General features: G+C 32.4%; 124 protein-coding genes (2 of these 124 running past the window's edge). 18 read left to right on the top strand and 106 right to left on the bottom strand.

The genetic code is table 11. From position 1 onward, the window contains the following. Window positions 1-382, bottom strand: partial view of an isopentenyl-diphosphate Delta-isomerase gene (gene idi / locus GON26_RS09230; protein WP_160374520.1) — the 5' portion only. It extends 146 nt beyond the left edge of the window; the window shows 382 of its 528 coding nt (coding positions 1-382); it begins with the start codon at window positions 380-382; its stop codon lies off the left edge, out of view. Window positions 383-670: 288 nt separating this feature from the next. Here idi and msrB point away from each other — a divergent pair, with 288 nt between their 5' ends. The 3 genes from msrB (at window position 671) to GON26_RS09215 (ending at window position 3,754) form a co-directional block, all read left to right on the top strand. Next, complete coding sequence (gene msrB / locus GON26_RS09225; RefSeq protein ID WP_230407913.1) at window positions 671-1,234, top strand: peptide-methionine (R)-S-oxide reductase MsrB; 564 nt, start codon at window positions 671-673, stop codon at window positions 1,232-1,234. A 7-nt stretch (window positions 1,235-1,241) separates the two neighbouring features. Further along, window positions 1,242-1,859 (top strand): peptide-methionine (S)-S-oxide reductase MsrA, encoded by a 618-nt coding sequence (msrA, locus tag GON26_RS09220; protein WP_160374519.1) that lies wholly within the window; start codon window positions 1,242-1,244, stop codon window positions 1,857-1,859. A 485-nt stretch (window positions 1,860-2,344) separates the two neighbouring features. Then, the gene (locus tag GON26_RS09215; protein WP_160374518.1) at window positions 2,345-3,754 is read left to right on the top strand and encodes an aminopeptidase P N-terminal domain-containing protein; all 1,410 of its coding nucleotides are present in this window, start codon (window positions 2,345-2,347) and stop codon (window positions 3,752-3,754) included. Window positions 3,755-4,439: 685 nt separating this feature from the next. On the opposite strand, the gene GON26_RS09210 is transcribed toward GON26_RS09215, so the two are convergent. Continuing rightward, complete coding sequence (locus tag GON26_RS09210) at window positions 4,440-5,999, bottom strand: NAD(P)/FAD-dependent oxidoreductase (RefSeq protein WP_160374517.1); 1,560 nt, start codon at window positions 5,997-5,999, stop codon at window positions 4,440-4,442. Between the two features lie 373 nt (window positions 6,000-6,372). Between GON26_RS09210 and GON26_RS09205 the strand changes: the two genes are divergently transcribed. Further along, a complete protein-coding gene (locus GON26_RS09205) occupies window positions 6,373-6,612 on the top strand; it encodes a hypothetical protein (RefSeq protein ID WP_160374516.1) in 240 nt (79 codons plus the stop codon). 166 nt (window positions 6,613-6,778) lie between these two features. On the opposite strand, the gene recQ is transcribed toward GON26_RS09205, so the two are convergent. Beyond that, window positions 6,779-8,971, bottom strand: coding sequence for a DNA helicase RecQ (gene recQ, locus GON26_RS09200; RefSeq protein WP_160374515.1), 2,193 nt, complete (start codon window positions 8,969-8,971; stop codon window positions 6,779-6,781). 86 nt (window positions 8,972-9,057) lie between these two features. Here recQ and GON26_RS09195 point away from each other — a divergent pair, with 86 nt between their 5' ends. From GON26_RS09195 to GON26_RS09175, 5 genes are all read left to right on the top strand, one after another. Further along, window positions 9,058-10,023 (top strand): KpsF/GutQ family sugar-phosphate isomerase, encoded by a 966-nt coding sequence (locus tag GON26_RS09195; protein WP_160374514.1) that lies wholly within the window; start codon window positions 9,058-9,060, stop codon window positions 10,021-10,023. Then, a complete protein-coding gene (tatC, locus tag GON26_RS09190; RefSeq protein ID WP_160374513.1) occupies window positions 10,023-10,838 on the top strand; it encodes a twin-arginine translocase subunit TatC in 816 nt (271 codons plus the stop codon). Before GON26_RS09195 ends, tatC begins: the two co-directional genes overlap by 1 nt. Beyond that, complete coding sequence (locus tag GON26_RS09185; protein ID WP_160374512.1) at window positions 10,831-11,181, top strand: carboxymuconolactone decarboxylase family protein; 351 nt, start codon at window positions 10,831-10,833, stop codon at window positions 11,179-11,181. The genes tatC and GON26_RS09185 overlap by 8 nt, the downstream gene beginning before the upstream one ends. Before the next feature lie 220 nt (window positions 11,182-11,401). After that, the gene (lptB, locus tag GON26_RS09180; RefSeq protein ID WP_053470913.1) at window positions 11,402-12,142 is read left to right on the top strand and encodes an LPS export ABC transporter ATP-binding protein; all 741 of its coding nucleotides are present in this window, start codon (window positions 11,402-11,404) and stop codon (window positions 12,140-12,142) included. 87 nt (window positions 12,143-12,229) lie between these two features. Further along, window positions 12,230-12,451: a DUF5808 domain-containing protein gene (locus GON26_RS09175; protein WP_160374511.1), complete on the top strand. Its 222-nt coding sequence runs from the start codon at window positions 12,230-12,232 to the stop codon at window positions 12,449-12,451. Window positions 12,452-12,453: 2 nt separating this feature from the next. Here the strand turns inward: GON26_RS09175 and GON26_RS09170 are convergent, their stop codons facing one another. Further along, entirely contained in the window at window positions 12,454-13,296 is an 843-nt protein-coding gene (locus GON26_RS09170; protein ID WP_160374510.1) for a glycoside hydrolase family 25 protein, read from the bottom strand. Window positions 13,297-13,319: 23 nt separating this feature from the next. Continuing rightward, window positions 13,320-14,042 (bottom strand): CDP-alcohol phosphatidyltransferase family protein, encoded by a 723-nt coding sequence (locus GON26_RS09165; RefSeq protein ID WP_160374509.1) that lies wholly within the window; start codon window positions 14,040-14,042, stop codon window positions 13,320-13,322. A gap of 190 nt (window positions 14,043-14,232) precedes the next feature. Here GON26_RS09165 and GON26_RS09160 point away from each other — a divergent pair, with 190 nt between their 5' ends. Together GON26_RS09160 and GON26_RS09155 are read left to right on the top strand one after the other, a co-directional pair. Continuing rightward, a complete protein-coding gene (locus GON26_RS09160) occupies window positions 14,233-15,300 on the top strand; it encodes a putative type IX sorting system protein PorV2 (protein WP_449404278.1) in 1,068 nt (355 codons plus the stop codon). A gap of 37 nt (window positions 15,301-15,337) precedes the next feature. Further along, window positions 15,338-16,477 carry a lipoprotein N-acyltransferase Lnb domain-containing protein gene (locus GON26_RS09155; RefSeq protein WP_160374508.1) on the top strand — a complete coding sequence of 380 codons (1,140 nt, stop codon included), beginning with the start codon at window positions 15,338-15,340 and terminating at the stop codon, window positions 16,475-16,477. Between the two features lie 2 nt (window positions 16,478-16,479). Here GON26_RS09155 and GON26_RS09150 read toward each other — a convergent pair whose 3' ends face one another. The 61 genes from GON26_RS09150 to GON26_RS08850 all read right to left on the bottom strand — a co-directional run bounded on the left by GON26_RS09150 (window position 16,480) and on the right by GON26_RS08850 (window position 80,354). Continuing rightward, window positions 16,480-17,874: a sugar transferase gene (locus GON26_RS09150; protein ID WP_160374507.1), complete on the bottom strand. Its 1,395-nt coding sequence runs from the start codon at window positions 17,872-17,874 to the stop codon at window positions 16,480-16,482. 63 nt (window positions 17,875-17,937) lie between these two features. Beyond that, window positions 17,938-19,296 (bottom strand): O-antigen ligase family protein, encoded by a 1,359-nt coding sequence (locus GON26_RS09145; RefSeq protein WP_160374506.1) that lies wholly within the window; start codon window positions 19,294-19,296, stop codon window positions 17,938-17,940. 22 nt (window positions 19,297-19,318) lie between these two features. Next, window positions 19,319-20,404: a glycosyltransferase gene (locus GON26_RS09140; protein WP_160374505.1), complete on the bottom strand. Its 1,086-nt coding sequence runs from the start codon at window positions 20,402-20,404 to the stop codon at window positions 19,319-19,321. Beyond that, window positions 20,401-21,519, bottom strand: coding sequence for a glycosyltransferase family 4 protein (locus GON26_RS09135; protein ID WP_160374504.1), 1,119 nt, complete (start codon window positions 21,517-21,519; stop codon window positions 20,401-20,403). Before GON26_RS09135 ends, GON26_RS09140 begins: the two co-directional genes overlap by 4 nt. Further along, the gene (locus GON26_RS09130) at window positions 21,519-22,073 is read right to left on the bottom strand and encodes a serine O-acetyltransferase (protein WP_160374503.1); all 555 of its coding nucleotides are present in this window, start codon (window positions 22,071-22,073) and stop codon (window positions 21,519-21,521) included. Before GON26_RS09130 ends, GON26_RS09135 begins: the two co-directional genes overlap by 1 nt. Window positions 22,074-22,099: 26 nt before the next feature. Beyond that, window positions 22,100-23,101 (bottom strand): glycosyltransferase family 2 protein, encoded by a 1,002-nt coding sequence (locus GON26_RS09125; protein WP_160374502.1) that lies wholly within the window; start codon window positions 23,099-23,101, stop codon window positions 22,100-22,102. Then, the gene (locus GON26_RS09120; protein WP_160374501.1) at window positions 23,098-24,036 is read right to left on the bottom strand and encodes an exostosin domain-containing protein; all 939 of its coding nucleotides are present in this window, start codon (window positions 24,034-24,036) and stop codon (window positions 23,098-23,100) included. Before GON26_RS09120 ends, GON26_RS09125 begins: the two co-directional genes overlap by 4 nt. Before the next feature lie 84 nt (window positions 24,037-24,120). Beyond that, complete coding sequence (locus tag GON26_RS09115; protein WP_160374500.1) at window positions 24,121-24,975, bottom strand: FkbM family methyltransferase; 855 nt, start codon at window positions 24,973-24,975, stop codon at window positions 24,121-24,123. Beyond that, window positions 24,972-26,336 (bottom strand): glycosyltransferase family 2 protein, encoded by a 1,365-nt coding sequence (locus GON26_RS09110; RefSeq protein ID WP_230407912.1) that lies wholly within the window; start codon window positions 26,334-26,336, stop codon window positions 24,972-24,974. Before GON26_RS09110 ends, GON26_RS09115 begins: the two co-directional genes overlap by 4 nt. Window positions 26,337-26,509: 173 nt before the next feature. Beyond that, a complete protein-coding gene (locus GON26_RS09105) occupies window positions 26,510-27,676 on the bottom strand; it encodes a glycosyltransferase family 4 protein (protein WP_317164696.1) in 1,167 nt (388 codons plus the stop codon). Continuing rightward, window positions 27,673-28,554, bottom strand: a complete 882-nt coding sequence (locus GON26_RS09100; RefSeq protein ID WP_160374498.1) for a hypothetical protein — start codon at window positions 28,552-28,554, stop codon at window positions 27,673-27,675. The genes GON26_RS09105 and GON26_RS09100 overlap by 4 nt, the downstream gene beginning before the upstream one ends. Beyond that, window positions 28,554-29,987, bottom strand: a complete 1,434-nt coding sequence (locus GON26_RS09095; protein WP_160374497.1) for an MBOAT family O-acyltransferase — start codon at window positions 29,985-29,987, stop codon at window positions 28,554-28,556. Before GON26_RS09095 ends, GON26_RS09100 begins: the two co-directional genes overlap by 1 nt. A gap of 6 nt (window positions 29,988-29,993) precedes the next feature. Continuing rightward, the gene (locus GON26_RS09090) at window positions 29,994-30,977 is read right to left on the bottom strand and encodes an SGNH/GDSL hydrolase family protein (protein ID WP_160374496.1); all 984 of its coding nucleotides are present in this window, start codon (window positions 30,975-30,977) and stop codon (window positions 29,994-29,996) included. A 6-nt stretch (window positions 30,978-30,983) separates the two neighbouring features. Continuing rightward, on the bottom strand, window positions 30,984-32,411 hold the full coding sequence (locus tag GON26_RS09085; protein WP_160374495.1) for an MBOAT family O-acyltransferase: 1,428 nt from the start codon (window positions 32,409-32,411) through the stop codon (window positions 30,984-30,986). Window position 32,412: 1 nt separating this feature from the next. Continuing rightward, entirely contained in the window at window positions 32,413-33,807 is a 1,395-nt protein-coding gene (locus GON26_RS09080) for a glycosyltransferase family protein (RefSeq protein ID WP_160374494.1), read from the bottom strand. A gap of 42 nt (window positions 33,808-33,849) precedes the next feature. Beyond that, on the bottom strand, window positions 33,850-34,668 hold the full coding sequence (locus GON26_RS09075; RefSeq protein WP_160374493.1) for a polysaccharide pyruvyl transferase family protein: 819 nt from the start codon (window positions 34,666-34,668) through the stop codon (window positions 33,850-33,852). Window positions 34,669-34,672: 4 nt separating this feature from the next. Then, window positions 34,673-35,548 carry an N-acetylneuraminate synthase family protein gene (locus GON26_RS09070; protein ID WP_160374492.1) on the bottom strand — a complete coding sequence of 292 codons (876 nt, stop codon included), beginning with the start codon at window positions 35,546-35,548 and terminating at the stop codon, window positions 34,673-34,675. Then, window positions 35,535-36,701: an acylneuraminate cytidylyltransferase gene (locus GON26_RS09065; RefSeq protein ID WP_160374491.1), complete on the bottom strand. Its 1,167-nt coding sequence runs from the start codon at window positions 36,699-36,701 to the stop codon at window positions 35,535-35,537. Before GON26_RS09065 ends, GON26_RS09070 begins: the two co-directional genes overlap by 14 nt. Beyond that, window positions 36,698-37,129 (bottom strand): hypothetical protein, encoded by a 432-nt coding sequence (locus GON26_RS09060; protein ID WP_160374490.1) that lies wholly within the window; start codon window positions 37,127-37,129, stop codon window positions 36,698-36,700. The genes GON26_RS09065 and GON26_RS09060 overlap by 4 nt, the downstream gene beginning before the upstream one ends. Next, window positions 37,129-37,545 carry a hypothetical protein gene (locus GON26_RS09055; protein WP_160374489.1) on the bottom strand — a complete coding sequence of 139 codons (417 nt, stop codon included), beginning with the start codon at window positions 37,543-37,545 and terminating at the stop codon, window positions 37,129-37,131. Before GON26_RS09055 ends, GON26_RS09060 begins: the two co-directional genes overlap by 1 nt. Further along, a complete protein-coding gene (locus tag GON26_RS09050) occupies window positions 37,546-38,505 on the bottom strand; it encodes a glycosyltransferase family 10 domain-containing protein (protein WP_160374488.1) in 960 nt (319 codons plus the stop codon). It abuts the gene before it with no gap. Beyond that, the gene (locus tag GON26_RS09045; RefSeq protein ID WP_160374487.1) at window positions 38,506-39,609 is read right to left on the bottom strand and encodes a glycosyltransferase family 2 protein; all 1,104 of its coding nucleotides are present in this window, start codon (window positions 39,607-39,609) and stop codon (window positions 38,506-38,508) included. Further along, entirely contained in the window at window positions 39,606-40,634 is a 1,029-nt protein-coding gene (locus GON26_RS09040) for a glycosyltransferase family A protein (RefSeq protein ID WP_160374486.1), read from the bottom strand. The genes GON26_RS09045 and GON26_RS09040 overlap by 4 nt, the downstream gene beginning before the upstream one ends. Continuing rightward, on the bottom strand, window positions 40,631-41,449 hold the full coding sequence (locus tag GON26_RS09035) for a polysaccharide pyruvyl transferase family protein (protein WP_160374485.1): 819 nt from the start codon (window positions 41,447-41,449) through the stop codon (window positions 40,631-40,633). The genes GON26_RS09040 and GON26_RS09035 overlap by 4 nt, the downstream gene beginning before the upstream one ends. Beyond that, window positions 41,449-42,234 (bottom strand): glycosyltransferase, encoded by a 786-nt coding sequence (locus GON26_RS09030; RefSeq protein WP_160374484.1) that lies wholly within the window; start codon window positions 42,232-42,234, stop codon window positions 41,449-41,451. The genes GON26_RS09035 and GON26_RS09030 overlap by 1 nt, the downstream gene beginning before the upstream one ends. Beyond that, window positions 42,231-43,049, bottom strand: coding sequence for a glycosyltransferase family 2 protein (locus GON26_RS09025; protein WP_160374483.1), 819 nt, complete (start codon window positions 43,047-43,049; stop codon window positions 42,231-42,233). The genes GON26_RS09030 and GON26_RS09025 overlap by 4 nt, the downstream gene beginning before the upstream one ends. 9 nt (window positions 43,050-43,058) lie before the next feature. Then, window positions 43,059-44,042: a glycosyltransferase family 2 protein gene (locus GON26_RS09020; protein ID WP_160374482.1), complete on the bottom strand. Its 984-nt coding sequence runs from the start codon at window positions 44,040-44,042 to the stop codon at window positions 43,059-43,061. Then, entirely contained in the window at window positions 44,039-44,944 is a 906-nt protein-coding gene (locus GON26_RS09015; protein ID WP_160374481.1) for a glycosyltransferase family A protein, read from the bottom strand. The genes GON26_RS09020 and GON26_RS09015 overlap by 4 nt, the downstream gene beginning before the upstream one ends. A 5-nt stretch (window positions 44,945-44,949) precedes the next feature. Next, complete coding sequence (locus tag GON26_RS09010; protein ID WP_160374480.1) at window positions 44,950-45,987, bottom strand: acyltransferase family protein; 1,038 nt, start codon at window positions 45,985-45,987, stop codon at window positions 44,950-44,952. Window position 45,988: 1 nt separating this feature from the next. Next, a complete protein-coding gene (locus tag GON26_RS09005; protein WP_160374479.1) occupies window positions 45,989-46,903 on the bottom strand; it encodes a glycosyltransferase family 2 protein in 915 nt (304 codons plus the stop codon). A gap of 2 nt (window positions 46,904-46,905) precedes the next feature. Next, window positions 46,906-47,295, bottom strand: a complete 390-nt coding sequence (locus GON26_RS09000; RefSeq protein WP_160374478.1) for an LbetaH domain-containing protein — start codon at window positions 47,293-47,295, stop codon at window positions 46,906-46,908. 1 nt (window position 47,296) lies between these two features. After that, window positions 47,297-48,562 (bottom strand): ABC transporter ATP-binding protein, encoded by a 1,266-nt coding sequence (locus tag GON26_RS08995; RefSeq protein ID WP_160374477.1) that lies wholly within the window; start codon window positions 48,560-48,562, stop codon window positions 47,297-47,299. Window positions 48,563-48,618: 56 nt separating this feature from the next. Further along, window positions 48,619-49,485 carry an ABC transporter permease gene (locus GON26_RS08990; protein ID WP_160374476.1) on the bottom strand — a complete coding sequence of 289 codons (867 nt, stop codon included), beginning with the start codon at window positions 49,483-49,485 and terminating at the stop codon, window positions 48,619-48,621. 115 nt (window positions 49,486-49,600) lie between these two features. Then, window positions 49,601-51,499, bottom strand: a complete 1,899-nt coding sequence (locus GON26_RS08985) for a polysaccharide biosynthesis protein (RefSeq protein WP_394350397.1) — start codon at window positions 51,497-51,499, stop codon at window positions 49,601-49,603. A 151-nt stretch (window positions 51,500-51,650) separates the two neighbouring features. Then, window positions 51,651-52,535: a glucose-1-phosphate thymidylyltransferase RfbA gene (rfbA, locus tag GON26_RS08980; RefSeq protein ID WP_160374474.1), complete on the bottom strand. Its 885-nt coding sequence runs from the start codon at window positions 52,533-52,535 to the stop codon at window positions 51,651-51,653. Between the two features lie 75 nt (window positions 52,536-52,610). Next, window positions 52,611-53,456 carry a dTDP-4-dehydrorhamnose reductase gene (rfbD, locus tag GON26_RS08975; RefSeq protein WP_160374473.1) on the bottom strand — a complete coding sequence of 282 codons (846 nt, stop codon included), beginning with the start codon at window positions 53,454-53,456 and terminating at the stop codon, window positions 52,611-52,613. Further along, window positions 53,456-54,004: a dTDP-4-dehydrorhamnose 3,5-epimerase gene (rfbC, locus tag GON26_RS08970; RefSeq protein ID WP_160374472.1), complete on the bottom strand. Its 549-nt coding sequence runs from the start codon at window positions 54,002-54,004 to the stop codon at window positions 53,456-53,458. Before rfbC ends, rfbD begins: the two co-directional genes overlap by 1 nt. A 15-nt stretch (window positions 54,005-54,019) precedes the next feature. Beyond that, window positions 54,020-55,153: a DegT/DnrJ/EryC1/StrS family aminotransferase gene (locus GON26_RS08965; protein WP_160374680.1), complete on the bottom strand. Its 1,134-nt coding sequence runs from the start codon at window positions 55,151-55,153 to the stop codon at window positions 54,020-54,022. Continuing rightward, window positions 55,143-55,571, bottom strand: coding sequence for a WxcM-like domain-containing protein (locus GON26_RS08960; RefSeq protein WP_160374471.1), 429 nt, complete (start codon window positions 55,569-55,571; stop codon window positions 55,143-55,145). Before GON26_RS08960 ends, GON26_RS08965 begins: the two co-directional genes overlap by 11 nt. Then, the gene (locus GON26_RS08955) at window positions 55,571-56,533 is read right to left on the bottom strand and encodes an MraY family glycosyltransferase (protein WP_160374470.1); all 963 of its coding nucleotides are present in this window, start codon (window positions 56,531-56,533) and stop codon (window positions 55,571-55,573) included. Before GON26_RS08955 ends, GON26_RS08960 begins: the two co-directional genes overlap by 1 nt. 3 nt (window positions 56,534-56,536) lie before the next feature. Beyond that, entirely contained in the window at window positions 56,537-57,436 is a 900-nt protein-coding gene (locus tag GON26_RS08950; RefSeq protein WP_160374469.1) for an NAD-dependent epimerase/dehydratase family protein, read from the bottom strand. Then, the gene (locus GON26_RS08945; RefSeq protein ID WP_202110856.1) at window positions 57,437-58,258 is read right to left on the bottom strand and encodes a glycosyltransferase; all 822 of its coding nucleotides are present in this window, start codon (window positions 58,256-58,258) and stop codon (window positions 57,437-57,439) included. A gap of 15 nt (window positions 58,259-58,273) precedes the next feature. Further along, window positions 58,274-58,873, bottom strand: coding sequence for an LbetaH domain-containing protein (locus GON26_RS08940; protein ID WP_160374468.1), 600 nt, complete (start codon window positions 58,871-58,873; stop codon window positions 58,274-58,276). Next, entirely contained in the window at window positions 58,863-59,966 is a 1,104-nt protein-coding gene (locus GON26_RS08935; RefSeq protein ID WP_160374467.1) for a glycosyltransferase, read from the bottom strand. The genes GON26_RS08940 and GON26_RS08935 overlap by 11 nt, the downstream gene beginning before the upstream one ends. Further along, entirely contained in the window at window positions 59,966-61,270 is a 1,305-nt protein-coding gene (locus GON26_RS08930) for a hypothetical protein (protein ID WP_160374466.1), read from the bottom strand. The genes GON26_RS08935 and GON26_RS08930 overlap by 1 nt, the downstream gene beginning before the upstream one ends. A gap of 39 nt (window positions 61,271-61,309) precedes the next feature. Next, complete coding sequence (locus GON26_RS08925; RefSeq protein WP_160374465.1) at window positions 61,310-62,479, bottom strand: glycosyltransferase; 1,170 nt, start codon at window positions 62,477-62,479, stop codon at window positions 61,310-61,312. A 29-nt stretch (window positions 62,480-62,508) separates the two neighbouring features. Continuing rightward, entirely contained in the window at window positions 62,509-63,357 is an 849-nt protein-coding gene (locus tag GON26_RS08920; RefSeq protein WP_160374464.1) for a polysaccharide pyruvyl transferase family protein, read from the bottom strand. Between the two features lie 6 nt (window positions 63,358-63,363). After that, the gene (locus GON26_RS08915; RefSeq protein WP_160374463.1) at window positions 63,364-64,623 is read right to left on the bottom strand and encodes an oligosaccharide flippase family protein; all 1,260 of its coding nucleotides are present in this window, start codon (window positions 64,621-64,623) and stop codon (window positions 63,364-63,366) included. Next, window positions 64,616-65,629: an NAD-dependent epimerase/dehydratase family protein gene (locus GON26_RS08910; RefSeq protein ID WP_160374462.1), complete on the bottom strand. Its 1,014-nt coding sequence runs from the start codon at window positions 65,627-65,629 to the stop codon at window positions 64,616-64,618. The genes GON26_RS08915 and GON26_RS08910 overlap by 8 nt, the downstream gene beginning before the upstream one ends. 59 nt (window positions 65,630-65,688) lie before the next feature. Further along, on the bottom strand, window positions 65,689-66,765 hold the full coding sequence (locus tag GON26_RS08905) for a Wzz/FepE/Etk N-terminal domain-containing protein (RefSeq protein WP_160374461.1): 1,077 nt from the start codon (window positions 66,763-66,765) through the stop codon (window positions 65,689-65,691). A 21-nt stretch (window positions 66,766-66,786) separates the two neighbouring features. Then, entirely contained in the window at window positions 66,787-69,183 is a 2,397-nt protein-coding gene (locus tag GON26_RS08900; RefSeq protein WP_160374460.1) for an SLBB domain-containing protein, read from the bottom strand. 56 nt (window positions 69,184-69,239) lie between these two features. Continuing rightward, on the bottom strand, window positions 69,240-70,286 hold the full coding sequence (gene rfbB, locus GON26_RS08895) for a dTDP-glucose 4,6-dehydratase (RefSeq protein ID WP_160374459.1): 1,047 nt from the start codon (window positions 70,284-70,286) through the stop codon (window positions 69,240-69,242). Window positions 70,287-70,299: 13 nt separating this feature from the next. Next, window positions 70,300-71,307: a mannose-1-phosphate guanylyltransferase gene (locus tag GON26_RS08890; RefSeq protein WP_160374678.1), complete on the bottom strand. Its 1,008-nt coding sequence runs from the start codon at window positions 71,305-71,307 to the stop codon at window positions 70,300-70,302. A gap of 12 nt (window positions 71,308-71,319) precedes the next feature. Next, window positions 71,320-72,603, bottom strand: a complete 1,284-nt coding sequence (locus tag GON26_RS08885; RefSeq protein ID WP_160374458.1) for a nucleotide sugar dehydrogenase — start codon at window positions 72,601-72,603, stop codon at window positions 71,320-71,322. A gap of 296 nt (window positions 72,604-72,899) precedes the next feature. Continuing rightward, on the bottom strand, window positions 72,900-73,364 hold the full coding sequence (locus GON26_RS08880; RefSeq protein WP_160374457.1) for a UpxY family transcription antiterminator: 465 nt from the start codon (window positions 73,362-73,364) through the stop codon (window positions 72,900-72,902). An 82-nt stretch (window positions 73,365-73,446) separates the two neighbouring features. Next, window positions 73,447-74,838: a UDP-glucose 6-dehydrogenase gene (locus GON26_RS08875; protein ID WP_160374456.1), complete on the bottom strand. Its 1,392-nt coding sequence runs from the start codon at window positions 74,836-74,838 to the stop codon at window positions 73,447-73,449. A 24-nt stretch (window positions 74,839-74,862) separates the two neighbouring features. Then, window positions 74,863-75,852 carry an SDR family oxidoreductase gene (locus GON26_RS08870; protein WP_160374455.1) on the bottom strand — a complete coding sequence of 330 codons (990 nt, stop codon included), beginning with the start codon at window positions 75,850-75,852 and terminating at the stop codon, window positions 74,863-74,865. Between the two features lie 15 nt (window positions 75,853-75,867). Then, window positions 75,868-78,306, bottom strand: coding sequence for an exopolysaccharide transport family protein (locus tag GON26_RS08865; protein ID WP_160374454.1), 2,439 nt, complete (start codon window positions 78,304-78,306; stop codon window positions 75,868-75,870). A gap of 15 nt (window positions 78,307-78,321) precedes the next feature. After that, window positions 78,322-79,113, bottom strand: coding sequence for a polysaccharide biosynthesis/export family protein (locus GON26_RS08860; RefSeq protein WP_160374453.1), 792 nt, complete (start codon window positions 79,111-79,113; stop codon window positions 78,322-78,324). A gap of 73 nt (window positions 79,114-79,186) precedes the next feature. After that, complete coding sequence (gene recR, locus GON26_RS08855; protein WP_160374452.1) at window positions 79,187-79,807, bottom strand: recombination mediator RecR; 621 nt, start codon at window positions 79,805-79,807, stop codon at window positions 79,187-79,189. Between the two features lie 181 nt (window positions 79,808-79,988). Then, the gene (locus GON26_RS08850) at window positions 79,989-80,354 is read right to left on the bottom strand and encodes a CoA-binding protein (protein WP_160374451.1); all 366 of its coding nucleotides are present in this window, start codon (window positions 80,352-80,354) and stop codon (window positions 79,989-79,991) included. Between the two features lie 153 nt (window positions 80,355-80,507). Here GON26_RS08850 and GON26_RS08845 point away from each other — a divergent pair, with 153 nt between their 5' ends. Both GON26_RS08845 and GON26_RS08840 read left to right on the top strand, forming a co-directional pair. Then, the gene (locus GON26_RS08845; protein WP_160374450.1) at window positions 80,508-81,137 is read left to right on the top strand and encodes a MarC family NAAT transporter; all 630 of its coding nucleotides are present in this window, start codon (window positions 80,508-80,510) and stop codon (window positions 81,135-81,137) included. Between the two features lie 35 nt (window positions 81,138-81,172). Further along, window positions 81,173-81,622, top strand: coding sequence for a GNAT family N-acetyltransferase (locus tag GON26_RS08840; protein ID WP_160374449.1), 450 nt, complete (start codon window positions 81,173-81,175; stop codon window positions 81,620-81,622). A gap of 92 nt (window positions 81,623-81,714) precedes the next feature. On the opposite strand, the gene ctlX is transcribed toward GON26_RS08840, so the two are convergent. The 38 genes from ctlX to rpsL form a co-directional block, all read right to left on the bottom strand. Beyond that, window positions 81,715-82,650, bottom strand: coding sequence for a citrulline utilization hydrolase CtlX (gene ctlX, locus GON26_RS08835; protein WP_160374448.1), 936 nt, complete (start codon window positions 82,648-82,650; stop codon window positions 81,715-81,717). 66 nt (window positions 82,651-82,716) lie between these two features. Then, complete coding sequence (locus GON26_RS08830; RefSeq protein ID WP_160374447.1) at window positions 82,717-83,085, bottom strand: four helix bundle protein; 369 nt, start codon at window positions 83,083-83,085, stop codon at window positions 82,717-82,719. Window positions 83,086-83,152: 67 nt separating this feature from the next. Then, window positions 83,153-84,067 (bottom strand): dimethylarginine dimethylaminohydrolase family protein, encoded by a 915-nt coding sequence (locus tag GON26_RS08825; RefSeq protein ID WP_160374446.1) that lies wholly within the window; start codon window positions 84,065-84,067, stop codon window positions 83,153-83,155. A 66-nt stretch (window positions 84,068-84,133) separates the two neighbouring features. Then, a complete protein-coding gene (locus GON26_RS08820; RefSeq protein WP_160374445.1) occupies window positions 84,134-85,411 on the bottom strand; it encodes a citrate synthase in 1,278 nt (425 codons plus the stop codon). A 155-nt stretch (window positions 85,412-85,566) separates the two neighbouring features. Continuing rightward, on the bottom strand, window positions 85,567-86,859 hold the full coding sequence (gene eno, locus GON26_RS08815) for a phosphopyruvate hydratase (protein WP_160374444.1): 1,293 nt from the start codon (window positions 86,857-86,859) through the stop codon (window positions 85,567-85,569). Window positions 86,860-86,962: 103 nt separating this feature from the next. Continuing rightward, complete coding sequence (gene carA, locus GON26_RS08810) at window positions 86,963-88,081, bottom strand: glutamine-hydrolyzing carbamoyl-phosphate synthase small subunit (protein WP_160374443.1); 1,119 nt, start codon at window positions 88,079-88,081, stop codon at window positions 86,963-86,965. A 254-nt stretch (window positions 88,082-88,335) separates the two neighbouring features. Next, window positions 88,336-88,827 (bottom strand): 50S ribosomal protein L17, encoded by a 492-nt coding sequence (rplQ, locus tag GON26_RS08805; protein ID WP_029272056.1) that lies wholly within the window; start codon window positions 88,825-88,827, stop codon window positions 88,336-88,338. A 62-nt stretch (window positions 88,828-88,889) separates the two neighbouring features. After that, window positions 88,890-89,882, bottom strand: a complete 993-nt coding sequence (locus tag GON26_RS08800) for a DNA-directed RNA polymerase subunit alpha (RefSeq protein WP_026109818.1) — start codon at window positions 89,880-89,882, stop codon at window positions 88,890-88,892. A 21-nt stretch (window positions 89,883-89,903) separates the two neighbouring features. Next, the gene (gene rpsD, locus GON26_RS08795) at window positions 89,904-90,509 is read right to left on the bottom strand and encodes a 30S ribosomal protein S4 (protein WP_160374442.1); all 606 of its coding nucleotides are present in this window, start codon (window positions 90,507-90,509) and stop codon (window positions 89,904-89,906) included. A 91-nt stretch (window positions 90,510-90,600) separates the two neighbouring features. Then, complete coding sequence (rpsK, locus tag GON26_RS08790) at window positions 90,601-90,984, bottom strand: 30S ribosomal protein S11 (RefSeq protein ID WP_007803677.1); 384 nt, start codon at window positions 90,982-90,984, stop codon at window positions 90,601-90,603. Between the two features lie 8 nt (window positions 90,985-90,992). After that, entirely contained in the window at window positions 90,993-91,367 is a 375-nt protein-coding gene (rpsM, locus tag GON26_RS08785) for a 30S ribosomal protein S13 (RefSeq protein ID WP_031456033.1), read from the bottom strand. Window positions 91,368-91,369: 2 nt separating this feature from the next. Then, window positions 91,370-91,486, bottom strand: a complete 117-nt coding sequence (gene ykgO / locus GON26_RS08780; protein ID WP_072945378.1) for a type B 50S ribosomal protein L36 — start codon at window positions 91,484-91,486, stop codon at window positions 91,370-91,372. A gap of 12 nt (window positions 91,487-91,498) precedes the next feature. Then, the gene (gene infA / locus GON26_RS08775) at window positions 91,499-91,714 is read right to left on the bottom strand and encodes a translation initiation factor IF-1 (RefSeq protein ID WP_007136545.1); all 216 of its coding nucleotides are present in this window, start codon (window positions 91,712-91,714) and stop codon (window positions 91,499-91,501) included. 7 nt (window positions 91,715-91,721) lie between these two features. Then, a complete protein-coding gene (gene secY, locus GON26_RS08770; protein WP_160374441.1) occupies window positions 91,722-93,068 on the bottom strand; it encodes a preprotein translocase subunit SecY in 1,347 nt (448 codons plus the stop codon). Between the two features lie 12 nt (window positions 93,069-93,080). Continuing rightward, window positions 93,081-93,533: a 50S ribosomal protein L15 gene (rplO, locus tag GON26_RS08765; protein WP_017495009.1), complete on the bottom strand. Its 453-nt coding sequence runs from the start codon at window positions 93,531-93,533 to the stop codon at window positions 93,081-93,083. Window positions 93,534-93,544: 11 nt separating this feature from the next. Then, window positions 93,545-93,727 carry a 50S ribosomal protein L30 gene (gene rpmD, locus GON26_RS08760; RefSeq protein ID WP_017495010.1) on the bottom strand — a complete coding sequence of 61 codons (183 nt, stop codon included), beginning with the start codon at window positions 93,725-93,727 and terminating at the stop codon, window positions 93,545-93,547. Window positions 93,728-93,739: 12 nt separating this feature from the next. After that, a complete protein-coding gene (rpsE, locus tag GON26_RS08755; protein WP_085950271.1) occupies window positions 93,740-94,264 on the bottom strand; it encodes a 30S ribosomal protein S5 in 525 nt (174 codons plus the stop codon). Between the two features lie 3 nt (window positions 94,265-94,267). Next, window positions 94,268-94,618, bottom strand: coding sequence for a 50S ribosomal protein L18 (gene rplR, locus GON26_RS08750; protein WP_072960630.1), 351 nt, complete (start codon window positions 94,616-94,618; stop codon window positions 94,268-94,270). 11 nt (window positions 94,619-94,629) lie between these two features. After that, window positions 94,630-95,172, bottom strand: coding sequence for a 50S ribosomal protein L6 (gene rplF, locus GON26_RS08745; protein ID WP_160374440.1), 543 nt, complete (start codon window positions 95,170-95,172; stop codon window positions 94,630-94,632). Between the two features lie 18 nt (window positions 95,173-95,190). Then, complete coding sequence (gene rpsH / locus GON26_RS08740) at window positions 95,191-95,589, bottom strand: 30S ribosomal protein S8 (RefSeq protein WP_160374439.1); 399 nt, start codon at window positions 95,587-95,589, stop codon at window positions 95,191-95,193. Between the two features lie 104 nt (window positions 95,590-95,693). Continuing rightward, on the bottom strand, window positions 95,694-95,963 hold the full coding sequence (gene rpsN / locus GON26_RS08735; protein WP_007803655.1) for a 30S ribosomal protein S14: 270 nt from the start codon (window positions 95,961-95,963) through the stop codon (window positions 95,694-95,696). A gap of 3 nt (window positions 95,964-95,966) precedes the next feature. Continuing rightward, the gene (rplE, locus tag GON26_RS08730) at window positions 95,967-96,518 is read right to left on the bottom strand and encodes a 50S ribosomal protein L5 (RefSeq protein WP_047774308.1); all 552 of its coding nucleotides are present in this window, start codon (window positions 96,516-96,518) and stop codon (window positions 95,967-95,969) included. Window positions 96,519-96,520: 2 nt separating this feature from the next. Next, window positions 96,521-96,835: a 50S ribosomal protein L24 gene (rplX, locus tag GON26_RS08725; RefSeq protein WP_007803650.1), complete on the bottom strand. Its 315-nt coding sequence runs from the start codon at window positions 96,833-96,835 to the stop codon at window positions 96,521-96,523. Between the two features lie 11 nt (window positions 96,836-96,846). Beyond that, the gene (rplN, locus tag GON26_RS08720) at window positions 96,847-97,215 is read right to left on the bottom strand and encodes a 50S ribosomal protein L14 (RefSeq protein ID WP_007803649.1); all 369 of its coding nucleotides are present in this window, start codon (window positions 97,213-97,215) and stop codon (window positions 96,847-96,849) included. 2 nt (window positions 97,216-97,217) lie between these two features. Then, complete coding sequence (rpsQ, locus tag GON26_RS08715) at window positions 97,218-97,478, bottom strand: 30S ribosomal protein S17 (protein ID WP_007803646.1); 261 nt, start codon at window positions 97,476-97,478, stop codon at window positions 97,218-97,220. Between the two features lie 17 nt (window positions 97,479-97,495). Continuing rightward, window positions 97,496-97,687 (bottom strand): 50S ribosomal protein L29, encoded by a 192-nt coding sequence (rpmC, locus tag GON26_RS08710; protein WP_007803639.1) that lies wholly within the window; start codon window positions 97,685-97,687, stop codon window positions 97,496-97,498. 13 nt (window positions 97,688-97,700) lie between these two features. After that, entirely contained in the window at window positions 97,701-98,126 is a 426-nt protein-coding gene (gene rplP / locus GON26_RS08705; RefSeq protein ID WP_007803637.1) for a 50S ribosomal protein L16, read from the bottom strand. Window positions 98,127-98,145: 19 nt separating this feature from the next. Beyond that, window positions 98,146-98,907, bottom strand: coding sequence for a 30S ribosomal protein S3 (gene rpsC / locus GON26_RS08700; RefSeq protein ID WP_007803635.1), 762 nt, complete (start codon window positions 98,905-98,907; stop codon window positions 98,146-98,148). 5 nt (window positions 98,908-98,912) lie between these two features. Further along, window positions 98,913-99,326 (bottom strand): 50S ribosomal protein L22, encoded by a 414-nt coding sequence (rplV, locus tag GON26_RS08695; RefSeq protein WP_007803631.1) that lies wholly within the window; start codon window positions 99,324-99,326, stop codon window positions 98,913-98,915. A 6-nt stretch (window positions 99,327-99,332) separates the two neighbouring features. Further along, window positions 99,333-99,611 (bottom strand): 30S ribosomal protein S19, encoded by a 279-nt coding sequence (rpsS, locus tag GON26_RS08690; RefSeq protein ID WP_012022488.1) that lies wholly within the window; start codon window positions 99,609-99,611, stop codon window positions 99,333-99,335. Window positions 99,612-99,617: 6 nt separating this feature from the next. Next, window positions 99,618-100,442 carry a 50S ribosomal protein L2 gene (gene rplB / locus GON26_RS08685; RefSeq protein WP_059114053.1) on the bottom strand — a complete coding sequence of 275 codons (825 nt, stop codon included), beginning with the start codon at window positions 100,440-100,442 and terminating at the stop codon, window positions 99,618-99,620. A 6-nt stretch (window positions 100,443-100,448) separates the two neighbouring features. Continuing rightward, window positions 100,449-100,739 (bottom strand): 50S ribosomal protein L23, encoded by a 291-nt coding sequence (gene rplW / locus GON26_RS08680; protein WP_007803621.1) that lies wholly within the window; start codon window positions 100,737-100,739, stop codon window positions 100,449-100,451. A 7-nt stretch (window positions 100,740-100,746) separates the two neighbouring features. Next, complete coding sequence (gene rplD / locus GON26_RS08675) at window positions 100,747-101,376, bottom strand: 50S ribosomal protein L4 (protein WP_160374438.1); 630 nt, start codon at window positions 101,374-101,376, stop codon at window positions 100,747-100,749. Beyond that, the gene (gene rplC / locus GON26_RS08670; protein WP_007803612.1) at window positions 101,376-101,993 is read right to left on the bottom strand and encodes a 50S ribosomal protein L3; all 618 of its coding nucleotides are present in this window, start codon (window positions 101,991-101,993) and stop codon (window positions 101,376-101,378) included. The genes rplD and rplC overlap by 1 nt, the downstream gene beginning before the upstream one ends. A gap of 400 nt (window positions 101,994-102,393) precedes the next feature. Continuing rightward, window positions 102,394-102,699 (bottom strand): 30S ribosomal protein S10, encoded by a 306-nt coding sequence (gene rpsJ / locus GON26_RS08665; protein ID WP_007803605.1) that lies wholly within the window; start codon window positions 102,697-102,699, stop codon window positions 102,394-102,396. An 11-nt stretch (window positions 102,700-102,710) separates the two neighbouring features. Next, the gene (gene fusA, locus GON26_RS08660) at window positions 102,711-104,867 is read right to left on the bottom strand and encodes an elongation factor G (RefSeq protein ID WP_160374437.1); all 2,157 of its coding nucleotides are present in this window, start codon (window positions 104,865-104,867) and stop codon (window positions 102,711-102,713) included. An 11-nt stretch (window positions 104,868-104,878) separates the two neighbouring features. Further along, the gene (gene rpsG / locus GON26_RS08655) at window positions 104,879-105,355 is read right to left on the bottom strand and encodes a 30S ribosomal protein S7 (RefSeq protein ID WP_007803600.1); all 477 of its coding nucleotides are present in this window, start codon (window positions 105,353-105,355) and stop codon (window positions 104,879-104,881) included. A 74-nt stretch (window positions 105,356-105,429) separates the two neighbouring features. Then, window positions 105,430-105,813 (bottom strand): 30S ribosomal protein S12, encoded by a 384-nt coding sequence (gene rpsL, locus GON26_RS08650; RefSeq protein WP_007136570.1) that lies wholly within the window; start codon window positions 105,811-105,813, stop codon window positions 105,430-105,432. A gap of 297 nt (window positions 105,814-106,110) precedes the next feature. Between rpsL and GON26_RS08645 the strand changes: the two genes are divergently transcribed. The 5 genes from GON26_RS08645 to GON26_RS08625 all read left to right on the top strand — a co-directional run bounded on the left by GON26_RS08645 (window position 106,111) and on the right by GON26_RS08625 (window position 114,709). After that, window positions 106,111-107,697, top strand: coding sequence for a BamA/TamA family outer membrane protein (locus tag GON26_RS08645; RefSeq protein WP_317164693.1), 1,587 nt, complete (start codon window positions 106,111-106,113; stop codon window positions 107,695-107,697). Between the two features lie 648 nt (window positions 107,698-108,345). Beyond that, window positions 108,346-111,468, top strand: coding sequence for a SusC/RagA family TonB-linked outer membrane protein (locus tag GON26_RS08640; protein ID WP_160374435.1), 3,123 nt, complete (start codon window positions 108,346-108,348; stop codon window positions 111,466-111,468). 13 nt (window positions 111,469-111,481) lie between these two features. Then, a complete protein-coding gene (locus GON26_RS08635) occupies window positions 111,482-113,059 on the top strand; it encodes a SusD/RagB family nutrient-binding outer membrane lipoprotein (protein WP_160374434.1) in 1,578 nt (525 codons plus the stop codon). 89 nt (window positions 113,060-113,148) lie between these two features. After that, window positions 113,149-113,883, top strand: a complete 735-nt coding sequence (gene rlmB, locus GON26_RS08630) for a 23S rRNA (guanosine(2251)-2'-O)-methyltransferase RlmB (RefSeq protein ID WP_160374433.1) — start codon at window positions 113,149-113,151, stop codon at window positions 113,881-113,883. Between the two features lie 28 nt (window positions 113,884-113,911). Then, entirely contained in the window at window positions 113,912-114,709 is a 798-nt protein-coding gene (locus GON26_RS08625; protein ID WP_160374432.1) for a DUF2490 domain-containing protein, read from the top strand. Window position 114,710: 1 nt separating this feature from the next. Here the strand turns inward: GON26_RS08625 and GON26_RS08620 are convergent, their stop codons facing one another. Together GON26_RS08620 and GON26_RS08615 are read right to left on the bottom strand one after the other, a co-directional pair. After that, entirely contained in the window at window positions 114,711-115,244 is a 534-nt protein-coding gene (locus GON26_RS08620; RefSeq protein ID WP_160374431.1) for a hypothetical protein, read from the bottom strand. Between the two features lie 71 nt (window positions 115,245-115,315). Then, a protein-coding gene (locus GON26_RS08615) for a rhomboid family intramembrane serine protease (RefSeq protein WP_160374430.1) crosses the window boundary here: on the bottom strand, window positions 115,316-115,343 show its 3' portion. The gene runs 734 nt beyond the window's last position; 28 of the gene's 762 nt are visible here — the last part of the coding sequence; its start codon lies off the right edge, out of view — the gene reads right to left on this strand; the stop codon is at window positions 115,316-115,318.

Below are 115,343 nucleotides of genomic sequence, written 5' to 3'. Positions count from 1 at the left end.
TAACAGGCTCTTCATTATAATACCCAATCATTACGTGATCCAGTTCATGTTCTGTCAGCCCATTATCAAATGGTGCTTTGTATATAAAATGAAATAATTCTTTCAGTTCGGTTTTAAAACCCATCTCTTCAAACAATCTTCGGCTTCCGGCTTCGATATTGGTTTCCCCTTCACGTTGATGACTACAACATGTATTGGTCCAGAGTAAAGGCGAATGGTATTTTTGATGGGCGCGTTGCTGCAGCATCATCTCATTTTTACTATTTAAAATAAAAACCGAAAAGGCGCGATGCAAAACCGCTTTTTCATGAGCTTCGAGTTTTGGCATTAAGCCAATCTGCTCATCATTTTGATTCACTAATATTACGTTTTCTTCTATCATAGGGCTTATTGTACTAACAAAAATACGAAAAAAGAAATGGCTGGAAAATCTTAGAAAAGATTGTGATAAGTTTAACTTAGACAGAATTTATATAATTATCTCCTATTTAGAACATTACAAAATTTAAATTTACTAAAACACCTTAAAAATAAGATTTAAAAACTACAGCCTCAGATTTATCGTAAATAATAAAAAGTTAAAACATACTTAAAAAAATCTGAATTGTAAACTGCACGACATTTTAGAGCTAACTCTCGTTGTACCTTTGAATTATAAAATTGAAACATTATGAAAATTATAAAAACAACAACACCTTTTTTCAGCCTCTGCTTTTTGATTCCGCTATTTATGTTTCAGGCGTGCGGACAAAACACCAAAAAAGAAAATTACACACCCGTTACTATGGAAAACAAAATAGCAAAACCCGGAAATCCTTATTATTCTAATACCGATACCACAAAATTGAATGTGAGTGACGCTGAATGGAAGAAAGTTCTACCCGAAGATGTTTACGCTGTAATGCGAAATGCCGATACCGAAAGACCTTTTACAGGGAAATACTGGAATACTGATGAAAAAGGAACGTACTATTGCGCTTCCTGCGGCAATCTGCTTTTTAGATCGGGAGCCAAATTTTCAAGCCAATGTGGCTGGCCGAGTTTCTTTGAACAGGAAAACAAAAAAAGTGTCGTTTATAAAAACGATAATTCACACGGAATGGAGAGAATTGAAGCCCTTTGCGGAAGATGCAACGGTCATTTAGGTCATTTATTTGATGACGGTCCTGAACCCACCGGAAAGCGTTATTGCATGAACTCGATTGCCTTAGATTTTATCCCTGACTCTAAATAATTTTATTATGAAAAATATAATTGCCATCTGCCTTTTTGCAGTATCTCTGAATAATTTCGCTCAAGGCGAAAAACCTAAAAAAGCATCAAATCTGGAAACCATTACCCTTGGCGGAGGCTGTTATTGGTGTGTAGAAGCGGTTTACGAAAATCTGAATGGTGTAAAATCTGTAGTTTCAGGATTTGCTGGTGGTCATGTAGCCAACCCTAGTTACGAAGAAGTTTGTACCGGAAAAACCGGTGCAGCCGAGGTGGTTCAGATTACGTTTGATAAAAACGTAACGGACCTTAATGAAATCTTCAAAGTGTTTTTTACAGTTCACGACCCCACTACACTTAACAGACAGGGCGCAGATGTAGGCACACAATACCGTTCTGTTATTTTTTATAAAAATGCCGAACAGAAAAAAGCTGCCGAAAGCATTATTGCTGCTTTGAATAAAGCAAAAGTGTACGACAGCCCGATTGTAACAAAACTAGAAGCTTATAAAGCATTTTACAAAGCCGATGATTACCACCAAAATTATTATGCAAACAACAAAAATCAACCGTATTGCAAAATGGTGATTCAGCCGAAAATAGAAAAATTCGAAAAAGTTTTTAAGGACAAACTGAAAAAGAAATAAAGAGTATTATAATGGGTTAATTGAGGAGACCGTTCATGAAAATGAGCGGTTTTTTTTATGCAAAGTCATTCTTACTTTTTGAGTTTACACAATACTAACGACTACTCCTAAATTTAGGTCTAAAACGTGAAGTTTCACGTCGTCGATGTGAAATTTCACGTCCTTGATGTGAAACTTTACGTCCGTGACATGAAATTTCACGTTCCTGATGTGAAACTTCACGTCCGTGATGTGAAATTTCACGTCGGCGATGTAAACGTTCACGTTCCTGATGTGAAATTTCACGTTCCCGACGCCAAATTTCACGTCCGCGATGTGAAATTTCACGTCCCTGACGTGAAACTTCACGTTTTAGCCAATATTTACAGCGTTATTCAATAGATTCAGACACACGACAAAAATTGGGGTAACCGAATTACATTCATATTTTTTTGTAATTTGGCTATCAGAAACAAATCAAAATCCATCATCAAAAAACTCAAAAAATGAAACACCTTTTTTTACTTTTTGCTTTCCTGATCTGTAGCAATCAAATACATTCTCAGGAAAACTTACCTACTGATTATCTTTCAAAAGAATTCCACAAAGGCAGACGCGAAGCTTTCAGAAACTTAATGCCTTCCAACTCAGTAGCCGTTATTTTCTCTTATCCTGAAAGAGTTTTTTCAAAAGACGTCAATTATAACTTTCACCAAAATCCAGATTTATACTACCTGTCAGGATACAAAGAGCCGGACGCCGTTTTGGTCATTTTTAAAGAATCTCAGGGAAGCGGAGCAGCAGCTTACAACGAAGTTTTTTATGTGAGAGAAAGAAATGCCGCTCATGAAGTCTGGACCGGAAGACGTTTAGGTGTAGAAGGCGCAAAATCGAAATTAGGATTCTCGACCGTTTACAACGGAAAAGACTTTAAAGATGCTGGTATCGATTTCAAAAAATTCAGCCAGGTAATTTACGATGAAATCCCAACAGACATTGGTAACGATAATAGTGGTTTCGATCTTTTTGGTTTGCTTCAGACATTCAAAACAAAAGCAGGCATTACCCAACCCAACGAAGCTTCTATAGGTACATTTACGGATATTACCAATGCGCTTCGCGAAATAAAAACGCCTGAAGAAATGGTTTTAATGCGCAAAACGGTAAAACTTTCCTGCATGGCACACAATGAAGTTATGAAAGCAGTTGGACCCGACATGAGCGAAAATGAAGCGGAAGCAATTCATACCTACATTCATAGAAAACACGGAGCAGAAGACGAAGGCTACCCACCCATTGTAGGTGTTGGTGCTAACGGCTGTATTTTGCATTACGGCGAAAACAACAGCTCTAAAATGGACAATCAATTATTGCTAATGGATGTTGGTTCGGAATACCACGGTTACTCCGCCGATGTTACCAGAACAGTTCCTGCAAACGGAAAATTTACCGAAGAACAAAAGGCAATTTATCAAATAGTATATGATGCTCAGGAAGCTGTTTTTAAATTACTAAAAGAAGGAACTTCACTTAGAACCACCGAAACTGCTGCACAGGAAGTGGTAGCGCAGGGATTACTGAAATTAGGAATCATTAAAGAACTAAAAGAAGCCAGAAAATATTATCCGCATGGCTGTTCGCATTTTCTTGGTTTAGATGTTCACGACAAAGGAAACTACAGAGCACCTCTTAAAGAAAATATGATCATCACGGTTGAGCCTGGTATTTACATTCCGGCAAACAGCAACTGTGATAAAAAATGGTGGAATATTGGCGTTCGTATCGAAGATGATATTTTAATCACTAAAGATTCATACGAAAACTTATCCATTGATTCCCCAAGAACATGGCAGGATGTAGAAAAACTGGCTGCCGAAAAAAGCACTTTCAACGAATTGAAATTCCCGAAAATATAATTTATTTTTAGCCACAGATTAAAAGATTTTTAACCCAAAGTTTGTCATTCCGGAGGAATCCTAGCTAACCTAATTTACTAAACTCAGAGATTCTTTCAGAATGACAAAATTGTGTTGAAATTGAACTTTTTTTAACCCAAAGTTTGTCATTCCGGAGGAATCCCAGCTAACCTAATTTACTAAACTCAGAGATTCTTTCAGAATGACAAAATTGTGCTGAGATTGAACTATTTTTAACCCAAAGTTTGTCATTCCGGAGGAATCCTAGTTAAAGTAATTCACTGAACTCAGAGATTCTTTCAGAATGACAAAATTGTTTGAGATTGATCTTTTTTAAACCCAAAGTTTGTCATTCCGGAGGAATCCTAGCTAACCTAATTTACTAAACTCAGAGATTCTTTCAGAATGACAAACTAAGCGCAAAAAAAATATTCATTTCGTAGTTAATACTCAGGGCGTGCCACCATCCCGACAAGAGGGCAAACTCACTTTGCGCTTATACGCCCTCTTGTCGGGATGCTGTCGGGCTATCCGGGCTACTTCGGTAGCTTCCTCCTATCCCTCACGCGCAAAAAAACATGTCATTATTTTTTCGCCACGAATTCACGAATTATTAAAATAAAATTCGTGAATTGCTTCGCCAGTTCCCTATCGCTCGGGTCGTGGCGATTATTTTATATTGAATTTACTTCAAAGTTTCGGCAATCATCAAAGCACATTTTTCACCATCAATTGCTGCAGAAATAATGCCGCCGGCATAACCCGCTCCTTCGCCGCAAGGATATAAACCTTTTATTTGCAAATGCTCATAAGTCAAAGGATCTCTTGGGATTCTAACTGGCGATGAAGTCCTGCTTTCCGGCGCATGCAAAATGGCTTCATTAGTCAGATAACCACGCATCGATTTACCGAATTCCTGAAAACCTTCTCTAAGAATCTGCGAAAGAAAACCCGGAAAAACCTGTCCCATTTCTACCGAAGTAGTTCCCGGAACATAAGACGTTTTCGGTATATCAGCAGATACTTTATTTTGTGTAAAATCGACCATTCTTTGCGCTGGTACTTTTTGAGTTTCCCCAGCCAAATGCCACGCTTTCTGCTCGATGCTTTTCTGAAATTCCATTCCGGCCAAAGCGCCAAATTTTGCAAAAGGCTTAAAATCTTCCAATTTCAATTCGATTACAATTCCGGAATTTGCCGTAACCTGATCCCGTTTAGATGGCGACCAACCGTTAGTAACCACTTCACCCGGGCTTGTCGCACAAGGCGCAATTACACCACCCGGACACATACAAAACGAGTACATTCCGCGGCCGTTAACCTGTTTTACAATAGAATAGGGTGCTGGCGGTAAATGTTCCCCACGATAATCGCAACTGTACTGAATACTGTCAATCAGAGATTGCGAATGCTCCGCACGAACTCCCAAAGCAAAAGGTTTTGCTTCGATAAATATTTTCTTTTTGTCTAATAATTCAAAAATATCACGAGCCGAATGTCCTGTTGCCAGAATTAATTTATTAGCATGAATCGTATCTCCGTTTTGGGTTACAATTCCGTCCACTTCATTATTTTTTACCAAAATATCGGTTACGCGGGTATCAAACAAAACCTGACCACCAAATTCGATGATTTTGTTTCGAATGTCTTCGATAATTTTCGGCAATTTATTCGTCCCGATGTGCGGATGCGCTTCAATCAAAATATCTTCTGAAGCTCCAAAAGCGACCAAAAGTTCTAAAATTCGGGTTACATCACCACGTTTTTTAGAACGGGTATATAATTTTCCATCCGAATAGGTTCCTGCTCCGCCCTCACCAAAACAATAATTAGAATCTTCGTTGACCAAATGATCTACGTTTATCGCTTTTAAGTCACGACGGCGACCACGAACATCTTTTCCGCGTTCGATTACAATTGGCTTTAAACCTAATTCTATCAATTGCAAAGCGGCGAAAAGCCCAGCCGGACCAGCTCCAACCACAATTACTTCTTTTGCAGAAGAAACATCTTTATATAGAGGTAATTCGATTTTATTTTCCTGAAAAGGCTCTCCCTGCAGAAAAATATTCACTTTCAAATTGATTTTTATCGCTTTCTGACGCGCATCAATGGATCGTTTTAGAATAGAAATGTGCTGAATTTCTTTTGGAGAAACTTTTATCTGTTTAGACAAATAGTCTTTAAGCAACAATTCGTTTGCCGCTATTTCGGGTGTCACTTGGAGTAAAAGTTCTCTAGGCATTGTATATTATTTATCAATTAGCTTTTCTATTTATGAAAAGAACATGCAAAAATAACATTTTGAAGTGACTTTATATAATTTACCGCAAAGTACGCTACGATTTAATTTTGCTTTACGCACAGAAAACACAAAGTTCGCAAAGCTGTGTACTGAACAATTAGACACAATAAAGTGCGTGCCTTCAGAAAAAACTTAAAACCTTCAAATCTTCACTATTAATTTTTAGCCATAGATTATTTGTATTAAGATTTCTTTTAACAACCGTTAGATACACTGCAGTGCATCTCTACAGAAAAACTCAGAAACTCAGCACCTTTTTTTCAAAATAGACTTTGTACCTTTGCTACTCTGAACCTTTGCACCTTTAAAAAAAATGTCTAGAAAAATAAAACTAATATGGGATTTCCGTGGCCCGGCTTCAGCAAAAACCGCTGAACATCACGAAATTCATTTAAAAGAATATATCGTTATAGAAAAGCTTCCGCTAAATATTACAGGTTTTTCTGTTTTAAACGAAATGCACGCCATTGCCTTTATGGTGGTTACCGATGAATACATGATTCCTGTTCGTGATGCTTTGAAACCGCATCGTGGGGAAGTTTATGAAGGATAAAATCCCAATCAATTGGGGAAAATTCCAAATAAAAAATTCCAAATTCCAACTATCGCTAGTAATTGGAATTTGGAATTTAAATATTGACTACTCCAAAATTGGAATTTGGAATTTTTTATTTGGAATTTCTAGCAGTTGGAATTTGGAATTTACAAAATTTGGAATTTTAATTCGCCACTTCACTAATAAACTTAATACGCATCAATCGTAATTCATCGATATCATAATCACCATCAAATTCCTTTAAAGCATCTTCGATTTTATCCGATTCTGATTCCATAAAATAATCGTGAATTTCTTCTTGCTGATCGTCGTCTAGCATATCATCAACCCAGTATTTGATGTTTAATTTAGTACCGGAATATACGATTTGCTCCATTTCTTTAATCAGAGCATCCATCGAAAGTCCTTTGGCAGAAGCAATATCGTTAAGCGATAATTTTCGATCAATGTTTTGGATGATATATAATTTATTGGCAGAATTGACTCCGGTAGATTTTACTACCAAATCGTCTGGACGAATAATATCATTATCCTCAACATAACGACTAATTAAGGTTACAAAATCACTACCATATTTTTTAGCTTTTCCTTCTCCAACACCGTGAATATTGTATAATTCGGTAAGAGTTATTGGATATTTAAGCGCCATATCTTCAAGCGAAGGATCCTGAAAAACTACAAATGGCGGAACACCTAGTTTTTTGGCTACTTTTTTACGAAGTTCTTTTAACATGCCCATCAAAACTTCATCTGCAGTTCCGGATGATTTTGCTGCTGTAACGATTGCATCGTCTTCGGATTCGTTGTACTCGTGATCTTCAGACATCATAAACGAAACCGGCTTTTTGATAAAATCCAATCCGGCTTTGGTGATTTTTACAATACCATACGTTTCAATATCTTTTGATAAATATCCCGAAACCAAAACCTGTCTCAGCAATGCCATCCAATATTTTTCGTCATGATCAGAACCCGACCCAAAAAAGGACTGTGTATCTGTTTTATGTGCTTTAATAACCGCATTTACGCGGCCAATTAAAGTAAACACAAGCTCTTTGGACTTATAAATATGTTTAGTATCACGAACAATTTCCAGCAATTTAACGACCTGGTCTTGTGCTTCAACTTTATTTTTGGGATTACGAACGTTATCGTCCATGTCTGCTCCTTCTCCGTCGTCTGGGAATTCTTCACCAAAATAATGCAGTAAAAACTTTCTGCGTGACATTGATGTTTCGGCGTAAGCCACCACTTCCTGTAATAAGGCAAAACCTATTTCCTGTTCGGCTACTGGTTTTCCAGACATGAATTTTTCAAGTTTTTCAACATCTTTATAGGAGTAATACGCCAGACAATGCCCTTCTCCTCCATCACGGCCTGCACGACCCGTTTCCTGATAATAACTTTCGAGTGATTTTGGAATATCGTGGTGAATTACAAATCGAACATCCGGTTTGTCAATTCCCATTCCGAAAGCGATAGTTGCTACCACCACATCTACATCTTCCATCAGAAACATATCCTGATGTTTGGCACGTGTTTTAGCATCTAAACCCGCGTGATACGGAACCGCGCTGATACCATTTACTTGTAAAACTTCGGCAATAGACTCGACTTTTTTACGGCTCAGGCAGTAAATAATTCCTGATTTGCCTTTATGTTGTTTGATAAATCGAATAATATCCGATTCGATGTTTTTAGTTTTAGTACGAACTTCGTAGTATAAGTTCGGTCTGTTGAATGATGCTTTAAAAGTATTGGCATCAGACATGTCCAGATTTTTTAGAATATCTTCCTGAACTTTTGGAGTTGCTGTAGCCGTAAGCCCTATAATAGGAACCTGACCCAGCTGTTTAATTATATTTTTCAGATTCCGGTACTCTGGTCTAAAATCGTGTCCCCATTCTGAAATACAATGCGCTTCATCTATCGCTACAAACGAAATGGGCACACTTTGCAAAAAGGCGACATATTCCTCTTTTGTCAATGACTCCGGCGCAACATACAAAAGCTTGGTTAAGCCAGACGTAATGTCTTTTTTTACCTGAGCGATTTCAGTTTTGGTAAGAGAGGAATTTAGGACGTGAGCAATCCCATTTTCAGAAGAAAGGCTTCGAATAGCATCAACCTGATTTTTCATCAAAGCAATCAAAGGCGAAACAACTATCGCTGTCCCATCCTGAATTAAAGCGGGTAATTGATAACAAAGAGACTTACCACCACCAGTAGGCATGATCACAAAAGTATTCTTTTTAGCTAAGATACTCGTGATGACCTGCTCCTGTAACCCTTTAAATTGGCTAAAGCCGAAATACTTCTTTAATTCCTTATGTATTTCAATTTCGTTTGAATTCATTCTTTATATAATGGTATTTTGTATAAATTTGCAACACATAAAGATACAACTTTCTTTTATACATACAAATTTTTAAATATTCTGTTTTGATTACAAAAGAAAATATATTGGCAATCGCCAAAAAAACAATACTCTCTGAGAGTGAAGCAATTACAAAACTAATTGACTTTCTTGACGAAAACTTCTACGAAGCAACCCAGCGCATTTTCGAAACCAAAGGCCGATTGATCGTCACGGGAATCGGTAAAAGTGCTATCATTGCTCAGAAAATGGTGGCCACATTCAATTCTACAGGAACTCCATCAATGTTTTTACACGCCTCAGAAGCCATTCATGGCGACTTAGGAATGATCCAAAAAGAGGACGTTATCATTTGCATTTCGAAAAGCGGCAATAGTCCTGAAATAAAAGTTTTAGTCCCGTTATTGAAACGTTTCGGCAACATTTTAATCGGAATGACCGGAAATATCACTTCCTTTTTAGCAAAAGGTTCAGATTATGTTTTGAATACCACTGTTGATACCGAAGCTTGTCCTATAAATTTAGCTCCAACCAACAGTACAACTGCGCAACTTGTTATGGGCGATGCTCTGGCGGTTTGTTTAATGGAAATGCGTGATTTTAAACCGGAAGATTTTGCCGTTTACCATCCTGGTGGTGCTTTGGGTAAAAAACTTTTGCTTCGCGTGAAAGACATGATCGAACATTCATTAAAACCAATGGTAACTCCTGAAACTTCTGTCAAAAAAGTAATTTTCGAAATTTCAGAAAAAAGACTCGGAGTGACAGCTGTTATCGAAAATGATAAAATCATAGGAATTATTACCGATGGAGACATCAGAAGAATGCTGAACGACAGAGATTCTATCGCTGATCTGAATGCAAAAGATATTATGACAAAAAACCCAAAAGTAGTTTCGTCCGAAACTATGGCCGTTGACGCACTTAACATAATGGAAGATTTCTCGATTACACAATTGATTGTTTCTGACGAAGGAAGTTACAAAGGAGTATTACATTTACACGATATTTTAAAAGAAGGAATTGTATAATGGCAAAGAAAAACCTGAACGAAATGTCGTTTTTAGACCATCTTGAAGAACTAAGATGGCTACTTGTTAGAAGTACAATTGCAATTTGCATCATGGCATTTGTTACTTATTTTATTAGTGACTATTTATTCGACACTATACTGTTAGGTCCAACAAGACCAACATTTTTTACCTACCAATGGTTTTGTGATTTATCACATCAGCTAGGAATTGCAGATAGTATTTGCATAACCGAATTGAATTTTATCATTCAAAACACTCAAATGGAAGGTCAGGTAAACATCTTTGTCTGGATGTGTATTCTGGCAGGATTTATTTTAAGTTTCCCTTATATTTTATGGGAAGTCTGGAAATTCATCAGTCCGGCTTTGTATGAAAAAGAAAGAAAAAATGCTAAAGTTTTCATTTTCACTTCGTCATTATTGTTTTTTCTGGGTGTTTTATTTGGGTATTATGTAGTAGTGCCGATGTCTGTAAATTTCGTAGCTACCTTTTCCGTTAGTGATGTGGTACTAAATCAGTTTACTTTAGAATCGTATATGGGAATGGTCAAGACCAGCGTTCTGGCCAGCGGATTGTTTTTCGAATTACCTATTATCATTTACTTCTTAACCAAATTAGGATTAGTAACGCCTGATTTTTTAAGGAAATACTGGAAATATGCTGTTATCATTATTTTAATCGTAGCCGCAATTGTTACGCCGCCTGACGTTGTAAGCCAGACCATTGTAGCGATACCTATGCTGCTGATTTACGAAGTGAGTATTCTAATTTCGAGAATTGTTTATAAAAATAAAAACAAAGAAAATGTCTGAATTAATTCAAGAATTTAACGACTATCGTTCTAAAATGAACGAAAAATTACTCGCTGACAACAACAAAATTGTAAAGCGAATTTTTAACCTTGACACCAATGCGTATGCTCCGGGTGCTCTTGATGTAAAAACAAAAGAACTTTTAGGACTCGTTGCATCGGCAGTTTTGCGTTGCGATGACTGCGTAAAATACCATTTGGAAACAAGTCATAAAGAAGGTGTTACCAAAGAAGAAATGATGGAAGCTATGGGAATTGCAACTCTTGTCGGAGGAACAATCGTAATTCCACATTTGCGTAGAGCTTATGAATTTTGGGAAGCTTTAGAAGAGAACGCTAATTAAAAAATGTGCCAATTAGATAATTAGATAATTTCTTTGAATATTCTAATTATCTGATTTGAATATCGTTTTAGATAATTTTGAATATGCAATTATTTGTTAATTCATTTATCTGATTGATTATTTTACATTTAATTTGTTCCCTCTAATAAAATTTAAAATTGAATTGAGCTAGTTTTTTAATTATCTCATTTTCAAATTATCTAATTATCTAATTGAAAAAATGAAGTTAAGAGCCGATAATTTAATCAAAACCTACAAAGGCCGCAGTGTTGTAAAAGGAATTTCTGTTGAAGTAAACCAAGGTGAAATCGTAGGTCTTTTGGGGCCAAATGGAGCCGGAAAAACAACTTCTTTTTATATGATTGTGGGATTGGTAAAACCAAATTCAGGCAATATTTATCTGGATGACCTGAACATTACCGATTACCCGATGTACAAACGCGCCCAACAGGGAATTGGCTATTTGGCACAGGAAGCTTCGGTTTTTAGAAAATTAAGTATTGAAGATAATATTCTGAGTGTATTACAATTAACCAAACTTTCTAAAGAAGAGCAAATCGCGAAAATGGAAAGTTTGATCGAAGAATTTAGCTTAGAACACATTCGTACCAATAGAGGTGATTTACTTTCGGGTGGAGAGCGTCGCCGTACCGAAATTGCCCGTGCATTGGCAACTGATCCAAAATTTATTTTATTGGATGAGCCTTTCGCAGGAGTTGACCCTGTTGCGGTTGAGGATATTCAGCGAATTGTAGCGCAATTAAAAAACAAAAATATCGGAATCCTGATTACCGACCACAACGTTCAGGAAACTTTAGCTATTACAGACAAAACGTATCTAATGTTTGAAGGTGGAATCCTAAAAGCTGGTGTTCCCGAAGAATTGGTAGAAGACGAAATGGTTCGTAGAGTTTATTTAGGGCAAAACTTTGAATTACGTAAAAAGAAATTAGAGTTTTAAAAAAGTTATATGTGAAAAGTAAGATGTGAAATGTGAATTACTTTTTAACATTTTTTTTTTAAAATTGCAATTTCATAAATATCACAAATGAATTTAGAAAAACCGACTCAAGAAGATTACGATAATTGGCACAAAGATTCTAATAATTGGTATTTAGGATGTTTTTACTACAACCCAAAAGATAAAAGGTTATTACCTCCAAAAAGAATCGCTTGGATGGGATGGACAGTTAATTTTGCCAATCCTTATTCTGTTTCAATTTTGATAGCGATACTATCTCTAATTCCAATTGCGCTTTTATCAAAATAAAATTAATCAACCGTTATAAACTGCAATTGCTCAAAATCGCCATTGTAAATATTTACATCGACACTGTGTTTTATTCCCGGTAAAGTAGCTTTTTCTGTAAATTGCCAAAAGAGCCAATCTTCTTCGATTTTTTCTCTGTAGAAATTGTAATTGGCAATCCAGAATAAGTATTCACTGAATTCCTCTTTCAAAAAATCATCATAATAACGCTCGCCCGTGTAGATAATTGGGCGGACTCCATAATGCGCTTCTACTTTATTCAGCCACCGTTTCAAACCTTTTTTCAGGCTATCCAAAGGCTGGTTTTTAGGCAATCTTTCGATATCCAGAACCGGAGGCAAATCGCCACTTTTTAGCTTTACTGTTTTGATAAAAAGGTTGGCCTGCTCGATAGAATTTTCGTTCGGACGATAATAATGATAGGCTCCACGCATAATTTTATGCTTTTTAGCACCTGACCAATTGTCCGCAAACTTTCTATCTACTCTGTCTTTTCCTGCTGTGGCACGTATGAAAACAAATTTTACAGGATATTTTTCTTCTAGAGTTTCAACCTCATCCCAATCAATTTTTCCCTGAAACTCCGAAACATCAATCCCGATTACTTTCCCTTTATGGTTTTCAATAACCTGAATATTTCGAACATCCGAAAGATGTTTTTCGACAGCATCTTCCGTTTTATCGGATTTGAAACCTAAATAATACGCTAATCCCTTTCGATAATGATAAACTGTACCCAAAAAAAGCATCACAAAACCCATTACCACAATGATGCGTAAAGTACGGCCAAACATCGATTTTTTGGGTTTTGCTTTTCTAGTGTAAGAGGTTTTTCTTTGAGCCATTTTCTTTTTATTCAGACAAAAAACTACTTTTTAGAAAACATATTGTTCGCAACAGATAATAAAACGTAGAAAATAATAATCAGAGGAATTGCCAAATATTGAAGTAGGAGTAAAAGAACTAAAGACGTCAATAAAAACCCTAGTTGCAGCGCATTTTCTTTTAAACTAAATTTTTTAATTTTTAAAGAAAATAACGGAATTTCGGCATTCAAAATATAAGCACTACAAAGTGTAATCACTAATAAAACCCATTTTTCTGTCAAAATTTCAAGTACTAACAATGACTCTCTGGAATAATTTTGTAAAACCAAAGGAAGGCTTAAAATAAAAAGTGCATTCGCCGGTGTTGGCAATCCGATGAACGAATCGGTTTGACGGGTATCAATATTGAATTTCGCCAATCGTAAACAAGATCCCAAAGTAATTATAAAACCTAAATAAGGAAAAAACTGAAAGTACCCTTCATACATAAAAATCGAGCTTTCCTGCATCATTTTGAACATTACAAAACCCGGAACTACACCACTTGTAACCATATCTGCCAAAGAATCCAATTGCAATCCCAATGGGCCAGCAACATTGAACAAACGGGCAAAAAAACCATCAAAAAAATCAAAAAATATACCTAAACAAACAAACAGAAATGCCATTTCAAATTGGTTCTTACTTACAAAAACAACGGCAATACAGCCGCAAAAAAGATTGATTAAGGTAATTACGTTTGGAATGTGTTTTTTAATATTCATGATTTATAGATTTGCTTAGTCTTAAGCAACAAATTTAGTATAATAAGTCAATCTTGTATGCGTTTTTAGAATAGAATTTTATTTGAATCTTTCGGTTTGGTAATATTTATCAAAAGGAAGAAATAAGCTGAGTAAAATATTATATTTTTGATAAAAATTAAACAGGCTCCGGTTTGCAAAAAAATATCCGTTGAAGAAACATTTTGTCTTTTTATTAATTTGTTGTTCCACTGCACTATACAGTCAGGCTGTTCGGAAATATTCGAATGAGTTTATGAATATTGGTGTAGATGCTGCAGCTTTAGGAATGTCGAGTACTGTTGTGGCTTCGACCAACGATGTTAATTCAGGATATTGGAATCCGGCTGGTTTAGTAAATCTCGAAGATCATCAGATTTCGTTGATGCATGCCAATTATTTTGCAAACATCGCGCAGTACGACTACATTGGATACGCTATTCCAATTGATGACCGAAGTGCCTGGGGGATTTCGATGATTCGTTTTGGAGTTGATGATATCATGGATACCACAGAATTGATCGACAATCAGGGTAATATTGATTATAACCGAATAAGTTTGTTCTCTACTGCTGATTATGGTTTTACATTTTCTTATGCCAGAAAACTGCCTGTAGAAGGTTTTCAATACGGTGTGAATGCCAAAATTATCAGACGAATTATTGGGAAATTTGCTAATTCCTGGGGTTTTGGTTTTGATTTTGGATTGCAATTCGAAAAAAACGACTGGAAATTCGGTTTGATGCTTCGCGACATTACCACGACTTATAACATCTGGAATATTGACGAAGAAGAATACAAGAAAATATCAGATGCCATTCCGGGAGAAAATCAGGAATTACCGGAAAGTACCGAAATTACTCTACCAAAAGCTCAATTAGGTGTTTCCAGAAAATTTGATTTTCATAATGATTACAGCCTGTTAGTCGCATCAAATTTGAATATGCGTTTTGAACAGACAAACGATATTATTTCATCAAAAATGGTAAGTATCGATCCGGCAGTTGGTTTCGAATTTGGTTATACTGATCTTGTGTTTGTAAGAGCCGGAGCAGGAAATTTTCAGAATGTAACACAATTAGACAATACCGAAAAACTAAATTTTCAACCCAATATTGGACTTGGATTCAAATATAAAGGCATTCAGGTTGATTATGCTTTAACCGATTTGGGTAACCAAAGTACGGCTTTGTACTCGAATATTTTTTCGCTGAAAGTAGATTTAGGTATCTTTAGATAAAAAAATAAAACCATTGAACTTCTTAAAATTTTAAATCATGAAAAAAGTCATATTACAAAAAACACTTTTTAGTTTTCTATTATTACTAAGTTTTAATATTGGTTTTAGCCAAAATTTAACCTTATCAAAAGACTCCAAAATTAGCGTAATTACCTGCGGATTGGGTAATGAATCTTATTCTTTTTTTGGTCATACTGCCATTCGTGTTTCAGATTCAATAAATAATATTGATGTAGTTTACAATTATGGGAATTTCGATTTTAGAACTCCGAATTTTGTGGCCAAGTTTGCCAAAGGAGATTTACAATATTTTGTAAGTGCACGCGCTTTCTCAGATTTTATTGAAGATTATAAATATGAGAAAAGAAGTGTTTTTGAGCAGGAATTACTTATCTCACAGGATTTAAAACAAAAATTATTCGACAATTTAAATGCAACCTTGTTTTCAGAAGATCGATTTTACACCTATAAATTTATTGATAAAAACTGTACTTCGATGGTGGTTGATGTCATCAATAAAACATTAAATGGAAATGTAATTGTAAAAAAAGGTGATACCGATATAACTTACAGAAGTATTTTATTCCCTTATTTTGATGGGCATTTTTATGAGAAATTAGGAACCAGCATCATTTTCGGAACTAAAGTAGATCAATTAGGAACCAAGATATTTTTGCCATTTGAGTTAAAAAACAGTTTAGAAAAAACCACTTTTCAAAAGCAGCCTCTGGTGGGCAAAACTAAAACTTATATAAGTTTCGAAAAAGAAAATCCTTCTTCCTGGTGGAATAACATTTACAGCTATATTGCTTTGTTGGTTTTTATTCTTTTAATGAAAAACAGAGCTGTTGACAAAATCTATCTTTTGATTTTATCTTTAATAGGAATCTTTTTTATTGTAATGGGATTTTATTCGCTTCACCACGAACTGGCGATGAATTATAATATGCTTTTGTTTAGTCCGCTTTTATTGGTTCTGATTGTTTTGTCTATTTTAAAAAATAAAAAATGGACGTATAGATTTGCAGTTTTACATTTGCTTTTCTTGGTTGTGTACTTCTTGTTTATGATTAATAAAGCACACTTTTTTATTGTCTTACCCTTGATTATCACCAGTGGAATCGTTTTGTTACGGGTAGCGCTTCGAAATAAAAAACCAATTCCGATTATTATTTAAGATTACTGTCCGCGATAAAACAAAACTGTCGTAATCGTTTTGAAAGTGATACTTAAATCGAGAAAAACACTGCGATGTTTGATATAATACAGATCATATTGCAGTTTTATCAAACTCTCATCAATTGATTCTCCATAGGAATAATTAACCTGAGCCCAGCCTGTAAGTCCTGGCTTAACGACATGCCTTGTTTCATAAAAAGGCATAATCTGAGCTATTTCATTAACAAAAAAAGGGCGTTCAGGTCTTGGACCAATTACCGCCATATCCCCTTTTAAAACATTAATAAACTGAGGCAATTCGTCGATTCTGGTTTTACGCATAAACTTTCCGAAAGGTGTAATTCTCTTATCGTTGGATGTTGCAAAAACAACCCCATCTGATTCTGAATTTTTAACCATGGTTCTGAATTTATAAATTTCAAAAACAGCTCCATTCTTACCTACGCGCTCCTGGCTGTAGAATAAACTTCCTTTATTGCCGATAAAATTTCCAATTACAATTAGTGGAATAAAAAATGCACAGAGAATTAATCCAAGTAACGAAAATACAAATTCAAAAAAGCGAACTACCAACAAATACAATTTATTGTTATTGCTTCGGCTGAATGGAAAAAACCGATAAAAATCTCTGGCAATATACTGAACCGGAATTCTTTGTGTTTTACTTTCATAAACTTGAGTGTACTCCCGAATAATATTCCCCGACTCTAATAAATGAAGCAATTGCTGGTATAAATCCGGTGTAATACCATCTGTTTTCTGAGAAGCAATTACAATTTCGGAGACGCTATGAGTTGCCACAAAAGCTTCCAAATTTTGTTTTTTAATTTCTTTAATATAATAGAAATCAGAATCTTTAGGAGATGAGGAATCAGAATTTACAAATCCAACAATTTTATAATGCGGATCTACATTTTCGAGTCCCAGAACTAATTCCTCAACCTGATCCTGGTCGCATATTAAAACTACATTTTGCAAAAATCTGGGTGATGCCAAAAAATATACATAAAAATAACGCCATGCCAAAAGCGCAAAAAATACCGTTAAATAAAATATTAAAATAGGCAATCTTTGTCTGGGAAGTTCCGGTGATAAAACCGGCGTAAGCAAATAAACGATTACTGTAGTTGTAGCCGTTAATAAAGTACTTTTTAGAATTTGAAACTGGTTACTTGCGACCTGCAAATTATACATTTCGAAAATGGCGCCAAAAACATTCAGATAAAAAACAAGTACAATTCCCCAGTAATAATTTGTAATCGAGAAATTAAAATAATGATAATCTAAAAGTTGCCCTATTAAATACAAGAAACTCAAAACAAAAAGTGCATCAAAAATTCTCAGCAAAACTTTTCGCTCAGATATTTCAAAATGCATTTTACTTACTGAAAACATCTTTTTATAATTTGGTTTTGAAGGATTTAATTTGAAACAAATGTATTGGAAAAAAAACTTTTTTTAGTCAAGTGCTACATTAACTTTCTTTTTAGTTTCTGAACTTTTGCTTTCAATAGATAACAATGCCAGTGCATATACAAAGGCGGGTGCAGCAATCCTCATGGCAGCATGATTGATTGTAAGCAGCCAAAAAACATAAAATGAAAATAAATACAAATGCTGACGGTTATTAAAAAACAACAGTAAAGGAGTAATTAATAAAATCAACAAATCAAAAATACCAAAAAGACCATGTTCTGATAACATACGTGTCATTTCGTTATGGGAAGCCACATTAACCCCAAAATTATCTTTTCTGACCTGTTTTCCCATTCCGGCTCCAATTCCTAAAACCGGGTTTTCAAAAAAAGTTTTAAGTTCAATATCCATAATAGCTTCTCTGCCCCCTAAACGATCTTTTTTCGTCCTTCCTGCCGCATCCTGATTGGCATATCTTTTTTCAATCAATCCAGAAGTCTGCATTGAAGTATAAGTCCAAATTGCCAGTCCCATTAAACCTGTAAGTAAAAAAACAACAAAAAATTTCCCCCTAATTTTAACACTCGAATAAAAATATAAAACAATCAGCAAAAGTATTATCATGCCTACACCTGTAATAACTCCTCCTCTGGAAAAAGTTACAATTGCCCTATAACTAACGAATAAAACAATTAAGCCGTTAATTATCATGAGTATTTTTGTTTTAGAATAAAGAATAAATTGTGTAAAAAAAACAAACATACCCAAACCTAAAATCGTTGAAACCTGATTAGGTCCAAATCCCCCGGAGGTTTCAAAATTTGATTGCGTTCCTGTTACTACATCCCGTACACTTGGATTATATAAAAATAAATAAATGGTCGTAGTAAGTATAGGAAATCCTATTGCCATCAATATATACTGTAATTCTAAAAATGTTATTTTCCGCTGAAAAGTATAGATTGCACATATTGCTAAACAAAGAGGACCTGAAAGATTAAAAACTAAAACTTTTTTAACATTTGTACTATAATCATCTGTTGCTGTAGTAATTAAAACACTTGGAATAAGTAAGAGTAAAAAAAGAAAAAAAACTATTGCTTTCGCAGAAAACCCGCTGTATGTCATTCCGATTAACATAAATACTATGACACAAAGTTTTATATATTCATTGTTTAAATTACCACCTGTCATCCGTAAAAAAACCTCAGCTCCAACTAAATACGCCGAAACTAAAATTACTTCATTATTTCTATTTTTGGTTCTGTAAACTAAAAAGCCACCCACAATTGGGATTAAAAAAGCATATAGTTTTGATAAAAATGGCAGTACAAAAACCGCTAATGCAATTCCTAAATGAATCGCAATAACGAAAATATATGAAACGGTTTTTTTATCCATTTTATTTAATATCAATTTTCAATTAAAGAGTTTTGTTAAACGAATTGAGCCAAAAAAAATACTCTTCAAGAATAGCGTGATCCGTAAATTGCAGTTCTACTTTTGTGTGTAATCGTACCGCAAGACTTTTTCTTAAAATTTCATCACCAATTAGTTTTTCAACTGCCAAAGTAAACCCATCTACATCATTTGATGCTACAATGATTCCTTCTTGTCCTGAAATGATTACATTTGAAATTTCGCCGACATTTGTTGCGACAACTGCCAGCCGATGTAAACCATATTCTAAAACGACTAAAGGTAAGCCTTCTGATTCAGATGTTAAAACAGCAATATCTGATTGATCCAATGCTGATGATACAGCTATAGATGTTCCATAAAAAAAAACATTTTTTTCTAATTTCAGCGTTTGAATATCCGATTTAATTTTGACAGAATATTCGTCATTGAAATCTTTTCCGAATAAATGAAAAGTCCAATCAGGGTAATTTGTTCGTAATTTATCTGCTACTTTTAAAAGCAGGTTGTGATTTTTTTGTTTACGTAAATTCGCAACACAAATAATTCTTTTCCCATCAATTCCGTTTAAAATTACTTTTGGCTTTGCCTGAATTGAATGTTCTATAAAATTAGGCAAGTAAATTGAATTTGGACATAAAAGATAATTTTGTGCCCAATTTTTGAGTGATTGATTTACTGCAATATTTCCATTAAAAAAAAGAGAGCTTAATTTTAGGCTTAAACTTTTTCTTGCTACTAAATTCTGAGAAATACCATAATGATCATGCCAAATAATTTTGACTTTTGGCAGCGTAAATTTAACTAAAACAGCAATAAAAAACGAAGAACTATGTGCTTGAATAACATCAACTTTATTTTCTTTTATGTATTTTCTTAATCGAATTATAGCTTTAAAATCGATTGTTTTTCTTTTTTTTAAAAACAAATACGAAACCTCACTTACTACCTGATCCAATAAAACCCCTTCATTTCGAGTTGCAATGAGTCCTGAAAAATTTATTTTTTTAGATAAAGCATTAGCATAATTAACAGCCATTCTTTCAGCTCCACCAGCTTCTAAACTATCAATGATTTGTAATATTCTCATTTTGTCAAAATCATTTTTATTTCAGATTCAAAAAAATCGGTCGTGTATTTTTGCGACCACTGCTGTGCCAATTTACTTTTTTCAAAAAAAACATTTTCATGTAGTATTAATTTCTCCACCTGAACTATATCTTTTTTCAAATCTATCGCTAATAAAACACCCCGCTTACCATAATCTAACATAAATGGAATACACGAAACACCTGTAACAATAGGAACACATCCCCAAAACATACCTTCGGCTATGGCTTTTGGCCAGCCTTCACTTTGTGAGGGTAAAATCACAAAATGACTTTCCTGATAATCTTTTTTTATTGTTTCCTTATCTTGATTTCCGAGTAAAAAAATGTGATTTCCTAACTGATTCTTATCAATATAATTTTCTAAAATATTTTTTTGATTTCCCTCTCCATAAATATTTAATATTACCTTTTTGTCATTTTTTATCAATTCTTCAATTAATTGAATAGCATACAAAGGATTTTTACCTGAAACCAAACTTCCAACAAATAGAAATCTTATTTTACTTTGAAAATTTTCTTTTTGAATTTCTTTTCTTTCAGAGTCAGAATAAGTTGCAGTAAAAAACGATTTTATATTTCTGGATTGATTTTCCCATTCTCCATAAACCAAAACTTGCATATTCCGGGTCAAAAAAGTGTTGCTCAAAATATACTTCTGCAACTTGTAAGTCCAGGGCTGCTTACTCTTTGGGTCCCAATTTCCAGCATATTTAGCACTCTTTATTTTTTTTGGAAAAAAAATTTGAACAAGGCAACCCATCAAACCAATATTTCCTGGACATCGCAAATGAATGTGATCAGCAGTTTCCATTGCTTTAAACAAAATAAAAAAATTGTAAATACTACAAAATATCGCTTTTACAAAATTTGGAAAAGAGGATATATTTGAATCTATTAACTTAAAATGTTTATCTATATCAAAAGGAATTTTAGAAATTAGAAGTTTTTTATCCTTATCCCATACCGGACAACAAAAAAAAATCTTCTTGCTAAATTTTTCTAAGAGAATTAATTCATTTACATAAGGACTGTAAGCGTAACAAGAATTATCCTTGTAAATTAATGGTGCAGTAGAAACAATTAATAATTTCATCAAATATATCCTTTAGATCCTTTTTCAGAAATCAATATCGCAGGCACTCCTAAAACGACAGAATTATCTAAAAAAGAGCTTTTTACCATCGAACATGCTCCTACCAGAACATTGTTCCCAATAGATATCTTGCCTGCAATAACAGCATTAGCACCAATATAAACATTATTTCCCAACACAGGTGTTCCTCTTTTGTCATCAATTCCAGAGATTCCAATCGTTACTCCTTGTGAAATATTACAATTATCTCCAATTTCTACATTTGAATTTATAATAATTCCTCCGAAGTGTCCAATATAAAATGAATGCCCAATTTTTACAGATGCTGCTATAGAAATACCTGTACAAATTTCAATAGTCTTTTTCCAAAGTAATAAAACAAACAAAATTATATGTCTTAAAATTGGCAATTTGATGTTTATATATACAAAATTAGCAATCCTGTATTGAAAAGTAGCCCAGAATCCCTGCGTAAAAAATAAAATTACAAAAAAATTACTACCGTATTTTTTATGCTTTTTATAATCCGACACTATAAGTTTGAATAATGACATATATCTTAATTATGATAAAATATTTTTTACTGAATTACCGTTGGCTTATTAAACAATAACCTCCACCAACCTGCTGTTCTTCCTAAAAACTCTTTAAAAACACCCGTTTTATTAGGCTCTGTAAGCACATTACTCAACCTTATCAATGCTAGCACAAAAGTAATCAGATGCCACTTTATGGCTGATTTTAAATTTGGCTTAGGGTTTTTAACACGCCAAACATACCAACCATTACGTACGACCATCTTTCCATATTTGTATTGATTTGGCCTGCCCCCTTGAGCATGGAAATGAGAAAGTTGAGCATTAGTATTGATGACATTTTTTCCGAAATTTAAAGCTCTTAAACTAAAATCGGCATCTTCATACAAGCCATAGCCTTCGAAAAATTTAGAAAATTGAATCTTTTCAAAAATATTTTTTCTAAATGCCATTGACATCCCAATTAGTAAATCTACCTCGTATGTTTTTCCGGTAATTGGAAATCCACAGGTTCTTCCATGAGAGAAATCAGGCATTCTTCCAGGCGCTACATCTGAAGCTAATCCCAAATAGTTTCTAACTACATTTCTCAAGCCTTCTTTATAAACATAGTTTTCAAACAAGTAATATTTTTTACTATTATATACTAATTTTGGATCTTGGGGCTTCCATTTATATTCATTAATAGCAACACCTCCCACACCAGAAACATCATAATTCGTTTTAAATGTTTTTATTATTTCAGAAAAATAATCTGGTTCTAAAATGGTGTCATCATCTAGAAAACTAACCACTTCACAATTTTTGTCTAGTTTAGAAATACCAAAATTACGCTGTTTGGTAAGCCCCCGATTTTCATCAGAAACTAAAAAATATTCTAAATTACTAAATTTACACTTCTTTAAAACATTTTCAGTCTCTCTATCCGAAGAACCGTCAATTATTAAAATTTGGTCAGGGTAAGCTGATTGTTTCTCAACAGATTTTAACAAATTTAATAGCGATTCAGGACGCATATAAGTGCAGACAATTAGGGAAAATTTCATTCGGTTTTTAATTTAAAAACGGAATGAATTTTCAAAAAATAAGCTTCTCTTTCCAAATATTCCTTCCATAATTTTTGGTTATTAATTTGCATTAATTCAAAATCTTCTGGGCTAATATTTTGGTGAAAATCAATAATTGTATCTACCATTTCTTGTTCTTTCGCAATAACGCAATGTTTTTTCCAGTTGATAGTATCGCTCAAGGGTAACCTGAAATCAGTATCGATTACAAATGGAATTCTTCCCATTGCTAAAGTTTCATAAAAACGAACCGAAAAATTTCCGGCTCCCCGCAAACAAAATGTATATGGATTTTTTTCTATATTTTCTAAAAACTCAATAGTCGTTTTATTCTTTTGTTGTAATGATTTGATTCCAGCCCGGTATTTATTCCTAAAAATAAAATTAGTTTTTAAATCTGGATTTTTTTTTAATATAGCTAAAAGCTGAAAACGTTTAATACTTGATGGATAAAAATTATAGTAGTCAGTCGCTGTCTTTTTAGTCCAACGCTTAAAATTGTAATTCAAATACATTGATATTTCTTTTATTTTTTTACTCAATGAATTACTTGCATGTCCTACAAAACCTATTTGAGGCTGCTCCAATTTTGCAATTGTGTGAAAGTTTTTTGATAGTTTCACATAAGGATCTCCAATAAAAGAAGGCATAATAAACGTTTGTTGATTCATTTTAGAATCAAAACCACTCATTCTAAAAGTATGTACGGAGCTCTCCAAACTCTTACCATAATCACCTCCTGAATACACCCAAACTTTTTTACCCAAAGCCAATGCCTTATTTATAAAATTGTCTAATTTTCCTTGATTTTTATTAGTGTAAAAATAACCTATATCAACCGGAACTATTGCAATATCACATTCCTCAACAGTTGAGAAAATTTGATATTTATTTAGTAAATTATCATTTGGCAAGTACCACAAATCAAACAACAAAGGAAAAACGATTCTTCTGTTCTCAGGCGTTAAATACGATGTATCTGTATATAATTTTAGCATTTAATTCAATAAATCTTTTTTTATGAAAATAGTATTAAATTTTTCAGGATTATAATTCTTCAACGGTATGATTTTTCTGTTTTGGACATCATAAGAAATTGGAACAAAATCAAATGATACTAAAAAACTAAATATCTCTTCATTTGTAATTCCAAATTTCAATGTAGAAAAGTTTAACTCTATTATTATGTATTTCAGGCTTTTACTTTTTAAAACATTCATAGCTCCTTGCAGCACAAAATACTCATAACCTTCAACATCGATTTTTAAAAAAGTTGGATTTTCTTTTACTAAAATATCATCTAATTTTTTCACTTCAACACTTACCACATCGGTTTCATAATCTAAAGCGACACTGTTCATAACATCCTTCGTTTTTGTAAAATTCAAAACCGAATTTTCAGCTCCAATGCCAATATTGAATATTTTTACCTTTTGAGATAGATTATTTAAATTTAAGTTTTTTTCTAATTTACTAAATGTTGTGGGAATTGGCTCAAAAGCAATAACATTAGCTTTACATACACTCGCGGCCAATAATGAATAATGCCCAACATTTGCTCCAATATCCACAAACAAGTCCTGTGGTTTTAAGTGGTGTATCAAAAACATTGAATCTTCATAATCGAAAAGTTTAAAATAAATATTAGCAACAATACCTGCATCTCCTTTTTGGGCATAAAACTTTAGTCCATCTATCCAATTATACACTCTGGGTTTTTCGTTTATATATTGAACAAGGTTAAATTTAACATATCTGAACAAAGCCCCTAATGGATTTTGTTTTGTAAGTGGATGCTTTTTAAAATTTAAAAATCTCTTGTGAATTTTTTTTAAAATATATTTGATTTTCATTCTTTCTTTTCCTTTAGTTTTTTAGCCCAATGTACACTACGAGACCATTTTTGCTTAAAACTTTTGTAAAAGAAAAAATAATTTCCAATTGATTCGTGTTTTAGCAGTTTTAGAAACAGAACTAATTTATAACTTTTTAATTGTTCTTGTGTATAATGTTTTTGAAGCATATACAAAATAGTAGGTGATGGTTTAGGCTGAATTTCATCAGATTCCCATTGTTTACTAATTTTAATTCTAAAACCTCCCATAGGAGCTTTTAGGTGTTTGATTTTCAAATCGGGGAAATAAATTATGTCATGTCCTTGATTACGCAATTGTAATCCAAAATCAGTATCTTCTCCATACCCAAATTCAAGCGCCTTATCAAAAGAAACATTTTGAAGAGTTGCTTTTTTTATAAAGCTATTTCCTGATCCAAATATACCAGATTGGTGAATGGTTTGGTAATATTGAAATTCATTAGGTTGCAGATAAGATGTTATAATTACTTCTGCACCATACTGAGTTGCTCTTTTAAATACATTTTCAATTAAGTTTTCATCAAATCTATTGTCATCATCATTCAGGAACACCCATTCGCTTTCTACTTCAGCCAAAGCTAAATTCCTCGCATTACATGCCCCCGCCTGATGCGTAAAAATGTGTTTAATCAAAAACGGCCAATTTTCAGTTATTAGGTAATCTAATTCCGAAACACTTCCATTAATTGGGTTTTGCTCAACAATGATAACCTTTTCAGGCAAATGTGTTTGTTGTGCCAAATCCTGCAAAACATCATACAAATATTGTTTACGACCAATGGTGGGAATAATTACATCTATAGTTTTTTTCTCTATTGTCTTTAGAGTCGATTTTACGGCTATAGCATCCAGATTTACGATTATTGTTTTCCTTGTTTTAAAAAATAAGGAATAGAAGAAAGGTGCAAATAAAATTCGTTTTTCAAAAAGAAAAATATTTAATAACAATAAAATGAGCCAACGTTTTTTATAATGCTGTCTGACGAAACGAAATAACACATAATTATTGTTTTGTGCAGACTCTAATTCCGGAAGACAGTTTACTAATAATTGTGGTTCTGAATAGCAAAGAAGTCCAGCAAGCATTCCTGACTTAGCGACAGAATTTAAAAAATAATCAAAATTCGCATCTTTTTTTATTTTGCTGCCAATTAACTTTAAAACCGATGCATTAATTCCCCCTACCAGACTACTCGCTAACCAAGTAGGGTATTTAACTATTTGATTTACTTTAATAAAGGGAGACTCTTCGACATAACCGATAGCATCTGATAAAAATGAATTTTTATGCACATTATAAGAAGCCATTATTTTATCATGGTGAAAAATTGCTGCCATTTTTGAAAGATTTAAATTTGATTTTAAATCTAAATGACACCAAATAATAAGTTCATTAGGATATAATATTGAAATTTCGAATAAGTTCTCAGTTATACTCTTTCCAGAAAAAGGAATACTTTTTCCATTAAAATCAACTAGAGTAGCTTTATTATATTTATGATAAAGAACTATCATATTGCTTTTTTATGTGGATTGATTATTTTTTCAAAAAAAGCAATATTGTCATTAACTAAATTATTTATATCAAATTTCGATTCCACTCTCGCTCTCGCATCCTTGCCAACTTGTTTAGATAATGAATTATTTTTTAAAAAAGCAACAATCTTTTCAGCATATAAATCATGATTAGTAGGATGTACTAAAAAACCGCTTTGACCATCAATTATTAACTCCTGTGACCACCCAATGTTACTATTAACAACACCTTTTTGCATGGCCATAGATTCTATCGTAACCATACCTAATGTCTCAGCAAAAGTTGGAAAAACACAAACATTTGCATTTTTGATATAATTCTGAACTTCTGTGTATGGAATTTTACCTAAATATTTAACATTTTCCAGATCTTCTTTTTGAAATAGATTTTGCATTAATTGCCAGGTCGATCCAATACCTGTTTTTATATCAGGAGCATCGCTGCCTATTAAAATCAATTTTGCTTCCGGATATTCTTTTCTAATTTTATTGAAAATATACGGTAATTCGAGAACCCCTTTTTTCCTAATTATAGTTCCCATGTATAATATTACTCCTTTATCGAAAACATCGGGCGTATTGTTTGTGAAATTTTCAAGTTCTAATCCGTAATGAATGGTCTGAATTTCTTTATTCTTTATTTTAAAAAGATTTTTTGAAACATTTCCTGCAAAAGCTGTTGGCGCGATAAAAGCTTTAGCTTTATTAATAGCCAGCTTTTCGAACCAATAATTTTTAAATTTTTGGGAGCGATTTTCTAAATGACAGAAATAAGTATCACTTCCGTGAAAACGAATAACCAAAGGAATTTTAAAATTCATAAAAGCAGTAATTCCTGTCCAGTCCGGTGCTTCAATAAGAGAAATTTTTTCTTTTTGAATAATCGAATTACAATAATACTGAATATGTTTTCGATGAAAAAACCAACCAAAAAACCTGTACTTTTTATTTTTAATTAAATGAATTGTGATTCCGTTTTCAACAATTATTTCCTGGAATTTTTGCCCATAAACAAACACCGAAACATTCATTCCTTTTCTTACCAATGCATCTGTAAGGTTTTTGATACTTGTTCCAATTCCTGCTGCATGCGAAATTTTTTCATGTGGAAACTCGGGGGTTAAAAAAGCTATATGCATCATTTATGAAAAAAATCCTTTAAAATTTTAACAGTAAATATCTTCGCTCCAGCATCTGTCATATGTCCGCAAGACGAAAAATATTGATTTTCGATTACGACATTTTCATAATTATGGATTTCAGGATATGCTTTTTTTACTTTATCAAAATAATTCATTCCTACTACATTTTCGCACATAGGTGTCATTACTGCAATAAAATTGATGTTGTTAGTTTTGCAGATTGCTTTGATTTCTTCGTAATATTTATTGTGAGTCAAAGGATTAAGATTCACAATATTATTTTTCATATTGCCGTTTTTATGCTTTACCAATGGATAATATCCTAAATTATCCAATGAATTAGTCGTTTCCTCTTTCACAATTTTATACGTTTCTCTAAAACCAATTTTTCCGTCAAACTTTACGTAACGATAAAAAGGAATGTAATAAAGTTCATTAAAATCTTTTTCAGACTCGAAATGTTTTTTTATAATCTCAGAATTATGAATATAAGGTAAAAATTTAGCCGAAACCCCTTCTGACTGGTGGTCATTTGAAAGGTTAAGATCAGCCTCAAGAATGACATTTTTAATAGTATATTTTCGTTCAATCATTAATTTTAAAAGCAATGATGCTTCAAATAAATGTCCGCCACTCATTCCATAATTGAACGTTTTTAGTCCCTTTGCTTCAAACATTTTTGCATCAAAGTGATTATTAGCCCTTGAAGATCCTAAAATTACAACATCATAATTTCTGGATTTTGAATTAAAAACATCCTCAATCTTACCTCTGTTTTTAGACTGTAGAAAAAAATAAGTATACAATCCGTCAAGAACAATCGCAATTAAAATCGTAATGAATAAAACCTTTGCTGTATAAATTAGAAATTGTTTCATTAGAATTGAAAATAAATAAATTCTTTGTAATCAGAATACGTTCCGAAAGCAATAATCGTGGCTATTGCCAAAGCCATTTTAAACATGCTTCTTTTTCCTGAAAGCGGTTCTTCTTTGGTACGGTTATTCCATTCGACCAAAACAAATACACCAATCATTAACAGTATTTCGTAACTGTATCTTTCGTTTGCCAGATACTGAAAACTAAAATCTTTGCTGGTAAAAATTCGTTTTAGATACAAAACCGCATCGGTAATGGTTCGGGCTCTAAAAAATACCCAGGCTATACAAGTCAATAAAAAAGTATAGAAAATACTCATAACCACTTTTGCTGAATCGAAATTGAATTTTAGCTGAATAGCATCCATATTATTACGATTGCTATTTCTTAATAATAACGGCAAAAAGTACACAGCATTGATGAATCCCCAAACAATGTAGGTCCAATTGGCTCCATGCCAAAATCCGCTTACTACAAAAATGATAAAGGTATTTCTGATTTTCATCCAGATTCCTCCTTTGCTTCCGCCTAACGGAATGTATAAATAATCGCGAAACCAGGACGAAAGCGAAATGTGCCAACGGCGCCAAAACTCGGCAATATCTCTTGAAAAATAAGGATAATTGAAGTTTCGTAATAAATCCAATCCGAACAATTTTGAAACCCCTAAGGCAATATCTGAATATCCTGAAAAATCGCCATAAATCTGAAACGCAAAATATACAGCACCTAAAATTAATGAAAATGAATTCATCGATGTATAATTGTCAAAAATAGCATTAGCATAGGTTGCGCAGGTATCTGCAATAACTACTTTTTTGACCAATCCCCAGATGATTTGATAAATTCCTTCTTTGGCTTTTTCTAAATCAAATTCTCTTTTGACCTTAATTTCCGGCAATAAATGTGTGGCTCTTTCGATTGGTCCTGCCACCAAAAGCGGAAAATAACTTACGAACAAAGAGTAATCTACAAAATTGTATTCGGCTTTGATACGCTTGTAATAAATATCAATTACGTACGATAAACCGTGAAAAGTATAAAATGAAATTCCGACAGGAAGAATAACTTCTAATAAAATCGGGCTGGCTTTTATCCCTACAGAATTTAATAATTCTGAGAAAGAAGAAGCAAAAAAGTTATAATATTTAAAGACTCCTAAAAATCCTAAATTGACAATAATGCTTAACCAAAACCAGAATTTTCGACTCTTGTCTGATTTTCCTTTTTCGATTTGAATTCCGGTATAATAATCCAGGAATGTGGAGAAAACCAACAAAAAAAGAAACCTCCAGTCCCAACAGGAATAGAAGTAATAACTGGCAACAATTAATAAAGCGTTTTGAGTGCTTTTGGTTTTATTAAAAACAAACCAGTACAGAAAAAAAACGACTGGAAGAAAAATAGCAAATGCTACAGAATTAAAAAACATATTATTTTATTCTTTTTTAGTATTTGTTCTTAGAATAGTCTGGATAGCAACTCCCAGCTTCCCTGAAAACTCTTTTGCTCCGGCTGCATTCAAATGAAAACTATCATAAAAGTAATCTGAATTCTGAGCTATAACATCATGAGAAAAATCTATAAAAAAGATATTCTTATTTTTTTCCTGAATCGCTTTCAATTGTTTTATTAATGGATTTCTTAGAGGATCGTAAATTATATTCAGACGTTCTTTGTATTCTGGAGCCCATACAAAAACAAGCAGTGTATTCTTATTCATTTTTGTTTGATAAAAACGAATCATTTCATTAAGTCTTGCCTGATTTCTAGCATTAACTTTTTCTTTTTCCTCTACATCTGATTTTAATTTATCAAAATTATGCAAATCTAACTTAAATGATTGTTTTTTAGGCGAAAACCCGAAACATAATGACTCGGCTGGCAATTGGTTACTGACGTTTTCTACTAATCCTGTTTTTAGGATTGAAAAATTCTGATTGTATTTTAACAAAGGAAAATAACCAACATAACTAAACTTATGGTCGAATTTACTAATGAGCTTGTTGATTTCAGGATTGTTTATAAAAGGAAAAAATTGATCCTCATCAGGCAAAACCTTACTTTCCTTAAAATTGGCCAAATCAATATTTTGGATGATAACTTTGGGAAAGCGATTGTTTTTCAAATAAATTTCAAATTTTGATTTTTGTAAATTATAACCTCCTGCATTGAATCCCAGATTTTGAGTTTTGAGTTTTGTTTCTTTTAAAATACTCCTTGTATCATATGAAAATTTAGCTCTTGACGATCCATTAATAACAATAACAGCATTAACTTCACCTTCAAGAATAGCATTCCAATCAGCATAAATACTGTTTTTTTGCTCTTTCAAACCTTTATCACTTAGAAATTGAATACCAAAAGTAATCAGGTAAGCAATCATAATAATACTCATTAAAAATAAAATGAATTTTTTCATAATAATCTAAAATTGAAAATAAATAAATTCATTTTTTAACCCAAACTGTCCAAATAAAACAATCAATATAATGACAAAAATTAGTTTAGTTTTATAAAATCCTTTATATATGGGACCGCTGTTCTCCTTATTAATCCATTCAATTACATTAAACAACAATAATAATATTATTAAGTTTATACTTAAATAGGATTTAGCTTCTGAAAAATTAAAATTTAAAAGAAAAATTCTCTTTACGTAACCAATAGCATTTCCGATAGAATCAGACCTAAAAAAAATCCAGGCAAAAGTAGTTAACCCAAATGTAATTAAAATGCTTATCAGAGCCTGGATACTTTTTAAATTTGGTTTTAATTCTATTGCCTCTAAATTATTTCTATTTTTATTTAACAGCAATAAAGGCAAAAAGTAAATGGCATTTAGCAATCCCCAAACAATAAAAGTCCAGTTTGCACCATGCCAAAATCCGCTAATTACAAAAATGACAAATACATTTCGAATCTGCACGAATTTAGAACCTTTGCTGCCACCTAATGGAATATAAATATAATCTCTAAACCAGGACGAAAGAGAAATGTGCCAACGGCGCCAGAACTCGGCAATGTCTCTTGAAAAATAAGGATAATTGAAATTTTTCAATAAGTCAATTCCAAATAGTTTTGAAACCCCTAAAGCAATATCTGAATACCCTGAAAAGTCCCCATAAATCTGAAATGCAAAATAAACTGCCCCTAAAATTAGCGACAAGGAATCCATATTTTCGTAATTATCAAAAATTTGATTGGCAAAAACAGCACAACTATCTGCTATGACAACTTTTTTAAACAATCCCCAAACAATTTGTCCTATTCCTTCTTTTGCCTTTTCAAAATCAAATTCTCTTTTTGTTTTTACCTGTGGCAATAAATGTGTGGCTCTTTCGATTGGTCCTGCCACCAAAAGCGGAAAATAACTCACAAATAAAGAGTAATCTACAAAATTATATTCGGCTTTGATACGCTTGTAATAAATATCAATTACGTACGATAAACCGTGAAAGGTATAAAATGAAATTCCGACAGGAAGAATAACTTGTAATAAAATCGGGCTGGCTTTTACCCCTACAGAATTTAATAATTCTGAGAAAGAAGACGCAAAAAAATTATAGTATTTAAAGACTCCTAAAAATCCTAAATTGACAATAATGCTTAACCAAAACCAGAATTTTCGACTCTTGTCTGATTTTCCTCTTTCGATTTGAATTCCGGTATAATAATCCAGGAATGTGGAGAAAACCAACAAAAAAAGAAACCTCCAGTCCCAACAGGAATAAAAATAATAACTGGCAACAATTAATAAAGCGTTTTGAGTGTTTTTGGTTTTATTAAAAACAAACCAGTACAGAAAAAAAACGACTGGAAGAAAAATAGCAAAAGCTACAGAATTAAAAAGCATATTATTTTAAGATAAAATCAATACTATCCCAAATTTTTTGAGAAGCATCAATAGGTCTTTCACCTACAATTATTTCAAACCATTTTTTACCATCAGCTACGCTTGAAGCTTTCCCATCGAGTATATCTTTAACTTTTTGAGTCAGCATCGTTTTATCTTTAATCCATAAAGCAGCCTCATTTGTGGGCATAGATCTAAAATGAATATACTTGTAATTTTGTCCGATATCACGAATTCCTTTTTTTAATTGTGGCTGTTCATAATCAAAAAACAAGCATGATTTGTTGTGCGCTACAAAATCAAAAACCATTGACGAGGCAATATTGGCTACAAATTCAGTATGTTCACAAACATTTGCCTGTAAAGCAAAATCCTCTTTCGTTGGCATTATTTCGTTCCAGCTTGTTCCAACCGGAGTCCATAAAGGGTCAATGCTGACAATAACATCTTTGTATTTTTTTAAAACCGATTCATAACGATCTGTAAAATCAACAGGGCATTTTCGATAGATAATTCCCAACGAATATCCCTGATTATTTAATTCTCTGACAGAAATTGCCAAGTCTTCCAGATAAAATTGGTCTAGCGGAGAAGTTACAATATCATCACCTGAAAAGCAGATGTATTTTGTGTTTATATCTAATCGATGGTTTTCAAAAAAAGTTTCTTTGGTCTGTAAAAGGCTTTTATCAAAATGGCTTTCAAACTGCGGGGTACCAGTTACAAAAACCTGGCTCTCATCAACATAAGGAGAATATGTTAATAATTCTTTTTTCATATGTTGACTCCAGACAAAATAATAGTCTGTCTCAACTAAAGTCATTGCTTTAGGCAGATTATCCCAGGAAAAAATAAATGTTCCTGTTGGAATTCCTAAATCCTGTGCTGCTAAAATTGGTGAAATGGCCTGAGTTGGGCGCTGATTGGTACAAAATACAAAATCCGGTTTATGTTCCTGAAGCTGTTTTTTGCAATGTTGGTATTTGGTTGTTGTACGTTCTGCTTTTTTTATTCTTTCACGTACAAATTGTATTCCTTTAGTGTTGGATCCAAAAAATGTTAACGTATCAACCATTACGCTTTTAAAAACGTTTTTTATTCCGAAATAAGAATGTGGAAAATTATAGGTATTATAAACTGTTTCTTTAAATTTTTTATCATAAAAATTTAATTCCATGCGTTTGCGGGCTCTGGTGTAAACCGTGGTAAAAGGATGCAATGTTGTATCCTGAATTTTTATTTCCTTAAAACCCAGTTTTTCTGTAATAGAAAACGGCGTATTATTCCAATAGATAATATCAAAGTCTCTATTTTCACCAATATTTTTAAATGCTGTTAAAGCAAAATTGCGAAGTCCAACACCATCTGGAAGAAAGACAAATATCTTTTTTTTCATTTTTAATAATAATCGAATGATTGATTTTTATGAAATAGACTGCTATAAAAAAGGGCAAACTTTCATTAATCCGTTACACAATTCATCTACAGTTTCTTTTTTGGGCAAGCTAGGTAAAACTGAAAAAAGGTGCTCTAATTCAATATCTTTGTAAGGAATATTTTTTATCTCAGGCTTATAAAATGGCAGCTTAACTGACTCATAATAATCCTTATATTTGATATCATCTCCAAAAACCTTATCTGAAAATTTTTGCCAGACTGCAGGAATCCCATAAGCGTGGGCAATTATAATTCCGTGTAATGAAGAGGAAATAATTTGTTCGCATTGCAAAAACTCTATCGTTTTTGATTCGATATCATTTGTCATCATATCTATCAGTAAAACCTTTGGATTGTCCTGAAACCAATGCTGCACTAATTTATAATCATTGTAATGCGGAACAAAACCGTATTTGTATTTTTTTTCAATATCGGGATGAAAATATTTTGGCAATAATAAAGCCGGATCGCCATAAACTTCAGGAACATTGTAGCCCAGATTTAATAAATGTTTACGTGTTTGTGGCCCGCGAACAGCTAAGAAAACTGCTTCTTTAACATTGGTTTGTGTATCAATAATTCCACTGCCCCAAACAATACATTTATGATTTACGTTTGCTAAAATGCTCCCAATTGTAACATAAATGGGCATAAACCAATCCAAAATTGAAAATTTTTTAGGCCAGGCAAAAACGACATTTTTCTTTGAAATTTTCTCAACAAGATATCTTCCTAAAACATCTCCGTAATTTTCTTTTGATTTTCCTTGAATTACTTTTTCATTCCACCAAAAAAGTCTAATTGTGTTTAAAAAAAACATCTTTTTATACTTTTTGGTTTTTCAATTTATCTCTTTGAACCTGCTCAATTGGAAGTATATCCGAAGATTTATAAGTCAATGCCTGATAAACTGCCTCTAAATCACGGCTTAATTTTCGTAACCCCATTGGTTCTAATGAAGCGGCATGATCAGTTCCTTTCCAGGTTCTGTCTATCGTATAATGTCTTTCTATAATATTAGCTCCCAGAGTATAAGCCGCAATGTCAACAGCAATACCTAAATGATGCCCTGAAAACCCAATATGCTTTACTAGATCCCCGTATTTTTGTTTTAATAAATTTATATCTAACAAACATACGTCTTCAAAAGGAACCGGATATCCAGAGGTACAATTATATAAAACTAAATCTTTATTGCGTCCTTTAGCGGTGAAATATTCTACCAAAATATCTGTTTCATTTTTAGTCGTCATCCCAGTAGAAATATGAATTTCACCTGAATAATTATCGCATAGCCAACCCAGCATTTCAAAATTATTATTACAAGCAGAAGGAATTTTAATAAACTCCGGATTAAGAGATGCTATTTCTTTAGCTGATGTTGTATCCCAGACAGAAGTCGAATATGTAATTCCTATTTCGGAACAATACTCTTTTAATTCCTGATGTTGTGCTAAGTCAAATTCTAGATATTCTCTATGTTCTCCATATGTATTACCATACGAATTTGAAGCATTAGGATGTGGAGCGTGATATTGCTCTTCTGTTAAAAGTTCTTTATTATTACGTTTTTGAAATTTAACGGCATCAGCATTTCCAAAAATCTTAGCAATTTTTATTAATTCTTTTGCTATTTCCATTTCGCCTTTGTGATTACAACCAATTTCTGCAATAACATAAGGTTTTTTAAATTCTTTCATAACGTTTATTATACTTTAAAATAATTTCGCAAGTTTCTCTGATTGCTCCGTTTCCGGAATCATTATTCAAAACGTAATCTGCATTTGTCTTTACAATCTCTGTCGCATTTGATGGGGCAAAAGACCATCCTACGCTGCAAATATTAGCCAAATCATTTACATCATCACCAACATAAGCAGCGGCACCAAAACTACTATTTCTATCTAAAAGAAATTGTCTTAAAAATGAAAACTTATCCTTAACACCTAAAAAAGTATTCTTTATTTGTAATTTCTTCATTCTCTGGGCAACTAACTCAGAATTTTCTGAAGTTAAGACTATCACTTCAACTTGATTTTGTCTTATAATTTCTAACCCCATACCGTCACGCATGTCAAATTTCTTTGCTAATTCTCCGTCTGGACTGTAATAAACGCTACCATCTGTAAAAACACCATCTACATCTAATATTAAATAATCGATTCTTTGATGTATTTTACTCTTTTTCAAACGTTCTGCCAGTAGCTTTTCGACTATATCCCAATCACTCAGACTATCAATTTCTACAAGTGTTTCTTCAGGCATTTTGACTAAACCAATAGTGCCACTAATTCTATTTTTCGAATTTAAGAAAGCTTCTTTTGTAGTGGTATAAACGGCTCCGTTTTCTATTAGCAATCCACCAAAATCCTGTCGTCTTGGTCTCTTGAAAACATCATAATTTTGCGAAGTCCCATCTGCATTCCAAGTAAAACGATGTGTATTAACAACTGTTAGTGCTGCGTCTTTTTTATTTTGAATAATTTCATTCAAAGTAGCATTTATATCACTTGCCAAAGTCATTGGCGAAGTAGCTTGTAACAAGGAAAGTATGTCAAAATCTTGATTTATATTTTCTGCAAACTCAAGCAAAACACTCTCAGTTGAGGCAATATCAGAAGCATTTTCTGCATTTCTTAATAATGCTTTTACTTTTGATGACCAATGGTATTCTCTTTCTACATAATCAATTATTTCCTGGTCATCTGTAAACACATAAACCTCATCTAAATCTGAAAAAATTGCCTCAGTTAATACCCATGAAAAAAGGGGACGCCCTAACATTTTTTTCTTATTTTTTCCTGGAATTCCTTTGGATCCTTTACGTAAGGGTATTATAGCTGTTTTTTTCATTTTTTCATTACAATATTTACAATATTATCTAGAATATAATTTATTTTTTTCAAATAAGCTTTTATCACTTTTTTAAGTAATTTATATAAGCTAATATTTCGTTGCCTTGTTGAGACAAGTATTTGAGGATAATTTGACATTGAATACAGTTCACAAAATTTATTACCGAATTGCGAAGGATCCCTGTAGGCTTTCAAGTCATACTTTTTTGTTAAGAGACTGAAAATTGATTGATCATGTCTATGTTCAATAAAGTCTTCGTAATTAGGGAATCCCAATTGATTAACTTCATCCATTAAAATTCTTTCATCTTGAGCAAAATTGAGCCATTCATCCAAAAATTTAATTGTGAAATCAGATTTCCTCCACAAACTAAAACCTGCTAATCTTTGTTTTGAATCGATTGTTTTTGAATTATCACAATCCATTAATATAAAACAATCTCTTTTTGTCCATTTTTTTCAATTTGCTGAAGTTCAAACGGTATAATGTCTTGATTTTTTTCAGTACTCTCTAGTAATTCATTTATTGAATTTAAAAAATAGCTTCCTGAATCGCAATAAAACAAAAGTTCTCCTTCTTTAATATTCTGAAGTGCCTTTTTAATAAAATAAGGCTTCCATAGCCAATATCCATTACCTCTCTTCTTGTCTAAAATATTTTTGTTCTTATTATAGAAACACTCATCAATATCATTTGGAGAAAAAGAGATTACTTCTTCAAAACATCCTATTTTTATTGCTGATTTTGTGTTAATTTTTTGTGACTTTGTATAGTTTTTATCAGCATAATTCACCAATACTATCTTAGACCGATTGCCTTTCAAACTATTCTTAACCCTCATTTAAGTCTTTTTTATTGAATGAAGTTTTAAAACTATTTTATTTAAAGTTTTTTCTCGTTCAGAGTTCACTAAAGAAATTCCTTTTTCACTAATTGCATTATAAACCTGAATACATTTATTCATTCTGATTACAAACTCTTCTGATTTCATATTATTAACAAAATCAAATAGTTCATTGGGAGAATTAAAATCAGCATAATCTATAAAGCTATCTTCTGGAAAAATTTCATACGCATTGGTATTTTTAGCATAGTAAATAGGTAAACAATAATTTTGAATGCTATCCCAAATTTTCTCCGTCATATAATTAAAACTGGCTGTGTTTTCAAAACATAAATTAAAATTATATTTATTTAGAATTTTATCTTTACTGCCTACCCAATCTCCATCTCTTGAATCTTCTTTCGAAATTCCTTTAGGCCAGCCCTTACCGTAAACATCCATTACCATTGCTTTGTTTCCTGCTAAAGCGATTTCGGATCTTAAAGCAATGAGGTCAATATTTTCATTGTTACAGATTAATGGACTTGCTTCAATCCCTTTATAATAAGACATTAAAGTTCCTATTTTATTTGATTCTAATAAAAAATCATCTGGTAAAAATTCTAATATTCTATTGATTTTCCTGCAATGAATCGAAATATTGGTAACAAAAACGTCTCTTGTATAAATATTCATAAAATGACATTTGACTAAACCCAATAAATATTTTTCTTTCGACACAAAATGAGTATCAAACCTAGGCTCTAATGTCCATACCAAAAATTTATTTCCAAAAATAACTCGCCAAAAATGCTTTTTTAGGAACTTAAAATTTTGAGAAATTATCACATCAGCTTCTTTAATATCAGTAACAATACTAATATTATTTTTCTTTAAATAATCTAAATCTCCAGGCTGGTAATCATCAAATGGAGTATATCTGAAAGAAGATGCTTTATATAATTTTATTGGATTCATTTAAGTTGATGTTTTTCCTGATTGATTATTATAGTTAAAATTAATTTTAACTATAATTATTTTATTGCTTTTATCAAAATTGTACTGATAAGCTACATTTTTATATTTCTGAATTATTTCTTGCAAAATTATATCATTAACTATTGGCAAAGGCAAAAAATTAAAATGCTTTTTTCTGAGTATTTTTTTTGTGAAATTTCTGACATTATCCTTAAAACCAACATCTTCAATACGTATCGAAGCCAATTTCTTATCAAAATTATCCAATTGCCCCATAAGAGCATTAATCTCTGTATCAACAGGTTTTATACTAATTTGAGCATCTGGTTCATCGTTTAATTTTAAATAATCACTTTCATTTGGCAAAATGCCCCACTCATTATCTAAATTTACTTTTGTGATTTTATTTCTTTGAGAAATTTGAATATAAGCGTGATTTATTTTTTCTAATTTTGAATGGAAAGGTTCTGTACTTTCTTTAGAACGATATTTTTTGGAATGCCATTGATGTAGTAAAAAAATATCTTTATCATAAAAAACAATCTCTTGTCCGGCATTTTTTAGTCGAATGTGTACATCTGTATCTTCTGCACCCCAGCCGTGATAAAATTCATCGTACCCATTGATATTTTTTAATATCTTTGTTGGAAAAAGGGTTATTCCGGTAGCCTCTTTCGATGATAAATGATTGATTTTGTAATCTTCAAAAGGTTTTTCTTTTTTAGATTCGGCTTCTCCTAAAAATCCAACTTGAAAATAAACGGCTTTATATAGAGATTTTATAGTTTGTAGATTCTCGAAAAAATCCTTTCGAAATATCATATCAATATCTCCTACCAAAAAATAAGGGTTGTTTGTTTGCTTTAAAACAATATTTATGGCTCTGGATTTATTCCAGAGTTGACCTTGAACCGGACATTTTATTAATCTTATTTTAGTATATAACAAAAGCATTTTTTCTAAAGAAATCAGATAATCCAGTTGAGAACCAAAATCTACTAAGTACAAATCGAAATTAGAATTTGATTGCATTGATAGTGAATCAAAACACTTTTTGATAATTCTTAAATCACGATTTCGATTGGTAAGTACTACTGTTATCAATTAATAAAGTTTTTTATTTGTTCTGCAGTTAAGCCTTTACTTTTTAAAATAAATTTATAGAAGCTTTTTATGGTAAACAATTTTCTGAACAATTTTTCGGTTAAAAAATACTTTAACTTTTTTCGTTTAAGTACTGGTAAGTACTCATAATTTATTGCCTTTTTTTCTTTATTATATAAAATATCAAATTTATCTCCCATCCAATCTTCATAACAATTACCCATGTGATAGGCATAATTATCATAAGTTGCTAGTCTAAAACCTCCCATTTTAATAACTGGTAAATCTGTATATTCTGATTCACTATTTCCTCCTAATTGAAAAATGGTGTTTTCTTTCGGTATACAATCAAACACTTCTCGTTTATAGGTAACTACAAAATGAGAACAGCCCAGAACAGCAATAGTTTTATTTTTTGCTTCTAAAGTTGCAATTGTATCTTTATATATACCATCTAGCCATTTCCAGCCAATACTTTTGGCAAATTGAGTCATGGCTTCGGGATTTTTTACTTTTCTAAAATACAATTTTTTGGAGAATAAATAACGGAACCAAATATTACAAGTAAGTCTTAAATGTGTTCTAAATATGGGCACAGGGCTTACAGATCCTGCTTTTGGAAAAGCTTCAAAAACTTTTAAAACCGCTTGTTCCCAACCATTATCAAACAAAACATCGGCATCTGTAATCGTAATTAAACGTTCGTTGGCTGTTCGTAGTGCCTTAAGAATGCTATTGATTTTTCCTATAGGTTCTTTTTCGATAATCAATTCATCAATATTGCCTTCTTGATGTAATCGAAATAACTTCTCATTAATAATAGCAGAACAACCGTTGCTTATAACCGATATTTTAATAACTGAATTGCTGGTTTTTAAAACAGATTGTAAACAATAACTAAAAATTTGAAATGCATCCTTATAATAATTGTCTTCGTTTGGTATATGTAACGGAATTATAATACGATGCGATGATTCATTCGCAGACAAAACTATATCTCTTGATGGATTATTACCTTTTCTCATTTGTTAAACGGGCATGCTTTTAATAATTCATTTTGTCTAAATTCTAATAACTCTTTATTAGGCAACAAAATTTCCTTGTTTTCTACAATTAGATTTTTAATAAATTCAAAGCTTAAATTTTGAACTTCATTAGCTAACTCTTCAGAATAATTTATCCCAACAGACTCAAAATAGTCATAAAACTTAATATTATCTCCTGACAATTTATTTGAAAATTTATTCCACATTGCTGGAATATTATAAGAGTGTGAGACAATTAAACCGTGAAGCGATGATGAAATTATATTGGAACATTCCAGAATTTCATTCGTAGTTGTTTCTACATTTAAAGTCAACAAATCGATTACTTTAATTCTAGATTCGTTTTTAAAAAAATCTTGTACTTCCTCAAAATCAACATAATGTGGTATTATGCCAATTTCAAATTTTTTAACAACTTGATTGTTTTTAAACAAAATAGGCAGTAAAATAGCTGGATCACCATATACTTCTGGGGCCTCATAGCCCAAATCAATAATTCGCTTACGAGTTAATGGTCCTCTTACTGCCAAAAACCTGGCATTTCTTACATTATCATTTTTTTTTATGATTCCGCTTCCCCAAACAATAGTGTTAACGCTTGCAGTATTAATAATACTTCCAATAGAAATATAATTTTTTACAAAAAAATTATAGATTCTTGATGATGGGTATTTGACTTTTATAACAATCCCTTTAGAAAGTTTTTTAATTATATATTTAGACAACAAATCTCCATAATTATCTCTGTGATCTGATCTTTTAAGCGAACACCAATACAAAAAAATAATTTTCATTAATAATTAAATTTTTGAGGTTTTGAGATCTTAAAACGTAACATGAAAAATAACCTTTTAAAAGCATAATAGATTTGTACAAAACTTCTAGTAATGATTCTGTACAATGCCATTATAAAACCTTTGAATGCAGAACTTAGTGCGTCCTCTTTATGCCAAATTTGATAATTACCTAAAACATCTCTTGTAAATCGGAAATATTCTTGTGCTGGAGTTCTTTTTATATCATAATTAAAAACTACAGGTGCAAAATCAATTTCGTAATCTGCTTTTAAAACTCTTAAAGTCCAGTCTTTGTCTTCAAAAGTGGGTACGTTTTCGTCAAACGGAATTTTTTGCCAAACTTTTCTGTTAAATGCAGATCCCGAAAAAATTAACCCAGATTTATTTGGATCTTTTTTAGCATCAATTCCTTCTATATAGTTTTTATAGTCGTTTGTTGAATGTAAACAGCGTAATCCAGCTAGATTTTTATTAGCGTCAAATTTTTGTTGAATTACTTTAAAAAAATCTGGGCTAACAGGATACGAATGTGCGCTAAAAATAACCACTATATTATTTGATGCTGATGAAGCCGCTAAGTTTGCACTTCCTCCATAACTGAAATCTTTGATAGTAACAAATTTTGCCTGATAGTAATCGGCTATTTTTTTACTATTATCAATTGATAAATTATCGATTACAATAATCTCTTCGATATCATTAGAATAGCGTTCTTTTAAATTTTTTAGTAAAAATTCAAGTGCCTTTTCCTGGTTTTTGCTTCTAATTACAACGCTAATCATACCTTTCTTTTGATTTTAGAATATAATTTGAATAGAAAATTATTTTTTATTTTTTGATTAAACTCTTTCAAAATTAAATTTTCGTTGTAAGCTATAATCGGATTGGGAAAGAATTTTTTATAAATTTCTTTGTGCTTTTCATAAACATAATCGTATAATCCGAAATAAAAATCCGGATTTTTTTGAAACGAATTGCTCAAACTGCCATTATTATGTTTTCTGTAAATAAACATAAGTTCTGGTATTTTGTAAACCTGACTTTTTTCGTTTAAAATTCTTATCCAAAATTCCCAGTCTTCAAACGACTTCATATTTTCGTCGTAACCTCCGGCATTTTCCCAAGATGATTTTTTAAAAGCTGAAGAACATACAAAACAGTTTCGAACTAACAATTTTTTATAATTATAATTAGGTAATTTCAACTCATCATCACTTGCTCCAAAGAACTGAATTCTAGAAGTTACTAATTCAATTTCTGGGTTTTTAGAAAATGCCTTAATTATATTTTCTAAATAAGCCGAATGAATTTTATCGTCAGAATCTAATGGCAAAATATAGCTACCGTGACTTATTTTAATTCCTGCATTTCTTGCACTTGGCAAACCTCCATTTTCTTTTTTTAAATATTTAAAGCGTTCATCTTTGTCACACCATTCCTGAGCGACTTCGTAGGTGTTATCAGGACTTCCATCATCAACAATAATACACTCCCAATTTGTATAAGTCTGGCTTAATACAGATTGTAGCGTTTCTGGTAAAAATTGTGCTTGTTTATAACATGGCACTATAACCGATATTAAGGTTTGATTAGGCATTGCTTTTTATTAATTATGTGTCATTTGCTTTACCTTATTTCTAAGTTTATACATTCCGAAACCCTTAACTTTATACAAATTTGAATTTAAACAAAATAACAATAAAAATAATGTTCTTTTTTGACTCAATGTGTAAATGTTTGATTTTATAGCCCATAACATAACTTTGTTTGACGCCATTCTGTTTTGATAAAAACATCTTGTAACAAATTGCAAAATTATTTTAGAACTAAATTTTCTAAAATCTAATTTATATAATCGGTGTTTAAGTAAGTCTCCATGTATTTCATAAAAAACTAATAACGATTCGAACGTATTACTAACGAAACCTTCGGAAGTAACCTTTTGATCATCCATCCTGTAATAAGTATCAATTTTAAAATCTCTACTTATTTTTAAATTCTTGATCCTCGACAGTACTTTGATATTTAAGCTTACATCCTGAAATCGTCTTAAGTTTTCATCAAATTTGCAGGTCGCCAAAACTTCCCTTTTGTAAAAAGCTCCCATAATAGGCCAAGGAAGATCGTAACTCAAAAACATTCTTAAATAATTTTCATCACTATATATTTCAGGATCTTTATTAATCGTCTTTGATTTTTTTTCTGTGCCAATAAGTAGAGCTGTGTCTCTTATCAACACATGTATTGATGAATCACTTACGACTTTATTTACACGTTCTGCCAAACAAAAAGGTTCGCAAATATCGTCCGAATCCAGAAACATCATATACTCGCCCTTGCTGTTTTCTATCCCGAAATTTCTGCAGGCATTTGCTCCTTTTAATCGATTTTCAGGACGACGATAAAATTGAAAACGAGTATCTTTTTCTAAATATTGATTTACAACTTCAACAGTATTATCACTAGAACCATCATCTACAATTATACATTCCCAATTTTGATAGGTTTGCTCCAGTATAGAATCAAGTGTTTCTTCAATCAATAACGCTCGGTTGTAAGTAGGAATTATTAAAGAAACTATAGTGCTCATACGTTTAAAGTACTTTTAAAAAATCTTCTCATAAATTTTATTGAAGAAATAATTGTAAAATTTTTGATATAGAATTGAAATAAGAAATACCATTCATTATTTTTCAGCTTTCTCCATTCCTTTATAGAAGTTTCGTAAAACATTAATAATTCTAATTTTTGTTTTTTTCTGAAAAATTGAAATTTCTGCGTTATTAAATTTTCAAGGAATTGAATTCTGGCTTTGTTTTTTAAAATAGCATTATCATTACTTCCGGAAATACTATAATCAGAATATCTAATGTATACAGTTGATTGATTTATAGTATATATCATTTTCCCATCAGGAAACTCCAGCCAAGCATAACTATCACTTCCCCATGCCAATGGATAATTTTTGAAACCATACTTTAAATAGGATTCCTTTAAAAAAATATATTCTGACAGAGTACTGCGGGTCAAACCTTTAAATTTTCTATAATACGAATCGTATGCGTTTTCCCATAATGGATGTGAAAATAAATTACTTACATCGCTATTAAGTTTCATATTAATAATTTTAGAGGCGAATCTAATTACACATGATTTGCCGTAAAATTCATCATAATGATTATACCATAATGAAACAACCGTTTCTTCTAAACAATCATCATCTCCTAAAATCATCAGCCATTCTTCATTGGAAGATAAGGAAATACATCTTTCCCACTGTTTGGTTAAGGATATACCACCAAGATTATTTTCAAAACGATGGTATTCAAAATCAAACTTTCCTTTAAATTTTTCTAACAAATCAGATGGGCTTTCCGGGCTTGCATCATCCCCAATATAAACTTTAAACTTCTTATTTATTTGATTTGCTAATGATGTTAAAGTCTCCTCAAAAAAAGTAAGTTTATAATATGGAATTATGATAGCTAACATTTTTTTTAAAATATTAATTTTAGATTTAGATTCTTATACAATAGCGCTTTTTTTTCAATCAGGTGCCATGAGAAATACCCAAAAAGAAGTGATAGTAAAACAGATCTAATTATTAACGTATTCCCGCCAATATTGAAAAAATATATTAAAGTTTGTTGAATAGGAAAACTATAAATATAAATCCCATACGAAGGATCTCCCGTTTTTCCAAAAGAATGAAAATATTTTACAGGCATTAAACCTATCAGTAAAATCATGATTGTCAAAAGTATATGCTTGAAAAAATCGTAACTATTGTAATACAAGCTTGTAACAACAAGTATTGAAACAATTACTAAAAGTAAACTCTTATTTTTAAAATTTTCTATTTTCAAAGAAGCAAAAAGACTTCCCCCAATGAAAAAAGTTCCCAAATTAAAAAAATGTGATCCAGACATTCCAAACTTTATTATGTGATTTAGCTGAATATAAAAAAAATTGTATCCAATAATCATTAATAAAAAAACAGAAACAAGAAACAGTAAAACTATTTTTCTTTTCTTTATTATTATTAATAGTCCCGAAAGCAAAACATAACAAGAAAACTCATAGCAGATTGTCCAAAGTGAACCGTTTATTGACGAAGAATAAGGATTGGATTCGAAAACACCTTTTATACTGTATTGAAGATTAAATAATGACAGGTTTCTAGGTATATAACTTAAAACCTTATAATTATCGAGATATGGAATTGAGTTTTGATATACCAACGGTGCAAAAATTACAGTGAGAACAAGTACAACAAATAGTCCTGGAAACAACCTTAATATCCTTTTCCAATAAAAATCAAAAACATTTTTACTTCTTTCAATACTTTGAAATATTAAATAGCCACTTAAAATAAAAAAACCATTTAATCCTATATTAGACAATTCAATTTGCCCATTTGTTAATTTAAAGATCCATTGATCCTTCACACCATATCCAGAAAGAACATTAGCATGTGATATTACAACTAACAAGGCAAAGATAAATCTTAAAAAGTCAAAGTTATTCAATCGCATTTTAAATAATTTTGGCTTTTATTTTTTTTAATATTTTTTGTGGAGTTTTATAATCTTTCATTAATGAATTTATGGTCTTAAAGAAAAGGTTGCGCGAAACAAAAACATCCTCATATTCGCTTCGAATAAGACTTTCAATAAAATCCAAATCATTTTTCTGTCTGTCAAAAATTATTTTCTTTATCTTTTCGTCCTTCAAATAGGATAGCAAACAAGTAAACGTACCATGATTACTTTTAGCTTTTTTAAGCTTTGAAATACCGGAAAAAACACCAACTCCATGTCTGTAAATTGCCATTTTCTCATTTAAACATTTTAATTTACCGTGCTCAGCCAACATTAAATATAAAAAATAGTCGCCAATGGGAGAGTATTTAAATTCAAAAGGAAACTCTTTAATAATATTTCTAAAAACAACTGATGGGGTATGTATATAATTTCCTAATCTGGCCAGAATCTCAATATTTTCATAGTTTTCAGGCACTTTAGTAATAAAGTCATCTACAATTTCATTATTAGATTTGAGAATATCAACTTCATGAAAACTAAGAACATAATCGGAGTTCATTTCTAAAAAATCAACCTGTTTTTGAAGTTTCAAAGGATCTGTCCAATAATCGTCTCCCTCACACAAAGCAATATATTTTCCTGTACATTGCTGAACAGCAAAAATAAAATTGGGCATCATCCCCAAATTACTTTGGTGATTAAAATATTTAACAAATGATTTCTTCGGGTAATTTTCTAAAATATCATTTATAATGTTATCTGTGTTATCTAAAGAGCAATCATTTGCAACAATAAACTCAATCTCAAAATCACATTCCTGCATCAAGACACTTTCAATAGCCTGACGAATATAATTCTCATGATTATAAGTAATCATGCAGATACTAACTTTAGGACTTTTTCTCATTACTAAAATTCTAAAGGTTGTAATTCTTCAACAATCTTTTCAGGCATTCCAATAATTAAACAATTATCTGTAATATCCTTCGTAATTACGGCTCCGGCACGAATTATAATATTTTTCCCAATATTAATTTTGGGCAATACTGTTGAATTTGTTGCTAGCGCTGAATAACCACCTATGAAACAGTTTCCAGACACTTTTGTCCCAGATGAGATTTTAGTAAATTCCATCAATACTGAATCATGCCCAATTGTGCAATTCAAATTAATTAAAGTTCGTTTTTTAAGCAAAATATCAGAATTTATAAAGCTTCCTGTCATAATATTTGAACCAATTCCAATTTGATTGCCAAAATTACCAATACAAGCTAGAAAAGTTTTAGTTACGTTTATCATATTACTCATTTAAATACCATTCAAATTCAGGTCTGATAAATCCTGGCTCTCTTCCCATATAAACCCCTAAATCCCTACCTCCATCAATAACTGTAAAATGAATGATATCATTTTCTTTAAAAATAGATCTTCTCTTATCCTCAATAACAAAAATAGTTAAACTGAAATTACCCGATTGAAAAAAATTAACTGGGAAAATACATTTTAATATATTTTGTCCTTTTTTTAGTTGTATATCAGAACTACTATTTGAAAAGGAAAACAGAGATTCTCCTTGTTCGTTATACAAATGGTAAGTAATATGATAGCGATGTGTATCATCGGTATGAAAAACTAAGTTAGTAAATAATTCAATTTTTTCATTTTCCACAAGTGGTTCATCAAAACTTTTTCCTACGTTTTGAAGCCCAATTTCTTTCAAATTAAAAAGCTCATTATCAATATTAATTTTTTTGCTGTTAGATCTTTCAGCACCATTTCCGCCTAAATAATAGGAAACAGCCCGATCAATATCATCATCAAAAATAACTTTTCCATACTCCATGACAATACCTCTTGTACACAAACTTTTTACAGCAGCCATATTATGACTTACAAATAAAACAGTTCTTCCTCTTCCTTTAGAAATATCCTGCATCTTCCCGATAGCCTTCTTTTGAAACTCAGCATCACCAACGGCCAGAACCTCATCGATTACCAAAATTTCAGGTTCTAAGAAAGCAGCAACAGCAAAAGCTAATCGCACAGTCATTCCAGAACTATATCTTTTTACAGGAGTATCAATATAACGCTGACAACCTGAGAAATCTATAATTTCATCAAGTTTTGAGGTAATTTCTTTTTTGGTCATTCCAAGAATTGCTCCATTGAGGTAGATGTTTTCTCTTCCTGTCATTTCACTATGAAACCCCGTACCCACTTCCAGCAACGAAGCAATTCTACCACGAGATTTTATGCTTCCGGTAGTGGGTGCTGTAACTTTTGATAGAATTTTTAACAGAGTCGATTTTCCGGCTCCATTTTTACCAATGATACCTAAAACCTCTCCTCTTTCAACCTCAAAATTAATGTCCTGTAAGGCCCATACATAATCAGATTGGCCTTTTGTAGAACGATCATTGGTATCTCCAATTTTTAAATATGGATTTTCCTTACCACGAATCTGATGCCACCAACGATTTAAATCGTGGCTTAGAGTACCTGTACCTACTTGACCTAAACGATATTGCTTAGAAATGTTTTCGGCCTTTAAAATTATATCTTTCAATTTATGATTAGGTTAGAAATAAAAAAATATGTGAATTTTATTAATGTAATTTAGTTTTATACTGTATCAATAAAACTTTTTTCAGTCCTGTTAAAAACTAAAAGCCCTGTAAAAAATACAACTACTGTAATTATGAATGTATAAATCAATCCTCCAATGGAAATGTTTCCTACGTTAAGAAGTAAATAACGAGAAGTTTCAATAATATAAGCCAAAGGGTTATATTCTACTATCCATCCAAATTTAGGAAGCTTTTCTTTTATCAGTTCCATCGGATACATTACTGCAGACAAGTACATTAATAACTGTATTCCGAAACCTATTAAATGACTAAAATCTCTGTATTTGGTAACCAATGAAGAAATTAACATTCCAAGACCTAAACCTAAAATTCCCATTATAACAATTAATAAAGGAAAAAATATTATTAAACCATTTAAACTTAAATTAGCTCCTTGAAAATAATAAAAAATAAAAAAAGCAACGAAAATAAAAAACTGAATTCCAAACTTTATCAGATTCGAAATAACTATCGATAAAGGTGTGATAATTCTGGGGAAATATACCTTTCCAAAAATTCCAGCATTCGATTTAAAGGTATCCGAGGTTCCGGTAAGACAAGCTGTAAAATAATTCCAAACCGTTATACCTCCTAAATTAAATAAAAATGGTGGAATTGTTCCGGTATTTATACCCGCTACATTATTGAATATTATAGTAAAAGTTACCGAGGTAAAAAGCGGCTGAATTAAATACCATAAAGGGCCTAAAACAGTTTGTTTATAGACTGTAATTACATCTCTTTTAACAAAAAGAAATAACAAATCTCTATATTGCCAGACTTCCTTTAGATTAAGAGAAAAGAACTTATTTTTAGGCGTAATTTCGAACAACCAGGATGTGGCATTTTTTTGAGTGTTCATTTTATTTTAATAATATAAAAGCTATTAAGTTGGGTACTTTATTAAAAACAAAAAGGCGTTTATAAAAAAACACCTTTAAAATTCATACAAAATAATATTTTACAATACGCTAATTTTATTTATCTAAGACTTCAAAACTAGAATTCATACTTTTAAACTCTGGGACTATCTTCTTCATTTTAGTGACAATGTCATCATTATCAAAGAAGTTGGCGATTCCAATTAACTCATCAATATCAGTATGCAAATTTTCATATTCATCCTGAATTTCCTGAGCAATCATAATTTTATTATGATAGGTTGGCAACGTTTTAGAAGTATCATTTAACAATTCTTCATATAATTTTTCGCCAGGTCTTAAACCTACAATCTTTATTTTAATCTCTTTATCAGGAATAAAACCTGCTAGTTTGATCATTTTTTTAGCTAAATCAATTATTTTAACTGGTTTACCCATATCAAAAATATAAATTTCACCTCCATTACCCATCGCTCCAGCCTCCAGTACAAGCTGGCAAGCTTCCGGAATGGTCATAAAATAACGAATAATATCCTGATGAGTAATAGTAAGCGGACCACCTTCTGCGATTTGCTTGGTAAAAAGCGGCACAACTGAACCATTAGAACCTAATACATTACCGAAACGGGTTGTAATAAATTTAGTTTTAAATTCACTACTCTCCTTTTGATTTTTTAAGAATAAAGACTGTACATATTTCTCGGCAATACGCTTACTGGCTCCCATAACATTGCTAGGATTTACTGCTTTGTCTGTTGAAACCATAACAAACTTCTTAACATTGTACTTACAGGATAAGTCGGCTAAGTTTTTAGTACCTTCAATATTGGTTAAAATTGCTTGTGAGGGATTTTCCTCCATCAAAGGAACGTGTTTATAAGCGGCAGCATGAAATACTACATGAGGACCATAGTTTTTAAAAACTTTTTCTATTGCCTGTTTGCTTCTAACATCTGCTATCACAGCATGGATTTTTGTATTAGTTTCCGCTGCCTGCATTTCTAAATGCAAACTATGAAGAGGGGTTTCAGCCTGATCCAGAATAATAATGGCTCTAGGGTCAAATCCTACTACCTGCCTGACAATCTCACTACCTATGGAACCAGCGGCACCCGTAATCAGAATAACTTTGTCTTTTAATTGTTTAGAAATTGATTTACTGTCTAACACAATTGGTTTTCTTTCCAGTAAATCTTCAATCTGAATATTTTTTACTTTTTGAGAAATCTCTTTTTGATTTTCCCAATCCGAAATTAAGGGTACAGTATAAACTCTATAATTAAATTCTAAACATTGATCAACAATAATTAATTGTTCTTCTTTAGATAAACTTTTATCTGCTATAATAACCCCCTCAGCAGCAACTGATCGCATTAGTGCAGGAAGTTTTTTCTTCAAGATTAAAATTGGTAAATCCAACATTCGTTTTGAAGCATTTTGGTTGTTTTTATCAACAAAACCAACTATTTTAAATCGGGAAGGAGTTTCAAATTTTAAAGCATTGGCTACAGAAATAGCGTTAGCGTCCGTTCCGTAAATTACAGTTCTGATTAATTTAGCATTATTCTTTTCTGAAAAATATAACTCGAAGGTTTGTTTTACGATTACTCTATACAAAAACAACCCGCAAAACGATAGAACAACATTAATAAAAAGAGCTGTATTTAAAAAAGCTTTATGTCCTGTATATAATTCATATAATAAATTAAAAAACAAGAAAAAAACCAACACAGACATTTGTGAAAAAAGCAATTTTATGGCATCTATATAAGAGGAGTGTCTAATAATTCCGGAATAAGTCCGGAATAGCCAAAAGAAGAAAATATTGATTAATATTAAACTGGCTATATAAAAGTATTGATGTGATGTAATAATATACCCCATAGCTGTTCCTTCAAACAGTAAATAGGTAAATGAAAAAGCAAATATTATTGCTAAAACATCTATTGCAACGATTATCCATCTCGGCAAATAGCTCAGATTATGAATATTCATTCGTATTCGTCTGGATGAAAAAAGGTTGTGCAACAATGTATTAATTTTGGTTAATTTATCTTTACTCAAGTTAATTTACTTTAAAATTTGGTTTCTGGTTATTACAAAAGTACAAATTAAAGGTTTCAAAAAAGGATTTCATTAAAAAAAACTACATTTTACCTCTTTTCATTTTTTGCTTCAAAAACTCAATTAGGTAAGTTCCATATCCAGACTTCACAAGAGGAAGAGCTAATTGCTCTAATTGTTCGTCATTTATAAAACCTTGTCTCCAGGCTACCTCCTCTATACAACCCACTTTTAGTCCTTGTCTTTCTTCCAGAACCTGAACAAATTGCCCTGCCTGCATCAAGCTATTAAAAGTTCCGGTATCTAACCATGCTGTACCTCTGCTCAAAATACCCACTTTTAACGCTTCCCTTTCCAAATAAACCTTATTGACATCTGTAATTTCATATTCTCCGCGAGCACTTGGCTTAATATTCTTGGCAATTTCTACCACTGAATTATCATAAAAATAAAGACCTGGAACCGCATAATTCGATTTTGGATTTTCTGGCTTTTCTTCAATTGAAATAGCTTTCAAATCATCATCAAATTCAACTACACCATAACGTTCAGGATCTGAAACGTGATAAGCAAAAACTACTCCACCATTAGGTTTTGTATTTGCTTTTAAAAGTTCCTGCATATTTGATCCAAAAAATATGTTATCTCCTAATATTAAAGCCACATCGTCATTGCCAACAAATTCTTCACCAATAACAAAAGCTTGTGCTAAACCATTAGGAATTGCTTGCTCAGCATAACTAAATTTACATCCTAAAGAAGAACCATCTCCTAATAATTTTTTAAAATTTGGTAAATCATGTGGAGTCGAAATAATTAGAACTTCATTTATCCCTGCCATCATTAAGGTAGATAATGGATAATAAATCATCGGTTTATCATACACCGGCATCATTTGTTTACTCATTGCTAATGTTAACGGATGCAAACGGGTACCAGAACCTCCTGCTAATATAATTCCTTTCATTTTTTATAATTTTAGATTTTAGATTTTAGATTTCTTTCAAAATTTAGTTTCTAACTTATAAAGACATATTAATTTTTAAACAAACATTTCCTTTAAGCTTTCTTTGTAATCAGGAATTTCCAGATTATAAATAGCTTTAATTTTTTTCTTATCTAATAATGAGAATTCTGGTCTCTTAGCTGGAGTTGGATAGGATGAAGAAGGAATTCCTCCAACATTACAATTGTATCTTCCAAATTCTTTTATAGCTAACGCAAATTCATACCAACTTATTTCTCCTTCGTTCGAATAATTATAAATACCCGGAATCCATTGAGGTGATTGTAGAATATCAATCATTGCCTGAGCCAAATCGGCTGCGTAAGTTGGAGAACCTATTTGATCGTTTACAACACTTATCGAGTCTCTTTCCTGCATTAGTCTCTGCATGGTTTTCACAAAGTTATTGCCAAACTTACTATAAACCCAAGAGGTTCTTATAACAATAGCATTTGGATTTTTGTTTAGACAAGCAATTTCGCCTGCTCTTTTACTGGCTCCATAAACATTTATCGGGTTTGTTTCAGCTTCTTCATCTAAAGCAATAGAAGAGGTGCCATCAAAAACATAATCTGTGGAAATATGAATTAATTTTGCATTCTTTTCTGAAGTGTATTTTGCAATCAATTCAATTGCCAAATGATTTATTGTAAAAGCTAATTCGGTTTCTGTTTCGGCTTTATCTACAGCTGTATATGCGCCACAATTAAAAATCACGTCAGGCTGAAATTCATTTAATTGTAATTTTAAAACCTCTAAATTATCTAGTGTAATTTGAGTTCTGTCAGCAAAGATCCAATCATAACTAGGATATTTAGAAGCTAAAACCCCAAGCTCTGATCCTAATTGGCCATTTGCACCTGTTACAAGAATTTTTTTCATTAAAACAAACTATTACAATTATCAATAAATGGAAGAATCTGATCTTTTTCAGAAACAATAGCCTCTGATAAATCCATTCCCCAATCAATATTCAAAGAAGGATCATCATATTTAATACCTCCTTCTGAAGCTTTATTATAAAACTGATCGCATTTATACATTACCGAAGCAGTTTCGCTGATAACAGAAAAGCCATGAGCAAAACCTTGTGGTACTAGTAATTGCTTTTTATTTTCAGCAGATAATAAAACACTAAAAGCCTTTCCGAACGTAGGAGAATCTTTTCTCAAATCTACCGCAACATCAATTATTTCACCTTCTAAAACCCGAACTAATTTTGTTTGTGCAAAAGGTGGATTTTGATAATGTAATCCTCTTAAAGTTCCCCTTTTAGAAAAAGACTGGTTATCTTGTACAAATTCGATATCAATACCTAAATCTTCAAATTTAGTTTTGCTGTAAGATTCGAAAAAATAACCTCTTTCGTCTCCAAAAACTGTTGGCTCCACAACAACTAAATCTTTTATAAATGTTTCTTCAATTTTCATATAAAATTTTTTCTTTTATTTAAAGAAATTGCTAATAACTCTTTTTATTCTATTTCTATCTTCTTCTTTAATATTTGCTCCTGATGGTAAACACAATCCTTTTTCGAATAATTCTTCGGCTATTACGCCTCCATAATAAGGGTATTTGTCAAAAACAGGCTGTAAATGCATGGGTTTCCAAAGCGGTCGGCTTTCTATATTTGCATTTTCGAAAGCTGCTCTTAAATTTTCTCTATTGATTTTATCATTGGGTTCTATCAAAATTGCACTTAACCAATAATTAGAGAAATACTCTTCATTTAAAACCTCAAAAAGTTTTACACTTTCTATATCTTTAAAAATACTTTTATAAAAATCATGCATCTCTCTTCTTGATGCTATTTTTTTATCTAAAATTTTCATCTGCCCTAAGCCAATTCCTGCACAAACATTACTCATTCTGTAATTATATCCAATCTTGCTATGCTGATAATGAACCGCTTCATCCTTAGATTGGGTAGAGTAAAAAATGATTTCTTTTTTTGTTTTTTCTGAATTTGAGATCAAAACCCCACCACTGGAAGTCGTGATGATTTTATTTCCGTTAAACGAAAAAATACCAAAGGTTCCAAAAGTTCCGCATTTTTTACCTTTATAAGTACTTCCTAATGCTTCAGCACTATCTTCTATAATCGGAATTTGATATCTATCGGCTATTGCATGAATTTCGTCAACTTTATAAGGTACACCGTATAGATGAACTGTAATAATTGCTTTAGGTTTTTTTCCTTTTTTAATTCGGTCCTTGATAGCAATTTCAAGAATCTCTGGACAAATATTCCAGGTATCACTTTCACTGTCTATAAAAACAGGAATTGCGCCTTGGTATAAAACAGGATTGGCTGTTGCTGAAAATGTCATACTCTGACAAATAACCTCATCACCTGTACCTACGCCAAGTAAAATTAAGGCTAAATGAATAGCAGAGGTACCAGAGTTTAATGCAGCAACAAATGATTCCTGCCCCAAATAATTTTCCAGTTTATTTTCAAAATCATCTACATTTGGTCCACCGGAAGTAATCCAGTTTTCGTCAAGCGCTTTTTGTACATATTCCTGTTCAAAACCGCTTTGTTGACCTAATGATAAGAAAATTTTTTTATTGCTCATCAATTTTCCAATAGTCTGAATCAAATCGAACATCATCTTCAGCAACATTTGCTAAGGGCAGAGTAGAGAAAGATAATAACTTAGAATCTTTTTCTAATGATTGAATAGCGTTGGCATAACCTGCAGGAATATGAACAATCTTACTATCAGTAACATTAACTAAAATAGTTTCTATAGGTAAATCTTTAGATGGATTTTCCCAATTATCAATTTTTATAAAATGTATTTTGAACGAACCACTTATACAATAAAAATTTTTAGCATCTAACTTATGCCCATGCCAGGCTCGAATAGGATTTTCTTCAGAATTACTAATGGTATAGAAACGTTCAATAGTCTTAAAATCAAAATCATTTACATACGTAATGGTTCCTCTATGATCAGAAAAAATCCCACCTTGAATTATTTTTGGGTTCATTAGTTAAGTTTTAATTTGCTTTTATTTAAAAGATAAAACTTCAAAGTATATATTAAAAGTAAAGGAGTAATAATAATTACAAATAACCATAAATCCTCAACCTTATGATATAGGCAAATCACAACAGCAGAAACTACTATTTGGGCTATTGCATAAAGCAAAGAGACTAATCGATGTTGTATTTTATATTCATTACTTAATACCTGATACAAATGCAAACGATGTGCTTCAAAAATATTTTGTTTCAGATACAGTCTGTGTATAATAGTACAAACTGCATCAACGCCGTAAACAGCTAAAAAGAGAAGCCAAATTACCGAATTTGTTGCCAAAATTAATTTCAGAACAAGATAAATTATCCAAAATGCAATTGCTATACTTCCAATGTCACCTGCAAAACATTTGGCCCTTTTTCTGTAATTAAAAAACAAAAAAACCAGACTGGCGATCATGGCATATTTTATAAAACTACCATCAGTAAATAATTGAATATTTTTATTTACATACCATAATGATCCCATTACTACTAAAGTATATAATCCGGTTATACCGTTTATTCCATCCATAAAATTATACGCATTGATAATTCCGATTGAAAGAATATAAGCTGCGATAATTTCATAAATTGGCATTGAATTAAAAACTCCAAAATCTAAAAAAATCAGAGTAATAGCCAGAAAATGTGCTGCAATCCGAATTTTATTAGACAAACTCTGAATATCATCCCAAAAACTGACTAAGCTCACCAAAGTAATTCCGGTAAAGAAAAAGTAATTGCTTTGAATGTGCTGAACAAAATAAATTAAAGCCGAAAACCAAAAAATAATTCCGCCACCTCTTAGAGTAATTTCTGTATGCGAACTACGCTGATTAGGTTTGTCAATAATATTAAACTTATCTGCTACTTTAAAATAAAGCAGCATCAGGATCATTAAGATTATGCCGAGTATTGTGTATTCCATTAGTTATTTTATGAAACTTTTGATTGTTTTTTCTAATCCTTGCTGTGCAGAATTAGGAAGCTTTTCTATTCCTATTGCTTCTTTAATTTTTTGATTAGAAACCCTGTAGTTTTCCGTTAATTTCTGAACCGTTTCAGAATTCAGTGGGAATTTTATAAGATCACCTATTTTAGCAAATCCTTTTATAATACCTTTTGGTACAGCAATTAACCGTGTTTTTTTATCTGAAACTGATCCGATAATTTCTATTAGCTGATTGGTAGATAAAACTTCATCATCTGAAAAATTATAAACTCCTGAAGCTATGCTTTTATTTTCAAGAATTTCTTTGATCATAAAATTCAGGTTATCAATTCCTAAAAATGATCTTTGATTTTGAAAAGCTGCCAATGGATAAGGAATACCTTTTTTTACCACATTATAGAGTAAATTCAGATTTCCTTTATTGCCCGGACCGTGAATCATGCAAGGTCTAATGATAAAGACTCTTTTTCCTTCAGGAATTTGTTTTGATAGAATGTATTCTTCAGCCTGTAATTTTGATTGCCCGTAAGGTGTTTTAGGATTAGCTTTTACATTTTCAAATAAAACATTCGAAACTTCATCTGCAACTGCTTTTACACTACTGAAGTAGATAAAATCTTTAATCTCACTTTCTAAAAAAGCATCAAATAATTCTTTTGTTAAATCTGTATTTACTTTAAAATACTCCGAAGCATCACTTGTATTTTTAGTATCGTGTGCCTTACCTGCCAGATGAATAATTGCGTCTCCAGCAAACTTAGCTTTCCAGCCTGAATTTCGTAATGATATTCTTTCAAATTTAAAAGAAAGAACCGATAAGTACTGTGAAAGATTTCCCCCAACAAACCCAGATATTCCAGTAATTACAATTTTACTCATCTATTTAAATTGTGATATTGCTTCGTTATTTATTTTATTTCTTTCAGAATCAAATAACCAACCCCATTTGTTAAAATAAGTTATAGCTGAATTTATAAAAATTTTAAAAAGTTTGCTATTTTTATTAGCTCCGGATTCATATCCGTGATAAATTGAAACCATTGGAAAATATATTGTTTTGTAATGTTTATGGACTCTTCTGGATAAATCCCAGTCTTCAAAATACATAAAAAATTTATCATCATAAGCTCCAACTTTTTTAATTGCTTCTAAATTCAACAATGTAAAACAACCGGATAAAATAGGTACATTATAAATGGTATCCTGTGGAGCATCTCTCAATTCATAAATATTTATAAATTTTTGATATGCTTTTTTAGGTTTTTTAAATTTTCTACGCAAAATAGACATTGGCGAAGGCAACAACTTAGGCAAATTCTGAACAGTTCCATCAAGGTTTAGAATTTGTGGCATCATCATTCCGATTGTTGAATCTCTTTTTACATAGTTAACCATTGACACTATAACATCACCTTCAAAATAGACATCTGGGTTTACAATAAAATGGTATTCTGCATCCATCTCAATCGCTTTTTGAATAGCAATATTATGAGCTGCGCCAAAACCTGGATTGGAAGGATTATGAATATAAACAATTCTGGAATCGAAATCTTTAAATATTTTCAATTCATCTGAGGGTGAATTGTCTACCAAATAAAGTTTAATTTCTTGTTTAGTATTTAATATGCTTTTAATTGCTTTTTCTAGGTCTGTAGTATCCGTCCTGTAAAGAACAATACTAATAGTGGTTAGTACATTCAAAATAAAATTCTAATATTAAGATTCTGTGATGGAAATCCATTCGTTCTGTTCAAAATCAAATTTTTTAATAACTTTAGCTGGTGAGCCAACTGCAATAGAATAATCAGGAATACTTTTTGTAACTACTGATAAAGAGCCAATTACACATCCTATACCTATAGTTACCCCTGCCATAACACAAACTCCTTCTCCAATCCACACATTATCACTGATCACAACAGGATTAGTTGATAATTTTCGACTATTTGGCAATGACAAAGGGCTATCACAATCTTTTCCACTGTAATTCCCATGATTAATATCCGATATAAAAACTTTGCTGGCAATCAAAACATTATCACCAATTATAATTTTTTCACCTGCTGCTATATGCACATAATCGTTTATCTCAACGTTTTTTCCAAATAACAAAATTTGACTACTATCATTTTTTTTAGGATAGGCCTCTATTCTACACCCAAAACCTGAAGTAAAATTTTCTCCAATTTTTATAGCTTTTTTGTTTCTAATATCAAAGGGCAACCTTATTAACCTTGCTTGCCTGAAAGCTAGTTTAGTATAGATTAGAGACATCAATAATTTTAAACAACCTATAAAACCGTATCTAGATATCATTTTTTGTTATTTTTTTACAAATGTCAATATACTTTTCTGCTTGCATTCTTGAGGTATCAAATATTTTTAATCTTTCATCTCCTTTCGCTATCAATTCCTGAACCGCATTTTCATCGTTAAATAAATCAATAATTTTTTGTGCTATCTCCTTTGGATTTTGATTATTAAAATACAAAGCAGCATCACCACAAACTGTAGATGCAAACGATAAATCCGATGTCAATATGGGCTTTCTCATTTTCATAGCTTCCGGATAAGAAGCTGAAAAACATTCTAAAAAAGAGGGAAGAAACATTGCGTCACATTCATTATAAAGCGCAGGACAATCTTTTGCAAAAACATGTCCATGATTTACAACCTCTTTATTATCTAAATCGAAAACTCTTTTATAATCTTCGTCTTTTATCGTAATATGAAATTCATATTTAAATTTTTGATTTTTTAAATATGGAATAATTTCATTTATAATTTCGAAATTTTTACTGGGTCTGTAAGTACTAATCATCAACAGTTTTTTGGTATCACCATGATTGCCTGTTAGAACTTCAACATTTTTATATTGTTCTCCGAAGCCATTGCTTACAAGAAACACTTTAGAAACAGAGATTTTTAATCTTTGTGCAAGTCTTTTTCTAACATCTTCTGTTTGTACTACATAATAATCTGCTTCTTTTTTAGTCCAGAATTTTTTATAAACCATTTCTAGTTTAGTTTTAAGCGAATATTGCTTTACATATTTATAATCATCATATACAATATGCGGAACACCAAAACCAACTAAGTGAGGCTTTTTTGGTCTCCAATAAGCTGGCCCAACAAAAGAAAAAACGGTATCTGGATTAATTTCAGATTCTAGCTTATTGAATTGAGAGACTATTTTTTTTCTAAATTTTAAAGAAGCTGGACTATTTTCAAAATAATAGAATTTAAAGTTTTCTGGAAACTCTTCTATTTTAATTTGCTTTTTTATATTTTCATTATAAAAAACATAATAGTCATCTTCTCCGAAAGTTTTTAACTCATTTAAAAAGGAAACAGATCTTTGAAATGCACCTCCAATTTGTAAATTAACTGTATTAATTATAAGTTTCATTATTTTAACAATATAAACATTTGCATTAAAATTAAGGCTGCCATTATCAAGGAACCAAATTGGTTACTTAATTTATTATTATTTACAATTCCGTACGCTACTAAAATATAAAAAAAAGGCATAATACCTGTTTTATGTCTAGGCTGAATAGACAATTGACTAATTATAATAATTAAAACACCATAGATATAAACGACTTTTTTTATATGAGGTTCATTTTTTCTAAAAGCATAAAAAATTCCGGAAAAGAAATATTTAAAATAAAAAATTTGCAAAATAGGCATTATCGTTGTGAACATAACGCTTCTTGCATTAAAAACTCCTTGTGTAAAAAATTCAATTTTAGTAAATGGAAGGAATAAAAAAAATACAAATCCAATGGGTAATTTAAGATACATTGGCATATTATAGATTGAATATATAATAGAGCTATCATCTGCTTTAGCAATGAAATTCTCAACAAATTCTTCTCTGGCAAAACCTGAAATTCCTTTTGACACCAAATAATCTAGTAAAAAAGGTAAGCCAACAATAATAAAAACAAAACAAAAAGCAGTACCTAAAACAATTCTTAAAAAAACTTTATTAACATTTCCTGAAAATATTATTTTAGACATATAAAAAAAAGGCACTACTAACAATAATACACCTGAACCAACCCGAACTGTCATTAAACAGAACAAAGTAATAATGTACTTTATAATATTACCTGCGAAAAAATGATACAATCCTAAAATCATAAAAAATGCTGTCCATCCATCACGCATTAAAATAAGACCATTGGAAAGAATAAAAGGGCAAACCAAAACAAGTTTAAAAGCTATTTCGCTAACTTTTATGTCTTTTGTTAATGCTAAAGCAGCTTTATAGGTAAAGTGAGGTATAAAACAAATTCCTAAAAGATTAGGTATTATAATACTCAATGGATGATTAACCTGAAATGGATAAAGATATTTAAGAAACGTAACAAAACTATGTTCCATTCCCTGATAGCTTCTTGCTCCGTAAGGAATACTCGATACATTTGTTGTTACTCCTCCATAAAACCTACTGTCGTCTGTACCAATACCTCCATAATCACCTGAAAAACCATACCAATCAGACATTACAAATTTCTGTATCTGAAAGAGAATTATAGCTAGAAGTATATATAATTGAATAACAAAAAAATTCTTTAAGAGAAATTCTTCCGATTTAAAAAAGAATACAAACAAATAAAAAACCGCAATTGTATAAGTAAAAGAGATTAACGTACCTAAATCAATTAAGGAAATAATAACAATGTTGATAAAAAAAATCAACATTGTTATTATTTGAAAAAGTTTTTTTGAAATCGGCCTCATTTACTCTAAAACAACATTAATAAGTTTAACCAGATCCTTTTTTTGGCGATCACTTACAACGCTATACCTTTCAACTGACTTCTGTTTAATATTTGAATACAAAATATCATCATTTTGTAAATAGATAATTTTTGACTTTAATTCTATTATTGAAAAAGGACAAAATCCTAATGCGGCATCACCTACAATTTCGGGTATTGAAGTAATTAGTGATGCTATCACTGGAGTACCGTACTTCATGGCTTCTAATGGTGGATATCCAAATCCTTCATTAAGTGAAGGATAAACTAATGCAAAAGCATTTTTGTATAAAACCTCAAGTTCAGCTTTAGAAACGTAATCCATAGTATAAAACATATCTTTATTTTTTATGTGTTTTTCAACTTTGGCGTTAGAACCCGTAAGTACAATTTTATAATTTAATAAACCTGAATCTATCAATTCGTCAAAAGCTTTTATAGCCCGATAAGTGTTTTTTATCCATCGCTTCGAGCTAACGATTAAAAAATATTTAGTAGGTTCAATTGCATTGTTTTTAGAAAAGAAATCTGTTTCATCATTATTGCTAATCTTGGTATAAAGCTTTTCAGGACTATAAAATACTTGAATGTTTTTAGGATCTGTATTAAACTGTGCTAAGATACTATTACGAGTATGCTCAGAAACTACAATCAACTTTTTAGTTTTCGCATTAAGTTCAATCGCATTCTGGTATCCTTTAATTACCTTTTTTTTATATAGACTAGAAAAAATAGTTTTAAATAAAAATTTCAACTTACTTTCTAAAAAATATTCATTGATATCAGTAGGTGTTTCAATATATCTTAATCCGTGTATTGTATAAATAACCTCAATATCTTTTAGATGAGAACCGCTTAAGCTAATGCCTAAAGGGTCGAATAATCTATCTATAGCGTATTTTGTAATTACTTCAGAAATACTTTTAACATCTGTATTAAAAACCAATTGACAATGAGCATCATTTTTTATTTCCTGTAATAAATCTTGATCTATAGAAAGCTCAGAATTACAATAAAAAAACATTTTTTTTTGTATCTCATGATTTCTTTTAATCAAGTCACTTATTATCGTGTTTGTATATTCATTGCCTCCATGAAAAGGATCTGTCGAGCTTTTTAAACTAGATAGTAAATTTATTAATATATTCATAAAATAGTATTCCTTTAGTGTTTGCTCTTTTACAAATTTAAAAAATCAAATACTTTGTGTGAAAATTTAGAATTAGCTTCTCTACATTCCTGTAGGAGCTCATCATATACAATTGTTTTATTTAAGTAATCTTTAAATCTAGTTATATCATTACAAATTGGAACTTTGTATTTAAAACTAAACATTTTAGAAGAGTTAGGTATTACAATGACCTTTTTCTTCATTAACATTCCCCAATACATCGCATGATAACTATTTGTAACTACAGTTTCAACACTTCCAATGAACTGAATTAAATCTTCGAATTTAGAATTATTAGGTATATAAGGTAATCCATCAAAATTTCCGATGGTAATGTTTTCATGGCCAATTATTCCAACGTCAAATTTCACTTCATAATTATGATCAAAAACGGGATTCATACAACTTACACAAGGTACCCAATCAGTTCCCAGTATATTATCGTCTCTAATTCCGATGAGTTTAAATTCAGCTATTTGTTTATAAAAAGTATCACTTGCAGTAAAAGATGGATTATTATGTCCAACGCCCCACGGAACAACTTTTCGCCCTTTTTTCATTAAAATATTCAAAAAGGCAATACTTTCTTCGAAACTATGTCTATCCAGTAAACCCCCACCCCCTAATACTACATCATTTTCTAGAAGTTCTTTAACCCAATTAACAATTTTTGAAGGATTGTGCAATTTGTAATCTAAAATATCCAGTTTATCATATCCTTTTAATTCATCAAAATATAAATAAGGGGCGCACATTAAATCGCCACTATTATGTGTATTTAATCGATGAACGTTTACAATACTTTTAGATTTCAACGTTGATTTATCTAAAGCAAATTCTATAATTTGTTTTCTCATAAAAAATTAATAAATCCAGTTTGTTAGTTTATGTTTTTTTGCAACTACTATATTATTTAGTACAGCAATGAAAGCTGAAAAAACCAAACAAAAAGAAAGGGTATAAATATCAATAGAAGCTAATAGATATACTGCCAAAATTGACAGCAGATATACAGATGCAGACAGATATAAATTTATTGAATATTGTTTAATTAATCCATTTACTATCAAAACACCAATGCCAAATAAATAGTTCATTGGCTGAAATATTATCATTAATCCTAAAACCCAGAATATACTAACAACCTCAATATAGTTTTTAAAATAAATGGGGACAATAAAATACAAGGATAACCCTATGAATAAATAACAAAAAACACTTAATGCAACTAATAATCTAATAGTCTTTTTTACTAATTTCGGGTCTTTATGTTTGGCAAATTTCGGAAACATGACATCCACTATAAGCTGTAGAAAAACCATTGATACATCCTTAAGCTTGTCAACAATATCATAAATAGCTACGCTGCTCATGCCTATAAAAATTCCAATAAACATTCGATTGCTTATTAATTTAGCTTTGCCGGCAATATTTCCAAAAAACAAAAATTTACTATCGTTAATGTAATGTATTAATGTTTCCTTTTTCTGCCATCTAAAAGATATACCATGCTGATAAAAAACCACATATAATGATATTAATCCAGCTATTAAACATCCAATTCCATTGATTATAGGCCACATCAGATAATCATTTTTATCTTTAATGGCAATGAAAACAAAAACAAAGAAGAAAAGCCTGCTAGTTAAATTGATAAATGTTATGTATTTCATTTTTTCAATTCCCTGAAAGTACCAAACAGGAAACATCCATTCGTAAAGACATAAATACATTGTTAAAAAGGAAAGAATTACAAAATCATTTGATTCTTTTAAAAAAAACAAAATGACATACATAATAACAAATGACAATAAAAAGAACACACCTTTTATTATCAAAATACTGCTTACAATTTCAGAAAGCTTGTTTTTATCATCTCTATTTATTGATACTTCTTTTGTTGCAGATAAGTTAAATCCAAAATTTACCAGTACTAAAAAGTAACTAACAAAAGTTTGAGTAAAAACAACTAATCCATATGTTTCTTTACCTAGAACAGATAATAAATAGGGCATTGTAAGTAACGGAAAAGAAATATTGAAAATCTGAAAAATACTCAGATAAGAAAAATTTTCAATTACTGATTTTTTACTTTTAAGTAAACCCGTAACTTTTTTAATCATTATGATATTTTTTAAACCATAAGGAGAATTCTTTTACACCATCAACCAGTTCAACACTAGGTTTATAATTGGTTGCATTACTGAGCTTGGTAGTATCAGCATAAGTAACTTTGACATCTCCATCTTGCATAGGCAAGAATTCTTTTACTGCTTTTTTTTCTAAGGAATTTTCCAGAACAGAAATAAATTCCATCAAATTTATTGGTTTTGAATTTCCTATGTTATAAACGGATGCTTTTTGGTCCTGTTCAGGAACAACATTTAAGCATTTTACAATTCCTTCTACGATATCATCAATATAGGTAAAATCACGTAGCATCTCACCATTATTAAAAACCTTTATAGGCTTCTCTTTCAGAATAGCGTCAGCAAAAAGAAAAGGAGCCATATCTGGTCTGCCCCAAGGTCCATATACCGTAAAAAACCTTAAACCGGTTGTTGGCAGCTGATATAAATGACTATAAGTGAATGCCATTAATTCATTACTTTTTTTAGTTGCAGCATACAAACTTATTGGATTATCTACCCTGTCATCTTCAGAAAATGGAATTTTTTTATTTTCGCCATATACAGAAGAACTTGATGCGTATACAAAATGTTTTATATTATTATATCTGCAACACTCTAAAATATTCACAAACCCAGCTATATTTGTTTGTACATATGCATGAGGGTTAATAAGCGAATAACGTACACCTGCCTGAGCGGCAAGATTAACAACATGCGTAAATTTTTGATCCTTGAATAGGTTTTCTAAACTAACCAAATCTGTAATATCTGTTTTTGCAAATTGATAATTAGGATGAAATTTACTAACTATTAATTCATTATTATTTGATAATAAATTCCTATCAATTCCAGATTGTTCTAAGCGAGAGAACTTCAAATTTACATCATAGTAATCATTAATATTATCAATCCCTACAACTTCAATATTTTCTTTTAATAAAGCTTTTACTAAATGATAACCAATAAAACCAGCTGCTCCTGTTACTAATAACTTCATGAATTATTTTGTTTTTACTATTATTATATCCATCAATTTAAAAAACCAGTACAATATATTTAATCAATAAAAGATTGTAAAACCCTTTTAGCAATTAAAAAAAATACAGTTAAAAAACCACCTAAAAGGCCTCCAATAAACAGACCGCTAAGTTTACTCAACTGATCGTTTGCCAGAGGTAAAATTGGGCTGTCAATTATTTGTATTAAAGGTGTTTCTCTACGTAAAGTAACCTTTGCTAGTTCAGTTTGCTTGACTAACTCAGTCAAAATTGCTCCATTAGCCTGTACATCAACTTGTCTTTTTACAGAAGGTGTTCTACGAATATTTAATGCTGGATTTAAATTAAAAGTATTATCATTAGCGACAGCAACACCTGTAATTGCACCATTGAGTTCAGCCCGAATAGAATCTGTTTGGCGTTCTAAAATATCCATATTCATTCGTGCTTTTTTACTTTTCGTATCAATATAAAAATCCGAAACCACTTTTGCCAATGATTCTGCAAACAATTTTGAAAACAATTCATTTGTAGAAATCATATCAATATCAATTATTGACACTTTTTTGTCCTTCTGTTCTACTCTTAAATTCTTTTTTAATAAATCTTTATAAATCAACCCCAAGATACTATCCTGAGCTCTTAAACTATTATCATTAGGTTTCATTTTTTTTATAAAATGGATGTTCTTCAGCTTAGGATCTTCATCCATCTTTTCTCTCCAACCATTTTCTTTGATAAAAATTTCTGCTAATGAAGTCGTTTTACCTCCTATTTTCACAGAAGTATACAATGTTTTTTCAACCATTGAACGAGACTTAAACACCTCAGTTAAATTAGCTCCAGCAAACATTCCTCCAGAGCTATCGCCAACATCAAAACCAAATTGACTAGCCAATCCTAGAGCACCTCCTAAGCCTCCTCCCGAGCTACCGCTCTCCTCTAAAGCAAATGATAAACTAGCAGTATAGTTCGGTTTTTTAATAAACGAAAACGTCAAACCTAAAATAGCTCCTATAATTCCGACTAATACAATAACTTTCCATTTTAGAAGTAAGTAATCAAACCATTCTTTTAATTTCCCAAGTAATTCTTTTAACGAAACTTCATCGTCATTCTTTGAACTATTATTCATATATAAAACCCCTTAATTTATTTATCTAAAAGCTGTAACAATTAATAACGCCAAACTCGTTATAACACTACCGATACTTACCCATTCTCCAGTACTCATTTTTGTTGTTTCGGGCTTTTCTGGAACTACAATTTGAGAATCTGGTAAAACTTTAGGATAAGACCTGAAAAATAAAAAAGACCCTATAGTTGCAGCTTTTCCATTAGGGTAAATAATATAAGCCTTTCTCTTCCAGCCTTTACTATTAACACCCCCAACTGCACTTAAGTAATAATTAAAATTCTTTCCTTTTCTATAAGGTATTTCAGAGGTTAAAAGTACATTACCAACTACTTTTACTCCTTCATTAAAAGTAGATACTTCAATTTTATCTCCTGGAAATAATGTAACATTAGAATAATGGTTGGTGTCTTTCAAAATTTCTTCCCAATTCACCGGTATAGTAGCGTATTTAACCTCGTTTTTTAATTTATTTACCAAATCATCTTTTAGAGAGTCAACAGAAGTATTTGCGATCTCTGATAGCTGATCTTTATTTATAGGTCTCTTTATTTTCATTCCTTCAATATTAGCTATTGAGGTTAATCCTCCTGCACGAATAACAATACTATATACCGTCTCTTTTTTGTTTGCCAAAACATATTTACCTGGGTAAGTAACCGCACCGCTAATTTCTACTAATTGAGGTTTTTCATAAACAGCTACCCTTCTAATATTGATGACATCAAAAGGCATAAGTATATAATTCTTAACCTGTTCATTATTTTCTGGAGTTAACTCTAAATTAATAACTTCAACTCTTCTTGGATCATTGTTATTAATTTCATCAGATTTTATCATCCTTGCTATTTCTACACGCTTAGCTGCAGAACCAGTTAAACCACCAACTTGGACAACCAAATCATTCAAAGTCAAATTATCATAAAACTTATATACACCTGGGTTTTTAACCTCTCCATCTATAGTAACTTTGTATTCTTCTTTAAAATCTAAAATTGAATATACTGTAACGACATCTTCTCTTTTAAGTTCAATATCTGCATTTAAATCTCCTGATAATGCTGCTTCTAAATCTACATTAATTATTTCACTAGTAAGATCTGACTTTAAACGAATTATTCTTGCTCTTTTACTATAAGCATCTTCTTTTAATCCTTCTGCTCTAGTTACTAAATCCGAAACTCTCATCCCTTCAGAAAATGAATAGGTATCGGGTCTAAAAACAGCACCATCAATTTTAATACGATTTTCGAAACGGTCTAAAATTCGGGATACTCTAAAAACATCTCCCGCTTTAGGCTTATAAGTTCCATATTCACTTTCGTTAATATCTGTAACTTTTAATTCTTTTGCCGTTTTTTGCTGAATATTAACCGAAGCTGTGTAAGCAAAATCATTAAATCCTGATGCAAAATTTAATAAATCTAAAAAAGATTCATCTTTTTTCATTTCAAAAATACCAGGTCGCTTAACCTCACCATTAATAATAACGCGGTGAGAATAAGTTGGAATCCTGATTACATCATTCTCTTTAAGTCCAAGATTATCGGATTGATCTCCTTTGACTAAAAACCGATAAATATCAATATTTTTATAAACCTTATTATTTCGAATCAATTCAATATTTCTATAACTTCCATTTTTACCAGGTCCTCCAGCTAAATGTAATGCATTATAAACGGTTGCCAATGAAGAAACAGCATAATTCCCTGGCTGCTTCCCTCCTACAATTGTTATACGAATAGTACGTATCTTGCTCAAGGTAATACTAACTTGTGACTGTCCAGAACTTACAGTACTATAAATTTTTGAAATAGAAGATTTTATTTTTTGAGTTGCAGCCTCAATTGTCATTCCTGATACAGAAATCTGGCCAACGAACTGAATACTAATCTTTCCTTCAGAACTTACTAATACAGTTGTATTGTACTCCTGAACACCATAAATACTAATTTGTAATTCGTCACCTGGCCCCAAAATATAATTTACTGGAGTTGCCATTTTTAGATCGGGTGCAAAATCCAAAGTTGGATTATCAAATAATTCTGATCCGAAAATTAATTCATTTTCAGAATCTTTTTGCTTTTTAGTATTAATTGGCTCTTGAGATCTCTCAACTTCTTCAATACTGGATTGTGTTTGTATCAAGCCACTATTTCCTGAAATTCCATTTACTCTAACTTTTAATTTATCGTATTCTACTTTACTCATTCCCCTTGACAAAGCCACTGGTTCCATTTGTTCTATTGAAGTACCATTTGTTTGCAATTGATTTTTAATCTTTACTATATCACTATCAGAAAGAGCATCAATTTTAACAGAGCTTAAATCTTTTCCTTGCAATATGTCTTGAGCATGAATTTGAAAAGTTCCTAAAAAAATCAGAATGAATATTAATCTTAAAATTATTTTTTTCATTATTACATAAAAGTTAAAAACCAATTTAAACAAATCGGAGTTATTGTTTTTTTATCTTAAGAATATTGCTTTTGATAATATTCTTTATAAGCGCCTGAAGTTACATTTTGCAACCACTGCTCATTTGCTAAATACCAATTAATTGTTTTCTCTAAACCTTCTTCAAAAGTTACCGAAGGTTTCCATCCTAATTCTTTATTAATCTTTGTTGCATCTATGGCATAACGTAAATCATGCCCTGGCCTATCTTTCACGTAAGTAATTAACTCTTTAGAAGTTCCTTCTTTTCTATTTAATTTAGTATCCATAATTTGGCACAACAATTTGACTAAATCAATGTTCTTCCATTCGTTAAAACCTCCAATATTATAAGTCTCATGGTTTTTACCTTCATGAAAAACCAAATCAATTGCAATAGCATGATCTTCAACAAAAAGCCAATCACGAGTATAGTTACCATCTCCATAAACTGGTAATGGTTTATTATTTATAATATTATTTATAAAAAGTGGAATTAATTTTTCTGGAAAATGATAAGATCCGTAATTATTAGAGCAATTAGTTAATACATAAGGTAATCCGTATGTTTCACCATAAGCTCTTACAAAATGATCTGAACTTGCTTTTGAAGCAGAGTAAGGAGAATTAGGATCATAGGGTGTAGTTTCTGTAAACAATCCTTCAGCTCCTAAAGAACCATAAACCTCATCTGTACTAATATGATAAAATCTTTTACCTTCAAAATTATTTTTCCATTGATTTTTTGCTGCATTCAATAAATTCATAGTTCCTATAACATTCGTTTTAACAAAAGCTAAAGGATCCTCAATAGAACGATCTACATGGGATTCAGCAGCCAAATGCAAAACTCCATCAAAATTATGTATTGAAAAAAGTTCAGTTATAAAAGATTCATCCACAATATCCCCTTTTACAAAAGTGTAATTGGATTTATTTTCGATATCTTTTATATTTTCAAGATTACCTGCATAAGTCAAGGCATCTAAATTAAAAATTTGATATTCCGGATATTTATTTACAAATTTCCTCACTACATGCGACCCAATAAAACCAGCACCTCCAGTTATAAGAATTTTTTTCATTTTCAAATTTCGATTAATTTAGTAAATCTGAATTATTACGTTCTAATTCACAATAAATATCTTTAACATCTTGTGAATTTTCTTTTTGCAAAATTAGATTTGCAGTAGCTGTTGAAACAAAAATAGTATTTTTCAACCCCAAAAAAGCAGTATATTTATCACATCCTATAACCATATTACCGCTTTTATCAACTTCATGTCCTTTGGAAACTAAATAATCATAAACAGATTCAAAAGATCCTAAATCTGACCAAGAAAATGCTGCTGGAACCACTTTTATTTTTTTACTACGTTCCATTACAGCATAATCAATGCTGATTGAAGGTATTTCCATTGATGATTCAAAATCTAAGAAACCTTCCTTACTCGATTCCCAAACAAGTTTAGATTTTTCATAAATATCAGGTTGAAACTGTTTTAATTCATCGAGTAAAACACTAGCTTTAAAGCAAAACATCCCACTATTCCAAAGAAAATTCCCTCTTGCGATAAAATCTTTAGCAGTTGTTTCGTTAGGTTTTTCTCTAAAAGAAATAACTTTGTCACCTTTTGATTCTATGTAACCATAACCCGTTTCAGGTTTAGTAGGAATTATTCCAAAAGTGACAATAAAACCTTCTTGCGCTTTTGAAATGGCTTCGTTAATTGCGTTATTATAATCGTCCATTTTATCAATGATATGATCAGATGGCGTTATAATTAAAATATCCTCAGGCTCTGATGCAAATGCTGCAAAAGCAATAGCAGCTGCAGTATTACGTGGAGTAGCCTCTACAATATTAATATATGGCGTTTTAGTCTTATCCATTACTTTACCGCTCAAATGATGGTTCTCTACGTTTCCTACAACCATTACTTTGTGGGCTAAATGACTATTACGCTCTACAGTCATTTCAAACAAAGACTTCCCTTCAAATATTTCTAAATACTGTTTGGGCTGGCTTTTGCGAGAAAGCGGCCAAAGCCTGCTTCCCACTCCTCCTGTTAAAATCACGTGTGTTATTGAATTATTCAAAATCAGTTTTTTTTTAAATTATAGTCTATTATCTGCAGTAGAACCTAAAACTCCTTTTACGTCATACAACAAACTGTTCTCATTTTGTAAATCTGAAAAATTTAAATTTAAAAACTCATTATGAGCTACACCTAACACCACAGCGTCAAATTTTTCATTAGGCACTTTTTGCAATGTAAGCAATTCATATTCTTTTTTTACTTCCTCAACATTAGCCAACGGGTCATAAATTGTCACTTTTATTCCATACTCAATTAATGCCTTTACAACATCTACTATTTTGGTATTACGAACATCCGGACAATTTTCTTTAAAGGTAATTCCAAGCATCAATAAACTTGCACCATTAACAGTAATTCCTTTTTTAATCATTAATTTAACAACCTGAGAAGCAATATATTCGCCCATGCTATCATTTAAACGGCGTCCTGCTAAAATTATTTCAGGGTGATAGCCAAATTCCTGAGCCCTTTGAGCTAAATAATACGGATCTACGCCTATACAATGACCTCCAACCAATCCTGGTTTGAAAGGCAAAAAGTTCCATTTAGTAGCTGCAGCAGCCAAAACTTCCTGTGTATCAATATTCATCAAATTGAATATTTTAGCTAATTCATTGACGAAAGCAATATTAATATCTCTTTGCGAGTTTTCGATTACTTTTGCAGCTTCTGCTACTTTAATAGTTGGAGCTAAATAGGTACCTGCTGTGATAACTGATTTATAGAGGGCATCCACTTTTAGTCCAATTTCAGGTGTTGAGCCTGAAGTTACTTTAAGTATTTTTTCTACAGTATGTTCTTTATCTCCTGGATTTATTCTTTCAGGGGAATATCCTGCAAAAAAATCTTCATTAAATTTTAATCCGGAAACCTTTTCTAAGACGGGAACACATTCCTCTTCTGTTACTCCTGGGTAAACAGTCGATTCGTAAATTACAATATCTCCTTTTTTAAGTACTTTACCAACTGTTTCACTAGATTTATACAAAGGTGTCAAATCAGGACGATTATTTTTATCTACTGGCGTAGGGACTGTTATCACAAAATAATTACACTCCGAGATTTCTTGTACGTCAGAGGTGCAATAAAGCCCTATATTTTCAGAAGATTTATCGACAAGCACTTTTTGCAAAGTAATATCATCTACTTCTAATGTAGTATCTGTTCCTTTCTTCAAAGAAGCAACTCTAGAGTCGTTGATATCATACCCAACTACCGAATATTTTGTAGCAAATAACCTAGCCAAAGGCAAACCAACATAACCTAAACCTACAACGGCCACCTTTATGTTTGTACTCATTTTATTTGTTTTTGTTTGCTTTACTCATCTCATCACACGGCTTCGCCCTTCCGAGTCACATTTATTTGACGCAGACAACCCTTAAAGTCATTTTTGGCAAATATAACACAATAAGTCAATTTATTCAATAACCATTTATTAGCAAACGAAAGAATTTTAAACACAAAGCATAACATCTTATTAATCAGACAACAAAATTGCAATATAACTTATAAAATAAATAAAAAATTTAAAAAAGGAAAAATTCAAAAATTCAGCATTACAATATATAAAACCCTGTATTTAAATCTATACCCTTATTTATATTTTATTTTTAACACACATCCCAGAGATTCTAAAACAACTATATAATAGGTTTTAGAAACTTCCTGAACAATTGCATTTTGATTATTAAAGACTCCCGAATCTAATTTTATTCTATCCCCTTTTTGATGAGGAGAAATCAATACATCATAAACACTATCTGACGCAAGGCTTTTTTTAATAATTTCTATTTCATCATCCCTGACAATTGCAGGTTTACCTAACCAAAACAAGTAACGGACTATACCAGAAGCCTGAAATATTTGGTTTCGATCAGAATCTTGCAATCGCACAAACACATAGGAATTAAAAAGAGGCATTTCTACCTTTTTTTTTCTGTCCGACCATTGTCTTATTCTGGTAACTAACGGGCAGTAACATTCTATACCTAATTGATTTAGTTTGTCTGAAACTTTTTTTTCCCACTTAGGTTTAGTATATACTACGTACCAATTCATATTTTTTTATTTATCGAAATAAAACAATCTTAAAGCACTTGCCCGTTGTATTCCATTACAAATTATTCTTAATCAATATTACCTAAGAACCTATACCCTGATAAACAAATCCAATTTGCGTTAACTCTTTTGCATTTAAAATATTTCTTCCATCAAAAACAAAGGCTGGCTTTTGCATTGAATCGTATATTTTTTTCCAATCGTAAGTGATAAACTCATCCCATTCTGTCAAAACAGCTATTGCGTGGGCATTTTCACAGGCTGCATAAGCATTATCGAATGTTACTATTGCATTTGAATTCACTTCAGCAGATCTGGTTTCTAAATAATCTAAATCATTTAGTATTTTATTTCTTCCAACTTTCGGGTCATAAACTGAAATTTTAGCTTGTTCGTTTATTAAATCATCAGCCACATAAATTGCTGCTGATTCCCTTGTATCATTGGTGTCTTTTTTGAAAGCCCAACCCAAAAATGCTATTTTTTTATCAGCAACTGTATTATATAATGTTTGGACAATGTTACTTGAAAATCTTCTTTTTTGATGATCATTCATAATAATCACCTGCTCCCAATAATCGGCTACTTCATTTAATCCGTAAGACTTAGCGATATAAACAAGGTTTAAAATATCTTTCTGAAAACAAGATCCTCCAAAACCAACTGACGATTTCAAAAATTTTGGACCAATACGACTATCCATTCCGATTGCTCTTGCCACTTCATTTACATCGGCTCCCGTTTTTTCGCATAATTCAGACATGGCATTTATCGAAGAAATTCTTTGCGCAAGAAAAGCATTTGCGGTTAGCTTAGACAATTCTGAAGACCAAACATTAGTCGTTAGGATTTTATCCCTATCCACCCAATTCGAATATACTTCAACTAGTGCTTCTATAGCGTCTTCCCCTTCAGGAGTTGTATCACCACCAATTAAAATTCTATCCGGATTTAACAAATCAGTTACGGCAGTTCCTTCTGCTAAAAACTCAGGATTGGATAAAATTTGAAATTGCACCCCATTTCCTGTATTGTCTAAAATGCTTTTTATAGCTTCGGCAGTACGCACTGGTAAAGTAGATTTTTCGACAACAATTTTATTATCTTTAGCCACTTTCGCAATTTGTCTTGCACACAATTCAATGTACTTTAAATCTGCCGCCATCCCTTTACCTTTACCATAAGTTTTAGTTGGTGTATTTACTGAAATAAATATAACCTGAGCTTCCTCTATTGCTTTTTCAACATTTGTTGAAAAGAAAAGATTCCTTCCTCTTGCTTCAGCAACAATTTCTGACAATCCAGGTTCATAAATCGGAATATTATCTGTGTTAGGATCGTTCCAAGCCTGAATTCTTTGTTCGTTCAAATCAACTACGGTCACTTGAATATGTGGACATTTTTGTGCAATAACTGCCATTGTTGGCCCTCCAACATAACCAGCTCCAATACAGCAAATTTTTGTGATTTTCATTTTATCAAAATTTAATTATTTTATTTAATTTTTCTTCAAATTATTCCAATACCAGGTTACAGCTTCTTTTAAGCCCTCTTGTAATGAATACTTAGGATTATACCCTAATAATGTTTTCGCTTTCTCTATACTGGCTAACGAATGTGGGATATCCCCAACTCTATTCGAACCATAAATAACTTCAACATTTGCAATTTCAGAATCGAATTCTGCTAAATATTCTTTTAAATATTTTACCAAATCATTCAATGTATTCCTATCTCCAAATGCAGTATTATAAACCGTATTTATAGCCAAAGGATTTGTTGTCGAAATAGCCAGTTTATTCATCTGAATCACATTGTCTATATAAGTGAAATCCCGGGAATAATTTCCATCACCATTAATCACAGGACTTTCATGATTCATTAATAGGGTCACAAATTTAGGAATTACTGCAGCATAAGCACCTTTTGGATCTTGCTTTCTTCCAAAAACATTAAAATAACGCAAACCAATAGTTTCCAAACCATACGTTTTACTAAAAATTTCAGCATACAATTCATTTACATATTTTGTAATTGCATAAGGCGATAATGGCTTACCTATCACCTCCTCAACTTTTGGCAAACCTTCGGAATCTCCGTAGGTAGAAGAACTAGCGGCGTAAACGAATCGTTTTACGTTAGCATCCCGAGCCGCAACTAGCATGTTCAAAAAACCAGAAACATTCACATCATTGGTTGTAACAGGATCATTAATGGATCTTGGAACAGAACCCAAAGCAGCCTGATGCAAAACATAATCTACACCCTCTACTGCTAATTGACAATCTGAGATATTACGTATGTCGCCTTCGATCAATTTAAAATCAGGATGTGTTATAAATGCTTCTAAATTATAACGATGTCCGGTTGAAAAATTATCTAAACAAATAACTTTATAACCAGACTCCAAAAAATACTCACATAAATTCGAACCAATGAATCCTGCTCCACCTGTAATAAGTATTGTATTTTGAATTGTTTCTTCCATCTAATATTGGATTGATTATTTTTTGAATTTTGACAGAATCGTTTTTAACAAACCAGGCTTCAATTCTTCTTCATGGTAACCGTTTGAATAATTTCCGTAGCCATAACCATAACCTGAACCATATTTTGCTTTATTCTCAAAACCATTCAAAACGATACTTATATTATTCAGTTCCCCTCTTTTTACACGGGTATTTAATAACGTTATCATGTCTTTTTTCGTATAATTTTGCCTCACAATATAGAGCGTCACATCGCTAAACTGAGCTAATTCAAGTGCATCAGAAACCAAGCCAACGGGTGGTGTATCCAGAATAATATAATCGTATTTTTGTTTTAATTCTTCCATAAATTCTTTCATAGCATCTGTCAAAATCAGCTCTGAAGGATTTGGCGGAATTGGCCCTGAAAGAATTACATCCAGATTAGGAACCTGTGTTTTATTTGTTATTTCTTCTAAGGAATTTTGTCTAATTAAATAATTTACAACTCCTTTTTCTGTAGTCAGCTCAAATTCATCCGCCAATCTCGGCTTCCTTAAATCGAGTCCTACAATAACGGTTTTTTTATCACTTAACGCAAACACTGTTGCAATATTTATGGAGCAAAATGTTTTTCCTTCACCACTAATCGATGATGTTATCATCAAGGTTTTTGCCCCACTAAGTTGCTGCTTTTTATACAAAAACTGTAATGAAGACCTAATAGTCCTAAAGGCTTCTGAAAGTGCTGATTTTGGTTTGTCAAATACAGCTAAACTAACGTCTCCTTTATTTACCCCCACCACTCCAAGTAATGGAATTTTTGTTAATTTGCTAATATCGTCTGTATTTTGAATCGAATTATTAATAAAAAAGAGTAAGAAAATAAAAATTAAAGGAATTAATATCCCTAAAAACAAAGCCAAAATATAATTCACAGACGTTTTGGGTCCTATTAGTCCGCCACCAATATCCTTTGCAGGATCAATAAAATGAATATCCGATAAATTAGAAGCTTTCACGATTTCAGCTTCGTTACGTTTTTGAAGAAATTCGCTGTAAATATTATCATTCAAATCGTATTTCCTCTTTATCTTCAGTAATTCTTGCTGCTCCTCAGGAAGTTTTTTTATCGCACTTTCAGATTCTCCAATTTTAGCATTAACCAAGGCTAAATCATAAAGTAAGGCAGATTTAGCAGATGTGATGTTTTCGATCAAAACGTTTTTAACCGCTTTCATCTGGTTATCAAAATCTTTAAAAATTTTTTCACTTTTTACCGCATAGGCCATTTCTGAACGTTGTGTAGAAAGCGCTATCAATTTTGAGACATTAGTCACTACATTAGGATCTTCAATACCAGCAACAGATGGCGCTGGCAATCTTGAATAATCTACACTATTATTTAAATATGTTTTTAAAGAATTATAATAGGCTATTTTTCGATTAATCTGATCTCTTTCTAAATCGAAACTGATAATTTTTTCTGAAACTTTAGCTCCGCCATCTTCGACTTCATAGATATTTTTATCTTTTCTGAAAGATTTCAATTCATTACCGGTAGTTTTAAGCTGTGCCTCCATGTTAACAAGCGTGCTATCTATAAAACGGATTGTATTGGTTGCAAATTGGTTTTTACCATCAAGCTGGATTTTGATTAACATTCTTACTGTCGAATTCAAATAATCAACCATTCTGGCCTTATTTGTTCCCTGCATAGACAAATTTAGTATAGAACCAGCCTTACTATCCGCATCTACACTAATATTTTTATAACGCGATACAGTAGCATCGAAATCTTTAAACCTAACAAAATACTCTTTTCCTTTATAAAATCCGGGATTGTCTGTAATTTGTAATTTCCAATTTAAAAAAGGTAAAACGACCTGATCTCCTACTTTGTATTTTTTTACAAATTCTGTAGGTTCAACCGCAGTAGAACTCTGAGAATTTGTTGCATAAGTTATCAGCGAAACCGAATTGTTTTCAAATGGAATTCGAATCTCGTATTCATTCGCACTTAAAAATTTAATCCCTACAAGAGTGTTTAAAATCTGCCCTTTCGTTTTATCTATCTCTACATAAAAAGGAACTGCTCCATAAACATCGACTAAATTATATTTTCCCTGTTCCAGGTAATCAATATAAAAGCTTAATTTATCGACCACTAACTCATTATGTGATCTTGATTGCAAAATAGTAGAAATACCATTTACCTGATCCGAAATTCCTCCCCAGTTAAAAACCAGACTGGTATTAGAAGTAAAAAACGGGTTACTTTCTTCTTTGATAGAAATCAAGGTTTGCATCCCGTAAATTTTTTCTTTACGGATATTGACCTGATAAGCAATTGTAAATGCAATGATTAAACTTGCTAAAAACCACTTCCAATAGCTTCCAATTTTGAGTAAAAAACCTTTGAAGTCAAAACTTGACTGGTTTTCAAAAATCGAAAAATCTTTTATATCTAACATTTTTTAGTTTCGTTTTTAATTTTTCAAAATCAGATAAACCGTTGTAGCCAAAGACAGTAAAGTAATAATAGTCCCTATAGACTGAATTCCAGTCTGTCCAGTACCCCATGTTTTTTGGCGTAATGGTTTTACATAAATATAATCGTTGGGTTGTAAATTATAATACGGTGATTTCATTACATTAACATCCGTCAGGTCGAGATCCTGCATCAGCACTCCGGTAGGAGATTGTCTAATGATCGTTACTGCTTTTCTATTTCCAACAGTTGTAATATCTCCTGCATTTGCAATGGCTTCCATAACATTTACATGTTCCTGATATAAGGTTTTAGTTCCGGTACTACCTACCTCACCATTGATAGTATATCTAAAGCCTGCTAATTTTACCGTAACAAAAATATTCGCTTCGGTTTTAAAATATTCTTCGAGTAACTTTTTCTCTATTTTAAGCCGTACTTCTTCTAGAGTAAACCCAATAACATTAATGTCTCCTAAAATTGGCATTCTTATATTTCCGTGATCATCCACCGTAAAACCATCAAAATACAAACTTGATTCTGACCTTCCTGTGTTACCAACAGCTTCGGTAGTATTAAAAATCGCTACTAATTTTGGATCTATCGCTTTTATATTGACACTCAAAATATCATTTACCTGCACACGATACGGTTTAGATTCTACAGCAGTAATATTATTTTGTTCTGCTGAAGAATTTTTATCTTGCAAATAATGCAAATCTTTTACCGGAATACAGGAGGTAAAAAAAACACTAATTAATACGAGGATATAAAAACAGTTTCTGGTCATTCTTTAAATTTTGTTCACAAATATACTCCATACATTAATCAATTGAAAATGTAATGTTTATTTGGCTTCTGGTTTAATTATTTTTAAATGTTTTTTCGAATGGTACCCGGTGCAAAATACTTCTCCCAAGCGTTACTTCATCAGCATATTCTAATTCGTCACCAACCGAAATTCCTCGGGCTATGGTTGAAATCATAATTTCTGTTTCGGCAATTTGTTTGTAAATATAAAAATTGGTCGTATCGCCTTCCATCGTTGAACTTAGTGCGAAAATAATTTCGACAACTGTCCCTGATTTTACTTTTTCGACCAAAGTCGTGATATTCAACTGGCTTGGCCCTACGCCTTCTATTGGAGAAATTTTACCTCCTAAGACGTGATAAATTCCTTTGTATTGTCCGGTATTTTCAATCGCCATAACATCGCGAATATCTTCGACTACACAAATAGTCTGATGGTTTCTGGCCTGATTGGCACAGATTTCACAAACTTTTGTATCTGAAATATTATGACAATTTTCGCAAAACTTAATATCCTCACGCATATTTAAAAGTGCCTGAGACAAAAAACCGGTTTGTTCTTTAGGCTGTTTTAATAAATGCAAAACCAATCGTAATGCTGTACGCTTGCCAATCCCTGGTAATTGCGACATTTCGTTGACTGCTTTTTCTATTAATTTTGATGAAAATTCCATGAGGACAAAAATAACATTTTAAATGATTTAGTAGGACTTACGGTGGCTAAAATGAATCTTCTTCGGATCATGAAACTTCTCGCTAAATGATACTTCTAGCCCCGATAGAAACGAAAATCCTTTTGTGCCGGGGTTCGGCACAAAAGATTGTAGTGTATAGCGGGAATAGCTCCTAAAAAAACTAATATTGATTGGTAGCCAATAAAACCAAGGTACAAGCTACTTCGGATTTGATATTGTTTAGCTCCAATAATTGATAAAATTCTGGATTTTCGGTTCCTGGATTAAAAACAACTCGCTTTGGCTGTGCCTCGATGATGTAATTGTAATATTCGCGCTGACGTGCAGGATTCAGGTATAAAGTTACGGTGTCTATGTTTTTTACCGGAATGGCTTTGGTGTAAATTTTTACTCCGGCTACTTCTCCGGTATTTTGACCAATTGCCAAAACGGTATGTCCTTTTTCGACTAATTTATTAATTGCCTTAAAAGCGTAACGATCTGGTTTTGTACTTGCTCCCAGAACTAAAGTTTTTTTGTTTTTCATTGTTTTAAAATATGTTACAAAAGTAATCAAAAAGAATGAGCTTATTTTAGGTATTTGGTTTTGAATTGAAAGCCATAAAAAACAATATCCTAACATTAATTTGCTATCAAAAACTAAAAAATGACTATTTTTACTTGACTAACCCAAAACAATATGGATTTATTCATTTATTTATTTGCCGCTCTTTTTTCTGTTTTAAACCCAATTGGTACCGTTCCGATTTTTGTGGGACTTACCCAGCATGACTCTCAAAAGGAGCGTTCCCGAATTTCGCTTTGGACCGCCATAAACGTTTTTATCATTTTGATAGTTTCGTTTTTTATTGGTCAATACGTTTTGACTTTTTTCGGAATTAGTATTGATGCGCTTAGAATTGCCGGCGGAATTGTGATTGTAAATTCGGGGTTTTCGTTGCTTTCCGGAAAATTCAATAAAAAACGCGGTATTAATAAAAAGATTGAAAACGAAGTACAACAACGTAATGACATTGCCTTGACACCACTTGCAATCCCGATGTTGGCCGGACCTGGCTCTATTTCGTTATTGATTGCTTTTTATCAGGAGCATCACGAAATGAATGAAATAATCTTTTCGGTATTAGCGATTGCTGCCATTGCAATTGCGATTTTTGCGATTCTAAAAAGCGCCCATTATTTGGCCAGAATATTAGGTGCATCCGGAATTGTGGCTATTTCGAGAATTGTTGGTTTTATTGTAATCTCCATCGGAATTCAATATATCGTGAGTTCGATCATCAATATTATCAAAGGAAATTTGATGTAAATCTGGTATTAACCTTAATTCATAGCCTAAAAAAAATGAAAGAAATTAATTTCTCTTTTGGAGATTACACCATTACAACTGATAAAAGTAAATTAGATCTTGATGCCATTCATGATTTCTTATCAAAAAAATCGGGTTGGAGTGATAATATTCCTTTTGAAACCATGAAAACTTCGATTGAAAATTCTCTTAATTTTGGATTATTTTATAAAAATGCACAAATTGGTTTTGCACGTGTAATATCAGATTTTGCTACGATTGCTTATTTAGGAGATATTTATGTTTTGGATGAACATCGAGGAAAAGGTCTTTCGAAAGCTTTGATGGAACAAGTGATGCACCATCCTAATTTACAAGGTTTACGCCGTTGGATTTTATTGACTTCTACAGCTGAATGGCTTTATGAAAAATATAATTTTACAAAATTACCTAATCCGGAATTCTACATGGAATTGTATAATCCCGAAGTTTACAAACAAAATTAAAACTTAAAAATAATTAAAAACAAAAAATCCAAATTCCAAAAGCTGAATATTTCAGTTTGGAATTTGGATTTTTTTTATTGAAAATTAAAATTTTAGCTTCTTGGCAAGAAAACCTCGGCCATCATACATCTGGCACTTCCACCCCCGCAGGCTTCGATGGTATCCAGACTTGAACTTAAAATTTCGGCATGTTTTTCTAATTGCTCAATTTGTTTTGGCGTTAAAATCTGGTGAGCCGATGCGCTCATGACAAGATAACGTTTGTCGTTTGTACCACGAACTTCTAACATATTTCCAGCAAAGTTATTTACTTGTGCTTCTGTTATCAAAATAACTTCTTTATTATCTGCTTTCAGGTTTTCCAGTACCATTTTGCGTTCTTTTTTATCGTCGATGCTATCGGCACAAATAACGGCGAAAGTTTCACCCAAACACATCATCACATTGGTATGATAGATTAATTTTCTTTCGCCATCAACAGTCTGAAAAGCTTCGAAAATTATGGGTGCATAATCAAAATCTTCACAGAATTCGATAAATAATTCTTCATCTGCACGAGGCGATAAAGCGCAATAGGCTTTTCCGTTGGCTCTGTCCAAAAGTAAACTTCCTGTTCCTTCAAGGAAAATTCCGTCTTCTTCTGCAGAAGTATAATCCATGATATTGGTAATCTCGAAACCTTTATCTTCAAGTGTGTCTAAAATATCTTCGCGACGTTCCTGACGTCGATTTTCGGCAAACATTGGATACAAGGCTACATCTCCATTTTCATGAAAAGAAACCCAGTTATTCGGGAAAATACTGTCTGGCGTATCGGTCTCTAAAGAATCTTCGATAACGGTAACATCAACTCCAACTGCTCTTAGTTTTTCTACGAAAGTATCAAACTCTTGTTGGGCTTTCGCATTTACGGTACTTGGCAAAAGTCCGTCTAATACTTTTTGATAATAATTATTGACAGCCGTTTGCTCATTCATTCTGAAAGCAACTGGACGAATCATTACGATTGCATTTGTTGTTTGTTTCATGTTTATTCTTGTTGTGGGATCTGAGTTATGCGTTGTGAGTTTTAAATTAATTCCGATTAAATCAAATCAGTTTTTCCAATTCTCTTCTACGTATTTTATAAAATTAAATATTTTACCTCCTAACCCTTCATAATTATTTATTAATTCATCCATATCAGCAAAGCAATCTGGATAAAGTTTTGCTATTTTTTCTAAATGGCCAATTGTTTCGAGACAACTTGAATGTGAGTAAACTAGGAATTTTACGAAATCTGCTTTATATCTTCTCCTTCCATAACCTTCAATTATATTTGAAACTACCGAATCTGAAGATCTTCTTATTTGGCTTCCGAGCTCATACAATTCGTATTTGGGCAGTTTTAATGATGATGGATGAACCTTATAAAACAATTCTAATCCAATTTTGTAAACATCTAAATCTCTATAACTCTTCATTAATTCATCTTCATATTTATCCGCATTTCAAAACTCATAACTCACAACCCAAAACTCACAACTTTTCTTAATCTCTAATCAATGGAAGTGTTGAACATCTCAACAAACCTTCTTGTTTGGCTATTTCGGCATAAGGAATTTCTTCTACTGTAAAACCTTTTGCACGTAACCAATTGTTTAATCTTGTGAAATTTTTCTCAGAAACTAACACATTGGTATCTATCGAAAATATATTCGAAAACATGTGATACATTTCGTTTCTTTCGATATGAAATAGATTTTCTTTTCCGAAAAGATTGACCAAATACAAATAATCTGCCTCTTCGCGAAAACCTCTTTTATAAATAATTCCTTTGTCTTTTCCTACGGGTTGAAAACAGCAATCTAAGTGCAAAGCGTTATCACGAGCTTCTAATTTTGATTTAACCAAATCAAATTCTTTGACAATTTTGTTAGGGAACAATTCTTTGATGTAATTCACACCTTGCATATTGGTTCTGGCCGTGATGTAATCTTTATAATCGCTTCCTTTATAGGTCCCAATAAAAATATGGTCATTCCACAACATCACATCACCGCCTTCGATATGAACTTCTTCTGGTGGACGAACCACTTTTAGAGGATCAATCTGATCTATTACATATTGAATAGCGTCTAATTCGCGTTCTCTGTCTGGCAAGATATTCGATTTCACGAAAGTGTCATCAATTACAAAACCAATATCTCTGGCAAAAATCTGATTGTAATTCTCGATCATTTCCGGACGAAAAACTTGTACATCGTATTTTTGAAAAACAGCACTAAAAGCCTCCATTTCAGCAACCATATCTTTTTCGACAGGATAAGTTCCTGCTTTAATATGCTCCAACGATTTGGGATCATAGGCTTCATCTACAGAAGGAGTTGGCCCATTATGAACGGCAGAACCCAAAACCACTGCCCGCAGTCTTGACGTTTCGTTCTTTATATTTAATTGCAACATAATAGTATTAGATTTTGGGCAAAGATAAAAAAAAGCTTCACAGTTATGTGAAGCTTTCTAGTGATTTTATTTGTTAGACTTAAAGTCTCGTAAAGGATGTCCTGTATAAATTTGTCTAGGTCTTCCGATCGGTTCTTTGTTTTCACGCATTTCTTTCCATTGTGCAATCCAGCCTGGTAATCTTCCGATAGCAAACATTACGGTAAACATATCTGTTGGAATCCCTAATGCTCTGTAAATAATTCCAGAATAGAAATCTACGTTTGGATATAAATTTCTTGCTTTGAAATACTCATCTTCAAGAGCAGCTGATTCTAATTTTTTAGCAATTTCTAAAATCGGATCTTCAACACCTAAAGTTTCCAAAACTTCTTTAGCGGCTTTTTTGATGATTTTTGCTCTTGGATCGAAGTTTTTATAAACTCTGTGTCCGAATCCCATTAAACGGAAAGGATCGTTTTTATCTTTAGCTTTAGCTAAAAATTTATCCGTATCACCTCCATCTTTGTTAATATCTTCAAGCATTTCAAGAACGGCCTGATTTGCACCTCCGTGAAGTGGTCCCCAAAGTGCAGAAACTCCAGCAGAAATAGAAGCAAATAAACCAGCGTGAGAAGAACCCACCATTCTTACGGTAGATGTAGAACAGTTTTGTTCGTGATCAGCGTGAAGAATAAATAATTTATCTAATGCGTCAACAATAACCGGGTTTGATGCGTAAGGACCTGTAGGCAATTGAAACATTAACTGCATAAAGTTCTCTACATACCCTTTTGTATTGTCGTAGTAGTTTAATGGATAACCCATAGATTTTCTATAAGTCCATGTAGCGATTACAAGAAATTTAGCCATTGTTTTGCAAATAGCCTCATACATTTCTTTTTCGTTTTCTACATTTACTGCTTTTGGGTTAAATGCTGTCAAAGCACTTGTCAAAGCAGATAAAACACCCATTGGGTGAGCTGTTTTTGGAAAACCGTCAATGATGTTTTTCATTTCTTCGTTTACCAAAGAATGTTTTTTAATATCATTTTCGAATTGTTCTAACTGTTGAGCAGTTGGCAATTCTCCAAAAATCAATAAATAAGACACTTCAAGAAAATCAGCTTTTTCAGCTAAATCTTCGATTGAGTATCCTCTGTAACGAAGAATTCCTAATTCTCCGTCTAAGAAAGTGATTTCGCTTTTGCAAGAACCAGAATTCTTATATCCTGGATCAATTGTAATAATCCCAGTTAAATCACGTAATTTGTTAATATCGATAGCGGACTCATTTTCGCTTCCTGTAATTACCGGAAGTTCAATTTTTTGACCATCTACTTCTAATGTAGCTATTTTTGACATAATATATCGGAAATAAATCTTTTAAATAATAATTTATCAAATCTAAGGAATTTAAGACTAATTAAAAAAAGAATACTGCTATGAATTTGTTAAAACTCCAAAAAAAAACCATCCGAAAAAACGGATGGTTTAATTCTACAATATAACTCTTACAATTATTTAATCTTGAAAGCTTTTAATCCAGGGAAATAAGCAGTACTTCCTAACTCTTCTTCAATTCTTAATAATTGATTGTATTTTGCCATACGATCAGAACGTGAAGCAGAACCTGTTTTTATTTGTCCACAGTTTAAAGCTACTGCTAAATCTGCAATTGTGTTATCTTCAGTCTCTCCTGAACGGTGAGACATTACTGAAGTATAACCTGCATTTTTAGCCATATTTACTGCTGCAATAGTTTCAGTCAAAGTACCAATTTGGTTTACTTTTACTAAAATAGAATTTGCAATTCCTTTTTCGATTCCTGTTGATAAACGCGTAACATTTGTTACGAACAAATCATCACCAACTAGTTGAACTTTATCACCAATTCTTTCAGTTAATAATTTCCATCCATCCCAGTCATTTTCGTCCATTCCATCTTCGATAGAAATAATTGGATATTTAGCCACTAATTCAGCTAAATAATCAACTTGTTCAGCAGAAGTTCTCACTTTACCAGTTTCTCCTTCAAATTTCGAGTAATCGTATTTACCGTTTACATAAAATTCAGCAGAAGCACAGTCAAGCGCAATCATAATTTCGTCACCGAAAGTATAACCAGCGTTCTCAACAGCTAATTTAATAGTATCTAAAGCATCTTCCGTTCCGCCTGCCAAATTAGGAGCAAAACCTCCTTCGTCACCTACAGCAGTACTTAAACCTCTATCGTGTAATACTTTTTTCAAGCTATGGAAGATTTCAGTTCCCATTTGCATAGAATGCGTAAAAGAAGTTGCTTTTACAGGGAAAATCATGAATTCCTGAAATGCGATTGGCGCATCTGAGTGAGAACCACCGTTGATGATATTCATCATTGGTACAGGCAAAGTGTTAGCAGAAACTCCACCAACATATCTGTATAATGGCAATCCTAGTTCATTTGCAGCAGCTTTTGCAGCAGCAAGAGAAACTCCAAGGATAGCGTTAGCACCTAATTTTGATTTATTTGGAGTACCATCTAAATCAATCATCAATTGGTCAATTGTGTTTTGTTCAAAAACAGAAGTTCCAACTAATTCTTCAGCAATAACAGTATTTACATTATTCACTGCATTCAAAACTCCTTTTCCAAGATAAGCTTTACCTCCGTCACGTAATTCAACAGCTTCGTGCTCTCCAGTTGATGCTCCAGATGGAACAGCAGCTCTTCCTAAAACTCCATTTTCAGTTACTACATCAACTTCAATGGTAGGATTACCTCTAGAATCAAGAATTTGTCTTGCGTGAACTTTAATTATAATACTCATTATTTTTTGTTTTTTTATTAATAAATTATATTTTTTTTTCGAAATTATAAAAAATTTTAATAGTAAAAACGTATTTTAACTATTAAAGGCCTTTATTTATTAACTACATCGTTTTAGATGAAGCTCCTTTTATATTCTCAACAAATTGATCGAATAAATAAGACGAATCGTGTGGTCCAGGACTAGCTTCCGGATGGTATTGCACTGAAAAACAGTTTTTATTTTTCATACGCATTCCCGCTACAGTTCCATCATTCAAATGTAAGTGTGTAATTTCAAGATCTGGGTGATTATCTAATGCTTCTTTGTTTACCGCGAAACCGTGGTTTTGAGACGTAATTTCACCTTTACCTGTAATAAGATTTTTTACTGGGTGATTAATACCTCTGTGTCCGTTAAACATTTTATAAGTCTGAACACCATTTGCCAAAGCAATTACCTGATGTCCTAAACATATTCCGAACAAAGGCTTGTCATTTGCTAAAATTTCTTTAGCTAGTTCAATCGCACCAAAAAGCGGATCTGGATCTCCAGGACCGTTTGACAAGAAATAACCATCTGGATTAAATTCAGCTAAATCCTTATAAGTTGAATTGTATGGATATACTTTTATGTAACAATCTCTTTTAGCAAGGTTTCTTAATATATTCTTTTTAATTCCAAGATCTAAAGCTGAGATTTTGTAAGTAGCGTTTTCATCACCAAAAAAATAAGGCTCAGTAGTTGAAACTTTTGATGCCAACTCTAAACCTTCCATATTTGGCACATTAGCCAGTTCTTTTTTCAAATCTTCAATCGAAGTTCCATCTGTACAAATAACAGCATTCATTGCTCCGTTGTCACGAATGTAACTCACTAGCGCACGCGTATCAACATCAGAAATACAGATTAAATTTTGTTTTGTAAAATAATCTTCTAAACTTCCCGAAGCATCTTCTCTTGAGTAATTAAAACTAAAGTTTTTACAAACCAATCCGGCAATCTTAATACTATCTGATTCAATTTCTAAATCGTTAACACCATAATTTCCAATGTGCGGATTCGTAGCCACCATAATTTGACCAAAATAAGAAGGATCTGTAAAAATCTCCTGATATCCTGTCATTCCAGTATTAAAACAAACCTCACCAAAAGTCTTACCGCTAATACCGATAGATTTTCCGTGAAAAATAGTTCCATCGCTTAGTAATAAAATGGCGCTTTGTCGTGTAGTGTATTTCATTCTTAAATTTGTATTGTTTTTTTTTAATCGTCTTATGAAAATGGCCTAAACTATTTCATTTGTAGTTAAATATTTTGCAAATTTACTTCTTTAAAAGAGTGCTTCCAAGATTTTTTAAAAATTTCATTCATAAAAATAAAACCCGGGAAAGGAAATAAGTTAAAATTTGAAATTCATTTTAAAAAAAATCAAAAAAAAAGGATAAACTAAAAATTAGTCTATCCTTGATTTCTATAGAATCATTACTTTCATAATTATTCAGAAGCTTCAGTAGTCGATTCTGATTCAGCAGCAGGAGCTTCTGGAGTAGTCTCCTCAGCTTTTTTAGCTTTACCACCACGACGGCTTTTTGCTTTTTTAACTTCTTTTTTACCTCCATTGTAAAGTTCATTGAAATCTACAAGTTCGATCATTGCCATATCAGCATTATCTCCCAAACGATTTCCAACTTTAATGATACGAGTGTATCCACCTGGACGGTCTCCAACTTTAGCAGCTACGTCTCTGAACAAGTCAGTTACCGCATATTTGCTACGTAAGTAAGCAAAAACAATACGACGATTGTGAGTCGTATCTTCTTTTGATTTTGTGATTAAAGGCTCAACGAATTGTTTAAGCGCTTTAGCCTTAGCAACAGTAGTGTTAATACGTTTGTGCTCGATTAGAGAACAAGCCATATTAGCCAACATAGCTTTTCTATGTCCAGTCTGTCTGCTTAAGTGATTGAATTTTTTTCCGTGTCTCATGACATTTTTTTTTAACCTTCATCTTGCTACAATCCTCTTTGGAGAGCAAAATACGAAGTTATTTATTCTTTATCTAGTTTGTACTTAGCTAAATCCATTCCGAAAGTTAAATTTTTAACCGCTACTAGTTCATCTAGTTCAGTTAAAGATTTTTTTCCAAAATTACGGAATTTCATTAGGTCATTTTTATTGAACGATACTAAATCACCAAGTGTATCAACTTCAGCCGCTTTCAAGCAATTTAATGCTCTCACAGATAAATCCATATCAACAAGCTTAGTTTTAAGCAATTGTCTCATATGCAATGACTCTTCATCATACGATTCTGTTTGTGCAATTTCGTCAGCCTCGAGTGTAATTCTTTCGTCAGAAAATAACATGAAGTGGTGAATTAAAACTTTTGCAGCTTCAGTAAGAGCGTCTTTTGGATTGATAGATCCATCAGTTTTGATTTCAAAAACTAATTTTTCGTAATCTGTTTTTTGCTCCACACGGAAGTTTTCGATTGCATATTTTACATTTTTTACCGGAGTAAAAATGGAGTCTGTAAAAATAGTACCAATTGCCGCATTTTGTTTTTTGTTCTCCTCAGCAGGAACGTATCCTCTACCTTTTTCGATAGTTAAATCGAAGTTCAATTTGATTTTTGAATCTAAATTACAGATAACTAAGTCTGGATTCAGAACTTGGAAACCTGAGATAAATTTTTGAAAATCACCTGCTGTTAGTTGATCTTTACCAGAAACAGAAATTGTAACTGCTTCATTATCGATATCTTCAATTTGACGTTTGAAACGTACTTGTTTTAGATTAAGGATAATTTCGGTAACATCTTCAACAACACCTGAAATAGTAGAAAACTCATGATCTACACCTTCGATACGAACAGATGTAATTGCATAACCTTCTAATGCTGAAAGCAAAACTCTTCTAAGTGCATTACCAACTGTCAATCCATAACCAGGTTCTAAAGGTCTAAATTCGAATTTACCTTCAAAATCGGTTGAATCGATCATGATAACTTTATCGGGCTTTTGAAAATTAAATATTGCCATAAATTTCGACTAAGTCAATTATTATTTGTTGTACAACTCTACGATTAATTGTTCTTTAATGTTTTCTGGAATTTGTAATCTTGCAGGTACAGAAACGAAAGTTCCTTCTTTAAGATCTTGATTCCAAGTAATCCATTCATAAACATGACTTGAATTTGATAAAGAACGTTCGATAGCTTCTAAAGATTTAGATTTTTCACGAACTGCAACTTTATCACCAGGCTTAAGGTGGTAAGAAGGAATATTTACAACTTCACCATTTACAGTAATGTGTCTGTGAGAAACTAATTGTCTTGCACCTCTACGAGATGGAGCAATTCCCATTCTAAAAACAACATTATCTAATCTTGCTTCACATAATTGTAAAAGAACTTCACCAGTAACACCTTTAGTAGCTGATGCTTTTTTGAATAAACCTCTGAATTGTTTTTCTAAAATTCCATAAGAATATTTAGCTTTTTGCTTTTCCATTAACTGAACAGCGTACTCAGATTTTTTACCTCTTTTTTTAGCCATCCCGTGTTGTCCAGGAGGGTAATTTCTTTTTTCGAAAGATTTATCATCTCCGAAGATTGCTTCGCCAAATTTACGAGCAATTCTAGTTTTAGGACCAGTATATCTTGCCATTTCTAAAAATTAAATTTAAGGTAGAGATTATGAATTCAGGTCATATCCTTCGATAATCGTTTATTCTACCTTGTTATACTTGAATAAATTATTATACTCTACGTCTCTTTGGAGGACGACATCCGTTGTGTGGCATTGGAGTAACATCGATAATCTCTGTAACTTCAATTCCACCGTTATGAATAGAACGGATAGCAGACTCACGTCCGTTTCCTGGTCCTTTTACATAAACCTTAACTTTTTTAAGTCCTGCCTCAAGAGCTACTTTACTACAATCTTCTGCTGCCATTTGAGCTGCGTACGGAGTGTTCTTTTTAGAACCTCTGAAACCCATTTTACCAGCTGAAGACCAAGAAATAACTTCACCTTTCTTGTTTGTCAAAGAAATAATGATGTTGTTGAAAGTGGCAGAAATATGAGCTTCACCCGTTGATTCAACGATAACTTTACGTTTTTTTGCAGTTGCTTTAGCCATATTACTTATTATTTAGTTGCTTTTTTCTTGTTAGCAACAGTTTTTCTTTTACCTTTTCTTGTTCTAGAGTTGTTTTTAGTTCTTTGTCCTCTTAACGGAAGACCAGATCTATGACGGATACCTCTGTAACATCCAATATCCATTAAACGTTTGATGTTCAAAGAAACTTCAGAACGCAATTCTCCTTCAATTTTGTAAAATCCAACTGCATCACGAATTGCTCCGATCTCGTCATCATTCCAATCTTGAACTTTTTTGTCTTGGCTAACTTGAGCTTTTTCTAAAATCTCAATTGCTCTACTTCTTCCTAATCCAAAGATATAGGTAAGTGCTATAACACCTCTTTTATTTTTTGGGATATCTACCCCTGCTATTCTTGCCATAATTATCCTTGTCTTTGTTTAAATCTAGGATTCTTTTTGTTTATTACGTACAATCTCCCTTTTCTACGCACAATGATGCACTCGGGACTTCTCTTTTTTACTGATGCTCTAACTTTCATAGTGAATATCCTTTAATATCGATAAGTAATTCTTGCTTTTGACAAGTCATAAGGGCTCATTTCTAGTTTCACTTTATCACCAGGTAATAATTTGATGTAATGCATACGCATTTTTCCAGAAATATGAGCTATTACAATATGTCCATTTTCTAACTCTACACGGAACATTGCATTGGACAATGCCTCAATGATTGATCCGTCTTGTTCTATTGCTGATTGTTTTGCCATAAATATATTAAGCTACTGCTTTTCTATTTTTACCAGTCTTCATTAAACCATCATAATGCTTATTTAACAAGTATGAATTGATTTGTTGAATAGTATCTATTGCAACTCCAACCATAATTATTAATGAGGTACCTCCAAAAAACATTGCCCAAGATTGTTGTACATCCATAATACTTACAACAATGGCTGGGAACACAGCAATCAAAGCAAGGAATAAAGATCCTGGGAAAGTTATTAAAGACATCACTTTATCTAAAAAGTCAGAAGTTTCAGCTCCTGGACGAACGCCCGGAATAAAACCACCACTTCTTTTTAAATCATCGGCCATCTTGTTAGTAGGAACAGTGATTGCAGTATAAAAGAATGTAAATACAATAATTAAAGTTGCAAAAACAAAATTATACCAAAAACCGAACATATCACTAAATGTACCAACAATAGATTGTGATGCATCTGATTTAGACAATCCAGCTACAGCAGCAGGAATAAACATAATTGCCTGAGCAAAAATGATTGGCATTACCCCAGAAGCGTTAAGCTTAAGCGGAATCCATTGTCTATTACCACCTGCTAAATCTTGCTCGTAATCTCCAGTTGTTGTACGACGAGCGTACTGTACTGGAATTCTACGTACTGCCATTGTAAGCAATACACAAGCAATGATAACTAATAACCATACAATAATTTCAATAACCAATAACATCGGTCCACCGTTGTTATTCGTAACTCTGGTTGTAAATTCTTGTATAAAAGCTTGCGGTAAACGAGCTAAGATACCAACCATAATCAATAATGAAATTCCATTTCCAATACCTTTATCTGTAATTTTTTCTCCAAGCCACATAGCAAAAATAGTACCTGAGACTAAGATAATAACAGAAGAAAATAAAAACTCTGGAGAGTTAAACCCTAGCAAAAATGCATTGCTTGGTAATGTTCTGTATAAATTGTAGATATAAGTTGGACCTTGAACCAATGTAATAGCAATAGTCAACCAACGTGTAATTTGATTAATCTTTTTTCTACCACTCTCTCCATCATTTTGAAGTTTTTGCAAATAAGGAATCGCAATTCCCATTAACTGAACAACAATAGATGCAGAAATGTAAGGCATGATACCTAAAGCAAAAACTGAAGCTTTAGAGAAAGCACCTCCGGTGAACATGTCTAGAATAGACCCTAAACCTTTTTCTGTTTGTCCCGCTAAACCAGTCAATTGAGTTGCATCAATTCCAGGAAGCGTAACGTGTGCTCCAAAACGATATACTAATAACAAACCTAATGTAATTAGGATTCTGTTTTTCAGTTCTTCGATTTTCCAAACATTACTTATTGATTCAATAAATTTCTTCATACAATAGAAAAATTATATTGTTACAGCCTCTCCACCAGCAGCTTCGATAGCAGCTTTTGCAGTAGCAGTAAATTTGTGAGCAGTTACTTTTAATTTTGCTTTCAATTCTCCTCTACCTAAAATCTTAACGATTTCGTTTTTGGTAGCTAGACGGTTTGCTACGAAATCTGTCATAGAAACAGAATCAGTAATCACACCATTGTCTACTAATAATTGAAGCGTATCTAAATTAACACCTTCGTATTCTTTACGGTTGATGTTTGTGAAACCAAACTTAGGCACACGTCTTTGAAGTGGCATTTGCCCTCCTTCAAAACCAATCTTTTTAGAATAACCAGAACGAGATTTTGCTCCTTTGTGACCTCTTGCAGAAGTACCACCTTTTCCAGAACCTTCTCCTCTACCTAATCTTTTATTTTGATTGTGTGTTGACCCTTCAGCTGGTTGTAAGTTACTTAAATTCATAACAGTATTTGTTATTTAGCTTCTTCGACAGAAACTAAGTGTTTAACTTTGTTTATCATCCCAAGGATAGCAGGGTTTGAATCATGCTCTACAACTTGTCCCATTTTACGTAGACCCAAAGCTTCTAAACCTCTCTTTTGAGAAAGAGGGCAGTTGATTTTGCTTCGAACTTGTTTTACTAATAATTTAGCCATAATTTCCTTGAATTAACCTTTAAAAACTTTTTCTAAAGAAACACCTCTTTGTTTTGCAACAGTGTAAGCGCTTCTCATTTGTAATAAAGCATCAAAAGTCGCTTTTACTACGTTATGAGGATTTGATGATCCTTGAGATTTAGATAATACATCGTGAATACCTACTGATTCAAGAACTGAACGAACAGCTCCACCAGCAATAACTCCTGTACCATGAGACGCAGGAATTAAGAATACACGTGCACCACCAAATTTACCTTTTTGTTCGTGAGGAACTGATTGTCCATTCAAAGGAATTTTTACTAAATTTTTCTTAGCATCTTCTACTGCTTTCGCAATTGCTTCAGAAACATCTTTAGATTTTCCTAATCCATGACCAACAACTCCGTTTTCATCACCTACAACTACAATAGCAGAAAAACCGAAAGCTCTACCACCTTTTGTAACTTTAGTAACACGATTAACACTTACCAGACGATCTTTAAGTTCAAGACCACTTGGTTTTACCAATTCTACATTTTTGTATTTAGACATAATATATTAGAATTTAAGTCCAGCCGCTCTTGCGCCTTCTGCTAATGATTTAATACGACCGTGATACAAATATCCACCTCTATCAAAAGTGATGGTATCAATCCCAGCTTTTAACGCTTTTTCAGCAACTAGTTTTCCAACTGCAGCCGCTACTTCAACGTTAGTACCTTTTCCTATTTCTTTTTCTCTTGAAGATGCAGCTAATAAAGTAACTCCGTTTACGTCATCAATAAGTTGAGCGTAAATTTCTTTGTTACTTCTAAACACAGATAATCTTGGATTAGTAGCAGTACCACTAATAGATTTTCTAATTCTGAATCTAATTCTCTGTCTTCTATCAGATTTTGTTAATGACATAATCTTATTTTTTAAGCTGATTTACCTGCTTTTCTTCTTAATACTTCACCCACAAATTTAACACCTTTTCCTTTGTACGGCTCAGGCTTACGGAAACCTCTGATTTTCGCAGCAACCTGACCTAAAAGTTGTTTGTCAAATGATGTTAATTTTACGATAGGGTTTTTTCCTTTTTCAGATACTGTTTCTACTACTACTTCTGGAGCAACTTCTAAAACAATATTGTGAGAATATCCAAGAGCTAAATCTAACTTTTGACCTTGGTTTGAAGCTCTATAACCAACTCCAACTAATTCAAGTTCTTTTGTAAAACCTTCAGATACACCAACAATCATGTTACTGATTAATGATCTGTACAATCCGTGTTTTGCTCTTTGGTCTTTATGATCAGATGATCTTTCAACTAATGCTTGATCACCTTCAACTGTTACAGTTACGTCCGAAAACTCCTGAGTTAGTTGACCTTTTTTTCCTTTTACTGTAATGATACCGTCTTTAACTTCTACAGTTACGCCAGCAGGGATTACAATTGGGCTTTTACCTATTCTTGACATCTTATTTAGTCTTTAAAATTAGTATACGTAACAAATTACTTCACCACCTACATGTAATTGTTTTGCTTGTTTTCCAGTCATAAGACCTTTTGAAGTCGAAACAATAGCAATTCCTAATCCGTTAAGGATTCTAGGTAATTTATCAGCACCTGCATATTTACGTAAACCAGGTTTACTAATTCTTTGGATATCTTTAATTACAGGCTCTTTAGTATCTTTATCATACTTCAAAGCGATTTTGATTGAACCCTGAACAGAGTTGTCCTCAAATTTGTAACTCAAGATATAACCTTGATCAAATAAGATCTTAGTTATTTCTTTTTTTAGATTAGAAGCTGGAATTTCAACAACTTTGTGGTTTGCAGCCACAGCGTTACGAACTCTAGTCAAATAATCTGCAATAGGATCTGTATACATATGTATTTGATTGCGATTATGGTTTTCGGGAGACACTCGTCTCCCGAACCTTTAATCAATTAAAATTATTTTCTGGTTTGCAAAAGTAATAACTTATTGCGAGATTACCAAGAAGCTTTTTTTACACCTGGAATTAATCCATTATTAGCCATTTCACGGAAAGTTACACGTGAAATACCGAATTGACGAATATATCCTCTTGGACGACCTGTTAATTTACAACGATTGTGCAAACGAACTGGTGAAGCATTTTTTGGTAATTTTTGTAAACCTTCAAAATCTCCAGCTTCTTTCAAAGCTTTTCTTTTCTCAGCATACTTAGCTACCGTTTTTTCTCTCTTCACCTCACGGGCTTTCATTGATTCTTTAGCCATATCTTAATTCTTTTTAAAAGGTAAACCTAATTCAGCCAATAATGACTTTGCTTCTTTGTCTGTTTGAGCAGTAGTAACGAAAGTAATATCCATTCCTGAGATTTTGTTTACTTTGTCAATATCAATTTCTGGGAAAATGATTTGCTCCAAAACTCCAAGATTGTAATTACCTCTTCCGTCAAATCCAGTAGCTTTAATACCACTAAAATCTCTAACACGTGGTAAAGCAGAAGTAATAAGTCTATCTAAAAACTCATACATTCTTTCTCCACGCAAAGTAACTTTTGCTCCAATAGGCATCCCTTTTCTCAATTTGAAAGACGCAACGTCTTTCTTAGAGATTGTAGATACTGCTTTTTGTCCAGTGATCTTTGTTAACTCATCAACTGCATAGTCAATAAGTTTTTTATCAGATACAGCTGCACCAACTCCACGGCTCAAAACGATTTTTTCAAGTTTTGGAACTTGCATCACGTTTGTATATCCGAATTCCTCTTTAAGAGCAGCAATTACTCTGCTCTTATATTCTTCTTTTAGTCTAGGTGTATATGCCATTACTATAGTACTTGATTAGATTTTTTTGAAAATCTTACTTTCTTATCTCCTTCTACTCTAATACCAACTCTAGTTGTTTCCTTAGTTTTAGGATCAATTAGTGAAATGTTAGATATTTGTATAGAAGCTTCTTTCTTAACGATACCACCTTGAGGGTTTTTTGCACTTGGTTTTGTATGTTTCGAAACCATGTTTACACCTTCAACTATCGCTTTATTTTTCTCACGGTAAACACGTAATACTTTACCTTCAGCACCTTTATGGTCTCCAGCAATAACTCTTACGATGTCTCCTGATTTTATTTTTAGCTTTATCATCTTAAAACGAATTAAAGCACTTCTGGTGCTAATGATACAATTTTCATGAATTGTTTTTCACGAAGTTCTCTTGCTACCGGACCAAAAACACGAGTTCCTCTCATTTCCCCTGCTGCGTTCAAAAGAACACAAGCATTGTCATCGAAACGGATATAAGAACCATCAGCTCTTCTCACTTCTTTTTTGGTACGTACAACAACTGCAGTTGAAACAGCTCCTTTTTTAACGTTACCGTTAGGAGTTGCATCTTTAATAGATACTACAATCTTGTCACCAACAGAGGCATACCTTCTTTTGGTACCTCCTAAAACACGGATAGTTAAAACTTCTTTTGCTCCCGTGTTATCTGCTACTTTTAGTCTTGATTCCTGTTGTACCATAATTATTTAGCTCTTTCTAAGATTTCAACTAATCTCCAACATTTTGTTTTACTTAAAGGACGCGTTTCGCTAATTCTTACAGTATCTCCAATGTTACAGTCGTTTGTTTCGTCGTGTGCAACATATTTCTTAGTTTTCAACACGAACTTACCGTATAATGGGTGTTTTACTTTTCTTACTTCAGCAATAACAATAGACTTGTCCATTTTATTTGAAGTAACAACACCAATTCTTTCTTTTCTTAAATTTCTTTTTTCTTCCATCTTTCAGCAGAATACAATTATTGTAACTCTCTTTTAGTTAGCTCTGTAGCCAATCTTGCAACTGTTCTTCTTACACTTCTAATTTGAAGTGGATTCTCAATTGGCGAGATAGCGTGAGCCATTTTTAGGTCAGCATATATCTTCTTAGTTTGACTAAGCTTTTCTTGCAACTCCGCTGCAGAAAGATCTTTTATTTCTGATTGTTTCATAATATAAATTTAATTATGCTTCGAAATCTCTAGCAACGACGAATTTAGTTTTTACTGGAAGCTTTTGAGCTGCAAGACGTAACGCCTCTTTTGCAACTGATAAAGGAACTCCTCCAACTTCAAACATAATTCTTCCGGGTTTAACAACGGCAGCCCAATATTCAACGGCACCTTTACCTTTACCCATACGTACCTCAAGAGGCTTCTTAGTAATTGGTTTGTCTGGAAATATTTTGATCCATAATTGTCCCTCTCTCTTCATGAAACGAGTTGCAGCAATACGCGCAGCTTCGATTTGACGAGAAGTTAAGAACATTCCATCTTCATGTACAGATTTAATACCAAACATTCCATTAGAAAGTTCATGCCCTCTTTGAGAGTTACCTTTCATTTTACCTTTTTGTACCTTACGGTATTTTGTTCTTTTAGGCTGTAACATTTTTCTTTAGTTTAAAAATTTACTTTCGTTTACGAGCGTCTGGTTTACCACCTTTATTAAAAGGTTTTCTGTCTCCTCTTGGAGAATCTCCACCTTTACCACCACCAGTTCCAGATTGTTTTTTATCCATTCCTGCAAGTGGAGAAAGATCTCTCTTTCCATAAACTTCACCTTTCATGATCCATACTTTGATACCCATTCTACCATAAGTAGTATGAGCTTCAGCCAAAGCATAATCAATATCAGCTCTGAAAGTTGATAGAGGAATTCTACCTTCTTTGAAACCTTCTGAACGCGCCATCTCAGCACCATTCAAACGACCAGAAATCAAAACTTTGATACCCTCAGCGTTCATACGCATAGAAGCAGCAATAGCCATTTTGATTGCACGTCTGTAAGAAATACGGCTTTCGATTTGACGAGCGATGCTTGTCGCCACAAGATAAGCATCTAACTCAGGTCTTTTAATTTCAAAGATGTTGATTTGAACCTCTTTGTCAGTAACTTTCTTAAGTTCTTCTTTTAACTTGTCTACCTCTTGTCCGCCTTTTCCGATAATGATACCAGGTCTTGCAGTAGTGATAGTAACGGTTACAAGTTTCAAAGTTCTCTCGATGATTACTTTTGATACACTAGCTTTTGATAAACGAGCGTGGATATACTTTCTGATTTTGTGATCTTCGGCAAGTTTATCACCGTAATCATTTCCACCATACCAGTTTGAGTCCCACCCTCTGATGATACCAAGTCTATTTCCAATTGGATTTGTCTTTTGTCCCATGCTGCTTAAGAATTGCTTTGTGTGTTATTGATAGCTCCAAGCACGATTGTTACGTGATTAGAACGTTTTCTTATTCTGTGTGCGCGACCTTGTGGAGCTGGACGAAGTCTTTTCAACATCATTCCACCATCTACTCTGATCTCTTTAACAAATAATCCAGCTTCTTCTAAATTACCTTCACTATTTTTTTGCTCCCAGTTATTGATTGCAGATAATAATAGTTTTTCTAATTTTCTTGAAGCTTCTTTAGAACTGAATCTTAAGATGTTAAGTGCTCTCTCTACCTTCTGACCTCTTACCAAGTCCGCTACTAAGCGCATTTTTCTAGGTGAAGTAGGGCAGTTATTCAATTTTGCGAAAGCAATAGACTTATTAGCCTCTTTTCTCGCATCTGCTGTTTCTCTTTTACGAACTCCCATTGCTTCTTATTTTTTACCTTTATTTTTTGCTCCAGCATGACCTCTAAAAGATCTAGTTGGTGAAAATTCTCCTAATTTGTGACCTACCATGTTTTCTGTTACGTAAACTGGTACAAATTGACGACCGTTATGAACTGCGATAGTTTGTCCAACGAAATCTGGAGTAATCATAGAAGCTCTAGACCAAGTCTTTACTACACTATTTTTACCACTTTCTACGTTTTCCTGAACTTTCTTGTCTAACTTATAATGAACGAAAGGTCCTTTTTTTAATGAACGTGCCATATCTTATTATTTCTTTCTACGTTCTACGATATACTTGTTACTCGGGTTTTTCTTAGAACGAGTTCTATAACCTTTTGCTGGTATTCCATTTCTTGAACGTGGATGTCCACCAGAAGAACGTCCTTCTCCACCACCCATTGGGTGATCAACAGGGTTCATTGCAACAGGTCTTGTTCTAGGTCTTCTTCCTAACCATCTTGTTCTACCAGCTTTTCCTGATACAACTAATTGGTGGTCTGAATTAGAAACAGCTCCAATTGTAGCCGAACAAGTTAACAAGATTAATCTTGTTTCACCAGATGGCATTTTAATTGTAGCATATTTTCCGTCTCTTGCCATTAATTGAGCAAATGTACCAGCTGAACGAGCAATTACTGCTCCTTGACCTGGACGTAACTCAATACAAGAGATTACAGTTCCTAAAGGAATTCTGCTTAAAGGTAATGTGTTACCAATTTCAGGTTGAGATTCTGGACCAGAAACTAATTTCTGACCAACTTTCAATCCGTTTTGAGCGATAACATAAGTTTTCTCACCATCAGCATAAGCTAATAATGCGATAAATGCAGTACGATTTGGATCATACTCAATTGATTTCACTGTAGCTGGAATTCCTTCTTTTGTACGTTTGAAATCAATAATACGATATCTCTGCTTGTGACCACCACCCGTATAACGCATGGTCATCTTTCCTTGACTATTTCTACCTCCAGAGTTTTTTATCGGCGCTATCAAAGAGCGTTCCGGCTTATCAGTTGTAATGGCGTCATAACCATTCACAACTCTAAATCGCTGACCTGGGGTAATAGGTTTTAATTTTCTTACTGACATTTTATCTTAGATATTGTTGTAAAAATCAATTGTTTCTCCTTCTTGTACTTGTACAATTGCTTTTTTGATAGCATTTGTCTTTCCACTGATCAAACCACTTTTAGTGTATTTTGTAGTTCTATCCGGTCTTACGTTCATCGTGTTAACTGAAACGATAGTTACTCCATAAGCAGCTTCGATAGCTTTCTTAATCTGAACTTTGTTTGCTTTTTTGTCAACAACGAATCCGAAGCGGTTTAAAACTTCACTTTCTTTGGTTACTTTTTCTGTTACTATAGGTCTAATTATGATACTCATATTCCTATTATTTGCTTAAATTTTCTTCAATTAACTCCAAAGAACCTTCTAAAAGCACTAAATTATTAGTGTTTAATATAGCGTAAGTGCTTAATTCTGAGCTAGTTACGACATTAGAAGACTTTAAATTACGTGACGACAAATATACATTTTTATTCGCTTCACCCAATACAAATAGAGATTTTTTATTTTCTAACCCTAAAGCTTTCAAAACGTTAATGAAATTTTTAGTGTTTGGAGCTTCAAATCCAAAGTCTTCAAGAACGATAATATTCGCCTCTTTTGCTTTGATTGAGAAAGCTGATTTTCTCGCCAATCTTTTCAAGGCTTTATTCAATTTAAATGAATAACTTCTTGGTCTTGGTCCAAAAATAGTTCCACCACCTTTAAACAATGGATTTTTGATACTTCCCGCACGAGCTGTACCAGTTCCTTTTTGTTTTTTAATCTTACGTGTACTTCCTGTCACTTCAGCTCTTTCTTTAGCTTTGTGAGTTCCTTGTCTTTGATTAGCAAGATATTGCTTAACATCAAGGTATACAGCGTGATTGTTTGGTTCAATTGCGAATACTGAATCAGAAAGTTGAACTTTTCTTCCAGTATCTTTTCCGTTGAAATCTAATACTTTTACTTCCATTACTTCTGAATGATTACATAAGAGTTTTTATGTCCAGGAACACATCCTTTAATAACAAGCAGGTTCTTTTCAGCCACTACTTTTAAAACTCTAAGGTTTTGAACTTTTACATTGTCTCCTCCCATTCTTCCAGCCATACGCATTCCTTTGAATACTCTTGATGGATAAGAAGAAGCTCCTACAGAACCTGGCGCTCTTAAACGGTTGTGTTGACCGTGAGTTGCTTGTCCAACACCACCAAATCCGTGACGTTTAACAACCCCTTGAAAACCTTTACCTTTAGATACACCTTGTACATCTACAAATTCTCCTTCAGCAAAAATAGAAACATCAATAAGATCTCCTAATTTTTGTTCAGTTGCAAAATCTTGAAATTCAACGACTTTTTTCTTAGCAACAGTTCCAGCTTTCTTAAAGTGACCTAAAGCCGCTTTAGTGGAATGTTTCTCGTTTTTGTCATCGAAACCAAGTTGCAACGCTTCGTACCCGTCAACACCTTTGGTTCTGACTTGGGTAACAACGCATGGTCCAGCTTCGATTACTGTACAAGGAATATTTTTCCCGTTTTCGTCGAAAATACTAGTCATGCCGATTTTTTTACCAATTAACCCAGACATAAATATTAATTATTGATTACTAAAATTCCCTTCAATTTGAAAACTACATAAGTTTTCAAACAGGGAGTGCAAAAGTAGGTATTAAAATTCAATTTACCAAACAGTTACAAAAATTAAATCGCTCATTATCAAAATCCAAGCTCAAACAAACCTTCTTGTTTTTATTTCTTCCACAAGGAAAAAATATTTTGACAAAAATTTATTACAGACTATTATTACAAAATAAATTATTGGAAAAATTCTATAATCGTTGCCAACAAGCTATATATAAGGCTTTTTCAACAAACCAACATTAAATTATTATTTTTGATTAATTAAAAAACTAACAGAGCAAAAATCTTTAAACACAAAAAAAGCGAAACATTTCTGTCTCGCTTTTTTTTATAAAAATATAATAAAATTATACTTTGATCTCTACTTCAACCCCACTTGGCAATTCAAGTTTCATTAATGCATCGATAGTTTTTGATGAAGATGAATAAATATCAATCAATCTTTTGTATGACATTACTTCAAATTGCTCTCTCGCTTTTTTGTTTACGTGCGGAGAACGTAGTACAGTGAAAAGTTTTTTGTGAGTTGGTAACGGAATTGGACCTGTTACAACTGCTCCAGTAGTTTTTACTGTTTTTACGATCTTTTCAGCAGACTTATCTACCAACATGTGATCGTAAGATTTTAGTTTTATTCTGATTTTTTGACTCATTTTCTTAAGAATTAAGCGTTACCTTTTGCTTTTTTAATTACAGCTTCTGAAATATTAGAAGGTGTTTCTGCATAGTGAGAAAACTCCATTGTTGAAGTAGCTCTACCAGAAGATAATGTTCTTAATGTTGTTACATAACCAAACATTTCTGATAAAGGCACATCAGCTTTAATAGTTTTAGCACCGTTTCTGTCACCCATGTCATTAACCTGACCTCTACGACGGTTGATATCACCTACGATATCTCCCATGTTTTCTTCAGGAGTAATAACTTCCATTTTCATGATTGGCTCAAGAACAATTGCTCCAGCAGCTTTCGCTACTTCTCTATAACCCATTCTTGCAGCTAATTCAAAAGAAAGAGCATCAGAATCGACAGGGTGGAAAGATCCGTCTGTCAAAGTTACTTTCAAACTATCCACTTGATAACCAGCCAAAGGACCAGTTTTCATAGCTTCACGGAAACCTTTTTCTACAGAAGGGATATATTCTTTAGGAACGTTACCACCTTTTACTGCATTAATAAACTGTAATCCTACAGGAACTTTACCGTCAACTTCGTCAGCTGGCTCAAGTGTAAATACGATATCACCGAATTTACCACGACCTCCTGATTGTTTCTTGTAAGTCTCTCTGTGAGTTGCAGATCTTGTAAACGCTTCTTTATATTCAACTTGAGGCTCACCTTGGTTTACTTCAACTTTAAATTCACGTTTCATTCTATCAACTAAGATATCTAAGTGAAGCTCACCCATACCAGAGATAATAGTTTGCCCTGAAGCCTCATCTGTTCTAACAGTAAATGTTGGATCTTCTTCAGCTAATTTAGCCAAAGCCATACCCATTTTATCAACGTCAGCTTTAGTTTTAGGCTCAATTGCAATACCAATTACCGGCGCAGGGAACTTCATAGACTCAAGAATGATTGGGTGTTTTTCATCACACAATGTATCTCCAGTTTTGATATCTTTAAATCCAACAGCAGCTCCAATATCTCCAGCCTCAATATATTCGATTGGATTTTGTTTATTAGCGTGCATTTGGTAGATACGAGAAATTCTTTCTTTACTTCCTGAACGAGTGTTCAAAACATAAGAACCAGCATCCAAACGACCAGAGTAAGCACGGAAGAAAGCTAAACGACCTACGAATGGGTCAGTAGCAATTTTAAATGCTAAAGCTGCGAACGGCTCTTTTACATCTGGACGACGTAAGATTTTAGTTTGATCTTCTTCTAACAATTCAGCATCATCAGGGTGAATACCTTCAATACCTTCTTTATCCATTGGAGAAGGCAAGTATTTACATACTGCATCTAACATGAACTGAACTCCTTTGTTTTTGAAAGAAGAACCAGCGATCATCGGGATGATAGCCATATCCATAGTAGCAGCTCTAAGAGCGTTGTTGATTTCTTCTTCTGTAATAGAGCTTTCATCTTCCATGAATTTCTCTAATAAGTTTTCATCGTAATCAGCAACTGCTTCAATAAGAATAGATCTGTATTCTTTTACTTCAGCAACCATATCAGCAGGAATTTCAACAATATCAAAAGTTGCCCCTTGAGTTGCATCATGCCAAATGATAGCTTGGTTTTTTACTAAATCTACAACACCTTTGAAATCATTCTCTTCACCAATTGGCAAAGTGATCGCAACAGCATTTGATTTTAACATATCACGAACTTGTTGACAAACTGCCAAAAAGTTAGATCCCTGACGGTCCATTTTGTTAACGAATCCCATACGAGGAACTCTATATTGATCAGCAAGTCTCCAGTTAGTTTCTGATTGTGGCTCAACACCATCAACAGCAGAAAACAAGAAAACTAATCCATCCAATACACGTAACGAACGGTTTACCTCTACGGTAAAGTCAACGTGTCCAGGAGTATCAATAATATTAAAGTGATATGGTAATGATTCCGGCAAAAGTTTACCTTGCTCAGTTGGAAAATTCCACTCACAAGTTGTAGCCGCAGAAGTAATTGTAATACCTCTTTCCTGCTCTTGTGCCATCCAGTCCATTGTTGCAGCACCATCGTGTACTTCACCAATTTTATGTGACTTTCCTGTATAAAAAAGGATACGCTCAGTTGTTGTTGTTTTACCAGCATCAATGTGAGCCGCAATTCCAATATTTCTTGTATATTTTAAATCTCTAGCCATTTCTTTACGAATTAAAATCTAAAGTGAGAGAAAGCTTTGTTAGCTTCTGCCATCTTGTGAGTATCCATTCTTTTCTTAACAGCAGCACCTTCTTCTTTAGCAGCAGCTAAACATTCTGACGCTAAACGTTGTGCCATTGATTTTTCGTTTCTTCTTCTAGAATAAAGTATTAACCACTTCATTGCCATAGAAATTTTTCTGTCTGGTCTAATTTGCATTGGAATTTGAAATGTAGCTCCACCAACTCTACGACTACGTACTTCTACGTGAGGCATAACGTTTGTTAAAGCATCTTTCCAAATTTCTAATGAAGATTTTTCTGAATCTTGCTTTTTAGACTCAATGATGTCAATAGCATCATAAAATACTTTGAAAGCTGTAGATTTCTTACCGTCCCACATTAAGTTGTTCACAAAACGTGTTACCAGTTGGTCGTTAAACCTCGGATCTGGTAAAAGTGGTCTTTTCTTTGCCGCTCTTTTTCTCATGTCTTTTTTTTAATAAAATTTCACACTCATTTCAGTCGTGACAAATCACGCCTCTACGAGAATAACGTTTTAAATTACTTTTTTGCTTCTTTTGGGCGTTTAGCACCGTACTTAGATCTTCTTTGCGTTCTTCCTGCAACTCCTGACGTGTCAAGCGCTCCACGAACGATATGATATCTAACACCTGGTAAATCTTTTACCCTTCCACCTCGCACTAATACTATCGAGTGCTCTTGTAAATTGTGTCCTTCTCCAGGGATGTAAGCATTCACTTCATTACCATTTGTCAAACGTACACGCGCAACTTTACGCATTGCAGAGTTTGGTTTTTTTGGTGTAGTAGTGTAAACACGCGTACAAACCCCTCTTCTTTGAGGACAAGAATCTAAAGCAACCGATTTACTCTTCTTAGTGATCTGAGTTCTTCCTGTTCTTACTAATTGTTGAATTGTTGGCATAATTAATACTAAAAATTTATTATGTATATTAAATTCCCGCTTTTTACGGGGTTGCAAATGTATAAAATATTTTTCACTATACAAACGTTAATCCATTAATTTTCAATAACATTATTTAAGCTTAAACTTTTACAAACAAATAATAGATATTTGCAATACTTTTAATTAATGAAACATTTGCTTTTGAAACATTTAGCCTTTTTACTTTTTTTCAGCTTTAGCATAAATTCTTTTGCGCAAAATTTTCATTTAAAAATTATTGGAATCAGTGCGTCAGAAAATCAAATCATTGATTCATTGAATTACAAAACAAAACATATTGATATAAAATCATTATTCAACGAAATAAATAATACCTCTGAAAACTTACATAAAAAAGGGTATTTAGAAATCAAAACAATAGAGACCACCCAAATTAACGATTCAACTTACAACTCACAATTAATTCTTGGCAGCAAGATAAAAAGCATACATATATATATAGGTACAAACAATCCATTATTTGAAACAAACGAAACAAAAAACGATACTATAATTATCCCTTACAACACTATTGAAAATTACTTAAATCAAAAAAACATTGAAGCAGAAAAAAAAGGTTTTGCTCTAAATAAATTAAACCTAACAAATATTCGAAAGAAAAGCGAAGTGATTTATGCCGACTTAAATTTTAATTCCGAAAAAAAACGCGCTATAAATTCGATTATCATAAATTACGCAAACAACAATCGCAAGGAATACTTCCCTAAAGAGCATCTGAAGCAACTTAATAAAAAATACCTAAACAAAACATTCAATCAAGACATTACAAAAGAATTAAACGAAGACATCAACCAATATACTTTTGTATCACAAACCAAATACCCGGAAATTTTATTTACAAAAGACTCCACAAAAATTTATGTTTACATTGAAAAACGAAAAGCAAATAATTTTGATGGCTATATCGGATTTACAAATGACGAAAATAAAAAACTAAATCTAAACGGATATCTCGACATCACATTACAAAACACACTTCGGGCCGGTGAGCAATTTTCTTTGTATTGGAAAAGTGACGGAAATCAACAACGCACCTTTGACACTAAATTAGAAATCCCTTATATTTTTAAATCCTCACTTGGAATAAAAGCACAGCTAAACATCTTTAAACAAGACAGTACTTTTCAGAATTCAAAAACTGCTATTGACTTAGGTTATTATTTAAACTATAATTCGAAAATTTATTTAGGCTATCAATCTACTGAATCCAGCGATATTCAAAACACAAATAACACATCGATTAGCGATTTCAAAAATTCCTATTTCACCACCAGTTTTGATTATAAAAAAACAGATATAACAAATGATTTCTTTCCAAAAAAAGGATTCATCAATTTGATTATTGGTTTTGGAAAAAGAAATACTAACAATCTACCAGAAACTGCTCCTTCAAGCAGACAAATTTACAGCAATATTAATTTTGCTTACAATTTTGAACTCAACAAAAAAAACTTTGTGTTTCTAAACTCCCAAAATTTCTATCTCAAAAGTGACAACTACATTACTAATGAATTATTCCGTTTTGGAGGAATGAATTCAATTAGAGGTTTCCTTGATAATAGTTTGCAGGCAAATTACACCTCTGCTTTATTAACAGAATACAGATACACAATTACATCAAGCCTATACATAAACACAATTATAGATCTCGCATTCTATCAGGACCAGACCAAACCAACAAATAAAAACAGAATTGAAAAACTAACCGGGCTAGGCCTAGGAACAGGAATACAAACTACAAATGGCTTATTGAAAATAACGCTATCTAACGGATTTGAGAATATTAATGAATTTAAATTTTACAGCAGTATTGTAAACTTATCTTATAATGTGAATTTCTAAACCAAAGGATCACTATTAAAACTTCAACATAAACAGCACCTGGATTAAAGTTATTCGTAAAACTTCAAAAAACAACAGAACTTTCCGCTCCTCCAAACTTCATTAGACGTTTTATTAAAAAAGTCATAAGGATTCCAAAAAACATCAAATAAAACCACACAATAGCCAAAACTGACTATTTATTAAAAAAACAATAAGTAAATTAACAATAAGTTAAAATATGTACTGCTAAATACTTGTTTTTTAATAATCATACAAAAAATTATAATAACACAAGAAAATCAACAGAAAGCAATAAAATCACAAAAAAAACTGTTAAACAGATAAAAAAAACAAGGTTAAATCAATAAATATAAGAAACTTCTTATGATAAAAAAATAAAAAGCTAAAAATTATATAATTTTAATTTAATTAACATAAATAAAAATCAATACAAATAAAACATACTAAAAAATGAAACATTCTTAAAAAAAAAAGAAAAAAAGCAAAAATTCTTCAACATAAACAAAACAAAATATTCAAATACAGCGATATGTTTAAAAGATTTTTGTGTTAAAATTGAATATAACAGCAAAAAAGATTGAATCATTATTAGGAAAGTTAACAAATTATTAAGAGTTTTGCGAGACTAATTCAAAATATTTAAAAATGAAACTAAAGTTCAATGGATTCCTAGTGCTTTTATTAGTACTAGTAGCGCAACTTACTTTTGCGCAAGAAAGAGCTGTTTCAGGAACTGTTACCGATAATACAGGCATGCCTCTTCCAGGTGTAAGTGTATTAGTAAAAGGGACAAAATCTGGAACTCAAACCGACTTTGATGGTAAATTTTCTATCAAAGCATCATCTAGCCAAGTTTTGGTATTCAGTTACATTGGGATGAAAACCCAAGAAATTGCAGCTAGTTCTACTACAGTTAACGTAAAATTAGCTGATGATTCAGTAGAATTAGAAAGTGTTGTAATTACTGCAGCATTAGGTATCAAAAGAGAGAAAAAATCTCTTTCTTATGCCGCACAAGATTTAAAAGGAAGCGTTCTTAATGAAGGTGGTACAAACAATGCTGTATCTGCTTTATCTGGTAACGTTGCTGGTTTACAAGTAACAGCTCCATCAACAATGGGAGGTTCTACCAGAATTGTAATGAGAGGTGTTGGATCTGTAACAGGAGAAAACAGACCTTTAATTGTAGTTGATGGTATTCCATTAGACAACGGAAACTACAACACTACAGCAACTCAAAGAGGAGCTGGAGGTAGAGATTATGGTGATGCGTCTGCGGATATCAATCCTGATGACATCGAATCTGTAACAGTATTAAAAGGAGGTCCTGCTGCTGCTCTTTATGGAAGTAGAGCTGGTAATGGTGCTATCTTATATACCACTAAATCTGCTAAAAAATCAGGTGGAAAATCTGAAATTTCATTTAATACAGGTATGACATTCGAGTCAATTTACATCATGCCTAAATTACAAGACGAATACGGTGGAGGTAGCTCTACAACATTCCAAGATCAGGTAATTAACGGAAGAACTTATAAAATAGCAGATTACGCAACAGACGAAAGCTGGGGACCTAAATATGATCCAACTTTAATGTATTTGCCATGGAATGCTTTTGATCCAGAATTTGCAAATGATTACTTAAAAGAAAGAGCTTGGGTAAAATCTCCAAATGATGTAGAATCATTTTTTAGAACAGGTATCACAAGAAATAACTCTATTTCGTTTTCTAAATCAAGTCAGGATTCAGGAGTTAGATTTTCTTACGCAAATCAAAAAACTGAAGGTGTTGTACCAAATTCTAGTTTAACTAAAAACACATTATCTATCAATGCTAACGCAAAATTAAGTGAAAAACTTAAAGTTGAAGGTATGGCTACATACGTACAAACAAGAGGTTTTAACAGACCAGAAGTTGGGTACGGAGATAATGGTTTAGCACAAAAATTCTTCCAATGGGGACAAAGACAACTTGACTTCAATGAAATGAAAGATTACAAATTAGCAAATGGAGCTCAAAGATCATGGAATAGAATTGCTTGGAATGATCCAACTCCAAACTATTCTGACAATCCATACTGGATCATCTATGAAAACACTTCAAGTGATAAAAGAAATAGAGTTTATGGAAATAAAATAACTTATAACTTTACTCCTGAATTATATGCAGTGGGTAACGTTTATGCTGATACTTACTCATTAAATATTAATGAGCAGGTAGCAATAGGCTCTCAAGCTACTCCAAGTTTCACAACAAGTGCAAGAAATTTAACTGATTTCAACTACGAAGGGCGTTTACACTACGATAAAAAATTCGATAAATTCAGTTTAAATTCATTTGTTGGTGCTAACAGAAGAAGTTACAATTTCTCAAGAGTAACTGGTGCTACTGTAGGAGGTCTATCATTACCTAACATCTACAACTTATCAAATAGTGTTGCTCAGGCATCTGGAACTAATTTTGAAGAACAAACAAGAACAAACAGTTTATACGGTTTCCTTTCATTAGGATATGATGATTTCTTATTCTTAGAGGTAACAGACAGACAAGATTGGTTTAGTACTGTTAAAGAACCTGTAAACTACGCTTCTATCACTGGAAGTTTTATCTTCTCAGAATTAGCTAACGTTTCTTGGTTAAATTATGGTAAAATTAGAGGAGGTTGGGCTCAAGCAGGAAATGCAACAACAGCTTACCAATTAGCTAACTACGCTGTAATTGACACTCCTTTTCAAGGTGACCCAAGATACAGCCAACCAAACTTAGCAGGTAACCCAGATTTAGTTCCTGAGTTGAAAACTACAAAAGAGATAGGTTTAGAATTAAGCTTATTTGACAGAAGACTTGGACTTGACCTTACTTATTATGATGTCGTTACAACAGACTTAATTACATCTATTCAAGTTGATGGAGCTACAGGATACAATGCGAAATTATTCAATGCTGGTAAATTACAAAATAAAGGTATTGAAGCAACAGTAACAGCTAACCCAGTAAGAACAAATGATTTCAGATGGGATATCACTTGGAACTTTGCTAAAAACGAAAATGAATTAGTTGAGTTAGTTGATGGAACGAATGAATTGTCAATTGCAAACGCACCTTTCCAAGCTAGATTATTAGCAGTTGTAGGACAACCGTTTGGTCAAATTTACGGAACAGATTTCACTTACGATGCAAACGGAAATAAAATAGTTGATGCTGACGGAGCTTACGTTCCTTCTGCTCAAAAATCATTAGGAACAACTACTCCTAAATACAATATGGGTCTTAGAAACAGCTTTAAATACAAAAATTTAAGTTTTGGATTCTTAATTGATGTACAAGAGGGTGGTAATTACTTCTCAACTTCTCACATGTGGGGTTCTTATTCTGGTATGTTAGAAGCTACTGCAGCAAATGGAATCAGAGAGAACGGAATTGTTGTAGATGCTGTTTATGCAGATGGAACAAAAAATACATCTAATTTACCTGGACAAGCATGGGCTCAACAACACTACGGACTTGACGCTATGAACGTTTTTGATGCAAGTTATATCAAATTAAGAGAAGTAACTTTTGGATATTCTTTACCTAAAAAAATAATCGGACCATTATCAGATATAAGATTCTCACTTTTCGCAAGAAACTTATTCACATGGGGATTAGATTGGGACGGTATGGATCCTGAAATGGCATCTTATGGTAGTGGTAACACGCAAGGTCTTGAAGGTGGTTCATTGCCATCAACTCGAACATACGGAATGAATCTAGAATTAAAATTCTAAAAAAAAAAATAAGATGAAAAAATTATTCATATCAATACTATCATTCGCAGCACTACTTACAACAACTGTAAGTTGCGATGATCAATTAGAGGACATAAACAAAAACCCTAATGCACCTGAAATTACGCAAGTCCCTGCTTTTGGTGTTTTCAATAGCGCTTCTGCTTTTGTAATGACAGAATCTAGAGGAAGTTTTTCTTCTGGTAGAATGGCATTACCTTGGGTACAATATTCCGCACAAAGAAACTATACTGAAGAAGACAGATTCCAATTCAGAGAAGTTACCAACCAAGCATTGTATCTAAATTATTATTTAGCTGCTCAGGATTTTAAAACTGTAATTGATTTAAATACTAATCCAACAACTAAAATTGCAAATGAAGCTTATGGTAATAACACCAATCAAATTGCAGCTGCAAGAGTAATGTTAGCCTATACTTTCTTGCAATTAGTAGATGCTTACGGTGATGTTCCTTATTACTCTTATGGTAATGCTGATCCAGATTTTCAGGCATTGCAAATTGACAAAGGTATTCTTAAACCTAAATTTGCATCTCAACAAAAAATCTATACAGATTTAATGAAAGAACTTAAAGAAGCTGCTGAAAGTGTAGTTACTTCTGAAACAGTTGTATTTACAAAAGGAGATAGGCTTTTTGGAACACCAGCGAAACTTGTTAAATTTGCAAACTCATTAAGATTGCGTATCGCAACAAGAGTTAAAGGTGTTGTTCCAGGAGCAGAAGCACATATCACAGACGCAATTGCTTCTGGTGTAATGACTTCTAATGCTGATAACGTAGGTGTCAAATATCAAAATGACCTTATCAACCCAAGTCCATTCTATAGAGATTTCTACATCTCAAACAGAACTGACTTTGCTATTTCAAATACACTTGTTGATTTGTTAAAAGGGAATACAGGAGTTTTTGGTCTTGATCCAAGGTTACAAAAATATGCTGCTCCAATTACTGCAACTAAAACTGCAGTTAGAGATAATACGTATGCAGAAACTGATGACTTATCACAATATCGTGGTATGCCTTATGGTATTACAAGTGCACAAGCTGCAGGACAGAGAACTAACACTTCTTTCTGGAGTAATAGTGTATTGAGAAGAGATTACACTGAAATACTAATGGAATATGCTGAAGTTGCATTTTTAGTATCTGAAAGCAAAGGGTGGTCTGCTGCAGAATACCAAGCTGGTGTAAGAGCATCTATGGAACGTTGGGGAGTAGCTACTGCTAAAATCAACGCTTACGTAGCTGCATTGCCTGCTCCAAACCAAGCAAATGTAATTACTCAAAAATATCTAGCTCTTTTCATGCAGCCATATGAGGCATATGCTGAATACAGAAGAACTGGATATCCGAACACACTTCTTCAACCAGGAGGAACTTACACATTCAACAATCCTGTTGATGGTGTAACTACTTACACGTTCACTGCATTAAACAATTTAACTGCAATGCCTGCAAGATTTACATACCCTGTAAACTTACAAACATTAAACGGTGAAAATGTTGCTGCTGCAGCTGCTGCTATTGGAGGCGACCAATTAGACACAAAACTAATCTGGGCTAAATAATTTATTTAAATTTCAGATTTACATATCAAACCACCCTGTTCATTCAGGGTGGTTTTTTTTTATAAAAACATTATACCTATATTTGCACCATGGAAAAAGAACATCAAATATTTGGCATCAGGGCCATTATAGAAGCAATTCAGGCAGGAAAAGAAGTCGATAAAGTATTTATACAAAAAGAAATATCAGGCGAATTAATGAAGGATTTAATGAAAGTGATGAAACGCGCTAACATTAATTTCTCTTATGTCCCGGTTGAAAAACTAAACAGACTTACACCAAACAATCATCAGGGTGCTGTTGCTACAATTTCACCTATTGGTTTTATCGATTTGGAACACCTGGTTGAATCAACAATAGCTTCAGGTACAAAACCATTATTTTTGATTCTTGACCAAATCTCCGATGCCCGTAATTTTGGTGCCATCATCAGAACTGCTGAATGTACAGGTGTTAACGGAATTATTGTTCAAAAAGCGGGTTCTGCTCCTGTAAATGGTGATACCGTAAAAACATCTGCGGGTGCTGTTTTTAATGTTCCTATTTGTAAAGTAGAGCATATCAAAGATGCTATTTTCTACCTGCAAGGTTCAGGTATTAAAACGGTAGCTGCTACAGAAAAAACTGAATCCAATATCTACGATTTACAATTAAACGAACCAGTCGCAATTATCATGGGATCTGAAGACAGAGGAATCAACCCTTCTGTATTGAAAATTGTAGATGAAAAAGCTAAACTTCCGATGTTTGGAACTATTGGTTCACTGAATGTTTCTGTCGCTTGTGGTGCCTTCTTATACGAAGCTGTTCGCCAAAGAAATTAAGTATTAACTCTCATTTCAGAGTATAAATATGTGTTGGCAAAAACTATTAAAATATACTATTATCTTTTTTTTAGCTTTTGCTAATCACATAACTTATGCTCAAAAAGAAAAACTCAATCAATTTACTACCGAACTATTATTCAACGGAACTTTAAGCGAAAAATGGGCAACCGAATTTTATTATAACCGAACGTCGAGCAGTACTTTAAACAACAGCAATATCTTTCACGAACCTGTTCAGAGTTCTTTTTCTGGCTGGGCAAATTATTACTTCTCCCCAAGATGGAAGTTTACTGGTGGAATTGCTTTTTACGATAATAAAAATGCCCCTGACATTGGACAATTCGACGCACCGGAGTGGCGTTTTACCCTACAAGGCACCTATTTTTTTCATAAAATTGGCTATACTTTAAGTACCAGAACAAGAACTGAATTAAGAAACATCAAAAATAGTGATGATGATTTCGAACAAGTCTTTCGATTTCGCCAACAGGTAAAATACCTGAAACCCATCAACAGTCAACTTTTACGACAAGGAGTCTTTTATGCTTTTGTTTCAGATGAAATATATCTTAAATCAAACGCAAAGGTAACCGGCCTTTCTTTTTTTGACAAAAACCGATTTAATATTGGAGGTGGTTATCTTATTACAGAAGACTTACAAGTAGAAGTATCTTATCTGAGTGATTATCAACCAAGAGATGCTTTAACCAAAATCACCAACAATATTTCTATTCAGGTAAGCTACAACAACCTCATCAGAAAAATAAGAAAGAAAATCAAAGAAGCTCCAAAACCAGATATTGCAGAAGATTCGATTCATTAAACTACTCTTTCTTTTCGTCTTCTGTTTTTAGCACTTCCTCATTTTTCAGGAAGCATTCTAATTGTTGTATTATAGCATTTTTATGCAATTTGAAAGTATAGGTTCGCATAAACTCGGTCCCTTTCATATTGATCGTAGCCGAAATGGCTTCGAACTTAGAAAAGACCTCAATATCTTTATCATCCATCAGATACAAAACCTGCATTATAGAATCATTATTCTGATATTGTGTGTCGTAATGAGAAAGTTTGTACGACTCTTTATTAGCCAATTGAATAACTAAATCATCCTTTATCTTTCTCCCTTCTTTTTTTGCAGGAAAAGGAGAAGGCTGCAAAGCAACAAAATAATGTTCTTTATCCGTTACAATATTAATCTTTAACGATTTTGACTGCGTATAATAAAACACTGTTGGATCAAAATAATAAATCATCGTTCCGTCAGCCTGTACTCTGTTTCTTACCTCACATTGAGAAAAACATTTTGCACTGACAAAAACTAATAAAAACAAAATAGAAAAGCTTATCTTTTTCATAATTAGAGAAATGAAATTAGAATATCCTTAACAAAAATAGTCATTTTAAATCAAATGAAAATTACCCTCTCCTATTTGTCTTCTTCATCAGATTTTGTG

It is taken from the genome of Flavobacterium hydrocarbonoxydans (assembly GCF_009789235.1).
Classification (GTDB): domain Bacteria; phylum Bacteroidota; class Bacteroidia; order Flavobacteriales; family Flavobacteriaceae; genus Flavobacterium; species Flavobacterium hydrocarbonoxydans.
This window is presented reverse-complemented; position numbering and strand designations above follow the sequence as displayed.

Coding starts and splice junctions, on each gene's coding strand:
- msrB (WP_230407913.1), top strand. CDS start 671: ATGAAAATTATAAAAACAACAACACCTTTTTTCAGCCTCTGCTTTTTG.
- msrA (WP_160374519.1), top strand. CDS start 1,242: ATGAAAAATATAATTGCCATCTGCCTTTTTGCAGTATCTCTGAATAAT.
- GON26_RS09215 (WP_160374518.1), top strand. CDS start 2,345: ATGAAACACCTTTTTTTACTTTTTGCTTTCCTGATCTGTAGCAATCAA.
- GON26_RS09210 (WP_160374517.1), bottom strand. CDS start 5,999: ATGCCTAGAGAACTTTTACTCCAAGTGACACCCGAAATAGCGGCAAAC.
- GON26_RS09205 (WP_160374516.1), top strand. CDS start 6,373: ATGTCTAGAAAAATAAAACTAATATGGGATTTCCGTGGCCCGGCTTCA.
- recQ (WP_160374515.1), bottom strand. CDS start 8,971: ATGAATTCAAACGAAATTGAAATACATAAGGAATTAAAGAAGTATTTC.
- tatC (WP_160374513.1), top strand. CDS start 10,023: ATGGCAAAGAAAAACCTGAACGAAATGTCGTTTTTAGACCATCTTGAA.
- GON26_RS09185 (WP_160374512.1), top strand. CDS start 10,831: ATGTCTGAATTAATTCAAGAATTTAACGACTATCGTTCTAAAATGAAC.
- lptB (WP_053470913.1), top strand. CDS start 11,402: ATGAAGTTAAGAGCCGATAATTTAATCAAAACCTACAAAGGCCGCAGT.
- GON26_RS09175 (WP_160374511.1), top strand. CDS start 12,230: ATGAATTTAGAAAAACCGACTCAAGAAGATTACGATAATTGGCACAAA.
- GON26_RS09170 (WP_160374510.1), bottom strand. CDS start 13,296: ATGGCTCAAAGAAAAACCTCTTACACTAGAAAAGCAAAACCCAAAAAA.
- GON26_RS09165 (WP_160374509.1), bottom strand. CDS start 14,042: ATGAATATTAAAAAACACATTCCAAACGTAATTACCTTAATCAATCTT.
- GON26_RS09155 (WP_160374508.1), top strand. CDS start 15,338: ATGAAAAAAGTCATATTACAAAAAACACTTTTTAGTTTTCTATTATTA.
- GON26_RS09150 (WP_160374507.1), bottom strand. CDS start 17,874: ATGTTTTCAGTAAGTAAAATGCATTTTGAAATATCTGAGCGAAAAGTT.
- GON26_RS09145 (WP_160374506.1), bottom strand. CDS start 19,296: ATGGATAAAAAAACCGTTTCATATATTTTCGTTATTGCGATTCATTTA.
- GON26_RS09140 (WP_160374505.1), bottom strand. CDS start 20,404: ATGAGAATATTACAAATCATTGATAGTTTAGAAGCTGGTGGAGCTGAA.
- GON26_RS09135 (WP_160374504.1), bottom strand. CDS start 21,519: ATGAAATTATTAATTGTTTCTACTGCACCATTAATTTACAAGGATAAT.
- GON26_RS09130 (WP_160374503.1), bottom strand. CDS start 22,073: ATGTCATTATTCAAACTTATAGTGTCGGATTATAAAAAGCATAAAAAA.
- GON26_RS09125 (WP_160374502.1), bottom strand. CDS start 23,101: ATGAAATTTTCCCTAATTGTCTGCACTTATATGCGTCCTGAATCGCTA.
- GON26_RS09115 (WP_160374500.1), bottom strand. CDS start 24,975: ATGAAAATCAAATATATTTTAAAAAAAATTCACAAGAGATTTTTAAAT.
- GON26_RS09110 (WP_230407912.1), bottom strand. CDS start 26,336: ATGGCAGCAATTTTTCACCATGATAAAATAATGGCTTCTTATAATGTG.
- GON26_RS09105 (WP_317164696.1), bottom strand. CDS start 27,676: ATGATGCATATAGCTTTTTTAACCCCCGAGTTTCCACATGAAAAAATT.
- GON26_RS09100 (WP_160374498.1), bottom strand. CDS start 28,554: ATGAAACAATTTCTAATTTATACAGCAAAGGTTTTATTCATTACGATT.
- GON26_RS09095 (WP_160374497.1), bottom strand. CDS start 29,987: ATGTTTTTTAATTCTGTAGCATTTGCTATTTTTCTTCCAGTCGTTTTT.
- GON26_RS09090 (WP_160374496.1), bottom strand. CDS start 30,977: ATGAAAAAATTCATTTTATTTTTAATGAGTATTATTATGATTGCTTAC.
- GON26_RS09085 (WP_160374495.1), bottom strand. CDS start 32,411: ATGCTTTTTAATTCTGTAGCTTTTGCTATTTTTCTTCCAGTCGTTTTT.
- GON26_RS09080 (WP_160374494.1), bottom strand. CDS start 33,807: ATGAAAAAAAAGATATTTGTCTTTCTTCCAGATGGTGTTGGACTTCGC.
- GON26_RS09075 (WP_160374493.1), bottom strand. CDS start 34,668: ATGTTTTTTTTAAACACAATTAGACTTTTTTGGTGGAATGAAAAAGTA.
- GON26_RS09070 (WP_160374492.1), bottom strand. CDS start 35,548: ATGAAAGAATTTAAAAAACCTTATGTTATTGCAGAAATTGGTTGTAAT.
- GON26_RS09065 (WP_160374491.1), bottom strand. CDS start 36,701: ATGAAAAAAACAGCTATAATACCCTTACGTAAAGGATCCAAAGGAATT.
- GON26_RS09060 (WP_160374490.1), bottom strand. CDS start 37,129: ATGGATTGTGATAATTCAAAAACAATCGATTCAAAACAAAGATTAGCA.
- GON26_RS09055 (WP_160374489.1), bottom strand. CDS start 37,545: ATGAGGGTTAAGAATAGTTTGAAAGGCAATCGGTCTAAGATAGTATTG.
- GON26_RS09050 (WP_160374488.1), bottom strand. CDS start 38,505: ATGAATCCAATAAAATTATATAAAGCATCTTCTTTCAGATATACTCCA.
- GON26_RS09040 (WP_160374486.1), bottom strand. CDS start 40,634: ATGAGAAAAGGTAATAATCCATCAAGAGATATAGTTTTGTCTGCGAAT.
- GON26_RS09035 (WP_160374485.1), bottom strand. CDS start 41,449: ATGAAAATTATTTTTTTGTATTGGTGTTCGCTTAAAAGATCAGATCAC.
- GON26_RS09030 (WP_160374484.1), bottom strand. CDS start 42,234: ATGATTAGCGTTGTAATTAGAAGCAAAAACCAGGAAAAGGCACTTGAA.
- GON26_RS09025 (WP_160374483.1), bottom strand. CDS start 43,049: ATGCCTAATCAAACCTTAATATCGGTTATAGTGCCATGTTATAAACAA.
- GON26_RS09020 (WP_160374482.1), bottom strand. CDS start 44,042: ATGAGCACTATAGTTTCTTTAATAATTCCTACTTACAACCGAGCGTTA.
- GON26_RS09015 (WP_160374481.1), bottom strand. CDS start 44,944: ATGTTAGCTATCATAATTCCATATTATAAACTTACTTTTTTTGAGGAG.
- GON26_RS09010 (WP_160374480.1), bottom strand. CDS start 45,987: ATGCGATTGAATAACTTTGACTTTTTAAGATTTATCTTTGCCTTGTTA.
- GON26_RS09005 (WP_160374479.1), bottom strand. CDS start 46,903: ATGAGAAAAAGTCCTAAAGTTAGTATCTGCATGATTACTTATAATCAT.
- GON26_RS09000 (WP_160374478.1), bottom strand. CDS start 47,295: ATGATAAACGTAACTAAAACTTTTCTAGCTTGTATTGGTAATTTTGGC.
- GON26_RS08990 (WP_160374476.1), bottom strand. CDS start 49,485: ATGAACACTCAAAAAAATGCCACATCCTGGTTGTTCGAAATTACGCCT.
- GON26_RS08985 (WP_394350397.1), bottom strand. CDS start 51,499: ATGAATATTCATAATCTGAGCTATTTGCCGAGATGGATAATCGTTGCA.
- rfbA (WP_160374474.1), bottom strand. CDS start 52,535: ATGAAAGGAATTATATTAGCAGGAGGTTCTGGTACCCGTTTGCATCCG.
- rfbD (WP_160374473.1), bottom strand. CDS start 53,456: ATGAAAAAAATTCTTGTAACAGGTGCAAATGGCCAATTAGGATCAGAG.
- rfbC (WP_160374472.1), bottom strand. CDS start 54,004: ATGAAAATTGAAGAAACATTTATAAAAGATTTAGTTGTTGTGGAGCCA.
- GON26_RS08965 (WP_160374680.1), bottom strand. CDS start 55,153: ATGAGCAATAAAAAAATTTTCTTATCATTAGGTCAACAAAGCGGTTTT.
- GON26_RS08960 (WP_160374471.1), bottom strand. CDS start 55,571: ATGAACCCAAAAATAATTCAAGGTGGGATTTTTTCTGATCATAGAGGA.
- GON26_RS08955 (WP_160374470.1), bottom strand. CDS start 56,533: ATGGAATACACAATACTCGGCATAATCTTAATGATCCTGATGCTGCTT.
- GON26_RS08950 (WP_160374469.1), bottom strand. CDS start 57,436: ATGAGTAAAATTGTAATTACTGGAATATCTGGGTTTGTTGGGGGAAAT.
- GON26_RS08940 (WP_160374468.1), bottom strand. CDS start 58,873: ATGATATCTAGATACGGTTTTATAGGTTGTTTAAAATTATTGATGTCT.
- GON26_RS08935 (WP_160374467.1), bottom strand. CDS start 59,966: ATGAAACTTATAATTAATACAGTTAATTTACAAATTGGAGGTGCATTT.
- GON26_RS08930 (WP_160374466.1), bottom strand. CDS start 61,270: ATGTTGATTTTTTTTATCAACATTGTTATTATTTCCTTAATTGATTTA.
- GON26_RS08925 (WP_160374465.1), bottom strand. CDS start 62,479: ATGAATATATTAATAAATTTACTATCTAGTTTAAAAAGCTCGACAGAT.
- GON26_RS08920 (WP_160374464.1), bottom strand. CDS start 63,357: ATGAGAAAACAAATTATAGAATTTGCTTTAGATAAATCAACGTTGAAA.
- GON26_RS08915 (WP_160374463.1), bottom strand. CDS start 64,623: ATGATTAAAAAAGTTACGGGTTTACTTAAAAGTAAAAAATCAGTAATT.
- GON26_RS08910 (WP_160374462.1), bottom strand. CDS start 65,629: ATGAAGTTATTAGTAACAGGAGCAGCTGGTTTTATTGGTTATCATTTA.
- GON26_RS08905 (WP_160374461.1), bottom strand. CDS start 66,765: ATGAATAATAGTTCAAAGAATGACGATGAAGTTTCGTTAAAAGAATTA.
- GON26_RS08900 (WP_160374460.1), bottom strand. CDS start 69,183: ATGAAAAAAATAATTTTAAGATTAATATTCATTCTGATTTTTTTAGGA.
- rfbB (WP_160374459.1), bottom strand. CDS start 70,286: ATGAAAAAAATTCTTATAACTGGAGGTGCTGGTTTTATTGGGTCGCAT.
- GON26_RS08885 (WP_160374458.1), bottom strand. CDS start 72,603: ATGAGTACAAACATAAAGGTGGCCGTTGTAGGTTTAGGTTATGTTGGT.
- GON26_RS08880 (WP_160374457.1), bottom strand. CDS start 73,364: ATGAATTGGTACGTAGTATATACTAAACCTAAGTGGGAAAAAAAAGTT.
- GON26_RS08875 (WP_160374456.1), bottom strand. CDS start 74,838: ATGAAAATCACAAAAATTTGCTGTATTGGAGCTGGTTATGTTGGAGGG.
- GON26_RS08870 (WP_160374455.1), bottom strand. CDS start 75,852: ATGGAAGAAACAATTCAAAATACAATACTTATTACAGGTGGAGCAGGA.
- GON26_RS08865 (WP_160374454.1), bottom strand. CDS start 78,306: ATGTTAGATATAAAAGATTTTTCGATTTTTGAAAACCAGTCAAGTTTT.
- GON26_RS08860 (WP_160374453.1), bottom strand. CDS start 79,113: ATGACCAGAAACTGTTTTTATATCCTCGTATTAATTAGTGTTTTTTTT.
- recR (WP_160374452.1), bottom strand. CDS start 79,807: ATGGAATTTTCATCAAAATTAATAGAAAAAGCAGTCAACGAAATGTCG.
- GON26_RS08850 (WP_160374451.1), bottom strand. CDS start 80,354: ATGAAAAACAAAAAAACTTTAGTTCTGGGAGCAAGTACAAAACCAGAT.
- GON26_RS08845 (WP_160374450.1), top strand. CDS start 80,508: ATGGATTTATTCATTTATTTATTTGCCGCTCTTTTTTCTGTTTTAAAC.
- GON26_RS08840 (WP_160374449.1), top strand. CDS start 81,173: ATGAAAGAAATTAATTTCTCTTTTGGAGATTACACCATTACAACTGAT.
- ctlX (WP_160374448.1), bottom strand. CDS start 82,650: ATGAAACAAACAACAAATGCAATCGTAATGATTCGTCCAGTTGCTTTC.
- GON26_RS08830 (WP_160374447.1), bottom strand. CDS start 83,085: ATGAAGAGTTATAGAGATTTAGATGTTTACAAAATTGGATTAGAATTG.
- GON26_RS08825 (WP_160374446.1), bottom strand. CDS start 84,067: ATGTTGCAATTAAATATAAAGAACGAAACGTCAAGACTGCGGGCAGTG.
- GON26_RS08820 (WP_160374445.1), bottom strand. CDS start 85,411: ATGTCAAAAATAGCTACATTAGAAGTAGATGGTCAAAAAATTGAACTT.
- eno (WP_160374444.1), bottom strand. CDS start 86,859: ATGAGTATTATAATTAAAGTTCACGCAAGACAAATTCTTGATTCTAGA.
- carA (WP_160374443.1), bottom strand. CDS start 88,081: ATGAAATACACTACACGACAAAGCGCCATTTTATTACTAAGCGATGGA.
- rplQ (WP_029272056.1), bottom strand. CDS start 88,827: ATGAGACACGGAAAAAAATTCAATCACTTAAGCAGACAGACTGGACAT.
- GON26_RS08800 (WP_026109818.1), bottom strand. CDS start 89,882: ATGGCAATATTTAATTTTCAAAAGCCCGATAAAGTTATCATGATCGAT.
- rpsD (WP_160374442.1), bottom strand. CDS start 90,509: ATGGCAAGATATACTGGTCCTAAAACTAGAATTGCTCGTAAATTTGGC.
- rpsK (WP_007803677.1), bottom strand. CDS start 90,984: ATGGCTAAAGCAACTGCAAAAAAACGTAAAGTTATCGTTGAATCAACG.
- rpsM (WP_031456033.1), bottom strand. CDS start 91,367: ATGGCAAGAATAGCAGGGGTAGATATCCCAAAAAATAAAAGAGGTGTT.
- ykgO (WP_072945378.1), bottom strand. CDS start 91,486: ATGAAAGTTAGAGCATCAGTAAAAAAGAGAAGTCCCGAGTGCATCATT.
- infA (WP_007136545.1), bottom strand. CDS start 91,714: ATGGCAAAACAATCAGCAATAGAACAAGACGGATCAATCATTGAGGCA.
- secY (WP_160374441.1), bottom strand. CDS start 93,068: ATGAAGAAATTTATTGAATCAATAAGTAATGTTTGGAAAATCGAAGAA.
- rplO (WP_017495009.1), bottom strand. CDS start 93,533: ATGAATTTAAGTAACTTACAACCAGCTGAAGGGTCAACACACAATCAA.
- rpmD (WP_017495010.1), bottom strand. CDS start 93,727: ATGGCTAAATTATTAGTAAAACAAGTTCGAAGCAAAATCAACTGCCCT.
- rplR (WP_072960630.1), bottom strand. CDS start 94,618: ATGTCATTAACAAAATCTGATAGAAGACAGAGAATTAGATTCAGAATT.
- rplF (WP_160374440.1), bottom strand. CDS start 95,172: ATGTCAAGAATAGGTAAAAGCCCAATTGTAATCCCTGCTGGCGTAACT.
- rpsH (WP_160374439.1), bottom strand. CDS start 95,589: ATGTATACAGATCCTATTGCAGATTATTTGACTAGAGTTCGTAACGCT.
- rpsN (WP_007803655.1), bottom strand. CDS start 95,963: ATGGCTAAAGAATCAATGAAAGCCCGTGAGGTGAAGAGAGAAAAAACG.
- rplE (WP_047774308.1), bottom strand. CDS start 96,518: ATGGCATATACACCTAGACTAAAAGAAGAATATAAGAGCAGAGTAATT.
- rplX (WP_007803650.1), bottom strand. CDS start 96,835: ATGATAAAGCTAAAAATAAAATCAGGAGACATCGTAAGAGTTATTGCT.
- rplN (WP_007803649.1), bottom strand. CDS start 97,215: ATGGTACAACAGGAATCAAGACTAAAAGTAGCAGATAACACGGGAGCA.
- rpsQ (WP_007803646.1), bottom strand. CDS start 97,478: ATGGAAGAAAAAAGAAATTTAAGAAAAGAAAGAATTGGTGTTGTTACT.
- rpmC (WP_007803639.1), bottom strand. CDS start 97,687: ATGAAACAATCAGAAATAAAAGATCTTTCTGCAGCGGAGTTGCAAGAA.
- rplP (WP_007803637.1), bottom strand. CDS start 98,126: ATGTTACAGCCTAAAAGAACAAAATACCGTAAGGTACAAAAAGGTAAA.
- rpsC (WP_007803635.1), bottom strand. CDS start 98,907: ATGGGACAAAAGACAAATCCAATTGGAAATAGACTTGGTATCATCAGA.
- rplV (WP_007803631.1), bottom strand. CDS start 99,326: ATGGGAGTTCGTAAAAGAGAAACAGCAGATGCGAGAAAAGAGGCTAAT.
- rpsS (WP_012022488.1), bottom strand. CDS start 99,611: ATGGCACGTTCATTAAAAAAAGGACCTTTCGTTCATTATAAGTTAGAC.
- rplB (WP_059114053.1), bottom strand. CDS start 100,442: ATGTCAGTAAGAAAATTAAAACCTATTACCCCAGGTCAGCGATTTAGA.
- rplW (WP_007803621.1), bottom strand. CDS start 100,739: ATGAGTATCATAATTAGACCTATAGTAACAGAAAAAGTAACCAAAGAA.
- rplD (WP_160374438.1), bottom strand. CDS start 101,376: ATGGAAGTAAAAGTATTAGATTTCAACGGAAAAGATACTGGAAGAAAA.
- rplC (WP_007803612.1), bottom strand. CDS start 101,993: ATGTCTGGGTTAATTGGTAAAAAAATCGGCATGACTAGTATTTTCGAC.
- rpsJ (WP_007803605.1), bottom strand. CDS start 102,699: ATGAGTCAAAAAATCAGAATAAAACTAAAATCTTACGATCACATGTTG.
- fusA (WP_160374437.1), bottom strand. CDS start 104,867: ATGGCTAGAGATTTAAAATATACAAGAAATATTGGAATTGCGGCTCAC.
- rpsG (WP_007803600.1), bottom strand. CDS start 105,355: ATGAGAAAAAGAGCGGCAAAGAAAAGACCACTTTTACCAGATCCGAGG.
- rpsL (WP_007136570.1), bottom strand. CDS start 105,813: ATGCCAACAATTCAACAATTAGTAAGAACAGGAAGAACTCAGATCACT.
- GON26_RS08640 (WP_160374435.1), top strand. CDS start 108,346: ATGAAACTAAAGTTCAATGGATTCCTAGTGCTTTTATTAGTACTAGTA.
- GON26_RS08635 (WP_160374434.1), top strand. CDS start 111,482: ATGAAAAAATTATTCATATCAATACTATCATTCGCAGCACTACTTACA.
- rlmB (WP_160374433.1), top strand. CDS start 113,149: ATGGAAAAAGAACATCAAATATTTGGCATCAGGGCCATTATAGAAGCA.
- GON26_RS08625 (WP_160374432.1), top strand. CDS start 113,912: ATGTGTTGGCAAAAACTATTAAAATATACTATTATCTTTTTTTTAGCT.
- GON26_RS08620 (WP_160374431.1), bottom strand. CDS start 115,244: ATGAAAAAGATAAGCTTTTCTATTTTGTTTTTATTAGTTTTTGTCAGT.